The sequence below is a fragment of the Pantoea sp. Cr_R13 genome (assembly GCF_029222565.1).
Classification (GTDB): domain Bacteria; phylum Pseudomonadota; class Gammaproteobacteria; order Enterobacterales; family Enterobacteriaceae; genus Pantoea; species Pantoea eucalypti.
Map to the genome: position 1 here is coordinate 1 of NZ_JARHXL010000015.1, position 110,422 is coordinate 110,422.

The 110,422-nt window shown below is 54.7% G+C and carries 128 protein-coding genes; 40 read left to right on the top strand and 88 right to left on the bottom strand.

The features are described 5' to 3' along the window. Positions 1-396 precede the first annotated feature (396 nt). Complete coding sequence (locus P2R09_RS14780) at positions 397-951, top strand: gamma carbonic anhydrase family protein (RefSeq protein WP_003852332.1); 555 nt, start codon at positions 397-399, stop codon at positions 949-951. Here the strand turns inward: P2R09_RS14780 and P2R09_RS14785 are convergent. From P2R09_RS14785 to dprA, 6 genes are read right to left on the bottom strand one after another with little or no spacing between them, the layout of a single operon-like run. Next, positions 918-1,175, bottom strand: coding sequence for a DUF1488 domain-containing protein (locus tag P2R09_RS14785; protein WP_003852334.1), 258 nt, complete (start codon positions 1,173-1,175; stop codon positions 918-920). The two genes, P2R09_RS14780 and P2R09_RS14785, sit on opposite strands and share 34 nt — an antisense overlap. After that, the gene (gene aroE / locus P2R09_RS14790; RefSeq protein WP_275770867.1) at positions 1,172-1,990 is read right to left on the bottom strand and encodes a shikimate dehydrogenase; all 819 of its coding nucleotides are present in this window, start codon (positions 1,988-1,990) and stop codon (positions 1,172-1,174) included. Before aroE ends, P2R09_RS14785 begins: the two co-directional genes overlap by 4 nt. 3 nt (positions 1,991-1,993) lie before the next feature. Then, positions 1,994-2,566, bottom strand: a complete 573-nt coding sequence (gene tsaC, locus P2R09_RS14795; protein WP_003852339.1) for an L-threonylcarbamoyladenylate synthase type 1 TsaC — start codon at positions 2,564-2,566, stop codon at positions 1,994-1,996. 3 nt (positions 2,567-2,569) lie between these two features. Then, the gene (locus P2R09_RS14800) at positions 2,570-3,118 is read right to left on the bottom strand and encodes a type I DNA topoisomerase (RefSeq protein WP_003852341.1); all 549 of its coding nucleotides are present in this window, start codon (positions 3,116-3,118) and stop codon (positions 2,570-2,572) included. A gap of 24 nt (positions 3,119-3,142) precedes the next feature. Next, positions 3,143-3,616 (bottom strand): DUF494 family protein Smg, encoded by a 474-nt coding sequence (gene smg, locus P2R09_RS14805; protein WP_003852344.1) that lies wholly within the window; start codon positions 3,614-3,616, stop codon positions 3,143-3,145. Next, on the bottom strand, positions 3,588-4,712 hold the full coding sequence (gene dprA, locus P2R09_RS14810) for a DNA-protecting protein DprA (protein ID WP_275770872.1): 1,125 nt from the start codon (positions 4,710-4,712) through the stop codon (positions 3,588-3,590). Before dprA ends, smg begins: the two co-directional genes overlap by 29 nt. A 115-nt stretch (positions 4,713-4,827) precedes the next feature. Here dprA and def point away from each other — a divergent pair, with 115 nt between their 5' ends. From def to mscL, 5 genes are all read left to right on the top strand, one after another. Continuing rightward, positions 4,828-5,340, top strand: coding sequence for a peptide deformylase (def, locus tag P2R09_RS14815; protein ID WP_003852348.1), 513 nt, complete (start codon positions 4,828-4,830; stop codon positions 5,338-5,340). 20 nt (positions 5,341-5,360) lie between these two features. Then, positions 5,361-6,305, top strand: a complete 945-nt coding sequence (gene fmt / locus P2R09_RS14820) for a methionyl-tRNA formyltransferase (RefSeq protein ID WP_275770874.1) — start codon at positions 5,361-5,363, stop codon at positions 6,303-6,305. A gap of 49 nt (positions 6,306-6,354) precedes the next feature. Then, positions 6,355-7,656: a 16S rRNA (cytosine(967)-C(5))-methyltransferase RsmB gene (gene rsmB, locus P2R09_RS14825; RefSeq protein ID WP_140034165.1), complete on the top strand. Its 1,302-nt coding sequence runs from the start codon at positions 6,355-6,357 to the stop codon at positions 7,654-7,656. An 18-nt stretch (positions 7,657-7,674) separates the two neighbouring features. Further along, positions 7,675-9,051, top strand: coding sequence for a Trk system potassium transporter TrkA (gene trkA / locus P2R09_RS14830; RefSeq protein ID WP_008927128.1), 1,377 nt, complete (start codon positions 7,675-7,677; stop codon positions 9,049-9,051). A 124-nt stretch (positions 9,052-9,175) separates the two neighbouring features. Then, positions 9,176-9,586, top strand: coding sequence for a large-conductance mechanosensitive channel protein MscL (mscL, locus tag P2R09_RS14835; protein WP_275770878.1), 411 nt, complete (start codon positions 9,176-9,178; stop codon positions 9,584-9,586). On the opposite strand, the gene P2R09_RS14840 is transcribed toward mscL, so the two are convergent. The 32 genes from P2R09_RS14840 to rpsJ form a co-directional block, all read right to left on the bottom strand. After that, positions 9,533-9,820, bottom strand: a complete 288-nt coding sequence (locus P2R09_RS14840) for an alternative ribosome-rescue factor A (RefSeq protein ID WP_275770880.1) — start codon at positions 9,818-9,820, stop codon at positions 9,533-9,535. The two genes, mscL and P2R09_RS14840, sit on opposite strands and share 54 nt — an antisense overlap. A gap of 59 nt (positions 9,821-9,879) precedes the next feature. After that, a complete protein-coding gene (zntR, locus tag P2R09_RS14845; RefSeq protein WP_275770882.1) occupies positions 9,880-10,296 on the bottom strand; it encodes a Zn(2+)-responsive transcriptional regulator in 417 nt (138 codons plus the stop codon). Further along, positions 10,297-10,668, bottom strand: coding sequence for a DUF1992 domain-containing protein (locus tag P2R09_RS14850; RefSeq protein ID WP_275770884.1), 372 nt, complete (start codon positions 10,666-10,668; stop codon positions 10,297-10,299). 95 nt (positions 10,669-10,763) lie between these two features. Then, positions 10,764-11,150: a 50S ribosomal protein L17 gene (gene rplQ, locus P2R09_RS14855; RefSeq protein WP_003850180.1), complete on the bottom strand. Its 387-nt coding sequence runs from the start codon at positions 11,148-11,150 to the stop codon at positions 10,764-10,766. 40 nt (positions 11,151-11,190) lie between these two features. Next, entirely contained in the window at positions 11,191-12,180 is a 990-nt protein-coding gene (rpoA, locus tag P2R09_RS14860) for a DNA-directed RNA polymerase subunit alpha (protein ID WP_003850179.1), read from the bottom strand. 25 nt (positions 12,181-12,205) lie between these two features. Further along, a complete protein-coding gene (gene rpsD / locus P2R09_RS14865; RefSeq protein ID WP_008927131.1) occupies positions 12,206-12,826 on the bottom strand; it encodes a 30S ribosomal protein S4 in 621 nt (206 codons plus the stop codon). A 33-nt stretch (positions 12,827-12,859) separates the two neighbouring features. Then, a complete protein-coding gene (gene rpsK, locus P2R09_RS14870; RefSeq protein ID WP_004160563.1) occupies positions 12,860-13,249 on the bottom strand; it encodes a 30S ribosomal protein S11 in 390 nt (129 codons plus the stop codon). 16 nt (positions 13,250-13,265) lie between these two features. Then, positions 13,266-13,622 (bottom strand): 30S ribosomal protein S13, encoded by a 357-nt coding sequence (rpsM, locus tag P2R09_RS14875; RefSeq protein ID WP_003850176.1) that lies wholly within the window; start codon positions 13,620-13,622, stop codon positions 13,266-13,268. A gap of 146 nt (positions 13,623-13,768) precedes the next feature. Further along, positions 13,769-13,885, bottom strand: a complete 117-nt coding sequence (rpmJ, locus tag P2R09_RS14880) for a 50S ribosomal protein L36 (protein WP_004160566.1) — start codon at positions 13,883-13,885, stop codon at positions 13,769-13,771. A gap of 32 nt (positions 13,886-13,917) precedes the next feature. Further along, positions 13,918-15,249 (bottom strand): preprotein translocase subunit SecY, encoded by a 1,332-nt coding sequence (secY, locus tag P2R09_RS14885; RefSeq protein WP_003850175.1) that lies wholly within the window; start codon positions 15,247-15,249, stop codon positions 13,918-13,920. A 7-nt stretch (positions 15,250-15,256) separates the two neighbouring features. Next, positions 15,257-15,691, bottom strand: coding sequence for a 50S ribosomal protein L15 (gene rplO, locus P2R09_RS14890; RefSeq protein ID WP_003850168.1), 435 nt, complete (start codon positions 15,689-15,691; stop codon positions 15,257-15,259). Positions 15,692-15,694: 3 nt separating this feature from the next. Beyond that, positions 15,695-15,874, bottom strand: coding sequence for a 50S ribosomal protein L30 (gene rpmD, locus P2R09_RS14895; RefSeq protein WP_003850166.1), 180 nt, complete (start codon positions 15,872-15,874; stop codon positions 15,695-15,697). A 5-nt stretch (positions 15,875-15,879) separates the two neighbouring features. Continuing rightward, positions 15,880-16,380, bottom strand: coding sequence for a 30S ribosomal protein S5 (rpsE, locus tag P2R09_RS14900; protein ID WP_003850164.1), 501 nt, complete (start codon positions 16,378-16,380; stop codon positions 15,880-15,882). Positions 16,381-16,394: 14 nt separating this feature from the next. After that, the gene (gene rplR / locus P2R09_RS14905; RefSeq protein ID WP_003850163.1) at positions 16,395-16,748 is read right to left on the bottom strand and encodes a 50S ribosomal protein L18; all 354 of its coding nucleotides are present in this window, start codon (positions 16,746-16,748) and stop codon (positions 16,395-16,397) included. Between the two features lie 9 nt (positions 16,749-16,757). Next, the gene (gene rplF / locus P2R09_RS14910) at positions 16,758-17,291 is read right to left on the bottom strand and encodes a 50S ribosomal protein L6 (protein ID WP_003850161.1); all 534 of its coding nucleotides are present in this window, start codon (positions 17,289-17,291) and stop codon (positions 16,758-16,760) included. Between the two features lie 13 nt (positions 17,292-17,304). After that, positions 17,305-17,697 (bottom strand): 30S ribosomal protein S8, encoded by a 393-nt coding sequence (gene rpsH / locus P2R09_RS14915; protein ID WP_003850158.1) that lies wholly within the window; start codon positions 17,695-17,697, stop codon positions 17,305-17,307. 32 nt (positions 17,698-17,729) lie between these two features. After that, complete coding sequence (gene rpsN / locus P2R09_RS14920) at positions 17,730-18,035, bottom strand: 30S ribosomal protein S14 (RefSeq protein ID WP_008927132.1); 306 nt, start codon at positions 18,033-18,035, stop codon at positions 17,730-17,732. Between the two features lie 14 nt (positions 18,036-18,049). Next, positions 18,050-18,589 carry a 50S ribosomal protein L5 gene (rplE, locus tag P2R09_RS14925; protein WP_003850155.1) on the bottom strand — a complete coding sequence of 180 codons (540 nt, stop codon included), beginning with the start codon at positions 18,587-18,589 and terminating at the stop codon, positions 18,050-18,052. A 14-nt stretch (positions 18,590-18,603) separates the two neighbouring features. After that, positions 18,604-18,918, bottom strand: a complete 315-nt coding sequence (gene rplX, locus P2R09_RS14930; RefSeq protein WP_003850150.1) for a 50S ribosomal protein L24 — start codon at positions 18,916-18,918, stop codon at positions 18,604-18,606. A gap of 10 nt (positions 18,919-18,928) precedes the next feature. Then, positions 18,929-19,300 carry a 50S ribosomal protein L14 gene (gene rplN, locus P2R09_RS14935; RefSeq protein WP_006120590.1) on the bottom strand — a complete coding sequence of 124 codons (372 nt, stop codon included), beginning with the start codon at positions 19,298-19,300 and terminating at the stop codon, positions 18,929-18,931. Positions 19,301-19,548: 248 nt separating this feature from the next. After that, entirely contained in the window at positions 19,549-20,901 is a 1,353-nt protein-coding gene (locus tag P2R09_RS14940; RefSeq protein ID WP_275770896.1) for an 8-oxoguanine deaminase, read from the bottom strand. Between the two features lie 388 nt (positions 20,902-21,289). Continuing rightward, positions 21,290-21,544, bottom strand: coding sequence for a 30S ribosomal protein S17 (rpsQ, locus tag P2R09_RS14945; RefSeq protein WP_003850147.1), 255 nt, complete (start codon positions 21,542-21,544; stop codon positions 21,290-21,292). Next, positions 21,544-21,735 (bottom strand): 50S ribosomal protein L29, encoded by a 192-nt coding sequence (gene rpmC / locus P2R09_RS14950; RefSeq protein WP_003850146.1) that lies wholly within the window; start codon positions 21,733-21,735, stop codon positions 21,544-21,546. Before rpmC ends, rpsQ begins: the two co-directional genes overlap by 1 nt. Next, positions 21,735-22,145, bottom strand: a complete 411-nt coding sequence (gene rplP / locus P2R09_RS14955) for a 50S ribosomal protein L16 (RefSeq protein WP_008927134.1) — start codon at positions 22,143-22,145, stop codon at positions 21,735-21,737. The genes rpmC and rplP overlap by 1 nt, the downstream gene beginning before the upstream one ends. Positions 22,146-22,157: 12 nt before the next feature. After that, positions 22,158-22,856, bottom strand: a complete 699-nt coding sequence (gene rpsC, locus P2R09_RS14960) for a 30S ribosomal protein S3 (protein WP_008927135.1) — start codon at positions 22,854-22,856, stop codon at positions 22,158-22,160. 17 nt (positions 22,857-22,873) lie between these two features. Further along, a complete protein-coding gene (gene rplV / locus P2R09_RS14965; RefSeq protein ID WP_008927136.1) occupies positions 22,874-23,206 on the bottom strand; it encodes a 50S ribosomal protein L22 in 333 nt (110 codons plus the stop codon). 13 nt (positions 23,207-23,219) lie between these two features. Further along, a complete protein-coding gene (rpsS, locus tag P2R09_RS14970) occupies positions 23,220-23,498 on the bottom strand; it encodes a 30S ribosomal protein S19 (RefSeq protein WP_001138115.1) in 279 nt (92 codons plus the stop codon). A gap of 16 nt (positions 23,499-23,514) precedes the next feature. Continuing rightward, the gene (rplB, locus tag P2R09_RS14975) at positions 23,515-24,336 is read right to left on the bottom strand and encodes a 50S ribosomal protein L2 (protein WP_008927137.1); all 822 of its coding nucleotides are present in this window, start codon (positions 24,334-24,336) and stop codon (positions 23,515-23,517) included. A 17-nt stretch (positions 24,337-24,353) separates the two neighbouring features. After that, positions 24,354-24,656 carry a 50S ribosomal protein L23 gene (gene rplW / locus P2R09_RS14980; protein WP_003850708.1) on the bottom strand — a complete coding sequence of 101 codons (303 nt, stop codon included), beginning with the start codon at positions 24,654-24,656 and terminating at the stop codon, positions 24,354-24,356. Then, entirely contained in the window at positions 24,653-25,258 is a 606-nt protein-coding gene (gene rplD, locus P2R09_RS14985; protein WP_003850711.1) for a 50S ribosomal protein L4, read from the bottom strand. The genes rplW and rplD overlap by 4 nt, the downstream gene beginning before the upstream one ends. A 10-nt stretch (positions 25,259-25,268) precedes the next feature. After that, positions 25,269-25,898, bottom strand: a complete 630-nt coding sequence (rplC, locus tag P2R09_RS14990; protein WP_003850712.1) for a 50S ribosomal protein L3 — start codon at positions 25,896-25,898, stop codon at positions 25,269-25,271. A 32-nt stretch (positions 25,899-25,930) separates the two neighbouring features. Beyond that, positions 25,931-26,242, bottom strand: a complete 312-nt coding sequence (rpsJ, locus tag P2R09_RS14995) for a 30S ribosomal protein S10 (RefSeq protein ID WP_001181005.1) — start codon at positions 26,240-26,242, stop codon at positions 25,931-25,933. 393 nt (positions 26,243-26,635) lie between these two features. On the opposite strand from rpsJ, the gene P2R09_RS15000 reads away from it, so the two are divergent. Beyond that, positions 26,636-27,409 (top strand): A24 family peptidase, encoded by a 774-nt coding sequence (locus tag P2R09_RS15000; protein WP_275770902.1) that lies wholly within the window; start codon positions 26,636-26,638, stop codon positions 27,407-27,409. Here the strand turns inward: P2R09_RS15000 and bfr are convergent. The 11 genes from bfr to fkpA form a co-directional block, all read right to left on the bottom strand. Further along, positions 27,396-27,869, bottom strand: a complete 474-nt coding sequence (gene bfr / locus P2R09_RS15005) for a bacterioferritin (RefSeq protein ID WP_275770904.1) — start codon at positions 27,867-27,869, stop codon at positions 27,396-27,398. The genes P2R09_RS15000 and bfr overlap by 14 nt on opposite strands. 99 nt (positions 27,870-27,968) lie before the next feature. Beyond that, positions 27,969-28,163 carry a bacterioferritin-associated ferredoxin gene (gene bfd / locus P2R09_RS15010; protein WP_008927140.1) on the bottom strand — a complete coding sequence of 65 codons (195 nt, stop codon included), beginning with the start codon at positions 28,161-28,163 and terminating at the stop codon, positions 27,969-27,971. Positions 28,164-28,335: 172 nt separating this feature from the next. After that, a complete protein-coding gene (gene tuf / locus P2R09_RS15015) occupies positions 28,336-29,520 on the bottom strand; it encodes an elongation factor Tu (protein WP_105099977.1) in 1,185 nt (394 codons plus the stop codon). Between the two features lie 68 nt (positions 29,521-29,588). Continuing rightward, positions 29,589-31,703 carry an elongation factor G gene (gene fusA / locus P2R09_RS15020; protein WP_003852908.1) on the bottom strand — a complete coding sequence of 705 codons (2,115 nt, stop codon included), beginning with the start codon at positions 31,701-31,703 and terminating at the stop codon, positions 29,589-29,591. Between the two features lie 87 nt (positions 31,704-31,790). Further along, positions 31,791-32,261 carry a 30S ribosomal protein S7 gene (gene rpsG, locus P2R09_RS15025; RefSeq protein ID WP_003852909.1) on the bottom strand — a complete coding sequence of 157 codons (471 nt, stop codon included), beginning with the start codon at positions 32,259-32,261 and terminating at the stop codon, positions 31,791-31,793. Positions 32,262-32,357: 96 nt separating this feature from the next. Further along, the gene (gene rpsL / locus P2R09_RS15030) at positions 32,358-32,732 is read right to left on the bottom strand and encodes a 30S ribosomal protein S12 (protein ID WP_003852912.1); all 375 of its coding nucleotides are present in this window, start codon (positions 32,730-32,732) and stop codon (positions 32,358-32,360) included. Positions 32,733-32,856: 124 nt separating this feature from the next. Then, positions 32,857-33,144 (bottom strand): sulfurtransferase complex subunit TusB, encoded by a 288-nt coding sequence (tusB, locus tag P2R09_RS15035; protein ID WP_003852914.1) that lies wholly within the window; start codon positions 33,142-33,144, stop codon positions 32,857-32,859. Positions 33,145-33,153: 9 nt separating this feature from the next. Beyond that, complete coding sequence (tusC, locus tag P2R09_RS15040) at positions 33,154-33,513, bottom strand: sulfurtransferase complex subunit TusC (protein ID WP_275770920.1); 360 nt, start codon at positions 33,511-33,513, stop codon at positions 33,154-33,156. After that, positions 33,513-33,899 carry a sulfurtransferase complex subunit TusD gene (gene tusD, locus P2R09_RS15045; RefSeq protein ID WP_275770922.1) on the bottom strand — a complete coding sequence of 129 codons (387 nt, stop codon included), beginning with the start codon at positions 33,897-33,899 and terminating at the stop codon, positions 33,513-33,515. The genes tusC and tusD overlap by 1 nt, the downstream gene beginning before the upstream one ends. Further along, positions 33,899-34,621, bottom strand: coding sequence for a transcriptional regulator (locus P2R09_RS15050; protein ID WP_003852919.1), 723 nt, complete (start codon positions 34,619-34,621; stop codon positions 33,899-33,901). The genes tusD and P2R09_RS15050 overlap by 1 nt, the downstream gene beginning before the upstream one ends. 166 nt (positions 34,622-34,787) lie before the next feature. Continuing rightward, positions 34,788-35,633: an FKBP-type peptidyl-prolyl cis-trans isomerase gene (gene fkpA, locus P2R09_RS15055; protein ID WP_003852921.1), complete on the bottom strand. Its 846-nt coding sequence runs from the start codon at positions 35,631-35,633 to the stop codon at positions 34,788-34,790. Between the two features lie 269 nt (positions 35,634-35,902). Here fkpA and P2R09_RS15060 point away from each other — a divergent pair, with 269 nt between their 5' ends. Further along, the gene (locus P2R09_RS15060; RefSeq protein ID WP_003852923.1) at positions 35,903-36,121 is read left to right on the top strand and encodes a SlyX family protein; all 219 of its coding nucleotides are present in this window, start codon (positions 35,903-35,905) and stop codon (positions 36,119-36,121) included. Between the two features lie 95 nt (positions 36,122-36,216). Here P2R09_RS15060 and slyD read toward each other — a convergent pair whose 3' ends face one another. The 4 genes from slyD to kefG form a co-directional block, all read right to left on the bottom strand. After that, a complete protein-coding gene (gene slyD, locus P2R09_RS15065) occupies positions 36,217-36,783 on the bottom strand; it encodes a peptidylprolyl isomerase (protein ID WP_003852924.1) in 567 nt (188 codons plus the stop codon). Between the two features lie 197 nt (positions 36,784-36,980). Beyond that, entirely contained in the window at positions 36,981-37,175 is a 195-nt protein-coding gene (locus P2R09_RS15070; RefSeq protein WP_275770926.1) for a YheV family putative zinc ribbon protein, read from the bottom strand. Between the two features lie 23 nt (positions 37,176-37,198). Further along, positions 37,199-39,007, bottom strand: coding sequence for a glutathione-regulated potassium-efflux system protein KefB (gene kefB / locus P2R09_RS15075; protein WP_275770928.1), 1,809 nt, complete (start codon positions 39,005-39,007; stop codon positions 37,199-37,201). Continuing rightward, positions 39,008-39,559 carry a glutathione-regulated potassium-efflux system ancillary protein KefG gene (gene kefG / locus P2R09_RS15080; protein ID WP_003852930.1) on the bottom strand — a complete coding sequence of 184 codons (552 nt, stop codon included), beginning with the start codon at positions 39,557-39,559 and terminating at the stop codon, positions 39,008-39,010. Positions 39,560-39,671: 112 nt separating this feature from the next. Between kefG and P2R09_RS15085 the strand changes: the two genes are divergently transcribed. Next, on the top strand, positions 39,672-41,576 hold the full coding sequence (locus P2R09_RS15085; RefSeq protein WP_275770930.1) for an ABC transporter ATP-binding protein: 1,905 nt from the start codon (positions 39,672-39,674) through the stop codon (positions 41,574-41,576). A gap of 31 nt (positions 41,577-41,607) precedes the next feature. On the opposite strand, the gene tauD is transcribed toward P2R09_RS15085, so the two are convergent. Genes tauD through tauA form a run of 4 tightly spaced genes read right to left on the bottom strand, consistent with a single transcriptional unit; the run spans position 41,608 to position 45,022 of the window. Then, positions 41,608-42,447 carry a taurine dioxygenase gene (gene tauD, locus P2R09_RS15090; protein ID WP_275770932.1) on the bottom strand — a complete coding sequence of 280 codons (840 nt, stop codon included), beginning with the start codon at positions 42,445-42,447 and terminating at the stop codon, positions 41,608-41,610. Then, entirely contained in the window at positions 42,444-43,271 is an 828-nt protein-coding gene (gene tauC, locus P2R09_RS15095) for a taurine ABC transporter permease TauC (protein WP_275770934.1), read from the bottom strand. The genes tauD and tauC overlap by 4 nt, the downstream gene beginning before the upstream one ends. Then, positions 43,268-44,035 carry a taurine ABC transporter ATP-binding subunit gene (gene tauB / locus P2R09_RS15100; RefSeq protein WP_039660809.1) on the bottom strand — a complete coding sequence of 256 codons (768 nt, stop codon included), beginning with the start codon at positions 44,033-44,035 and terminating at the stop codon, positions 43,268-43,270. Before tauB ends, tauC begins: the two co-directional genes overlap by 4 nt. A 9-nt stretch (positions 44,036-44,044) precedes the next feature. After that, positions 44,045-45,022 carry a taurine ABC transporter substrate-binding protein gene (tauA, locus tag P2R09_RS15105; RefSeq protein ID WP_275770936.1) on the bottom strand — a complete coding sequence of 326 codons (978 nt, stop codon included), beginning with the start codon at positions 45,020-45,022 and terminating at the stop codon, positions 44,045-44,047. A gap of 236 nt (positions 45,023-45,258) precedes the next feature. Here tauA and P2R09_RS15110 point away from each other — a divergent pair, with 236 nt between their 5' ends. Further along, a complete protein-coding gene (locus tag P2R09_RS15110) occupies positions 45,259-46,239 on the top strand; it encodes a LacI family DNA-binding transcriptional regulator (RefSeq protein ID WP_275770938.1) in 981 nt (326 codons plus the stop codon). Between the two features lies 1 nt (position 46,240). On the opposite strand, the gene P2R09_RS15115 is transcribed toward P2R09_RS15110, so the two are convergent. Next, positions 46,241-46,843, bottom strand: a complete 603-nt coding sequence (locus tag P2R09_RS15115) for a LysE family translocator (protein WP_275770939.1) — start codon at positions 46,841-46,843, stop codon at positions 46,241-46,243. A gap of 57 nt (positions 46,844-46,900) precedes the next feature. Here P2R09_RS15115 and P2R09_RS15120 point away from each other — a divergent pair, with 57 nt between their 5' ends. The 3 genes from P2R09_RS15120 to P2R09_RS15130 all read left to right on the top strand — a co-directional run bounded on the left by P2R09_RS15120 (position 46,901) and on the right by P2R09_RS15130 (position 49,071). Next, positions 46,901-47,917, top strand: coding sequence for a hydrolase (locus P2R09_RS15120; protein WP_275770941.1), 1,017 nt, complete (start codon positions 46,901-46,903; stop codon positions 47,915-47,917). 4 nt (positions 47,918-47,921) lie between these two features. Next, positions 47,922-48,140 (top strand): YheU family protein, encoded by a 219-nt coding sequence (locus tag P2R09_RS15125; protein ID WP_003852945.1) that lies wholly within the window; start codon positions 47,922-47,924, stop codon positions 48,138-48,140. 61 nt (positions 48,141-48,201) lie between these two features. Further along, positions 48,202-49,071, top strand: a complete 870-nt coding sequence (locus P2R09_RS15130; protein ID WP_003852946.1) for a phosphoribulokinase — start codon at positions 48,202-48,204, stop codon at positions 49,069-49,071. A 354-nt stretch (positions 49,072-49,425) separates the two neighbouring features. Here P2R09_RS15130 and P2R09_RS15135 read toward each other — a convergent pair whose 3' ends face one another. Beyond that, the gene (locus P2R09_RS15135; protein WP_003852949.1) at positions 49,426-49,830 is read right to left on the bottom strand and encodes an OsmC family protein; all 405 of its coding nucleotides are present in this window, start codon (positions 49,828-49,830) and stop codon (positions 49,426-49,428) included. Positions 49,831-50,133: 303 nt separating this feature from the next. Here P2R09_RS15135 and crp point away from each other — a divergent pair, with 303 nt between their 5' ends. Next, a complete protein-coding gene (gene crp, locus P2R09_RS15140) occupies positions 50,134-50,766 on the top strand; it encodes a cAMP-activated global transcriptional regulator CRP (protein WP_003852956.1) in 633 nt (210 codons plus the stop codon). Positions 50,767-50,823: 57 nt separating this feature from the next. Next, positions 50,824-52,899: a YccS/YhfK family putative transporter gene (locus P2R09_RS15145; protein ID WP_275770948.1), complete on the top strand. Its 2,076-nt coding sequence runs from the start codon at positions 50,824-50,826 to the stop codon at positions 52,897-52,899. 1 nt (position 52,900) lies between these two features. On the opposite strand, the gene P2R09_RS15150 is transcribed toward P2R09_RS15145, so the two are convergent. The 5 genes from P2R09_RS15150 to ppiA all read right to left on the bottom strand — a co-directional run bounded on the left by P2R09_RS15150 (position 52,901) and on the right by ppiA (position 56,245). Then, a complete protein-coding gene (locus P2R09_RS15150; RefSeq protein ID WP_275770950.1) occupies positions 52,901-54,121 on the bottom strand; it encodes an aspartate aminotransferase family protein in 1,221 nt (406 codons plus the stop codon). A gap of 81 nt (positions 54,122-54,202) precedes the next feature. Continuing rightward, positions 54,203-54,778, bottom strand: a complete 576-nt coding sequence (locus tag P2R09_RS15155; protein ID WP_275770952.1) for an aminodeoxychorismate/anthranilate synthase component II — start codon at positions 54,776-54,778, stop codon at positions 54,203-54,205. A 41-nt stretch (positions 54,779-54,819) separates the two neighbouring features. Next, positions 54,820-55,413, bottom strand: coding sequence for a putative adenosine monophosphate-protein transferase Fic (locus P2R09_RS15160; RefSeq protein WP_275770955.1), 594 nt, complete (start codon positions 55,411-55,413; stop codon positions 54,820-54,822). Then, positions 55,403-55,573, bottom strand: a complete 171-nt coding sequence (locus P2R09_RS15165; protein WP_003852968.1) for a YhfG family protein — start codon at positions 55,571-55,573, stop codon at positions 55,403-55,405. The genes P2R09_RS15160 and P2R09_RS15165 overlap by 11 nt, the downstream gene beginning before the upstream one ends. Positions 55,574-55,672: 99 nt before the next feature. Further along, positions 55,673-56,245, bottom strand: a complete 573-nt coding sequence (gene ppiA, locus P2R09_RS15170) for a peptidylprolyl isomerase A (protein ID WP_003852970.1) — start codon at positions 56,243-56,245, stop codon at positions 55,673-55,675. A 261-nt stretch (positions 56,246-56,506) separates the two neighbouring features. Here ppiA and tsgA point away from each other — a divergent pair, with 261 nt between their 5' ends. Next, positions 56,507-57,685 (top strand): MFS transporter TsgA, encoded by a 1,179-nt coding sequence (gene tsgA / locus P2R09_RS15175; RefSeq protein WP_275770959.1) that lies wholly within the window; start codon positions 56,507-56,509, stop codon positions 57,683-57,685. Between the two features lie 35 nt (positions 57,686-57,720). Here tsgA and P2R09_RS15180 read toward each other — a convergent pair whose 3' ends face one another. After that, positions 57,721-58,998 (bottom strand): cytosine deaminase, encoded by a 1,278-nt coding sequence (locus P2R09_RS15180; protein ID WP_275770961.1) that lies wholly within the window; start codon positions 58,996-58,998, stop codon positions 57,721-57,723. A gap of 221 nt (positions 58,999-59,219) precedes the next feature. Between P2R09_RS15180 and nirB the strand changes: the two genes are divergently transcribed. Genes nirB through cysG form a run of 3 tightly spaced genes read left to right on the top strand, consistent with a single transcriptional unit; the run spans position 59,220 to position 63,493 of the window. Beyond that, positions 59,220-61,760 carry a nitrite reductase large subunit NirB gene (gene nirB, locus P2R09_RS15185; protein WP_275770963.1) on the top strand — a complete coding sequence of 847 codons (2,541 nt, stop codon included), beginning with the start codon at positions 59,220-59,222 and terminating at the stop codon, positions 61,758-61,760. Then, the gene (gene nirD / locus P2R09_RS15190) at positions 61,757-62,083 is read left to right on the top strand and encodes a nitrite reductase small subunit NirD (protein ID WP_275770965.1); all 327 of its coding nucleotides are present in this window, start codon (positions 61,757-61,759) and stop codon (positions 62,081-62,083) included. Before nirB ends, nirD begins: the two co-directional genes overlap by 4 nt. Before the next feature lie 45 nt (positions 62,084-62,128). Then, on the top strand, positions 62,129-63,493 hold the full coding sequence (gene cysG / locus P2R09_RS15195) for a siroheme synthase CysG (RefSeq protein ID WP_275770967.1): 1,365 nt from the start codon (positions 62,129-62,131) through the stop codon (positions 63,491-63,493). Positions 63,494-63,551: 58 nt separating this feature from the next. On the opposite strand, the gene trpS is transcribed toward cysG, so the two are convergent. From trpS to pilM, 12 genes are all read right to left on the bottom strand, one after another. Next, entirely contained in the window at positions 63,552-64,553 is a 1,002-nt protein-coding gene (gene trpS / locus P2R09_RS15200) for a tryptophan--tRNA ligase (RefSeq protein ID WP_275770969.1), read from the bottom strand. A 16-nt stretch (positions 64,554-64,569) separates the two neighbouring features. Next, the gene (locus tag P2R09_RS15205; RefSeq protein ID WP_275770971.1) at positions 64,570-65,247 is read right to left on the bottom strand and encodes a phosphoglycolate phosphatase; all 678 of its coding nucleotides are present in this window, start codon (positions 65,245-65,247) and stop codon (positions 64,570-64,572) included. Further along, complete coding sequence (gene rpe / locus P2R09_RS15210; protein ID WP_003852981.1) at positions 65,231-65,914, bottom strand: ribulose-phosphate 3-epimerase; 684 nt, start codon at positions 65,912-65,914, stop codon at positions 65,231-65,233. The genes P2R09_RS15205 and rpe overlap by 17 nt, the downstream gene beginning before the upstream one ends. Positions 65,915-65,981: 67 nt before the next feature. Continuing rightward, positions 65,982-66,797 carry an adenine-specific DNA-methyltransferase gene (dam, locus tag P2R09_RS15215; RefSeq protein WP_039660819.1) on the bottom strand — a complete coding sequence of 272 codons (816 nt, stop codon included), beginning with the start codon at positions 66,795-66,797 and terminating at the stop codon, positions 65,982-65,984. Between the two features lie 93 nt (positions 66,798-66,890). Beyond that, positions 66,891-67,937, bottom strand: coding sequence for an SPOR domain-containing protein (locus tag P2R09_RS15220; RefSeq protein ID WP_275770974.1), 1,047 nt, complete (start codon positions 67,935-67,937; stop codon positions 66,891-66,893). Positions 67,938-68,009: 72 nt separating this feature from the next. After that, a complete protein-coding gene (gene aroB / locus P2R09_RS15225; RefSeq protein WP_039660822.1) occupies positions 68,010-69,098 on the bottom strand; it encodes a 3-dehydroquinate synthase in 1,089 nt (362 codons plus the stop codon). Between the two features lie 38 nt (positions 69,099-69,136). Beyond that, positions 69,137-69,658, bottom strand: coding sequence for a shikimate kinase AroK (gene aroK, locus P2R09_RS15230; protein ID WP_003852989.1), 522 nt, complete (start codon positions 69,656-69,658; stop codon positions 69,137-69,139). Positions 69,659-70,021: 363 nt separating this feature from the next. Next, a complete protein-coding gene (gene hofQ, locus P2R09_RS15235) occupies positions 70,022-71,293 on the bottom strand; it encodes a DNA uptake porin HofQ (protein WP_275770978.1) in 1,272 nt (423 codons plus the stop codon). Continuing rightward, positions 71,232-71,615, bottom strand: a complete 384-nt coding sequence (locus tag P2R09_RS15240) for a HofP DNA utilization family protein (protein ID WP_275770980.1) — start codon at positions 71,613-71,615, stop codon at positions 71,232-71,234. Before P2R09_RS15240 ends, hofQ begins: the two co-directional genes overlap by 62 nt. Next, positions 71,605-72,102, bottom strand: a complete 498-nt coding sequence (locus P2R09_RS15245; protein ID WP_275770982.1) for a hypothetical protein — start codon at positions 72,100-72,102, stop codon at positions 71,605-71,607. Before P2R09_RS15245 ends, P2R09_RS15240 begins: the two co-directional genes overlap by 11 nt. Further along, positions 72,095-72,637, bottom strand: a complete 543-nt coding sequence (locus tag P2R09_RS15250) for a PilN domain-containing protein (protein WP_275770984.1) — start codon at positions 72,635-72,637, stop codon at positions 72,095-72,097. The genes P2R09_RS15245 and P2R09_RS15250 overlap by 8 nt, the downstream gene beginning before the upstream one ends. Then, a complete protein-coding gene (pilM, locus tag P2R09_RS15255) occupies positions 72,637-73,443 on the bottom strand; it encodes a pilus assembly protein PilM (RefSeq protein WP_275770986.1) in 807 nt (268 codons plus the stop codon). Before pilM ends, P2R09_RS15250 begins: the two co-directional genes overlap by 1 nt. Before the next feature lie 116 nt (positions 73,444-73,559). Here pilM and mrcA point away from each other — a divergent pair, with 116 nt between their 5' ends. Then, a complete protein-coding gene (gene mrcA, locus P2R09_RS15260) occupies positions 73,560-76,109 on the top strand; it encodes a peptidoglycan glycosyltransferase/peptidoglycan DD-transpeptidase MrcA (protein ID WP_275770988.1) in 2,550 nt (849 codons plus the stop codon). A 72-nt stretch (positions 76,110-76,181) separates the two neighbouring features. Here mrcA and nudE read toward each other — a convergent pair whose 3' ends face one another. Beyond that, positions 76,182-76,745, bottom strand: coding sequence for an ADP compounds hydrolase NudE (nudE, locus tag P2R09_RS15265; protein WP_275770990.1), 564 nt, complete (start codon positions 76,743-76,745; stop codon positions 76,182-76,184). Between the two features lie 391 nt (positions 76,746-77,136). Between nudE and P2R09_RS15270 the strand changes: the two genes are divergently transcribed. The 5 genes from P2R09_RS15270 (at position 77,137) to pckA (ending at position 83,299) form a co-directional block, all read left to right on the top strand. Then, positions 77,137-79,272, top strand: a complete 2,136-nt coding sequence (locus tag P2R09_RS15270) for an intracellular growth attenuator family protein (protein ID WP_275770992.1) — start codon at positions 77,137-77,139, stop codon at positions 79,270-79,272. Between the two features lie 54 nt (positions 79,273-79,326). Then, the gene (gene yrfG / locus P2R09_RS15275) at positions 79,327-79,974 is read left to right on the top strand and encodes a GMP/IMP nucleotidase (protein ID WP_275770994.1); all 648 of its coding nucleotides are present in this window, start codon (positions 79,327-79,329) and stop codon (positions 79,972-79,974) included. A 13-nt stretch (positions 79,975-79,987) separates the two neighbouring features. Beyond that, positions 79,988-80,389 (top strand): ribosome-associated heat shock protein Hsp15, encoded by a 402-nt coding sequence (gene hslR, locus P2R09_RS15280; RefSeq protein WP_003853009.1) that lies wholly within the window; start codon positions 79,988-79,990, stop codon positions 80,387-80,389. 49 nt (positions 80,390-80,438) lie between these two features. Next, complete coding sequence (gene hslO / locus P2R09_RS15285) at positions 80,439-81,305, top strand: Hsp33 family molecular chaperone HslO (protein ID WP_003853011.1); 867 nt, start codon at positions 80,439-80,441, stop codon at positions 81,303-81,305. A 374-nt stretch (positions 81,306-81,679) separates the two neighbouring features. Beyond that, entirely contained in the window at positions 81,680-83,299 is a 1,620-nt protein-coding gene (gene pckA / locus P2R09_RS15290) for a phosphoenolpyruvate carboxykinase (ATP) (protein WP_003853012.1), read from the top strand. 38 nt (positions 83,300-83,337) lie between these two features. Here the strand turns inward: pckA and envZ are convergent, their stop codons facing one another. After that, positions 83,338-84,705 carry a two-component system sensor histidine kinase EnvZ gene (envZ, locus tag P2R09_RS15295; protein WP_003853013.1) on the bottom strand — a complete coding sequence of 456 codons (1,368 nt, stop codon included), beginning with the start codon at positions 84,703-84,705 and terminating at the stop codon, positions 83,338-83,340. Continuing rightward, on the bottom strand, positions 84,702-85,421 hold the full coding sequence (gene ompR, locus P2R09_RS15300) for a two-component system response regulator OmpR (protein ID WP_003853014.1): 720 nt from the start codon (positions 85,419-85,421) through the stop codon (positions 84,702-84,704). The genes envZ and ompR overlap by 4 nt, the downstream gene beginning before the upstream one ends. Before the next feature lie 537 nt (positions 85,422-85,958). Here ompR and yjbE point away from each other — a divergent pair. The 4 genes from yjbE to P2R09_RS15320 all read left to right on the top strand — a co-directional run bounded on the left by yjbE (position 85,959) and on the right by P2R09_RS15320 (position 91,109). Then, positions 85,959-86,207 carry an exopolysaccharide production protein YjbE gene (gene yjbE / locus P2R09_RS15305; RefSeq protein ID WP_003853015.1) on the top strand — a complete coding sequence of 83 codons (249 nt, stop codon included), beginning with the start codon at positions 85,959-85,961 and terminating at the stop codon, positions 86,205-86,207. A 184-nt stretch (positions 86,208-86,391) separates the two neighbouring features. After that, the gene (gene greB, locus P2R09_RS15310) at positions 86,392-86,865 is read left to right on the top strand and encodes a transcription elongation factor GreB (RefSeq protein WP_003853016.1); all 474 of its coding nucleotides are present in this window, start codon (positions 86,392-86,394) and stop codon (positions 86,863-86,865) included. 103 nt (positions 86,866-86,968) lie between these two features. Next, complete coding sequence (locus P2R09_RS15315; protein ID WP_275771004.1) at positions 86,969-89,296, top strand: Tex family protein; 2,328 nt, start codon at positions 86,969-86,971, stop codon at positions 89,294-89,296. Between the two features lie 127 nt (positions 89,297-89,423). Beyond that, positions 89,424-91,109 (top strand): alpha-amylase family glycosyl hydrolase, encoded by a 1,686-nt coding sequence (locus tag P2R09_RS15320; protein ID WP_275771005.1) that lies wholly within the window; start codon positions 89,424-89,426, stop codon positions 91,107-91,109. Here P2R09_RS15320 and P2R09_RS15325 read toward each other — a convergent pair whose 3' ends face one another. Continuing rightward, positions 91,110-91,379: a YdgH/BhsA/McbA-like domain containing protein gene (locus P2R09_RS15325; protein WP_003853019.1), complete on the bottom strand. Its 270-nt coding sequence runs from the start codon at positions 91,377-91,379 to the stop codon at positions 91,110-91,112. It abuts the gene before it with no gap. Between the two features lie 171 nt (positions 91,380-91,550). After that, on the bottom strand, positions 91,551-92,327 hold the full coding sequence (bioH, locus tag P2R09_RS15330; RefSeq protein WP_275771008.1) for a pimeloyl-ACP methyl ester esterase BioH: 777 nt from the start codon (positions 92,325-92,327) through the stop codon (positions 91,551-91,553). A gap of 34 nt (positions 92,328-92,361) precedes the next feature. On the opposite strand from bioH, the gene gntX reads away from it, so the two are divergent. After that, on the top strand, positions 92,362-93,042 hold the full coding sequence (gene gntX, locus P2R09_RS15335; RefSeq protein WP_275771010.1) for a DNA utilization protein GntX: 681 nt from the start codon (positions 92,362-92,364) through the stop codon (positions 93,040-93,042). 58 nt (positions 93,043-93,100) lie between these two features. Further along, positions 93,101-93,676, top strand: coding sequence for a Fe-S biogenesis protein NfuA (gene nfuA / locus P2R09_RS15340; RefSeq protein WP_003853024.1), 576 nt, complete (start codon positions 93,101-93,103; stop codon positions 93,674-93,676). A gap of 35 nt (positions 93,677-93,711) precedes the next feature. On the opposite strand, the gene malQ is transcribed toward nfuA, so the two are convergent. From malQ to glpE, 5 genes are all read right to left on the bottom strand, one after another. Beyond that, the gene (gene malQ / locus P2R09_RS15345) at positions 93,712-95,793 is read right to left on the bottom strand and encodes a 4-alpha-glucanotransferase (protein ID WP_275771013.1); all 2,082 of its coding nucleotides are present in this window, start codon (positions 95,791-95,793) and stop codon (positions 93,712-93,714) included. 9 nt (positions 95,794-95,802) lie between these two features. After that, the gene (malP, locus tag P2R09_RS15350) at positions 95,803-98,208 is read right to left on the bottom strand and encodes a maltodextrin phosphorylase (protein WP_275771015.1); all 2,406 of its coding nucleotides are present in this window, start codon (positions 98,206-98,208) and stop codon (positions 95,803-95,805) included. 160 nt (positions 98,209-98,368) lie between these two features. Next, entirely contained in the window at positions 98,369-99,127 is a 759-nt protein-coding gene (locus P2R09_RS15355) for a DeoR/GlpR family transcriptional regulator (protein WP_003853028.1), read from the bottom strand. 30 nt (positions 99,128-99,157) lie between these two features. Continuing rightward, a complete protein-coding gene (gene glpG / locus P2R09_RS15360; RefSeq protein ID WP_275771223.1) occupies positions 99,158-99,979 on the bottom strand; it encodes a rhomboid family intramembrane serine protease GlpG in 822 nt (273 codons plus the stop codon). Between the two features lie 29 nt (positions 99,980-100,008). Further along, positions 100,009-100,335 carry a thiosulfate sulfurtransferase GlpE gene (gene glpE / locus P2R09_RS15365; protein ID WP_003853030.1) on the bottom strand — a complete coding sequence of 109 codons (327 nt, stop codon included), beginning with the start codon at positions 100,333-100,335 and terminating at the stop codon, positions 100,009-100,011. 227 nt (positions 100,336-100,562) lie between these two features. On the opposite strand from glpE, the gene glpD reads away from it, so the two are divergent. The 9 genes from glpD to mdcH all read left to right on the top strand — a co-directional run bounded on the left by glpD (position 100,563) and on the right by mdcH (position 109,489). Then, a complete protein-coding gene (gene glpD, locus P2R09_RS15370; protein ID WP_003853033.1) occupies positions 100,563-102,068 on the top strand; it encodes a glycerol-3-phosphate dehydrogenase in 1,506 nt (501 codons plus the stop codon). 358 nt (positions 102,069-102,426) lie between these two features. Further along, a complete protein-coding gene (mdcA, locus tag P2R09_RS15375; RefSeq protein WP_003853034.1) occupies positions 102,427-104,082 on the top strand; it encodes a malonate decarboxylase subunit alpha in 1,656 nt (551 codons plus the stop codon). Beyond that, on the top strand, positions 104,082-104,942 hold the full coding sequence (locus P2R09_RS15380; RefSeq protein WP_275771022.1) for a triphosphoribosyl-dephospho-CoA synthase: 861 nt from the start codon (positions 104,082-104,084) through the stop codon (positions 104,940-104,942). The genes mdcA and P2R09_RS15380 overlap by 1 nt, the downstream gene beginning before the upstream one ends. A gap of 8 nt (positions 104,943-104,950) precedes the next feature. Next, positions 104,951-105,250, top strand: a complete 300-nt coding sequence (gene mdcC, locus P2R09_RS15385) for a malonate decarboxylase acyl carrier protein (RefSeq protein ID WP_275771024.1) — start codon at positions 104,951-104,953, stop codon at positions 105,248-105,250. Further along, on the top strand, positions 105,243-106,076 hold the full coding sequence (locus P2R09_RS15390) for a biotin-independent malonate decarboxylase subunit beta (protein ID WP_078805134.1): 834 nt from the start codon (positions 105,243-105,245) through the stop codon (positions 106,074-106,076). Before mdcC ends, P2R09_RS15390 begins: the two co-directional genes overlap by 8 nt. Then, entirely contained in the window at positions 106,076-106,876 is an 801-nt protein-coding gene (gene mdcE, locus P2R09_RS15395) for a biotin-independent malonate decarboxylase subunit gamma (protein WP_275771026.1), read from the top strand. Before P2R09_RS15390 ends, mdcE begins: the two co-directional genes overlap by 1 nt. A gap of 135 nt (positions 106,877-107,011) precedes the next feature. Then, complete coding sequence (locus P2R09_RS15400; protein WP_275771028.1) at positions 107,012-107,971, top strand: AEC family transporter; 960 nt, start codon at positions 107,012-107,014, stop codon at positions 107,969-107,971. Between the two features lies 1 nt (position 107,972). After that, positions 107,973-108,590: a malonate decarboxylase holo-ACP synthase gene (locus tag P2R09_RS15405; RefSeq protein ID WP_275771030.1), complete on the top strand. Its 618-nt coding sequence runs from the start codon at positions 107,973-107,975 to the stop codon at positions 108,588-108,590. Then, positions 108,587-109,489: a malonate decarboxylase subunit epsilon gene (mdcH, locus tag P2R09_RS15410; RefSeq protein WP_275771032.1), complete on the top strand. Its 903-nt coding sequence runs from the start codon at positions 108,587-108,589 to the stop codon at positions 109,487-109,489. The genes P2R09_RS15405 and mdcH overlap by 4 nt, the downstream gene beginning before the upstream one ends. Here the strand turns inward: mdcH and P2R09_RS15415 are convergent. Continuing rightward, complete coding sequence (locus tag P2R09_RS15415; protein ID WP_275771034.1) at positions 109,470-110,405, bottom strand: LysR family transcriptional regulator; 936 nt, start codon at positions 110,403-110,405, stop codon at positions 109,470-109,472. The two genes, mdcH and P2R09_RS15415, sit on opposite strands and share 20 nt — an antisense overlap. Positions 110,406-110,422 lie beyond the last annotated feature (17 nt).

The window sequence follows — 110,422 nt, forward strand, 5'->3', positions numbered from 1 at the left end:
TTGCGTCCTGAGACGCTGATATCAATCCTGCGAGTGCCCACACAGATTGTCTGATAAATTGTTAAAGAGCAGTGCGAACAGTGCGTTAGCGTCCTGTCGCGAGGTGGCGTATATTACGCTTTCCTCCTGCAGAGTCAACCTCTATTTCAGAAGTTTTTCTCCGGCGGCGCAGTTTCCTGTGCCTCTCAACCCGCTTCCCGTTGCCGGTGTTCCGTGTCGATGGAGGCGCATTATAGGGATCCCGTTTCAGAGCACAACCCTTTTTTTGGATCTTTTATCTGAACGGTTATAAATGATCCAGATTGATGAGATCACCAGCGATCCGGGTCAGAATTGGCTTGTCAGCTGTGTAAAATCGCATCAGGCTGCAGTGAAAACAGAACAAAGGAGAACATGATGACTTCCGCCCTACGCCCCTATAAAGATCTTTTCCCGCAAACTGGCCAGCGCGTTATGGTCGATTCAAGCAGTGTTGTCGTCGGTGATGTGATTATGGAGGATGACGTCAGCATCTGGCCGCTGGTTGCGATCAGGGGTGACGTGAATCAGGTCCGGATCGGTGCCCGAACCAATGTGCAGGACGGCAGTGTTCTGCACGTTACGCATAAATCTGCCGCCAATCCGCAAGGCTTCCCTCTTATTATTGGCGAGGAGGTCACGGTCGGCCATAAAGCGATGCTGCACGGCTGTACCATTGGCGATCGCGTGCTGGTCGGAATGGGATCGATTTTGCTTGATGGCGTAATAGTAGAAGACGAGGTGATGATTGGTGCCGGCAGTCTGGTGCCGCCAGGTAAAAGACTGGAGAGTGGCTATCTCTATCTGGGGAGTCCGGTGAAGCAGATCAGGCCGCTTAATGACAGTGAAAAGGAAGGGTTACGCTATTCCGCTAACAACTATGTGGGCTGGAAAGATGATTACCTGGCCGACGCTAACCAGACCCAGCCCTGAGCATCAACGTTATCCTGACGGATAGCCTCTTCCGCCTCATCCTCCAGATCCCAGCGATGGTGCTGAAACAGCGCCATCGCCTCCCCTTCACCAAAACGTGATATCAACGACTCACAGCTGATTGCACAGTTCAGCCGCATGCCGTTAACCAGTACCGGGAAACAGACCGCCTTGAGTTCAGCATCATAGGCTTCATCATCAGGGAACTGTATCGCCTGATTCATGGCTGCATGGCCTGCTTAAGCTGAGCAATGACCGGAGCAATGTCTGGCATTACTCCGTGCCATATATAGAAGGCATGAGCAGCCTGCCCCACCAGCATACCCAAACCATCTGCCAGATGATTCGTGCCATGCCCCTGACACCAGCGCAGGAAAGGCGTCAGCCCGCTTTGGTAAAACATGTCATAGCACTGCACGCCGGAATGGATCACGTCAGAAGGTAAAGGAGGCGTTTCTCCATTCACACCGCTTGAAGTGGCATTAACGATCAGATCGAAGTGCTGACCCGTCAGCTGTTCAAAACGACATGCCCGGATAGGCCCATTCTCTCCAAACAGCGTCGCCAGCTCTTCAGCGCGTGCAGTTGTACGATTGACGACGGTCAGTGTCACGCCAGCTGAAAGCAATGGCAGAATGACGCCGCGAGCGGCCCCGCCCGCGCCCACCAGCAATACATTGTCGCCAGCGTTGATCATCTTCAGCCGCTCAAGGTCACTTAACAGGCCAATGCCATCCGTGTTGTCCCCCTGGATCTGACCATCACTGAGTTTTTTCACCGTGTTTACCGCGCCGGACAGGGCTGCACGTTCACTCAGCTGATCGGCAAATTCCCAAGCCTGCTGTTTAAAAGGCAACGTCACATTGGCACCGCGACCTCCCTGTTCAAAAAAGGCAGAGAGCGCCTGGGGAAAACCATCAATCGGGGCGCAGATGCGACCATAGCGATGTTCAATACCCGTCTGCTCAGCGAAGGCCTGATGGATCAGCGGAGATTTACTGTGGCTGATGGGATTACCGAAAACGGCAAATTGATCCATGAATTAACCCTGACGTATAAGTTCGCCGCTAATCACATCGCGGATTTCAGAGGGATTAAGGCGGCCACCGGTTTTTCCCGACAGAACCGGGAAGTGCTCACCAAACTGTTGCTTCACTTCTTCCGCCGTGCGGCAGGGAGGCAAACCCGACAGATTTGCGCTGGTTGAAACCAGCGGTTTACCAAATGCGCGGCAAAGCGCCTGCACATCGGGATGGTCACTGACGCGAATGGCCAGCGAATCAAACTGCCCGGTCAGCCAGCGAGGGGTTTGTGGTGGAACGGGGACGACAAAGGTCACAGGACCGGGCCAGCATGCAAACATCCGCTCACGCTGCATCACCGAAAGTTCGCGTGCGGAGATATAAGGTTCAAGCTGGGTGTAATCAGCGGCAATCAGGATAAGTCCCTTTTCTACCGGACGCTGTTTCAGCGCCAGCAAGGCCATGACGGCAGATTCACTGTCAGGGTCACAGCCCAGACCAAATACAGCTTCAGTTGGATAGGCGATGACCGCCTGACGATTCAGATGCGCTAAGCAATTTTCAAATGAATCGGCGAGGTGTTGATTTTCCATGATCTATGAATTCTCTTCAGCGATGGCTTTGCCACAACTCTTACTGGCACAGAATCGTTTAATGCCCTGCGCCGTCTTTTTTTCAACTAACAGTGGATACTCACAATAAGGACAGATTCCGGCAACGGGTGTCAGATTCACTACAAACTGGCAGGCGGGATAGCGATCGCAGGAGTGAAACGTTTTGCCGTAACGGGAACGCCGCTGAACTAACCGGCCTTCATGGCACTGAGGACAGGCCAGCGAGGTTTCATCCGGTTTATCGATGGTTTCGGTGTATCCGCATTCCGGATAGCAGCTGCAGCCGATGAACATGCCAAAACGTCCCTGCCGCAGCACTTTATCCGCACCACATTCTGGACAGGCGTGACCTTCCAGCACTTTGACCACGTGGCCATCGGCCTGACCTTTTAACGGTCGAATGTAGTCGCAAGCCGGGTAGTTCGCGCAGCCCAGAAAAGGACCATGTTTACCGGAGCGAATAACCAGTTCTGCCCCGCAAGCGGGGCAGGGATCCTGTTTACGCACGGTGAAGAGTGCAGCTTTACTCATAGCGATCAATGCATGAAAGGAAATTTAATGCAGCATACCTTCATTGACGTCGAATAGCAGTTCTTCCATCTGCTGATAGGCATTTTCACATCCCGGGATGTTGAACAACACCATCAGCACCACCCATTTGAGATCCTCCAGGTCAAACTCAGAGGTATCCAGCGCCATGATACGTTCGATGACCATTTCACGGGTTTCCAGGTTCAGCACCTGAATCTGCTCCAGGAACAGCAGAAAACCACGGCTATCAGCATCTAAACGCTTGCTCTCTTCGTCGGTATAGATACGCATGGAGAGCGGATCACTTGTCAGTAAAACTGGCTCAACCAGCCCTTCCTGATAATCAGCCAGTCTTTCCAGCCAGTTCAGCGCACTGTAAACATCTTCACGATGGAACCCGGCATCCGTCAGGTCGTCTGTCAATCTGTCCTGATCAACACCCATTTCTGCTTCGTTGTGGATATATGTCTCAAACAAATACATCAGTACGTCGAACATGGCATGCCCTCCTCAATCGGACATAGCCGCCGGGTACAGCTGCGATCCATCCTGCTAACTCCAGTTCCAGCAACTGAGCTGAGATAACTGGCACAGATTGGCCGGCACGTTCAGCGACAACGTCAACAGGTGTAACATCATCACCTACGTTAGCCAACACATCAGCAAATGGCAATGGAGCATCGTCACTCACCTCAGAATAAATTTCGTCGGCCTGTGTCGCTGGCAGCCAGTTCAGCGCACCAGCCAGATCTTCCACAATGTTATTGGGGTGGGCCACCAGCAGCGCACCCTGCTGAATCAGCCAGTTAACGCCTTCGCTTAATGGATTGCCGATCGCGCCAGGTAAGGCATAGACATTGCGATTCTGCTCCAGCGCATAGCGTGCCGTCACCAGCGAACCACTCTTCAGCGAGGCTTCTACCACCAGCACCCCATGACTCAGACCGCTGATGATACGATTACGGCGTGGAAAATTCGCCGGATGCGGCAGGGTCGCAAGCGGAAATTCAGAAATCACAGCCCCACCCTGCTCAACAATCTCTGCGGCAAGGTCGGCATGATTTTTGGGATAGAGATTTTGTAACCCACTGCCCAGCACAGCCACCGTTTTGCCCTTCACGTTGAGTGCTGCCTTATGTGCAACACCATCAATACCCCGGGCCAGTCCGCTGGTAATGGTCAGACCGCTGAGGCTTAAGTGCTGAGTAAACCAGTCGCACCAGTAACGGCCATTATGTGAACAGTTTCGACTCCCCACCACCGCTAATTGAGGAGTACTTATTACAGCAGGATCGCCCTGAATATAGAGCAGCGGCGGAAAGCGGCTCGTTTCTTTGAGACGGGCTGGATAGGCTGCGTCCAGCGCAGTAATCAGATGATGAGCCGGACTCTGTGCCAGCCAGTCATACAATTCTGCAAGTTTTTTTGCGCTGAAATCATAATATTGCTGGCGCTGACTGGTATCTAACCCTAACCGGATAAGCTGCTCCCTATCTGCTGCCTGGGCACCTGTCTGCTGCGCGACGTCAACCCAGCGTTTCCCTGTCATTCCAGTGACGGCTGCCAGCCGCACATACTGCGCTATTTTGTCCATCTCCGACTCCCTGATCGCCCTTGCTTCCTGCTGCACAATGCTGTCAATCAGTCATCGAAAAGTCTACAATATGAGGTAGTAATCTTTTCTTAACCGAATACAGATCTGGATATTTATGTCAGTTTTGCAGGTATTACATTTCCCTGACGAGCGTCTTCGCAAAGTCGCTGCGCCCGTTAAAGAAGTTAACGCAGACATTCAGCGTATCGTTGATGATATGTTCGAGACGATGTATGCCGAAGAAGGTATCGGTCTTGCCGCTACGCAGGTCGATATTCATCAGCGCATTATCGTGATTGATGTCTCTGAAAGTCGTGAAGAGCGTTTAGTTCTGATTAACCCTGAGCTGCTGGAAAAAAGCGGCGAAACCGGTATTGAAGAGGGTTGCCTCTCAATTCCGGAACAGCGCGCATTTGTTCCACGTGCCGAGCGGGTTAAAGTCCGTGCACTTGATCGTGACGGTAACAGTTTCGAGCTGGAAGCCAGCGAGTTACTGGCCATCTGTATCCAGCATGAGATCGATCATCTGGAAGGCAAACTGTTTATCGATTATTTGTCGCCTCTGAAGCGGCAACGAATCAAAACTAAGTTAGAGAAACTGGCGCGTCAGAACGCCCAGGCTTCCTGAGAACTTAAGAAGGGATACACGTGTCTGCCCCGCTAAAAATCATTTTTGCCGGCACACCTGACTTTGCAGCGCGTCATCTTGACGCGCTGCTTGCTTCTGAACATCAGGTTATCGGTGTATTCACCCAACCCGACCGCCCCGCGGGTCGCGGTAACAAATTAACCCCAGGCCCGGTCAAAACGCTGGCGATGGCACACGACATTCCTGTCTATCAGCCTAAGTCACTGCGACCGGAAGAGAATCAGCAGCTGGTTGCTGACCTCAAAGCTGATGTGATGGTTGTTGTGGCCTACGGATTAATTCTTCCAAAAGCTGTACTTGATATGCCACGCCTGGGCTGCATCAACGTTCATGGTTCGCTGCTGCCACGCTGGCGTGGAGCCGCACCGATTCAACGTGCGCTCTGGGCTGGCGACAGCGAAACCGGCGTGACCATCATGCAGATGGACGTGGGGCTGGACACCGGCGATATGCTGCACAAGCTTGCCTGTCCTATTACTCCTCAGGATACCAGTGCAACGCTATACGATAAGCTGGCTGAACTTGGACCACAGGGACTGCTGGATACGCTGACCTTACTGAGCACTCAGCAGGTTACACCTGAAAAACAGGATGAAGCGCTGGCCAACTATGCTGAGAAGCTCAGTAAAGAGGAAGCCCGTCTTGACTGGACACTCTCAGCAGAACAGCTTGAACGTTGTATCCGCGCGTTTAACCCGTGGCCGATGAGCTTTTTCACCATTGATGATCAACCGGTGAAAGTCTGGCAGGCAAGCGTTCTGCCCCACAGCGATCGTTCGCCGGGTGAAATTATTCATGCGGATAAACGTGGCATCCAGGTGGCGACCGCTCAGGGTGTACTAAATCTACTGCAGTTGCAGCCCGCCGGTAAAAAACCGATGTCGGCTCAGGATCTTCTCAACTCGCGCCGGGAATGGTTTGAACCTGGAACCCTTCTGGACTGACTCTCAGGCCCGGTCACTCACCGGGCCTTTTGTTTGATGACAAAACCCTATGACTAAATCAATCAACCTGCGTAGCCTCTCCGCTCAACTTATTGAGCGCGTTGTCGACAAGGGCGAATCCCTGAACACGGCACTGCCTGCCGCTCAGAAAAAACTCTCTGACAAAGATAGCGCGTTAGTGCAGGAGATCTGTTTTGGCGTGTTGCGCACATTACCGCAGCTTGAAGCGCTAATCGGTAAACTGATGGCGCGTCCCCTTACCGGTAAACAGCGGGTTCTGCACTATCTGATCATGGTCGGGCTTTACCAGCTGGAATATACACGCGTGCCTGCTCACGCCGCACTGGCAGAAACTGTCGCAGGGGCCGAAGTCCTGAAGCGCACCAGCCTGAAAGGCTTATTAAATGGTGTATTACGCCAGTTTCAGCGCCAGCGCGAAGAGCTGCTCGCCAGCATTCAGGATGGCCCGCAGCGGTATCTGCATCCGGGATGGCTGCTAAAGCGATTGCAGCATGCCTGGCCAGAACAGTGGCAGCAGATCGTCGAAGCCAATAACCAGCGTCCGCCGATGTGGTTGCGGGTTAACCAACAGCACCACGAACGTGATGCATGGCTGGCCCTGCTGACTGAAAGTGGCAGGAATGCACAGCCTGCTGACGATGTGCCGGATGCACTGCGGCTCGATGCCCCTGCTCCGGTCAGTCAGTTACCGGGCTTCGGACAGGGCTGGGTGACCGTGCAGGATTTGTCCGCTCAGCGCTGTGCTTTGTTGCTTGAACCCCAGAACGGCGAACAGATTCTGGATCTATGCGCTGCACCCGGCGGTAAAACGACCCATATTCTCGAAATCGCGCCGGAAGCAGAAGTCATGGCCGTCGACGTTGATGCGCAGCGCCTTAAACGCGTTGAGGAAAATCTGCAGCGACTGGGCATGAAAGCAGATGTTAAACAGGGTGATGGACGGACGCCGCAGCAGTGGTGCGGTGATCGGCAATTTGACCGAATTCTGCTGGATGCACCCTGCTCTGCTACCGGAGTGATCCGACGTCATCCAGACATCAAGTGGCTGCGTCGCGATCGTGATATTGCCGAGTTGGCAAAGCTTCAGTCTGAAATTCTTGATGCTGTCTGGCCGCACCTGAAACCAGGCGGCACGCTGATTTATGCTACCTGTTCCATCCTGCCTGAAGAGAATCATCAGCAGATAGATGCTTTCCTGCAGCGCCAGCACGATGCACAAGCCGTTCCCCTCAGGGATGCACCCGCGAATGGCTTACAGGTATTCCCGCAAGCCGAAGGCGGAGATGGTTTCTTCTACGCTAAGCTGATAAAGAAATCGGGTACAAACTGAGATGAGTATTGATAAGCGATGAAAATAATCATTCTGGGCGCAGGTCAGGTTGGCGGTACCCTGGCAGAAAATCTGGTCGGTGAAAACAACGATATCACGGTGGTGGATACCGACTCTTCACGCCTGCGTCATCTGCAGGATAAATTCGATCTGCGCGTCGTGCAGGGGCATGGTTCTCACCCGCGCATTTTGCGGGAGGCAGGCGCGGAAGATGCCGACATGCTGGTTGCCGTTACCAACTCCGACGAAACCAACATGATTGCCTGCCAGATTGCTTATTCGCTTTTCAACACGCCGAACCGTATCGCCCGGATTCGCGCGGCCGACTATCTGCGTGATGCAGACAAGTTATTTATTCCAGAAGCAGTGCCCATCGATCACCTGATCTCACCTGAGCAGTTGGTGATCGAAAATATCTACCGTTTAATCCAGTATCCTGGTGCATTGCAGGTGGTCAACTTTGCTGAGGGCAAAGTCAGCCTTGCGGTGGTGAAAGCTTATTATGGTGGGCCACTGGTGGGCAATCCGCTCTCCATCATGCGTGAGCATATGCCACACATTGATACCCGCGTAGCCGCTATCTTTCGTCAGGACCGGCCCATTCGTCCGCAGGGCTCAACCATTGTAGAAGCGGGTGATGAAGTCTTTTTCATCGCGGCCAGCCAGAACATTCGTGCCGTAATGAGCGAGATGCAGAGGCTGGAGAAACCTTACAAGCGGATTATGCTGGTGGGTGGCGGTAACATTGGTTTCGGTCTGGCACAGCGTCTTGAGAAACATTACAGCGTTAAGCTGATTGAACGTAATGCTCAGCGCGCAGCAGAACTTGCAGAACATCTGCATGACACTGTGGTTTTTTATGGCGATGCGTCCGATCAGGAGTTGCTGGCGGAAGAGCATGTTGAGCAGGTTGATCTGTTTATCGCTGTCACCAATGATGATGAAGCCAACATCATGTCAGCCATGCTGGCAAAAAAGATGGGGGCGAAGAAAGTTATGGTGCTGATTCAGCGTCGTGCGTATGTCGATCTGGTGCAGGGCAGCGTCATCGATATTGCTATTTCACCTCAGCAGGCCACAATCTCTGCTCTGCTGGGCCATGTGCGCAAAGCAGATATCGTGGGTGTTTCGTCACTGCGACGCGGTATTGCAGAGGCAATCGAAGCAATAGCGCATGGTGACGAGTCGACTTCACGCGTCGTCGGCCGTTCGATTGATGATATTAAACTGCCGCCAGGGACCATTATCGGCGCAGTGGTTCGCGGGGACGATGTGATGATTGCCAATGACAATCTGCGTATTGAACAAGGGGATCATGTCATCATGTTCCTCACCGACAAGAAATTTGTCTCAGACGTTGAACGTCTCTTTCAGCCGAGTCCATTTTTCCTGTAAATGCTGCTTTTACAGGCATAAAAAGTAAGAGGCGCGTGAAAGTGCCGCTTAAATCGCTGAGTTGATGGCAAAAATAGTAAGGTTTGTTAAACTTTATGGCATTGGCTTAGGCAAGGAGATAAGTATGAGTTTAATCAAAGAGTTTCGCGATTTCGCGATGCGCGGTAATGTGATGGATCTCGCCGTCGGTGTTATCATCGGTGCGGCCTTCGGGAAAATCGTTTCATCGCTGGTCGCCAACATCATTATGCCACCATTGGGCTTACTGATCGGTGGTGTCGACTTTAAATCATTCCAGTGGGTACTTAAGCCGGCATCAGGTGATGCGCCCGCCGTTGTTATGCAGTACGGTATTTTCCTTCAGACCATCTTCGATTTCGTCATCATTGCTTTTGCAATCTTTATGGCAATTAAGTTGATGAATCGTCTGTACAAAAAGAAGGAAGTTGAAAAGCCTGTTGCAAAACCAACGAACGAAGAATTACTGCTGACTGAAATCCGCGATCTGCTTAAACAGCAAAATACGCGGGTATAGTTGATAAACCGCCGCACAGGCGGTTTTTTTGACCGTAAAAGCAGAAAGGCAGTGATAAGACGCTTTCTTATCACTGCCCTCCCATCCAGTCCCCTTGCCATGTTTCTCTTTCCGTTTGAAACTGCCTTTACCCTTTTGCTTCTGCTCAATGCGTTGCCGAAATAGCGGGTCGTGTAAGAGGGCCTGAATCGCGTTGTCGCGAATTTGCCCTTTGGTGTGCTGATATTTACTCATGACGCCTCCTGTTTATAAGGCCTGATACTTTATTCTTTTGCAGCAAAATAACAATATCCTTATTTGCTTAAAGCCTCTCCCCGCTCCAGTGCCTCAAGAATTGAGCACGAAACGCTACTGTGACTGTCACCGCAACAGGCATCTGACAGGTGTCGCAGTGAACGCTGCATTGTTTCTAATTCTGCGATCATCTGAGCGACTTCGCTCAGCCTTTTTTCGACAATCGCTTTAGATTCCTGACAGGTGTGATGTGCAGGATCGACACGGATCGAAAGCAGCTCTCTGATAGCTTCCAGGCTAAAACCCAGTTTGCGACCGTAGCGAATAAATTTCAGACGCTGAAGATCGCCCTCACTGTAGAGTCGAAATCCCCCTTCCGTCCGACCATCATGATCCATCATCTGTTGTTTTTCATAGAAGCGAATCGTGTCTGGCGTGACTTCTGCAAGCTTAGCTAGCTGGCCAATGCGAAACATTTACTTCTCCTCACGGAAATGATTGTGGATGGCTGCGGCATAACGGCCATGAAGAAAATCGGTACTCATTCCAGCCTGGCGTAATCTCAGTGTCAGCACCTGAAGTCGATTACGCTGATCCTGATACCGGGGATCGGCGGGATCGAGCTGACAAATAAGATCGTTAACTTCCATGGCTTCGCGTCTTAACTCAAGTTCAGGCGGCAGAAATCCCGAATTCTTGAGCAACCGGTAACCCGCTCTTAATCCGGGCGGAACATGGCTGTCATCATCCAGCTGCAGTGGCTTACCTGAGCCAGGAAGATTACTCAGCTCGCCTTTTTCTAACGCTGCTTTGATATGCTGTTCAGCAAGTTCATCAACCAGCCACATAGTTAGCTCCTTTGAACATGAAAGACTACGTTCTAAGGTAGTAAATTGCAGGCAATAAAAAACCCGCCGAAGCGGGTTTTTTACGTTGCTACAGATTACTCTGCAGCTGCTTCTGCTTGAGCTTCTGGACGATCAACGAGCTCGATGTAAGCCATCGGAGCGTTGTCACCAGCACGGAAGCCACACTTCAGAATACGAGTGTAACCACCGGCACGGCTCGCGAAACGCGGGCCTAACTCATTAAACAGTTTTGCCACGATCTCGTTATCACGAGTACGGGCGAATGCCAGACGACGATTAGCTACGCTGTCGGTCTTGGCAAGAGTAATCAGCGGCTCAACTACGCGACGCAGTTCTTTGGCTTTCGGCAGAGTCGTTTTGATGATCTCATGACGAACCAGAGAACCGGCCATGTTGCGGAACATAGCCTGACGATGGCTGCTGTTGCGGTTCAGTTGACGACCACTCTTACGATGGCGCATGACCTTATCCTTCTCAGTGAAACCTTAACCTGTGATCTGATTATTCATCAGCAATGCTTGCTGGCGGCCAATTCTCAAGGCGCATGCCCAGAGAAAGACCACGCGAAGCCAGCACATCTTTAATCTCGGTAAGAGATTTTTTACCAAGGTTAGGCGTTTTAAGCAGCTCAACCTCGGTACGCTGTACCAGATCACCGATGTAGTGGATAGCTTCTGCCTTAAGGCAGTTAGCAGAGCGGACAGTCAATTCCAGATCGTCAACAGGGCGCAGCAGGATCGGATCGAATTCTGGTTTCTCTTCTTTAACTTCCGGCTGACGTACATCACGTAAGTCAACGAAAGCTTCAAGTTGTTCTGCCAGAATGGTTGCCGCACGACGAATCGCCTCTTCAGGATCGATTGTGCCGTTGGTTTCCATTTCGATGACCAGCTTGTCCAGGTCGGTGCGCTGCTCTACACGCGCTGCTTCAACATTGTAGGCGATACGGTCTACAGGGCTGTAGCAAGCGTCAACTAACAGGCGGCCGATTGGGCGCTCATCTTCTTCCGAATGAATTCGGGCAGAAGCCGGCACATAGCCACGTCCACGCTGAACTTTGATACGCATGCTGATAGCAGCGTTCTCATCGGTCAGATGGCAAATGACATGCTGAGGCTTGACGATTTCGACATCACCATCATGGGTAATGTCGGCTGCAGTCACAGGGCCAATGCCAGATTTATTCAGGGTCAGAATAACTTCATCTTTACCCTGAACTCTTACCGCCAGCCCTTTCAGGTTGAGCAGGATTTCCAGGATATCTTCCTGTACGCCCTCTTTGGTGCTGTACTCATGAAGTACACCATCAATTTCAACCTCGGTCACCGCGCAACCCGGCATGGATGAAAGCAGAATACGGCGCAGTGCGTTACCAAGAGTATGGCCAAAGCCACGCTCTAAAGGCTCAAGGGTCACCTTGGCGTGCGTCGAACTCACTTGCTCGATATCTACCAGGCGCGGTTTTAGAAACTCTGTCACAGAACCCTGCATTGTGTCCTCTCTTTGGTACTAAGCCTTACTTGGAGTAAAGCTCGACGATCAGGTGTTCGTTAATGTCCGCAGACAGATCAGTACGTTCAGGAATACGCTTGAACACACCTTCCATCTTAGTCGCATCAACTTCCAGCCAGGTTGGCTTTTCACGCTGCTCAGCCAGCTCCAGAGCGGCCTTCACGCGAGATTGCTTTTTGGCTTTCTCACGGATGCTAACGACATCATTCGGAGATACCTGATAAGAAGCGATGTTAACAACGCGGCCATTTACCAGAACAGACTTATGGCTCACCAGCTGACGTGCTTCTGCACGAGTGGCACCAAAGCCCATACGATAAACTACGTTGTCCAGACGACCTTCCAGCAGAGCCAACAGGTTTTCACCGGTGTTGCCTTTCAGACGAGCTGCTTCTTTATAATAGTTACGGAACTGACGCTCCAGCACGCCGTAGATACGACGAACTTTCTGCTTTTCACGTAACTGACCGCCGTAATCAGACAGACGCGGTTTACGCGCACCATGCTGACCAGGGGCTTGTTCAATCTTACACTTGGAATCAATCGCGCGAACGCCAGACTTAAGGAATAAGTCAGTGCCCTCACGACGGCTCAGCTTGAGCTTAGGACCCAAATATCTTGCCATTTTCTTTCTCCAACTATCCTAAAAAAACGGGCGTTATACGCGACGTTTTTTCGGCGGACGACAACCGTTATGAGGGATCGGAGTCACATCAGTAATATTAGTGATGCGGAAACCAGCGGCGTTCAAAGCACGAATCGTAGATTCGCGTCCTGGACCCGGACCCTTTACCATAACTTCCAGGTTCTTAATTCCGTAATCTTTTACCGCTTCTGCACAGCGCTCTGCAGCGACCTGAGCAGCAAACGGAGTGGATTTACGTGAACCGCGGAAACCGGAACCACCGGCGGTTGCCCAACCCAGTGCGTTACCCTGACGATCAGTAATGGTAACGATGGTGTTGTTAAAAGAAGCATGGACATGAGCCACGCCATCTGAGACTTGTTTTCTTACACGCTTGCGTGCACGAACTGGTGCCTTTGCCATTATTTACTCACCCCGATTATTTCTTGATCGGTTTACGCGGACCCTTACGGGTACGTGCGTTGGTCTTAGTACGCTGACCGCGAACCGGAAGACCACGACGATGGCGCAAACCACGGTAGCAACCAAGGTCCATAAGACGCTTGATGCTCAGGGTGATTTCACGGCGCAGATCACCTTCTACAACGAATTTCGCAACTGCATCACGCAGCTGATCAATTTGTTCTTCAGACAGCTCACTGATCTTAACATTTTCAGCAATACCCGTTGAAGCGCAGATGGCTTTTGAACGGGTTTTACCGATACCGAAGATCGAAGTTAATGCGATAACGGTATGTTTTTGATCAGGAATGTTAATGCCTGCTATACGGGCCACTATGCACTCCTATAATTAAACAAGCACGTCCCATGCTGAAAAGCCCGTTTTCAGGATACTCAAATGGAAACGCACTGACATACAAAAGATTGGCTGGCTAATCTAGCCAGCTCAACCCGACTTTGCAAGAAAAATATGTGACAAAATCAGCCTTGGCGCTGTTTATGCTTAGGCTCGGCGCTACAAATCACACGGACGACACCGTCGCGACGAATGATTTTGCAGTTACGACATAATTTCTTGACGGAAGCACGAACTTTCATTTTTACTCTCCGTAACTTCTCAACCAACTGAATTAACGGCCGTAGCCTTTCAGGTTAGCTTTCTTCAGTGCCGACTCGTACTGACTTGACATCATCAGAGTTTGCACTTGAGCCATAAAGTCCATGATGACGACAACTACGATAAGCAGTGACGTACCGCCAAAGTAGAAGGGAACCTTCATCGCATCACGCATGAACTCCGGGATAAGGCAGATAAACGTAATGTACAGGGCGCCGATTAAGGTCAGTCGCGTCATTACTTTATCAATATACTTCGCCGTTTGCTCTCCCGGACGAATTCCCGGTACGAATGCACCAGACTTCTTCAGGTTATCTGCTGTTTCACGTGGGTTGAAAACCAACGCCGTATAGAAGAAACAGAAGAAGATGATTGCAGTCGCATAGAGTAGCACATAAAGCGGCTGTCCTGGCTGCAAATACAGCGAAATTGTTGTCAGCCAGTTCCAACCGGTACCGCCCCCAAACCACGATGCAATCGTTGCCGGGAACAGAATAATGCTGGAAGCGAAGATAGCTGGAATAACACCCGCCATGTTCACTTTCAACGGTAAATGTGTGCTCTGTGCAGCGTAAACGCGACGACCCTGCTGACGTTTTGCGTAGTTCACCACAATGCGGCGTTGACCACGTTCAACGAAGATAACAAAGAAGGTCACTGCGAATACGAGTACTGCAACCAACAGCAACAGAAGGAAGTGCAGGTCGCCTTGCCGCGCTTGCTCGATGGTATGGCCAATGGCCGGCGGGAGACCCGCAACAATACCTGCGAAGATAATGATCGAAATACCGTTACCGATACCACGTTCAGTAATCTGTTCGCCCAGCCACATCAGGAACATCGTTCCCGAGACCAGACTCACAACAGCGGTAAAGTAGAAAGCAAAGCCTGGATTCATTACCAGGCCTTGCATCCCTGGCATATTCGGCAGACCGGTAGCAATACCGATCGACTGGAATATGGCCAATACCAACGTACCGTATCGGGTGTACTGGCTAATCTTACGACGGCCAGCCTCCCCTTCTTTCTTAATTTCCGCTAACGCTGGGTGAACCACCGTTAATAACTGGATAATAATCGATGCCGAAATATACGGCATGATGCCCAGTGCGAAAATAGAAGCACGGCTGAGAGCACCACCAGAGAACATGTTAAACATTTCAATGATGGTGCCACGCTGTTGCTCAAGCAGTTTGGCAAGTACAGTGGCATCAATACCAGGGATTGGAATAAAAGAGCCAATACGGAAGACAATGAGTGCACCGATTACAAACAGCAGTCTGCGTTTCAGCTCACCAAAGCCACCTTTGGCACTTTGAAAATCTAATCCCGGTTGTTTAGCCATCTGCTACTTATTCCTCGATTTTACCGCCAGCAGCTTCGATTGCAGCACGTGCACCTTTGGTGACACGCAGACCGCGAACCGTTACCGGTGTAGAAACTTCACCAGACAGAATTACTTTAACGAATTCAATCTGAACACCGACAATGTTGGCTGCTTTCAGCGCGTTCAGGTCGACGATACCGCCTTCAACTTTCGCCAGATCAGACAGACGAATCTCTGTGGTGATCATTGCTTTGCGAGAGGTGAAACCGAACTTCGGCAGACGACGGTACAGAGGCATCTGACCACCTTCGAAACCGCGACGTACGCCACCGCCAGAACGTGAGTTCTGACCTTTGTGACCACGACCACCGGTTTTTCCGAGGCCAGAACCGATACCACGACCCAGACGCTTGGTAGCGTGCTTAGACCCTTCGGCCGGAGACAGAGTATTTAAACGCATCTCTTACTCCTCCACTTTAACCATATAGGAAACCGCGTTGACCATACCGCGTACTGCTGGCGTGTCTTCACGCTCAACGGTGTGGCCAATACGACGCAGACCCAGGCCAACCAGAGTGGCTTTATGCTTAGGCAAGCGGCCGATTGAACTACGGGTTTGAGTGATTTTAATAGTCTTAGCCATCGTGATTACCCCAGAATTTCTTCAACGGATTTACCACGCTTAGCAGCGACCATTTCCGGAGATTTCATATTGCCCAGGCCATCGATAGTTGCACGAACCACGTTAATCGGGTTTGTAGAACCATACGCTTTTGCCAGTACGTTATGAACTCCAGCGACTTCCAGAACGGCGCGCATTGCACCACCGGCAATAATACCGGTACCTTCTGAAGCCGGCTGCATGAACACGCGGGAACCCGTGTGTGCACCTTTAACTGGGTGCTGCAGGGTGCCGTTGGTCAGCGCGACGTTAACCATGTTGCGACGGGCTTTCTCCATCGCTTTCTGGATCGCTGCTGGAACTTCACGCGCTTTACCGTAACCAAAACCTACGCGACCATTACCATCACCTACCACAGTCAGTGCTGTGAAGGAGAAGATACGACCACCTTTAACAGTTTTAGAAACACGGTTTACCGCGATCAGTTTTTCCTGCAGTTCGCCAGCTTGTTTCTCGATGTGTGCCATCTTAGACCTCTACCTTAGAACTGAAGGCCAGCTTCACGGGCAGCATCTGCCAGTGCCTGGACGCGACCATGATATTGGAAACCGGAACGGTCGAAAGAAACACCAGTGATGCCTTTTTCGATTGCGCGTTCTGCGATAGCTTTACCTACTGCAGCTGCGGCTTCTTTATTACCGGTATACTTCAGTTGTTCAGTGATAGCTTTTTCTACAGTAGAAGCAGCGACCAGAACTTCGGAACCGTTCGGGGCGATTACCTGTGCGTAAATATGACGCGGGGTACGATGTACCACCAGGCGAGTAGCACCCAGCTCTTTGAGCTTGCGACGTGCACGGGTCGCACGACGGATACGAGCAGATTTCTTATCCATAGTGTTACCTTACTTCTTCTTAGCCTCTTTGGTACGCACGACTTCGTCGGCGTAACGGACACCCTTGCCTTTATAAGGCTCAGGACGACGGTAGGCGCGCAGGTCCGCTGCAACCTGACCAATCAGCTGTTTATCAGCGCCTTTCAGCACGATCTCAGTCTGAGTTGGACATTCTGCAGTGATACCCGCGGGCAGCTGGTGATCGACTGGATGAGAAAAGCCCAGAGACAGGTTGACCACGTCGCCTTTAACGGCTGCACGATAACCTACACCAACCAGCTGCAGCTTCTTAGTGAAGCCTTCGGTAACACCGATAACCATTGCGTTCAGCAGCGCGCGAGAAGTACCCGCCTGCGCCCAGCCGTCAACGAAACCTTCGCGCGGAGCGAAAGTCAGAGCGTTGTCAGCATGCTTAACTTCAACAGCATCATTGATAGTACGAGTCAGCTCGCCGTTTTTACCTTTAATCGAAATTACCTGACCGTTGAGTTTTACCTCTACGCCGGCAGGAACAACGACAGGTGCTTTAGCAACACGAGACATATGTATCCTCCGATTACGCTACGTAGCAGATAATTTCGCCACCAAGACCTGCCTGGCGCGCTGCACGATCAGTCATGACACCTTTAGATGTAGAAACTACAGCGATGCCCATACCGGCCATTACCTTTGGCAGCTCATCTTTTTTCTTATAGATGCGCAGACCAGGACGGCTTACTCGCTGAATGCTTTCTACAACAGCTTTGCCCTGGAAATACTTGAGAGTAAGTTCCAGTTCCAGCTTGATGTCGCCTTCGATTTTGAAATCTTCAATATATCCTTCTTCCTTCAGAACGTTGGCAATTGCCAATTTCAGCTTGGAGGAAGGCATGGTGACCGCAACTTTGTTTGCGGCCTGACCGTTACGGATACGGGTCAGCATATCCGCGATCGGATCTTGCATGCTCATCTGTGTTACTCCCGTGATTCAATTGGTGACAATTACCAGCTAGCCTTTTTCAGGCCCGGGATTTCACCGCGCATGGCGGCTTCGCGGACCTTGATACGGCTCAACCCAAACTTCCGCAGGAAACCGTGCGGACGACCTGTTTGACGGCAGCGGTTACGCTGACGCGAAGGGCTGGAATCACGCGGCAGACTCTGCAGCTTCAGAACAGCATCCCAACGATCTTCGTCGGAAGCGTTCACATCAGAGATGATCGCTTTCAGTTCAGCGCGTTTAGCGAAGAATTTGTCTGCTAATTTTGCACGCTTAACTTCGCGTGCTTTCATAGATTGCTTAGCCATTAAGTAACCCTACCTTACTTACGGAACGGGAAGTCAAAGGCAGCCAGCAGAGCACGGCCTTCATCATCAGATTTCGCAGTAGTGGTAATGGTGATATCCAAACCACGAACGCGATCGACTTTGTCGTAGTCGATTTCTGGGAAGATGATCTGCTCACGTACACCCATGCTGTAGTTGCCACGACCATCGAATGACTTAGCGGACAAGCCACGGAAGTCACGGATACGTGGAACAGCAATGGTGACCAGACGCTCAAAGAACTCCCACATGCGCTCGCCACGCAGAGTTACTTTACAGCCGATCGGATAGCCCTGACGGATTTTGAAGCCTGCAACTGATTTGCGTGCTTTGGTGACCAGCGGTTTTTGACCGGAGATTGCTGCCAGGTCAGCTGCTGCGTTATCCAGCAGTTTCTTGTCAGCGATCGCTTCACCAACACCCATGTTCAGGGTGATCTTCTCGACCCGAGGGACTTGCATGACAGAATTGTAGCCAAACTCTGTCATGAGTTTCTGGACTACTTCGTCTTTGTAGTAATCATGCAGTTTCGCCATCGTACTACTCCAAATTACTTGATAGTTTCGCTGTTAGACTTGAAGAAACGGACTTTTTTGCCGTCTTCGAATCTAAAGCCTACACGGTCAGCCTTACCAGTTGCCGCGTTGAACAGTGCAACGTTAGAAACCTGAATAGCAGCTTCTTTTTCAACGATGCCGCCTGGTTGGTTCAGGGCCGGGACCGGCTTCTGATGTTTCTTAACCAGGTTGATACCTTCAACGATGACCTTACCAGAAGACAGGACATTCTTAACTTTACCGCGCTTACCTTTATCTTTACCGGTTAACACGATAACTTCGTCGTTACGACGGATTTTAGCTGCCATTGTTCGCTCCTTAGAGTACTTCTGGTGCCAGAGAGATAATTTTCATGAACTTTTCAGTACGAAGTTCACGAGTTACCGGCCCAAAAATACGCGTACCGATAGGCTGCTCACTGTTATTGTTCAGAATAACGCATGCATTACCATCGAAGCGAATGACAGAACCGTCCGGGCGACGAACACCCTTCCTGGTGCGCACCACTACCGCCTTCAGGACATCACCTTTTTTGACTTTACCACGAGGAATTGCTTCCTTGATGGTAACTTTGATGATGTCACCGACGCCTGCGTAGCGACGGTGCGAGCCACCCAGAACCTTGATACACATTACGCGACGTGCACCGGAGTTGTCGGCGACGTTCAGCATAGTCTGTTCTTGGATCATTTTAGTGCTCCGCTAATGTCAACTACTACTTCGGGACCTAAACCTCAGGTCGTTAGAAAGCCCCATAATTGAGGGCGCGGCATTGTAACACCGGTTCTCACAGATGGGTAGAAAAAATAAACGGCTCTCAATCGAGCCGCTGATTTTCCCTGATGACAGGGAGGGCGTATTCTAGGGAATAGTGCGAACAGTAGCAAATGTAATCTGTCTTATTTTTCGTCGCCTTCCAAATTAAGTGCCCTTCTGACTCAATCAACCAGCTTTCTGGCTAGTTGGTTATGCTGACGCAGTACGGCTGGCAGGTCAATTCCGGCCAGTTCTCCGTTACGCACCCTGACTTTACCGTTAATGATGCTATAAGCGACCTGGCCGGGATTACAGAATACCAGCGCAGCAACGGGATCGTGCCCTGCCCCGGCAAGACCAATGCGATTGAGGTCAAAAATAGCCAAATCAGCCATCATGCCTGGCGCAATAGCGCCCACGTCATTGCGATTCAGCACTTTTGCTCCCCCCAGCGTCGCCAGTTCGAGTGCCTGACGCGCTGTCATCGCATCCGGGCCGAACCCCACGCGTTGCAGCAGCATGGCCTGACGTACTTCTGCCATCATATCTGCGCTGTCATTGGAGGCAGAACCATCCACCCCCAAACCGACATGTACTCCGGCATCGCACATGTGCCTTATCGGCGCAATGCCCGAGCCGAGACGCATGTTTGAGCACGGACAGTGCGCGATACCTGTCCCTGTACGCGCAAATAACTCAATACCGGGCTGATCCAGTTTGACGCAGTGTGCATGCCAGACATCCGGGCCTACCCAGCCGAGGTCTTCAACATATTGCGCGGGTGTCATGTTGAACTTTTCGCGGCTATATTGGATATCACTGTCATTCTCCGCCAGATGCGTATGCAGAGAGACGTTGAAGCTGCGTGCCAGTGCAGCGGATTGCTTCATCAGCTCACGGCTGACCGAGAACGGTGAACATGGCGCAACCACAATGCGTAGCATCGAGCCATAGCTGTCATCGTGATAGCACTCAATCACCCGCTGCGTATCCTTCAGAATGGCTGCTTCACTCTCAACCAGCGAATCAGGCGGCAGGCCACCCTGGGATTGACCGACACTCATGCTGCCCCGGCTCGCATGGAAACGCATACCCATTAAGGATGCAGCTTCAATGCTGTCGTCAAGCTTACAGCCATTAGGGTAAACATAGAGGTGGTCACTGGTGGTGGTGCAGCCGGAGAGGATCAACTCGGCCATTGAGACCTGCGTTGACACCTGAATCATCCCGGGCGTTAAATTCTGCCACAGTGGATAGAGGTGAGTCAGCCAGTTGAACAGTTCACCATTTTGCACCGCAGGAATAGCGCGGGTCAGGCTCTGGTACATATGGTGATGTGTATTGATCAGGCCTGGAATAACAATGTGTCCCTGGAGATCAATCACCTCGTCGGCGTTATCAGATAATGAGTCTGCCTCTCCAACCGCAGCAATTTGATTTCCTTTTATCAAAATACTGGCGTGTCGTATTTCCTGACGGCCAGCATCCATGCAGACCACATAGTCGGCATTCTTCAGTAACAGCGTTCGTGTCATAAACTTGCCTGTGGGTTGTCAGTGGTTATGTGCTATCCGATATTAGCGGCAAGTTTTTGGCTGAGACAATAGCAGGCAGTGCAGTGACAGTTACCGGAGTGACAGGTAGTGCAGTGAACGGTTAAAACGTTTAACGGTAGCCGACGCAATCAATCATGACTCTCCATTTTCAAGACTCATCACTTCTCTGGCAGTGATAATCCGCCCGCTCCCGTGTGGCATTTCCAGGTCGCATTGACTGATGAACCGCAGCACCAACGGGCTCCCCATTAAATTTGTGAGCGCTCTCAGACTTGTACAACCACTGGCATGAATGGAACAGGTCAAATGCCAGGCAAAAAAAAACCCCCTGCCGAAGCAGAGGGTTTCTCAGAAAAAACAATTCTTATTACAGAACCGCTTTCTCGATTACGCGAACCAGGGTCCAGGATTTAGTCTTGGACAGTGGACGGCATTCGCGGATTTCTACCACGTCACCAATACCACATTCATTGTTCTCGTCATGGATGTGCAGCTTAGTCGTACGTTTGATGAATTTGCCGTAGATCGGGTGTTTCACAAAACGTTCGATAGCAACAACTGCAGATTTCTGCATTTTGTCACTTACTACACGACCCTGCAGAGTACGGATTTTATCGGTCATTACGAACCCGCCTTCTCAGTCAGTAAAGTCTTAACGCGTGCAACATCACGGCGCACCTGTTTCAGCAGATGGGTCTGCTGCAGTTGGCCAGATGCTGCCTGCATGCGCAGGTTAAATTGCTCACGCAGCAGATTAAGCAGCTCAGTGTTCAGCTCTTCAACGCTTTTTTCACGCAGCTCTGTTGCTTTCATTACATCACCGTCTTAGTTACAAAGGTGGTTTTGATAGGCAGTTTTGCTGCTGCCAGCTTGAATGCTTCACGGGCCAGCTCTTCTGGTACGCCGTCCATTTCATACAGGACTTTACCAGGCTGGATCAGGGCAACCCAATACTCTACGTTACCCTTACCTTTACCCATACGCACTTCCAGCGGCTTCTCGGTGATCGGTTTGTCCGGGAATACTCGGATCCAGATCTTACCTTGACGCTTAACTGCACGGGTCATAGCACGACGTGCTGCTTCGATCTGACGAGCAGTCAGACGACCACGGCCAACAGCTTTCAGACCGAAAGTACCGAAGCTGACATCCGTACCCGCAGCCAGACCGCGGTTACGGCCTTTGTGCACCTTACGGAATTTCGTACGCTTTGGTTGTAACATCAGCGACTCTCCTTACTTACGGCCTTTACGCTGCTGCTTTTTAGGTTGAGCAGCCGGTTCCGGTTGTTCAACAGCAGCCATACCACCCAGGATCTCACCTTTGAAGATCCATACCTTAACGCCGATTACACCATAAGTGGTGTGCGCTTCAGAGGTGTTGTAGTCAATGTCAGCACGCAGTGTGTGCAATGGCACGCGACCTTCACGATACCATTCGGTACGTGCGATCTCGGCGCCACCCAGACGGCCGCTAACTTCGACTTTAATACCCTTCGCGCCAAGACGCATGGCGTTCTGAACCGCACGCTTCATAGCACGACGGAACATCACACGACGCTCCAGCTGTGAAGTGATGCTGTCAGCTACCAGTTTCGCGTCCAGTTCCGGCTTGCGGACTTCGGCGATATTGATCTGTGCAGGAACGCCAGCGATTTTCGCGACGACCGTGCGCAGTTTTTCTACATCTTCGCCTTTCTTACCGATGACGATGCCCGGACGAGCGGTGTGAATAGTCACACGGATGCTCTTCGCAGGACGCTCGATAACGATACGAGAGACAGATGCTTTAGCCAGTTCCTTAGTCAGGAACTGACGTACTTTAAAATCGCTGTCCAGGTTGTCAGCGAATTCATTGGTGTTCGCAAACCAGGTAGAGTTCCATGGTTTTACAATACCCAGGCGAATACCATTAGGATGTACTTTCTGACCCATTGCTAGTCTCCAGAGTCTCAGCGATCGGACACAACCACAGTAATGTGGCTGGTGCGCTTCAGGATGCGATCTGCACGACCTTTGGCACGCGGCATAATGCGTTTCATGGTCGGACCTTCATCAACGAAAATTTTCGTGATTTTCAGATCGTCGATATCAGCGCCATCGTTGTGTTCGGCGTTAGCAATGGCAGATTCCAGAACTTTTTTGACCAGTACAGCCGCTTTCTTATTGGTGTAGGTCAAAATGTCCAGTGCCTGCGACACTTTCTTACCGCGAATCAGGTCAGCAACAAGGCGAACCTTCTGAGCAGAAGAACGAGCGTGGCGATGTTGAGCTAAAGTTTCCATCTCTTCCTCCTACTTATTTCTTCTTGGCTTTTTTATCAGCCGCGTGACCGCGATAAGTACGTGTCGGCGCGAATTCACCCAGTTTGTGACCAACCATTTCGTCGGAAACAAAGACAGGAACGTGCTGACGACCATTATGGACAGCGATGGTCAAACCGATCATGTTAGGAAAGATCGTTGAACGACGGGACCAAGTGCGCAAAGGCTTCTTGTCACCGCTTTCCACCGCTTTCTCTACCTTCTTCAGCAAGTGCAGGTCAATAAAAGGACCTTTCTTGAGAGAACGTGGCATGGCTTATCCTCTAATATTATTTGCTACGGCGACGTACGATAAACTTATCGGTACGCTTGTTGCTACGGGTCTTCTTACCTTTGGTCTGAACGCCCCACGGAGTTACCGGGTGCTTACCAAAGTTACGACCTTCACCACCACCGTGCGGGTGATCAACTGGGTTCATCGCGGTACCACGAACGGTCGGACGAACACCACGCCAACGGGCTGCACCGGCTTTACCCAGAACGCGAAGCATGTGCTCAGCGTTGCCGACTTCGCCCAGTGTTGCGCGGCAGTCAGACTCGACTTTACGCATTTCACCTGAACGCAGACGCAGGGTAACGTAAGAACCTTCACGCGCAACGATCTGCACGTAAGCACCAGCTGAGCGAGCAATCTGACCGCCTTTGCCTGGTTTCATTTCTACGTTATGCACGGTTGAACCCACCGGGATGTTACGCATCGGCAGAGTGTTACCTGCTTTGATCGCAGCATCAACGCCAGATTGAATCTGGTCGCCGGCTTTCAGGCCTTTAGGGGCCAGGATGTAACGGCGCTCGCCGTCTTTGTACAGAACCAGTGCGATGTTCGCAGAGCGGTTCGGATCGTACTCAAGACGTTCAACAACTGCCGGGATACCATCTTTGTTGCGTTTGAAGTCAACAATACGGTAAGCCTGCTTGTGACCACCACCGATATGACGGGTAGTGATACGACCATTGTTGTTACGGCCACCGGATTTGCTGTTTTTTTCTACCAGCGGGGCGAATGGTTTGCCCTTGTGCAGCTCCGCGTTTACCACTTTAACTACATGGCGACGACCCGGAGATGTCGGTTTACATTTAACAACTGCCATTGTCTTTCTCCTCCGACTTACTCAGCGCCGCCAGCGAAGTCCAGATTCTGGCCTTCTTTCAGGGTGACGTAAGCTTTTTTCCAGTCGCTACGACGACCGATACGCTGTCCTTGACGCTTAACTTTGCCCTTAACTACCAGGGTGTTTACGTCTTTAACTTCTACTTCGAACAGTTTCTCAACAGCAGCAACGATCTCTGCTTTGGTCGCGTCATTAGCAACTTTGAGAACGATGGTATTGGTTTTTTCCATCGCGCTAGATGCTTTTTCAGATACGTGCGGCGCGCGCAGTACTTTCAGCAGACGTTCTTCACGGATCATGCCAGCATCTCCTCAACTTGCTTAACTGCATCAGCAGTCATAACGACTTTGTCGAAGGCGATCAGGCTAACTGGGTCGATACCGGATGCATCACGCACGTCAACCTTGTACAGGTTACGCGCAGCCAGGAACAGATTCTCATCCAGTTCACCGGTGATGATCAGCACGTCTTCCAGAGCCATGTCTTTCAGTTTCTGTACCAGCAGCTTGGTTTTCGGTGCTTCTACAGCAAATGATTCGACAACGATCAGACGATCTTGACGTACCAGTTCGGACAGGATGCTTTTCAGCGCGCCGCGGTACATCTTTTTGTTAACTTTTTGACTGTGGTCCTGTGGCTTCGCAGCAAAGGTCACACCACCTGAACGCCAGATTGGGCTCTTTACAGAACCTGCACGCGCACGGCCGGTGCCTTTTTGACGCCATGGCTTTTTGCCTGAACCAGTTACTTCGGCGCGAGTTTTCTGCGCACGAGTACCCTGGCGGGCGCCAGATGCGTAAGCAACAACAACCTGGTGAACCAGCGCTTCGTTGAAATCACGACCGAAGGTAGTTTCGGAAACAGTCAGCGCGCTCTGCGCGTCTTTCAATACTAATTCCATTGCTATCCCCTTACGCCTTCACAGCTGGTTTAACGATCAGGTCGCTACCGGTAGCACCGGGAACTGCACCTTTAACCAGCAGCAGGTTGCGCTCAGCGTCAACACGTACCACGTCCAGACTCTGAACGGTTACGCGCTCATTACCCAGCTGACCTGCCATTTTCTTGCCTTTGAACACTTTGCCCGGAGTCTGGTTCTGACCGATTGAACCCGGAACGCGGTGAGACAAGGAGTTACCGTGAGTAGCGTCCTGGGTACGGAAGTTCCAGCGCTTAACGGTACCGGCGAAACCTTTACCTTTAGAGGTACCGGTTACGTCAACTTTTTTAACTTCAGCGAAAATTTCAACGCTGATGCTCTGACCTACAGAGTATTCTTCACCTTCAGCGGTGCGGAATTCCCACAGGCCACGGCCAGCTTCAACGCCAGCTTTAGCAAAATGACCAGCTTCAGGTTTGGTCACACGGTTTGCTTTTTTAGCACCGGTGGTAACCTGAATTGCCTGGTAACCATCGTTTTCCAGGCCTTTGACCTGAGTAACGCGGTTCGCTTCAACTTCGATTACGGTGACGGGGATAGAAACGCCATCTTCAGTGAAGATGCGGGTCATGCCCACTTTTTTACCGACTAAACCAATCATTGTTTCAACCTCTCAATCGCTCGATGACCTGATTAACCCAGGCTGATCTGCACGTCAACACCGGCAGCCAGATCCAGACGCATCAGAGCATCAACGGTTTTTTCAGTTGGCTCAACGATGTCTACCAGACGCTTGTGAGTGCGGATTTCGTACTGATCACGCGCATCTTTGTTAACGTGCGGAGAGATCAGAACAGTAAAACGCTCTTTGCGGGTTGGCAGCGGGATTGGACCACGAACCTGCGCACCAGTGCGCTTGGCGGTCTCAACGATTTCCGCGGTTGATTGATCGATCAGACGATGATCAAACGCTTTAAGACGGATACGGATTCTTTGGTTCTGCATGAGACCAGAGCTCCAAACTTTTTATAGACGAAAAAAATTACTACTCGAGCCCATTACGATTGATGGGAGAGTGTAATCGTTCAGCATATAACTCCACAATTGGGAGTATTGTCAGGCGGCCTAAAATTCAGCCGTCTGCGATTCTGCTCGAATCGCGCCTGCAATATCTGCAGGCCCGCGCATTATACGTAAATCTGTTCAGGAAGCAACCCGTGTTGCGCTTTTCCCTGCTAAATAGTGGCCGACGTGTGAGGCGCGCGTCGCAGTGAACTGCTTTAAGGCTGATAAATTATGGATTCAATTGTGAGCACATTTCCGGGGTTCCGCATTCGCAGATGACACAGAACAGCAAGCCGGTGAGAGTGTTCGTCATCTTTTGCCTGGAGCATAACCATGTCCCTGCCCTTTATTACTCAAATTGCTGTTCTGGCTGGCGGAGGTGCATTAGGAAGCTTTCTGTCTCTGGCCTGTGCGCGCTTCTCTCCTGCCCTCCCTCCTGACCAGTGGTTTGCTTCACTCTGCTTCCCCGGGTCACGGTGCACCCATTGTCAGCAGCGCCTGCTATGGCGCGATAAACTGCCTCTGGTCAGCTGGCCAGTCTTAAAAGGACGGTGTCGTTTCTGCAATCAGTCATTCAGCGTAGCGAGCTTTGTCATGGAATGTCTGACTGCAATGCTCTGTCTGCTGGTGCTACAAAGCTTTACCCATTCTGCAGACGCGATTTTTATTATTGCGGCCTCTGGCCTGTTGCTACTGGTGGCGGCTATTGATTGTCGCCACTACTGTATACCCGACCCGCTGAGCTATCTGCTGCTCTGGCTGGGATTACTGCACGCCTCACTAACCGGAAATGAAACAGCGGCGATATGGGGCGCCCTGACTGGATACTGTGCGTTGTGGCTGCTTGCCTGGGGCTATCGGCTGGTAAGGGGGTTTGAAGGATTAGGCTATGGCGATATCAAGATTTTCGCAGCGCTAGGTGCCTGCTGTGGCTGGCAGGCATTACCCTGGATTGCACTGGGTTCTACAGTTCTGGCGTTAGCGACCATCGTGATGTTGCAACGACGGGGCGTAGTCCAGATGGACAGCCCGCTACCCTTTGGTCCGTTCCTGGCCATTGCGGGCTGGGTGATGCTTGTACTTCAGGCGCGGTTCACTCTTCTTTGATTTGAGCCTGCAAATAGTTCTGGATGCCCATCTTCTGGATGAGCTCAAGCTCCGTCTCAATCCAATCAATGTGGTGTTCTTCATCCGCCAGGATTTCAATCATCATGTCACGGCTGACGTAATCATGAACTTTATCAGCATAGGAGATAGCTTCACGAAGATCTTTAGCGCCTTCCAGCTCCAGATTCAGGTCTGAACTCAGCATCTCCTCAACGTCTTCGCCAATACGCAGGCGTCCCAGATCCTGCAGGTTTGGAATGCCTTCCAGAAAAAGAATGCGCTCAATATATTTGTCAGCATGCTTCATCTCATCGATTGATTCGTGATACTCCACATCATTGAGGCGCATCAGTCCCCAGTTTTTAAACATGCGTGCATGAAGAAAGTACTGGTTGATAGCAACCAGTTCATTTCCAAGCAGTTTATTGAGATGACTAATAACTTTGATATCACCCTTCATTGTTAACCCTCCGCGTCTGATTTATTAGAGCGTAGATGCGGTTAAAAAGAAGTCAAAAAAGCGTGACAGATATTGTGGGTATTCACACACCGATGTTCGTCAGGCTATCTCTTTATAGAGCGGCGGATTTTGCATCTCTTCATCCAGGATTTCACGCGCAGCACGAACGCATTTGCCGCATTGTTTGCCTACTGGTACAAACTGACGCAGTTGCTGGATAGACTCAGGCTGATAGCGACGCACGACTTCACGAAGGGTTTTATCACTGATGGCATTACAAAGGCAGACGTACATTGATTCATCACTCTGGTACATTTTCTATACACAGTGTAAATGCGAATAGTTTTTATTTCAAACCCACCCTTTGCAAGGTTATGGCTTATTCAGAGCAAAAAAAAAAGAGCACCGAAGTGCTCTTTTATCTGTGTTGCAGTGGCCGTTTGCACGACCACAGCAGATATCACAATTAAGCGATAACTTTAGCAACAACACCCGCGCCAACGGTACGGCCGCCTTCGCGGATTGCGAAGCGCAGACCTTCGTCCATTGCGATTGGGTGGATCAGGGTAACAACCATTTTGATGTTGTCGCCTGGCATGACCATTTCAACGCCTTCTGGCAGCTCTACTGAGCCGGTTACGTCAGTTGTACGGAAGTAGAACTGTGGACGATAGCCTTTGAAGAACGGAGTATGGCGGCCACCTTCGTCTTTAGACAGAACGTAAACTTCTGACTCGAACTGGGTGTGTGGCTTGATTGAGCCTGGCTTAGCCAGAACCTGGCCACGCTGGATGTCTTCACGCTTGATACCGCGCAGCAGAACACCACAGTTTTCGCCTGCCTGACCCTGGTCCAGCAGCTTACGGAACATCTCAACACCGGTACAGGTTGATTTCGCAGTATCTTTGATACCCACGATTTCAACTTCGTCGCCGACTTTAACGATGCCGCGCTCAACACGACCGGTAACAACAGTACCACGGCCAGAGATTGAGAATACGTCTTCGATTGGCAGCAGGAACGGCATATCGATCGCACGCTGTGGTTCTGGGATGTAGTTATCCAGATGCTCAGCCAGTTCGATGATTTTCGCTTCCCACTCAGCTTCGCCTTCCAGCGCTTTCAGAGCAGAACCACGAACGATTGGAGTGTCGTCGCCTGGGAAGTCATATGCTGACAGCAGGTCACGAACTTCCATTTCTACCAGTTCCAGCAGCTCTTCATCATCAACCATGTCACACTTGTTCAGGAACACGATGATGTAAGGAACGCCAACCTGACGACCCAGCAGGATGTGCTCACGGGTCTGTGGCATTGGGCCATCAGTCGCAGCAACAACCAGAATCGCGCCGTCCATCTGCGCAGCACCGGTGATCATGTTTTTCACATAGTCGGCGTGGCCTGGGCAGTCAACGTGCGCATAGTGGCGGGTTGGGGTTTCATACTCAACGTGTGAAGTGTTGATGGTGATACCACGTGCTTTCTCTTCTGGTGCGTTATCGATCTGATCGAATGCACGAGCCTGGCCGCCGTAAGTTTTAGACAGTACGGTGGTGATAGCTGCAGTCAGGGTGGTTTTACCGTGGTCGACGTGACCGATGGTGCCCACGTTTACGTGCAGTTTGTTACGCTGAAATTGCTCTTTCGCCATGGCGATAATTCCTTACGTTGTGCCTTCACCCTTTAGGTGAAGGCATCAGTTCAAATTTAAACCGTAGCTTATTTGCTACGAGCTTCAATAACGGCCTGCGCTACGTTGTTCGGCGCATCGTCATACTTCAGGAACTCCATGGAGTAAGAAGCACGACCTTTGGTCAGAGAACGCAGCTGAGTTGCGTATCCGAACATCTCAGACAACGGAACTTCAGCGTGAATCTGAACGCCAGTAGCGTTAGATTCCTGCCCTTTAAGCATACCACGACGACGGCTAAGGTCACCGATGACATCACCCGTGTTCTCTTCTGGCGTTTCAACTTCAACCTTCATGATAGGCTCAAGCAGGACTGGTGTCGCTTGTTTAAAGCCTTGTTTGAAGGCAATAGACGCGGCCAGTTTGAACGCCAGTTCTGAGGAGTCAACATCATGGTAAGAACCGAAGTGCAGACGCACGCCCAGATCCACAACCGGATAGCCGGCCAGAGGGCCTGATTTCAGCTGTTCCTGAATACCTTTGTCAACCGCAGGGATGTATTCGCCAGGAATCACACCACCTTTGATATCGTTGACGAATTCGTAACCTTTCGGGTTAGAACCTGGCTCCAGTGGGTACATGTCGATAACAACATGACCGTACTGACCACGACCACCAGACTGCTTGGCGTGTTTACCTTCAACATCGGTAACTTTGTTACGAATCGCTTCACGATAAGCAACCTGTGGTTTACCCACGTTCGCTTCAACGTTGAACTCACGCTTCATACGGTCAACGATGATGTCGAGGTGCAATTCACCCATACCAGCGATGATGGTCTGGTTAGATTCTTCATCAGTCCATACGCGGAATGATGGGTCTTCTTTCGCCAGACGGCCCAGAGCCAGACCCATTTTTTCCTGGTCAGCTTTGGTTTTCGGTTCAACGGCGATAGAGATTACCGGCTCCGGGAACTCCATGCGCTCAAGGATGATGACGTTATCTGGGTCACACAGGGTGTCACCAGTGGTCACATCTTTCAGGCCGATCGCAGCTGCGATATCACCCGCACGAACTTCTTTAATCTCTTCACGCTTGTTAGCGTGCATCTGAACGATACGGCCCAGACGCTCACGGTTTGATTTAACCGGGTTGAATACGGTATCACCCGTGTTAACAACACCAGAGTAAACGCGGAAGAACGTCAGGTTACCCACGAATGGGTCGGTAGCGATTTTGAACGCCAGTGCAGCAAACGGCTCGTTGTCATCAGAGTGACGAACAGCCGGCGTGTCTTTACCGTCGTCCAGCATACCGTTAATCGCGGTAACGTCAGTCGGTGCTGGCAGATATTCAACAACTGCATCCAGCATCGCCTGAACACCTTTGTTCTTAAATGCAGAACCACAGGTTACCAGGATGATTTCGTTGTTCAGAACACGCTTACGCAGAGATGTTTTGATCTCTTCTTCAGTCAGTTCTTCACCACCGAAGAATTTCTCCATCAGCTCATCAGAGCCTTCAGCAGCGGCTTCAACCAGCTTCGCATGCCATTCTTCAGCCAGTTCCTGCATATCAGCTGGGATATCTTCGTAGTCGAAGGTTACACCCTGATCTGCGTCGTTCCAGTTGATTGCTTTCATTTTCACCAGGTCAACAACACCGGTGAATTTCTCTTCTGCGCCGATAGCCAGCTGCAGAGGAACTGGAGTTGCGCCCAGACGAACTTCCATCTGTTTAACAACTTTCAGGAAGTTAGCACCCATGCGGTCCATTTTGTTAACGAACGCAATGCGTGGAACTTTATATTTGTTAGCCTGACGCCATACGGTCTCAGACTGTGGCTGAACGCCACCAACTGCACAGTAAACCATTACCGCGCCATCAAGCACACGCATAGAACGTTCAACTTCGATGGTGAAGTCAACGTGTCCTGGGGTGTCGATGATGTTGATGTGGTGTGGTTCGAACTGCTTTGCCATACCAGACCAGTAACAGGTGGTCGCAGCGGAAGTGATGGTAATACCACGTTCCTGTTCCTGCTCCATCCAGTCCATGGTTGCTGCGCCGTCATGTACTTCACCGATTTTGTGGTTTACACCGGTGTAGAACAGAACGCGTTCGGTAGTGGTAGTCTTACCGGCGTCGATGTGCGCACTGATACCGATGTTACGGTAGCGGGCAATGGGTGTTTTACGAGCCATTTGATTCCTCTGATTCTCGGGCGTTCAAGGTAAGTCGACCCCAGCGGGTTGGCTGATTGAGCGCCCGCTGGTTTAACTACGTGGTAATTACCAACGGTAGTGTGCGAACGCCTTGTTGGCTTCTGCCATGCGGTGAACGTCTTCACGTTTCTTCACTGCAGTACCTTTGTTCTCTGCAGCATCAGAAAGTTCGTTCGCCAGGCGAAGAGCCATTGATTTATCACCGCGTTTACGAGCAGCATCTACGATCCAGCGCATTGCCAGAGCATTACGACGAACCGGGCGGACTTCAACTGGTACCTGATAAGTAGAACCACCAACGCGACGTGACTTAACTTCGACAGTCGGACGCACGTTTTCCAGGGCTACTTCAAAAGATTCCAGTGCGTTTTTACCTGAACGCTGAGCCAGGGTCTCAAGCGCGGTATAAACGATTGATTCTGCAGTAGATTTTTTACCATCTACCATCAGGATATTTACAAATTTGGCCAGCAGCTCTGATCCGAACTTAGGATCTGGCAGAATTTTACGCTGACCAATGACGCGACGACGTGGCATGGAAATACTCCGTTGTTAATTCAGGATTGTCCAAAACTCTATGAGTTTATTATGACATTTAATTTAAAACGTTTGGCCTTACTTAACGGAGAACCATTAAGCCTTTGGCTTCTTCACGCCGTACTTGGAGCGAGCCTGCTTACGGTCTTTAACACCTGAGCAGTCAAGCGCGCCACGAACGGTGTGGTAACGCACACCTGGCAGGTCTTTTACACGACCGCCACGGATCAGGATCACGGAGTGTTCCTGCAGGTTATGACCTTCACCACCAATGTAGGAGGTAACTTCAAAACCGTTGGTCAAACGCACACGGCAGACTTTACGCAGTGCGGAGTTTGGTTTCTTAGGAGTGGTGGTGTACACACGAGTACAAACGCCACGTTTTTGCGGGCAAGCTTCCAGCGCCGGCACGTTGCTCTTTGCAACTTTGCGGACGCGTGGTTTGCGAACCAGCTGGTTAACTGTTGCCATTAAATAGCTCCTGGATTTGCTTTTGCTTCGTAAACACGTAATAAATCGCCTCGTAGAATTACGAGGAGGCAGAATTTTAGGGCTGAGTCAAAGGGGTGTCAAGAAATAACCAGGTTTTAGCCGATTACCACACGATTTGTTGCTGATGCCTGATCGTTAGCGTGACAAAGCCATTATAGTCTATTGACTGTACGCTGCTCGAAATTTGTCCAGCGAGACCGCGAGCCTGAACATCTTCGTCCAGCACCCACAGCGTCAGGCCGCTCTCTGAGAGCCGCATTAATGCACGGCTTCCGGTTAAGGCGGCCAGCACTCCATCCTGCAACAGCAGCAGGTCATCCCCGGCGCCCGCCATTAAAAGCAGGGTATCAAGATCACTGTAGGCCGGTGAGTGCATTAAAGTGTGCAGCATTAACGTCTCTTAGAAAGTAAGAATGCGATCGTAGCTGGCCAGCATCTGTCGCAGTGCCGGCGCGTCCAGCAGGGTAACATCCAGCAACCGGTCAGCGTCAACCTTTAATCCTCGCACAAGCAGGGAGGTCTGGCAGAGATAGCACTGTTCAATGTCATACAGCGGCAGCACGCCAAAGGTCGCGGCATAGTGACGGCTCTTAATCCTCTCTGGTTGCTGATGAAGATTAAGCTGCAGTACGCCATCACCAATAAAAAACAGGCCGATATCGTCACTGAGCGCGCCCGTGGCCAGCGCGGCATCCAGCCCTTCGCGCCCTGCACTGCTGCCGTGCGGCGCACGGGTAAAAACAAATGCGACACGATTCATCAGAACTGCACCATGCGTTCACAGCTCAGCGCGGCTTCCGCCAGCGCACCCAACCCACTCAGGGTAAAACCCGGCTGCAAATTACTGCCCGCCAGCTGGAGCCGGTCCGCTTCCTGCGAATCGCTGACGCCACGACGCAACGCGGCCGCAACACAGATGTTCAATGCCACACCGTGCTCCTGATGCAAGGCCTGCCATGCACGTACAAGGTCAAATTCATCACTGGCAGGCGCGGTGAGCTGGTTAGCATTCAGCACCCCTTCGCGATAGAAGAACACGCTGTCGAGTTGATGGCCCGCCGTCAGCAGTGCACGGGCGAACAGGTATGCACTGGTCGCCTGTTGCGTCCCATAAGCCGGGCCGGTCACCATCAGGGTGAAGCGCATTACCGATCCTGTCCCACAAAGTCGCCATTTTTAAACTGACGGATGTAGAGATAGACAGTGTGTTTCGAAATGTTCAGCCGATCCGCAACCTGGTTGATGGCATCTTTGATGTCGAAGATCCCCTTCTCATACAGGTTCAGCACAATCTGACGATTCTTGGCGTTGTTCGATACATTGCGGTCAGCACTCACCTCTTCAATGGTGAACTCCAGCGTCTGCATCACCAGATCATCAACCGAACTGGCGAAGTTGACGTTGGAGTCAACCTGCTGCATCTCGGGTGGCATAAAGGTCGACATGATTTGTGAAAACGGCACATCAAGGTTCATGTTGATGCAGAGCAGGCCAATGACCCGTTGCTGACGGTTGCGAATCGCAATGGTGACAGACTTCATCAGCACGCCGCTTTTGGCGCGCGTGAAATAGGCACGGGAGACATTGCTGTCCGCGCCATGCATGTCGTGCAGCATACGCAGGGCTAAATCAGTGATAGGCGAACCGACTTTACGACCGGTGTGTTCTCCATTGGCGATACGTACGGCCGAACACTTAAGATCTTCAAGCGAATGCAGGACGATTTCACAATGCGAGCCGATCAGCATCGCCAGGCCATCCACGACAGCCTCGTACGATTTCAGAATATCGTAATCGGATTGTTCGAACGGGCGCTGCTCCAGAAGATCGAAGTCGCTCAGTTCACCCGGATTGAATGGATTAGACATTGAAGAGTATCACCCTGAATGGCTGGAGCCTGTCACAGCGGCTTATGGGCAGACTCAATATTGGGATAATTAGGCAGGCATTAGTCTGGCAAATGTCGTCGGCTTATGCCAGAGGTTTGTCGTGAAGCTAAAATGAAACCGCCGCCCGGAGGCGGCGGTCAGCAGATTACTGCGCTTTTTCTGCCGCAGCAGGCGCAGGCGCCTGTGCTTTTTCATCTGCTTTAGGCGCTGGTTTGATATCAAGCAGTTCAACATCAAATACCAGGGTGGAGTTAGCCGGGATGCCCGGAACGCCATTTTTGCCGTAAGCCAGATTTGGTGGGATCACCAGCTTGATCTTGCCGCCTTTCTTCACATGCTTCAGACCTTCGGTCCAGCCTGGGATAACACCATCCAGACGGAACGAGAGTGGCTCACCACGGGTATAAGAGTTGTCGAATTCAGTACCATCAATCAGCGTACCTTTGTAGTTCACCACTACGGTATCGCTGTCTTTAGGTGCGTCGCCGGTCCCTTCTTTCTCAACTTTATACAGCAGGCCGCTTTCGGTTTTCTTCACGCCGCTCTCTTTAGCAAATTTGGTCGCGAACGCTTCACCCTTTTCAGAGTTCTCTTTCGCATCTTTTTCCATTTTCGCTGAGGCTGCGCCTTTCACGCGGCCTTCAAAGGATTGCAGCGTCTGCTCAATCTCTTCATCAGACAGTTTGCTCTTACCACCAAATGCATCCTGAACACCAGCAATCAGCTGCTGCTTATCCAGTTTGATGCCCAGTTTTTCCTGCTCCTTCAGGGAGTTGTCCATGTAGCGACCCAGTGAAGCACCCAGTGCGTAGGCAGACTGCTGGTCTTCATCTTTGAAAGCAGCATTCTTAGGTGCCTGTGGCGCGGACTGTGGCGCAGCAGCGGGTGCAGCCTGTGGGGCCGCAGCGGTGTCTGCCGCCATTGCCAGCGGAGCATTCAGTGCAACAGCCATGGTGGTAGCTAACAATGTGACTTTAAACAGTGATTTCATCCATTCTCCAAAACCGAAGCGTCTAACCTCGGGAAACATTGCGGACTTCAGGGTCCACACTATAACTTTACGTGGCAGTGGCGAACACTCCCACAATGTAATTACCCGGTCTACCTCCGACCTTTATAACATCGGGAAGTTTCATCAGAGATGATGCCGCGTAGCCTTTTTTCAAGCGCAGCGCCGGAGGTAGTGAAAAAAACAGGTGATTCCTGGCATTCAGGTCGTAGAATCACGCCCCGAGTCGCACCTTAACAGAGGAACAGGTCATGCAACAATCTGAGTGGGAACAGCGTCTGGAGACGTTAGAGAGTAAACTGGCCTTTCAGGAGATGACGATCGATCAGCTAAACAGCGCAGTGGTTCAGCATGAGCTTGAGATGAATAAAATGCGTGAACAGATGCGCATTTTAACTGACAAGCTCAAAGCGAATGCGCCCTCGATGGTCGCCTCACAGTCTGAAGAGACGCCACCCCCGCACTACTGATCGCGGGCCATCTGGCCCCGGTTCAGCCGGGCTGAACCAGAGTAACGACCAAAAGAAAGGCCACCCGGAGGTGGCCTTTAAAGAACGGTTGAGACTTAGTGGCTGCAACCGCAACCGCCAGTTCCGCAACCGCCTTTACCGTGATCATGGTCGTGGTCGTGATCATGGCCGTGATCGTGGTCATGATGATGGCCATCTGCGCCGTGAACATGGCCATGAGCCAGTTCTTCTGGTGTGGCTTCACGGATAGCAACCACTTCAACGTTGAAGTTCAGGTTCTGACCCGCCAGCATGTGGTTACCATCAACCACAACGTGTTCATCTTCAACTTCAGTGATTTCTACTGGCACCGGACCCTGATCGGTCTCTGCCAGGAAACGCATGCCAACCTGCAGTTCATCAACACCCATGAACACGTCTTTAGGAACGCGCTGCACCAGGTTGTCGTCATACTGACCGTAAGCATCGTTTGCCGGGATATGCACGTCAAACTTGTCGCCGGCAATGTGGTTTTCCAGCGCATTTTCCAGACCAGAAATCAGGGAACCATGACCGTGCAGGTAGTCTAACGGTGCACTCACCGGTGACTCGTCAACTAACACGCCGTCTTCTGTACGTACCTGATAGGCCAGGCTTACCACCAGGTCTTTTGCTACTTTCATGATATCTCCTAACCGTTGAGAGCTGAGATCCCGTCTCATTGGTCTATTCTTGCGTGCAATAACACCAACCAGAAAGGTTCGGGGCTGAGTACAAGAGGGATTTCACATTCTCTTGCGACTTAAGCCTTAATGGCGGTAATTGTAACGGAATTCAATCCCGCTGTAAGTTCAAGCGTAAAAAAAGCTGCCCGATTCCGCTACTCAGGATGGAAAATGCCAATAACCTGTTCATTTGAGCGAACCTGATCGCGCGCCTGCTTATCCGCCTCGCGCATCTGATGACCACACTTCACGCACTCCACCACATCAACATTATTTTCACGCCACATCGCCAGCGTGTCCTTACCCTGGCAATGCGGGCATGTCGCACCGGCAATAAAACGTTTACGCATTAGCTTCTGCCTGTTTTAAGAGATTATTGGTCATCGTCCCAGCCGTCGAACTGCCGCTTCTCGTGCTGCATTTCGCGCTGGAAGATATCTTCCAGTTCACGCCGCGCCTCACGGACTCGTGAAGCCTGCGCCGCACTTTCAGAGAGATTAGGCATCAGCTCACGCAACATCCGCATATCAAGCCGGCGGAAATGTTGCTGGGCGCGGTGCGCCTGATGCGGATGCATCCCCAGCGTCATCAATGTTTTACGTCCCAGCTCCAGCGCACTGGAGAAGGTCTCGCGGGAGAACTGCGTGACGCCTGCCTGTAACAGCTCATGGGCCTCGACGCGGCCACGGGCGCGCGCCTGAATCTGCAGTTGCGGAAAATGCTGCTGGCACAGATGCACGATCGTCATCACATCTTCCGGTTCATTGCAGGTGATGACAATTGACTGCGCGTTGGCTGCACCGGCTGCCCGAAGTAACTCCAGTTCGGTCGCATCGCCGTAATAGACCTTATAGCCATATTTCCGCATCAGACTGACCACACTGATGTCGCGCTCCAGCACGGTGATGCGTTTATTGTTCGCCATCAACAAGCGTCCCACCACCTGACCGAAGCGACCAAAGCCCACCACAATCACCTGTGGCTGATCATCTTCAACAAAGTGTTTTTCTGCATCTTCATCCGTCTCGTTGAAGCGGCGGGCCAGCAGACGATCGACTCCCTTCATCAGCAGCGGCGTGGTCATCATCGACAGCGTCACCGTCACCAGCAGCATCGGCAGTTGCTCACCTGAGAAGAGCTTTGCCGAGGATGCCGCTGAAAAGAGCACAAAGGCGAACTCACCACCCTGACTCAGCACACCCGCGAACTGCTGTCGCTCTGAACTGCGCAGGCCATAAATGCGCGCCAGCATATAGAGCACCCCTGTTTTCACCGCCACCAGCGTCACCACACCCAGCAGGATGGTCACAATATGGGTATAGAGCACACCGAGATTAAGCGCCATGCCTACCGAAATAAAGAACAGGCCCAGCAGTAAACCTTTGAACGGGTCGATAGCCACTTCCAGCTCATGCCGGTATTCGCTCTCCGCCAGCAGGATCCCGGCAATAAACGTACCCAGCGCCATCGACAGGCCCAGCGCATCCATAAACAGCGCGGAACCCAGCACCAGCAGCAGCGACGCCGCGGTAAAGACCTCGCGCACGCCCGATGCGGCGATGTAACGGAAGATTGGTCGCAGCAGATAGCGTCCGCCTACCAGCATGCCGGCAAACGCCAGCACTTTCATGCCAACCTTCATCCAGTCGATATGGCCGCTGTCGGTTCCGGCCAGCAGCGGGATCAGCGCCAGGGCAGGAATAACCGCGATATCCTGGAACAGCAGCACCGAAAAGCCCAGCTGGCCCGCTTCGCTGCGGTTCATGCCTTTATCCATCATCAGCTGCAGCGCCATGGCGGTCGAGGACATCGCCAGGCCAATCCCGCCGATGATCGCCGCCTGCCAGCTAAAATGGGTCAGCCACAATAAGCCGCCGAGAATGGCTGCGGAGAAGATGACCTGCGCCGCGCCGACCCCAAAAATGGAGCGGCGCAGCGCCCACAGCTTTGCCGGGTTCAGCTCCAGCCCGATAATAAACATCAGGAAAACCACGCCGAGCTCAGAGAAGTGAAGAATCTCGTCGACGTCGCTGATAAAGCCTAATCCCCACGGGCCGATGGCGATACCTGCCACCAGATAACCCAGAACTGCACCAATACCGAGGCGAGCCGCCACCGGTACAATCAAGACCGCCGCGACCAGATAAATCACCCCCGCGGTCAGCAGCGTTTGCCCTTCCATCTATACCCCTCCATTCAGCAGCGGTGCCGCGAGCCAGTCACCATAAGCGCGGGCATAATTTTTCAATAATTCAGGACTCTGACGACGTGCCATGTAAACAATCATCGGCGGCATCCAGTGCATACGGCACATCCGGGCGGTCAGCTCAAAAGGCCGCATGATGTCATTGAGCGAATAGCGGTTCAGACCCTGCTGCTTAAAGGCACTTTCCGGTTCGCCGGTCGTCACCACGCTGCGCCAGTACTTACCTTCAAGTGCATTGCCATCCACGCCATTGGCGAAACCGCGCGATAGAACCCGATCCAGCCACTCTTTCAGCAATGCCGGACAGCTGTAGGTATAGAGCGGATGCTGAAAAATGATGACGTCATGTTCGCGCAGTAATTGTTGTTCATGATGAATATCGATAAAAAAATCCGGATAGGCCGCGTACAGATCGTGCACGGTGACGTGTTCCAGTGCCTGAGCCGGCTGTAACAAAATCCGATTCGCGATCGAATCCTGTGATTCCGGATGAGCATAAAGCAGCAAAACCCTGGGTGGCTGCGACATCCTTTCCCTCCAAAGCGTCGTCATTGGTGCGGTTTTCAGCTACCATGCACGACGCAGCAAAATCTCATTATGTTGCCAGTAAATTAACATATTCTGACGATACGGCGCTTACATGATTGTCTTCTCAGCCTTACAAATTCGCCGCGGCATCCGCGTCCTGCTCGACAATGCCACCGCCACCATTAATCCTGGTCAGAAGGTCGGGCTGGTGGGTAAAAACGGCTGTGGGAAATCCACGCTGCTGTCGCTGTTAAAAGGTGAAATCACCAGCGATGCCGGCACCGTCACGTTCCCCACTCACTGGGCGCTGGCCTGGGTGAATCAGGAAACGCCAGCGCTGGATAAAGCCGCGCTGGAGTACGTGATTGATGGCGATCGCCAGTTTCGGCAGCTTGAAGCCGAGCTGGCGGACGCCAATCTGCGCGACGATGGCAATGCCATTGCGCTGCTGCATGGCCAGCTGGATGCGGTGCAGGCGTGGAGCATTCATGCGCGCGCCTCAAGCCTGTTGCACGGCCTGGGCTTCAGTCAGGAGCAGTTGCAGCGTCCGGTCAGCGACTTTTCTGGTGGCTGGCGCATGCGCCTCAATCTGGCACAGGCGCTGATTTGCCGTTCCGATCTGCTGTTGCTGGATGAACCGACCAACCACCTCGATCTCGATGCGGTGATCTGGCTGGAGCGCTGGCTGAAAAGTTATGAAGGCACACTGATCCTGATCTCGCACGATCGTGACTTCCTCGATCCGGTCATCGACAAAATCATTCATATCGAACAGGAGTCGATGTTCGAATATACCGGCAACTACAGCTCCTTTGAGCGGCAGCGCGTCGCCAAACTGGCTCAGCAGCAGGCGCTGTATGAGAGTCAGCAGGAGAAAGTCGCGCATTTGCACAGCTATATTGATCGCTTCCGCGCCCAGGCGACCAAGGCGAAGCAGGCACAGAGCCGCATCAAGATGCTGGAGCGCATGGAAATGATTGCGCCCGCCCATGTTGATAATCCATTCAGCTTCACTTTCCGCAAGCCGGAGAACCTGCCTAATCCACTGATGAAGATGGAGAAGGTCACCGCAGGTTATGGCGATCGCATCATTCTCGACGCGATCAAGCTCAACCTGGTGCCAGGCTCACGCATCGGCCTGCTGGGACGTAACGGAGCCGGTAAATCCACCCTGATTAAGCTGCTGGCGGGTGAGCTGGAGGCGATGCATGGCAAGATGGGGCTGGCGAAAGGGATCAAGCTTGGTTACTTCGCCCAGCATCAGCTGGAGTACCTGCGGGCCGATGAGTCACCGCTGCAGCATCTGTCGCGCATTGCACCTGACGTGCTGGAACAGCAGCTGCGCGACTATCTGGGCGGCTTCGATTTCCGCGGCGACAAAGTCACGGAGAACACTGAGCGCTTCTCGGGCGGTGAGAAAGCGCGACTGGTGCTGGCGCTGATTGTCTGGCAACGCCCTAACCTGCTGCTGCTCGATGAACCGACCAACCACCTGGATCTTGATATGCGCCAGGCGCTGACCGAAGCGCTGATCGACTTCGAAGGTGCACTGGTGGTGGTCTCGCATGACCGTCACCTGCTGCGCGCGACCACGGACGATCTCTATCTGGTGCATGATGGCAAAGTGGATGTGTTTGAGGGCGACCTCGAAGATTATCAGCAGTGGCTGAGCGATCTGCAGAAACAACAGGCGCAACAGGATGCCGCGCCGAAACTGGATAACAGTAACAGCGCCCAGGCGCGTAAAGATCAGAAGCGCCGTGATGCCGAACTGCGCACCCAGACCCAGCCGCTGCGCAAAGAGATAGAGAAGCTGGAAAAGCAGATGAGCAAATGGCAGAGCCAGCTGGCCGATGCTGAAGCGCAGCTCGCAGACAGTGCGATTTATGATCAGAGCCGAAAAGCGGACCTGACCACCGCACTCAAGCGTCAGGCGGAGAGTAAGTCTGCGCTGGAAGAGGTTGAGATGGCGTGGCTGGAAGCCCAGGAACAGCTCGAACAGATTATGGCCTCATAAAAAATCTCCCCGCTTGCGGGGAGATGCTTTTTTAACGAGGTTTGTCGCCCAGTACCGTTGCCCGCTGCATGATCCGCCGGGCCGGATAATAGTCGGCATTGGCATAATGCTGCGTGACACGATTATCCCAGATAGCCAGATCGTCTGGCTGCCAGCGCCAGCGCACCTGAAACTCCGGTTTGGTGGCGTGCGCAAACAGGAAGCCCAGCACCGCATCACTCTCCTTCTCGCTTAAATCCAGGATCCGCGTGGTAAAGCCTTCATTCACAAACAGCGCTTTTTTGCCGCTGACCGGATGCGTGCGGATTACCGGATGCTGCACGGGTGGATGTTTTGCCACCGCCTGCTGCCTGCGCAGATGTTCTTCCTCCGTTTTGCGGTACTTATACTCCTGGAATGACTTTTTAAAATCATGCTCGGCGCGGAGCCCCTCCAGCAACTGTTTAAAAGGCGCCGACAGCGCCTCGTAAGCGGCGATGCCACTGGTCCAGAGCGTGTCACCGCCCGCTTCCGGTAAGACTTTGGAGGCCAGCAGCGCGACAGCTGGCGGTGTTTCGATAAAGGTGACATCGGTGTGCCAGTTGTCATTATCCGGCGGATTATCCTGATGGGTATCGAGCACGATAATCTCTTCGACGCCCTCCGCATGGGGATAGACCGGATGAATATGCAGGTCGCCAAAACGGATCGCCAGTGCGCGATGCTGTTCCGGCGTTATTTTCTGGTCCCGCAGAAACAGCACCTGATGACGCAGCAGGCCATGATACAGCTGCTCAAACTGCGCATCACTCAATGGCCGTGAGACATCCAGGTTTGAGACCTGTGCGCCGATATAAGGGCCAAGAGGGGTAAAACTCAGACGTTCATTCATGATTGTTCTCCACTCCAGGGCGTCAGACGGCGCTGCAACGCGCGGAGCCCAAGTTCCAGGCTAAAAGCGATAAAGGCAATTACGGCGATACCCGCCAGCACCACATCGGTGGCGAGGAGTTCTCCCGCTGACTGCACCATAAAACCGAGGCCACGTGTGGCGGCAATCAGCTCCGCTGCCACCAGGGTTGACCAGCCCACCCCGAGCCCAATGCGCAGACCGGTCAGAATCTCCGGCAGCGCGCCCGGCAGAATCACCCAGCGCAGCAGCTGCCAGCGGTTAGCCCCCAGCGAGCGCGCCGCACGAATCCGTACCTGCTGGGTGTTACGCACCCCGGCCAGAGTGGAGAGCGTCACCGGCGCGAAGATGGCCAGGGTGATCAGCAGGATTTTCGACGTCTCACCAATGCCGAACCAGATCACCATCAGCGGCAGATAGGCAAGTGGCGGAATCGGGCGATAAAGCTCAATAATCGGATCAAGCAGCCCGCGAGCTACCGGGCTAAGGCCCATCAGAATCCCCACCGGAATGCCGATGGCGGCCGCCGCTGTCAGCGCAATCAGCATCCGCGTCAGGCTGGCGGCCAGATGCTGCCACAGCGTGGCATCCATAAAGCCCTGGGCGCTGGCAATCAGCAGCAGCTTGCTGAATACCTGCTGTGGCGACGGCAGGAACAGCGGAGCAATCAGGCCCAGCGCGGTCACGCCCCACCAGAGCAGCAACAGCAGAGAGAGACTCAGCATGCTCAGCGTGAACGTGGTTGAAAATGGCCAGCGCAAACGACGGCGCACCGGCAGAGACTTGTCGTGGATTAACGCGCTCATGCAAACGCCTCCCGCTGGTCAAATACGCGGCTCAGCACATATTCGCGCTGGGCGATAAACTGCGGATCGGATTTGATGCTGCGGCACGACTCACCTGCGGCAAAGCGCTGACCAAAGCCGGGACGCAAGCGCTCCACGATGCGGCCGGGTCCTGGCGACAGCAGAATCAGTTCGCTGGCCAGGAAAATAGCCTCTTCTATATCGTGCGTAATCAGCAGGATCTGTTTACCGCTGTCGCGCCACAGCGTCAGCAGCAGGGTCTGCATCTGCTCGCGGGTAAAGGCATCCAAAGCGCCAAATGGCTCGTCAAGCAGCAGCAGTTGCGGATCGGTCGCCAGCGCGCGTGCAATGCCGACCCGCTGTCGCTGACCGCCGGACAACTGCCAGATGGCGCGCTTCTCCGCACCCTCCAGCCCCACCTGCCTGATGAGCTTCCGTGCGATGGCCTCGCGCGCCGGGCGCGACATCCCCGCCAGCTGCAGACCAAAGGCAACGTTATCCAGCACGTTACGCCATGGCAGTAAGCCTTCATGCTGAAACACCACGCCGCGCTCCGCACCAGGCCCCGTCACCGGCTGGTTATCCAGCGTGATGCTGCCCGACTCCACCGGCAGAAATCCGGCAACCAGATTGAGCAGCGTGGTTTTGCCGCAGCCGGAGGGGCCGAGCACCACCAGCAGTTCATGGCTATCCAGCTGCAGATTGATATCCTGCAACACCGGTTGTCCGGCATAACGGGCATGAAGATGAGCGATACGCAGCATCGTGCCTCCTTAAGGTTTAACTAATGGTGCGACGAAACGGGAGGTCACATAGCTGCTGTAGTCGTTATCCGCCTGCGGCACCCGGCCCTGCGCCTTCAGAAACTGGGCGGTATCGACGATTGCTTTATTCACTGGCTTACCCAACTGCTCAACCTGCTGCTGCGCCGTGAGGTAGGTATTGCCCTTCACCAGATCCGGCACCTGCGCTTCCGGCACCCCGCTGAGGCGGGAGAGTTTGCTGAGATTATCGGGCTGCTTCAGCCAGCTATCGGGGCTGTTAAGATAGGCCTGCTGCGCATCAAGTGCGCTGCGGGCAAACGCGGTCACGATCTCCGGATGCTGCTCAGCGAAATCTTTGCGGACCACCCAGACATCCAGCGTCGGCGATCCCCAGCTCCCCACTGCCGCCGAGTCGGTCAGCACTTTGCCCTGTTTTTCCAGTTCATTCACCGCAGGCGCCCAGACGTAAGCGCCATCAATGTCGCCACGCTGCCACGCCGCGATAATCGCAGGCGGCTGCAGATTTACCAGCTGTACCTGCGACGGCTTAATGCCCCAGTGTTTCAGCGCAGCAAGCAGGCTGTAGTGGGTGGTGGAGATAAACGGCACCGCGATACGCTTTCCGATGAGATCGTTGGGAGTGGTGATGTTCTTCTTTACCACCAGCGCTTCAGAGTTGCCCAGCTGTGAGGCAAGCAGAAAGGCTTCGATTGGTAGCTTTTGCGCCGCTGCGACCGCTAACGGACTGGATCCGATATTGCCAATCTGGACGTCGCCGGACGCCAGCGCGCGCAATACGCCTGCACCGCTGTCAAACTTACGCCAGTCGACGCTGGCCCCGCTATCTTTGGCAAAACTGCCATCAGCCTGTGCCACTTTCGCCGGTTCGGCAGAGGTCTGGTACGCGACGGTGACATTGACTGCATCAGCCCGAAACGCCAGCACCGCCATCGCTGCGGCTAAGAAAGTTAAACGTGTTGCTGCCATGATCACTACCCCACCGGTTTTATCGTGGAGGCAGTGTCTCTGCAGGCAATAGTTTCATAAAGGAATTAAAAATTATCCCTAATAGAAATAAGTTCTTAGATCACTATCTGCAAAACTAAGCTGAAAATCGCAAATGCTGAAAATAGCTAAAGTAAGCAAAAATGTCAGGCGCTCACATTGTGCCTGTGTTATTGATATGCATTCCCAATTATTGCCTGTTAAGGTCTTTAAATCCGATGTCGATCGAGAAAGTCGCTCAGCTGGCTGGCGTTTCCAAAGCCACGGTATCGCGGGTTCTCAACGCGCATCCCGGCGTAAAGCCCGATACGCGTGAGAAAGTTCTGGCGGCAATCTCTGCCTGCGACTATCAGCCCAACTTACTGGCGCGTCAGCTGCGGACGGCACAAAGCCACATGCTGCTGGTGCTGATCTCGGATATTACTAACCCCTTCTGTTCGCGCGTGGTTCAGGGCATTGAAGCCGAAGCGGAACTGCACGGCTATCACATTCTGCTCTGTAACTCCGCCTCGCAGCTTCAGCGTGAAGCCGCCTATCTTTCGCTGCTGACCGGAAAAGTGGTGGATGGTGTAATAACGATGGATGCCGCATCAGGGTTACAGGATTTGCAGGCGCTGATCGCCGGGGCGCCCTGGGTGCAATGCTGTGAATTTGATCCGGATATTCCCGCCTCCTCGGTCAGCATTGATCACCTTGAAGCCGCGCGTGACACCATCCATTACCTCGCGGGTAAAGGGCGGAAACGCATTGGGCTGGTCAATGGCGACATGCGTTACCTCTACTCGCATCATCGTGAAAAGGGCTACCGACAGGCCATTGAGGAGCTGGGCTATGCGTGGTCCGCCGTCTCCTATACCTACGAAATCTCCCCTGAGGCAGGTATTCAGGCGATGAGGGAATTAATGGCATTGCCGGAACCGCCGGATGCGGTGTTTGCGGTTTCAGATGTGCTGGCGATGGGCGTAGTGCATGCGGCGCTGGAAGCGGGTCTGCGCGTGCCGGAAGATCTGGCGGTGGTTGGGTTTGACGGAGTGCCCTTTACCCGCAGCCTGAATCCGCCACTGACTACTATTGAACAGCCGATGAATCAGCTGGGCGCACGCAGCGTGCAGCTGCTGCTGCAGAAGATCCGCAACCCGAACGCGCCGGTGATGCGTGAGGTACTGCCCTGGACGCGCGTTGAACGCGCATCCAGCTGACTCAATGCCAGATTAATAGCACGCAGGCAGCGGTCAGCAGCCCCATGGCGAGGTTAAATATTCTCCAGGCGCGGCGACTGCGCAGAATGCGACCAATCATGGCGCCAAATCCCATCCAGATGACGCCCGACACCAGATTAACCAGAAACATACCGACGCTTATGGCCATCACGGAATGACGATACGCATCACCGGCCAGACTGAAGCTGGCGACTGCGCCCAGCGCCATCAGCCAGGCTTTGGGGTTGATCAGCTGTAGCAGCCCGCCCTGCCAGAACGGCATTGGCGCATCCGGTGCCTGGTCAGTTTCCAGCTTTGCATAGCTGGCGGTGGCTATCTTCCACGCCAGCCAGAGCAGATAGAGGCTACCGGCGATTTTCAGCATCAGATGCAGCGAAGGATAGAGCAGGATCAAACCGCCTATGCCAAAGGCCACCATCAGCAGCATCACCTGCATACCGATCATGATGCCGATCATCAGCGGAATCGTGCGCAGAAAGCCAAAATTAGCGCCCGAGGCGGTGAGTAACATATTATTGGGGCCTGGCGTAATGGCCGCGACCCACAGAAATCCCAACATTGATAAGAAAAGACTCAGTTCCATGGCAATCGGGTACTCCTTACCCTGCAATAAAAAACTTATCGAAGCTAACAGTGTGATATGGAACAGACAAGCTTTTACCACATGAAATTTACAGGCCCGGAAAACGAGCAGTTCACACCACCTGACACTCTGCGTAACGCGCATCTGCAGACGATGCTGCCGCGCCTGTTACGTCGCCGTCTCACCTTCGCTCCTCACTGGCAGCGTCTCGATCTGCCCGATGGCGATTTCGTCGATCTCGCCTGGAGCGAAGATCCGCAGCTGGCGCAGCATAAACCGCGCGTGGTGCTGTTTCATGGCCTGGAGGGCAACTTTCAGAGTCCCTACATTCATGGCCTGATGGCGATCTGCCGCGCACGTGGCTGGCTGGCAGTAGTGATGCATTTTCGCGGCTGCAGTGGCGAACCTAACCGGCTGAACCGCATCTATCACTCCGGCGAAACTGAAGATGCCCGCTTCTTCCTGCACTGGCTGCGCACCCGCTGGGGTCATGTGCCTACCGCCGCCGTGGGTTTCTCGCTGGGCGGCAACATGCTGGGCTGCCTGCTCGGCCAGCAGGGTGCCGCTGCGGAGGTGGATGCCGCCGTGATTGTCTCCGCCCCGCTGCTGCTGGAACCGTGCAGCGTGAAACTGGAACGCGGCTTCTCGCGCTTCTATCAGTACTACCTGCTGGCGCAGCTCAAGAAAAGTGCCCGCCGCAAACTGCATGCCTGGCCGGACACCCTGCCGGTTAATCTGGCACAGCTCAAAGCGATGCGGCGACTGCGCGATTTTGATGATGCGATTACAGCCCGCGCCCACGGTTTTGTCGATGCAGCAGATTACTATCATCGTGCCAGCGCCATGCCCTGGCTTAAGCGCGCAGAGAAACCGCTGCTGATCATCCACGCCAAAGACGATCCCTTTATGAGTGATGAGGTGATCCCGCACAGCAGCCAATTATCTGCCACTATTACTTATCAACTGACACCCCACGGCGGCCACGTCGGTTTTGTCGGCGGAACGCTACGCCAGCCTGAAATGTGGCTGGAACAGCGCATCCCGCAGTGGATCGCCCCTTTTCTGGATAACTGATCTTGTGATTATTCCCTGGCAACAGGTCTCACCTGAGACCCTTGAAAATCTGATTGAAACCTTTGTGCTGCGTGAAGGCACAGACTATGGCGAGCAGGAACGCAGCCTGCTGGACAAGGTAGCTGATGTGCGACGCCAGCTGGAAACCGGTGAAGTAGTGCTGGTGTGGTCGGAACTGCATGAATCGGTCAATATCATGCCGCGCAAAGAATTTCGTGGCTGATGCACCCGGCATCATTTCATGATAACAATGCTCATCGCCCGATCTCACAGGGAGCTTTTCTATGTCTGCACGTCATCCCATTATCGCGGTGACCGGTTCCAGCGGTGCAGGAACCACCACCACCAGCCTCGCGTTTCGTAAAATTTTTCAGCAGCTCGATCTTCATGCTGCTGAGCTGGAAGGTGACAGCTTTCACCGCTTTACCCGCCCTGAAATGGATATGGCGATTCGTAAGGCGCGCGATTTAGGACGTCACGTCAGCTACTTTGGCCCGGAAGCCAATGATTTTGGCCTGCTGGAGCAGAGCTTTAAAGAGTATGGTCAAAGCGGACAGGGCCAGTCGCGTAAATATCTGCACACCTACGATGAAGCCGTACCGTGGAATCAGGTGCCCGGCACCTTTACGCCCTGGCAGCCGCTGCCGCAGAACACTGACATTCTGTTCTATGAAGGACTGCACGGCGGCGTGGTGACGGCGCAGCATAACGTGGCGGAGCAGGTTGATTTGCTGGTGGGGGTTGTGCCCATTGTTAACCTGGAGTGGATTCAGAAGCTGGTGCGCGACACCGGCGAGCGCGGCCATTCACGCGAAGCAGTGATGGATTCCGTGGTGCGTTCGATGGAAGATTACATCAATTTCATCACGCCACAGTTCTCGCGCACCCACATCAACTTTCAGCGCGTCCCGACCGTTGACACCTCAAACCCGTTCGCTGCCCGCGCCATTCCGTCACTGGATGAGAGCTTTGTGGTGATTCATTTCCAGGCGCTGGAAGATATCGATTTCCCCTACCTGCTGGCGATGCTGCAGGGTTCGTTTATCTCGCACATCAATACGCTGGTGGTGCCCGGCGGCAAAATGGGTCTGGCGATGGAGCTGATCATGGGTCCGCTGGTGAAGCGGCTGATGGAAGGTAAGCGGATAGAGTAAGAGGTCAAAAGGGCGTTTTCCAGACTAACGCCAATGCAGAATGAGTCTGGCAGCAGCGAAAAAACTCAACACGCCGGGAACCGGGTCAGAAGAGGAAAGCGTTCCGCGACTGGGACAAAAACGCCGGGAGTGTTTTTGAACAACGCAAAGCGTTGGCCCGGTACGGGCGCACCTCAGGGATGAGGTGCGTAATTGCGCGGGCCGAGCATGCCATGGATGGCGGATTTTGCGACTTTCCGATCTGACCCGGTTTCCTGCGCACGCACAGTCTTAAAGCGGACTCTCTATGCAGGAACGGCCGGAAACCAGACCGACTCCAAATTGGCCCGCGACTTTAAAATGCCCTTCCGCCTGTTACAGCTCAATCACTTCATAGCTATGCGTAATCGTCACACCTTTACCCAGCATGATGGCCACCGAACAATATTTTTCAGCGGAAAGATCCACCGCGCGTGAGACCGCTTTATCCTGGAGCGCTTTACCACTCACGATAAAATGCAGGTTGATGTGCGTAAAGATTCGCGGCGCCTCTTCACGACGTTCTGAGGTCAGTTTTACTTCACAATCAGCCACATCGTTACGGCCTTTTTGCAGAATTGATACCACGTCAATCGCGCTGCATCCGCCGGCCGCCATCAGCACCATCTCCATTGGGCTGGGCGCTTTATCGCCCGAATTTCCATCCATTAGTATCTGATGGCCGGATGAGGATTCTCCGAGGAATGTCAGTCCTTCTACCCACTTCACTCTTGCCTGCATGATTTTTGCTCCGGAATACGCTGTTTTGTCGCCAGAGTACGCTTTCGCCTGGTAAACAGCAATCCAGAGAAATCCGCCTGTAGCTGAAGCGAGACAACACAAGACAGTCGGCAAAAGCTGTGCTACAAACAGTGCTGAAAATATTTTTCGTCACCCGATGGCGAAGCCGGGAAGAATGATGCGCACTGCGCCTGATGCGGCCCGAATAATTTCCTGAAAGGGAAACGCTTGAAGCTTTCACCGCCTGACAGGGAAAACTGCCCCCTGTATTTTGGGCACGATTACAACAGAGGATAATAGCGAATGGTTCTCGGCAAACCGCAAACAGACCCTACACTCGAATGGTTCCTGTCCCATTGCCATATTCACAAGTATCCATCCAAAAGTACGCTGATTCACCAAGGTGAAAAAGCAGAAACGCTTTACTACATCGTGAAAGGTTCCGTCGCGGTTCTGATTAAAGATGAAGAAGGCAAAGAGATGATTCTTTCCTACCTGAATCAGGGCGATTTCATTGGTGAGCTTGGCCTGTTCGAAGAAGGCCAGGAGCGCAGCGCCTGGGTACGTGCGAAAAGCGCGTGCGAAGTGGCGGAGATTTCTTACAAGAAATTCCGTCAGCTGATTCAGGTTAATCCCGACATCCTGATGCGACTCTCCTCGCAGATGGCGCGTCGCCTGCAGGTCACGTCTGAAAAGGTGGGTAACCTCGCTTTCCTCGACGTCACCGGACGCATTGCACAGACCCTGCTCAACCTGGCGAAGCAGCCAGATGCCATGACGCATCCCGACGGCATGCAAATTAAAATCACTCGTCAGGAAATTGGCCAGATTGTTGGTTGTTCACGCGAAACCGTGGGCCGTATTTTGAAGATGCTGGAAGATCAGAACCTGATCTCCGCACACGGCAAAACCATCGTCGTTTACGGCACCCGCTAATTCCTGTCACCCACGGCGTGATGGCAACATCACGCCGTTATTGTTTGTGTTGGGCCGATGTGGCGTCGAATTATTTACCATCCTGAAGTCAACTACGCCTTGCGGCAAACGCTGGTGCTTTGTCTGCCCGTCGCGCTGGGCTGGCTTGCTGGCGACCTGCAAAAAGGTCTGCTGTTCTCGTTAGTGCCTGCCTGCTGCAATATTGCCGGTCTGGATACCCCGCATAAACGCTTTTTCAAACGCCTGATTGTGGGTGGCAGCCTGTTTGCCCTCGGCAGCTTCCTGATTCAGTGGCTCACCCTGCATGCCATTCCGCTGCCGCTCATCCTGTTCGCCATGCCCCTGCTGCTCGGCGTGACGGGTGAGATCAGCCCGCTGCATGGTCGTCTGCTGCCCGGCACGCTTATCGCCGCCATTTTTACCCTGAGCCTCATTGGCCGCATGCCCATCTATGTTACCCCGCTGCTCTACATCGGCGGCACGCTCTGGTATGGGCTGTTTAACTGGTTCTGGTTCTGGCTCTGGAAAGAGCAGCCGATGCGCGAAAGCCTCAGCCTGATCTACCGCGAGCTGGCTAACTACTGCGACGCCAAATACACCCTGCTGACGCAGCTGACCGACCCGGAAAAGGCACTGCCGCCGCTGCTGGCGCGTCAGCAGAAAGTGGTTGATCTGATCAACACCTGCTATCAGCAGATGCACATGCTGTCGGCAAGCCGCGATCACAGCCATAAGCGGCTGACGCGCGCCTTTCAGGTGGCGCTGGATCTGCAGGAACACATCTCGGTCAGCCTGCATCGGCCGGAAGAAGTGCAGAAGCTGGTTGAACAGAGTCATGCCGAAGCGGTGATCCGCTGGAATGCCAAAACCATCTCGGCCCGGTTGCGGGTGCTGGCGGATAACATCCTTTATCACCAGCTACCCGATCGCTTTGCGATGGATAAACAGCTCGGCGCGCTGGAGAAGATCGCCCATCAGCATCCCGACAATCCGGTGGGTAACTTCTGTCTTTACCACTTCAACCGCATTGCGCGGGTGCTGCGCACGCAGAAACCGCTGTATCAGCGTGACCTGATGGCGGATCGTCAGCGCCGTCTGCCACTGTTACCGGCGCTGCGCAGTTATCTCTCTTTTCGCTCGTCAGCACTGCGCACCGCCGGGCGCTTTGCGGTAATGCTGATGCTGGGCAGTGCACTGGCGCTGTTCTTCAATATCCCCAAACCTTACTGGATCCTGATGACCATCATGTTCGTCAGCCAGAACGGTTACAGCGCTACGCGTGTTCGCATCCAGCACCGTGCGCTGGGCACCTTTGCCGGTCTGGTGATTGCGGCCGCCACGCTGCGGCTGGCGGTACCGGAGTCGCTGGTGCTGCTGATCATGCTGGCAATAACCTTTATCAGCTATCGCTTTACGCGCCAGTTCTATGGCTGGTCAATGATTGGCTTTACGGTCACGGCGGTTTACTCGCTGCAATTACTGTCGCTGAATGGCGCGCAGTTTCTGCTGCCGCGACTGATGGATACGCTGATGGGCTGTCTGATCGCCTTTGGCGGGATGCTGTGGCTGTGGCCGCAGTGGCAGAGTGGCTTACTGCGACAGAACGCCCATGATGCGCTGGAAGCCGATCAGGACGCACTGAGATTGTTGCTGGGTCACGAACAGTCACCTGAGAAACTGGCGTATCAGCGCGTGAAGGTGAATCAGGCGCACAATGCGCTGTTTAACTCACTGAATCAGGCGATGCAGGAACCCGCGTTTAACTCCCGCTATCTGAGTGATATGCGGCTCTGGGTCACGCACAGTCAGTTTATTGTTGAGCACATTAATGCCATAACGATTCTGGCGCGGGAGCACACTATGCTGACCGACTCGCTGGCAGAACGCTATCTGCAATCCTGTGAAATCGCGCTGCAGCGGTGTCAGCAGCGGCTGGAATATGATGGTGAAAGCTCACAGGTTAACCTGCTGGATGAGCTGGAGAACATCAGTGAGGGACCGATCACGGTGGTGGAGCAGCATGTGCGGCGCATTCTCGATCATCTGAGCGTGATGTACACCATTTCATCGCTGGCGTGGAACCAGCGGCCGCAACATGGCCGCTGGCTGATCAGACGCTTACGTAAAAACTAACCTAGCCGTTGAGCACGTTGCCGACGGCCGTGGCGAAGCGGCGCATGCCCTCTTCGATGTCGGCCGGTTCGATAATCAGTGAAGGGGCAAAACGCATCACGTCGGTTCCGGCAACCAGCACCATCACCCCTTCTGCGGCTGCGGCATTCAGGATGTCGCGTGCTTTACCGGCATGCTGCGGTTTCAGCGCCGCGCCAATCAGCAGACCCTTGCCGCGAATATCGCTGAAGAGATCATACTTCGCATCGATGGCCTGCAGCGCCGTGACAAAGTGCTGACGACGTGTCTCAACGCCTGCCAGCACCTCCGGCGTATTGATAATATCGAGCGCAGTTTCGGCGATGGCGCAGGCGAGTGGATTGCCGCCATAGGTGGTGCCATGCACGCCCGGCGCCATGGTCGAGGCGATCTCGTTAGTGGTCAGCATGGCGCTGACCGGGAAACCGCCGCCCAGCGCTTTGGCTGAGGTCAGAATATCGGGCTGGATGCCATAATGCTCATAGGCGAACAGCTTTCCGCTGCGCCCCATGCCGCTCTGCACTTCATCCAGCACCAGCAGCGCCTGGTGCTGATCGCAAAGCTCACGCAGTCCCTGCATAAATTCCTGCGTTGCGGGCACGACGCCGCCCTCCCCCTGAATCGGTTCAACCACAATGGCGCAGGTATGATCGTCAATGACCGCTTTTACTGCGTTCAGATCATTGAACGGCACATGGACGATATCCGCCGGTTTAGGCCCGAACCCATCAGAATATTTTGGCTGTCCGCCGACCGTGACGGTAAACAGCGTCCGGCCATGAAAGGCGTTATGAAAGGCGATAATCTTACTTTTGAATGGGCTGTGACGTTTGCAGGCGTAATAGCGCGCCAGCTTAAAGGCGGCCTCGTTGGCTTCGGCCCCGGAGTTAGCGAAGAAGACCCGCTCGGCAAAGGTCGCCTGAATTAACTTACTGGCAAGACGCAGCGCCGGTTCGTTGGTGAAGACGTTGCTGGTGTGCCACAGCGTCTCGCCCTGGCTTTTCAGCGTCTCCACCAGCGCAGGATGGCAGTGTCCAAGTGCGGTGACGGCGATACCACCCGAGAAATCGATATACTCTTTGCCCTGCTGATCCCATACACGGCTGCCCTTGCCTTTTACCGGCACGAACTGCGCAGGTGCATAAACAGGCAAAATAACGTTATCGAACGTCTCCCGCGTGACCGCAATTTTTTCCGCTGCCATTGATGACCCCATTTAAATGATTATTGTGCAAACATGAAATAATAATCACAAAATATGCATAAAAAATCACTCAAAGGCAACTTATTGCTCAAGAAAATTGCGCAGCAGCAGATGTCCCTGCTCGCTGAGAATGCTCTCAGGATGGAACTGTACGCCTTCCAGCGCCAGGGTTTTGTGGCGGAATCCCATAATTTCGTCAGGCTCGCCGTCACGCACCGTCCAGGCCGTCACCTCGAACGCGTCGGGCAGAGAATCGCGCTGAACAATCAGCGAGTGATAGCGGGTCACGGTAAGGGGATTATTGAGATTGCGAAACACGCCCTGGCCGGTGTGCTGAATGACAGAAGTTTTGCCGTGCATCACCTGACGCGCACGTACCACCTGCGCGCCATACGCCTGCGCAATTGCCTGATGGCCCAGGCAGACGCCCAGTACCGGCAACTGTCCGGCGAAGTGCCGGATTGCCGCCAGCGAGATGCCTGATTCCGACGGCGTGCAGGGGCCAGGCGAGATGACCAGGTGGGTCAGTGGCAGCGCCGCCATCTGCTCCAGCGTGATGGCATCATTGCGCACCACCTGAACCTGCGCACCCAGCTCGCAGAAATATTGATAGAGATTCCAGGTAAAGGAGTCGTAATTGTCGATAAGCAGCAGCATGACGTGTCCAGAATGATAAACCGCGCCGCTATTCTACGCGGTCAGGCCGCCTCACTCACCACTTTCGCAAAGACCTGCTCCAGCGGGGACAGATCTCCGGCCACACCGGCCTGATTCGCCGCTTTCCAGCTTTCAGCATCCGTCTCTTGCCAGTTCAGCAGATATCCGGCATGCAGCGCCAGCTGTTCAAAGAAAATCCGCTGCGCCCGACCATTTCCGTGGCGGAAAGGATGCAGCATATTGATTTCGCAATAGTAGTGAGCGAGGCGCTGAATAAATTCGTCACGCGGCAGATCAGCTAACCCCTTCTCTTCTTCCAGCGCGGCCATCAGGGCATTGCCTTCCTTCTCGATATATTCGAAATGACAGAACGGCGTCTCATCACGCCAGATATCAATGGTGCGCAGTTCACCCGCCCAGCTGTAGACATCCTGGAATAGCGTGCGATGGATCTGGCGCAGGTAAGGCAGCCCGGGATTACGCGGACCCAGCTCCAGCGTGGCGGCGCGTGCCGCACTAAAGCTCAGCTCTGCCTTGCGCAGCTGCGCAGCGTCATGAATATCGGGCAGGTTTTTCAGCACGTTGTCGTGCTGCCACAGGTAGGGATCCTGGCTGACGGCGGTATTAGAGTCCATATTGCCTCCTCAGTGACGCCAGACGGGCGGCTGCATCATCGCTGTTAACACTGGTTTCATTTGGCATGAAGCCTTCCAGCCGACAGCTGGCCTGATAGCTGGCGCTACGTCGCTGTTGCCACAGGGTGACCTTCTGTTTTTCGGTGAGTTTGTTCGCCATGCCGCCTCCTGCTCAGGTTTTTGCCCTAAGTATAAGAGCAATTTCTGGCTTTGCCGGAGGCGACAGGCGGTCGCCATCCGCAGATGGCGACGAAAAGCATTAAGGCAGGACTTTAGCGGAGAGGATAACTACCGGTTTGGACGGAACATTCTGGTAAGGACCCACATCTTTGGTCGGAACCTGAGAAATTTTTTCAACCACATCCTGACCTTTCACAATCTTGCCAAATACGGCATAGCCAAAATCGCGCTGTCCGTGGTCGAGGAAGGCATTATCCGCGACGTTGAGGAAAAACTGGCTGGTCGCACTGTCTTTATCGGCGGTACGCGCCATAGAGATGGTGCCGCGCAGGTTACGCAGGCCATTGTCCGCTTCGTTTTTAATTGGCGCGTTGGTCTGCTTCTGCTGCATGTCTGTGGTGAAGCCCCCACCCTGCACCATAAAGCCCGGGATCACGCGGTGAAAAATGGTGTTGTTGTAAAAACCGTTGTTGACGTAATCAACGAAGTTTTTCACAGAAACCGGCGCTTTTTGGTTATTCAGTTCGAGTTCAATATTGCCGGCGGAGGTGGTGAGCAGAACGTGGGTGTCACCTTTTGCGGCCAGCGCCTGGGCGGAAACGGAAGAGAGCGCTAACAGGGTGATGGCCGCTGTTAAAGTACGTTTAAACATGAAAGATTCCTTACCTGGGAGAGCGGGCACAAAAACGTGATTGATTGTAAAGAGACTCTATTCCATGAGCCAGCGTTTTACCTATATTTACGCTGTTGCAGCAAAAGGTCTGAGCAAACGTTAAACAACCGCAATTGCGTGATTAAAATCACACAACACATGAAATATGGATCTGTAGTTTCACTGCTTGTTTATTAAGATCACAGTTCCGTTTACACTTTCTGACACTTTTTGCCACCCGGTTCTCAACAGGTTCAGAACATGACAAACCGTAATCGTATTGGCCTCACCTGGATAAGCTTCTTCTCCTATGCGCTGACCGGCGCGCTGGTGATCGTTACCGGCATGGTAATGGGCGATATCGCAAAAGATTTCCAGATCCCCATCTCCAGCATGAGTAATACCTTCACCTTCCTCAACAGCGGCATTTTAGCTGCGGTCTTCCTGAACGCCTGGCTGATGGTCATTGTGCCGCTGAAGCGCCAGCTTATTTTCGGCTTCGTCCTGATGGTGCTGGCGATAATCGGGTTGATGACCAGTCGCGATCTCACTGTCTTCTCGCTCTGCATGTTTGTACTGGGTGTGGTGAGCGGCATTACCATGTCGATCGGCACCTTCCTGATTACCCACATGTATGAAGGTCGTCAGCGTGGTTCACGCCTGCTGTTCACCGACTCCTTCTTCAGCATGGCGGGCACACTGTTTCCGGTGCTGGCAGGGATTCTGCTGGCGCGTCAGTTGCCGTGGTACTGGGTCTACGTCTGCATCGGCTTTATCTACGTCGCCATCTTCATCATGACGCTGTTTGTTGAGTTCCCGGTGCTGCGTAAGCCTGAAAACAGCCCGCCGGTTGAGAAAGAGAAATGGGGTGTGGGCGTGCTGCTGCTGGCAGTGGCGGCACTCTGCTACATTCTGGGCCAGCTCGGCTTTATCTCCTGGGTGCCGGAATATGCCACCAAAGTCATGGGCATGAACATCAATGACGCAGGACAACTGGTGGGCAGCTTCTGGACGGCGTATATGGTGGGTATGTGGGCCTTCAGCTTCCTGCTGCGTTTCTTCGATCTGCAACGCATTCTGATGGTGCTGGCAGGTCTGGCGACCGTGCTGATGTACTGGTTCGTCAGCAGCAGCGATGCTGGTATGCTGAAGTGGATCATCATGATTCTTGGTTTCAGCTCAAGTGCTATCTACACCACCATTATCACTCTGGGTTCACTGCAGACCAAAGTCGCTTCACCGAAGCTGGTGAACTTCATCCTGACCTGCGGCACCGTCGGCACCATGCTGACCTTTGTGGTCACGGCACCTATCGTTGAGAAAAGTGGTGTGCATACCGCACTGGCGACGGCTAACGCGCTCTACGCCGTGGTGTTTGTAATGTGTGCCCTGCTCGGCTTTGTCAGCCGTCATCGTACTCACGGTCACGTCACGCATTAATCCTTCGGAGCGGCGAGTCATCGCCGCTCTGCTTTCTAACGCCGGAAGTCGATGCGCTCCCGTTCCCGCCAGTAAATCTCGCTTTCTGCGGGCTTTGTCTCTGCCACCACGACACCACGACGCACAGAATAGCGCACCGGCACCTGCCTTCTCACCGCATCAAAACCGCTTTCCGCAGGCAGAATGATCAGACTGGCCTCGTTGCCGCTCTGAATGCCATAGCCTGACAGCTGCATCGTCTTCGCGCTGTTATGCGTAATCAAATCCAGACCCGCATCGATCTGCTCATAGCCCATCAGCTGACAGACATGTAAGCCCATATGCAACACCTGAAGCATATTGGCGGTGCCCAGCGGATACCAGGGATCAAACACATCGTCGTGGCCGAAGCAGACGTTAATCTCTGCCTCCAGCATCTCTTTCACCCGCGTAATACCGCGCCGCTTAGGATAGGTGTCAAAGCGGCCCTGCAGGTGGATATTGACCAGCGGATTGGCAACAAAGTTAATGCCCGACAGTTTAAGCAGCCGGAACAGCCGTGAGGCGTATGCGCCATTGTAAGAGTGCATTGCTGTGGTATGACTGGCCGTCACACGTGCGCCGTTGCCATCGCGATGTGCCAGCGCCGCCACGGTTTCCACAAAACGCGACTGTTCATCATCAATCTCATCGCAGTGAACATCGATCAGCCGGTCGTAGCGGTTAGCCAGCGCAAAGGTTTTATGCAGCGACTCGACGCCATATTCGCGGGTGAATTCGTAGTGCGGAATGGCGCCGACCACATCCGCGCCCAGCCGTAACGCCTCTTCCAGCAATGCTTCGCCGTTGGGATAAGAAAGAATGCCCTCCTGAGGAAACGCGACAATCTGAAGGGTGATCCATGGGGCCATGTCCGCTTTCAGCTCCAGCATCGCTTTCAGCGCCGTCAGTGACGGATCGGACACGTCAACGTGAGTGCGGACAAACTGGATACCGTTGGCGATCTGCCACTTCAGCGTCTGCAACGCCCGCTGTTTAACATCTTCGTGGCTGAGCAGCGCCTTGCGTTCGGCCCAGCGCTCAATGCCTTCAAACAGTGTTCCGGACTGATTCCATGCCGGTTCACCCGCCGTCTGGGTGGTATCCAGATGAATATGAGGCTCAATAAAGGGCGAGCAGGCTAAGCCGCCCTCACCGTCCAGTGATTGATCCGCTGGTGAAGGCTGCTGCGGCTGAGCTGAAATGCGGGCAATTTTTCCGTCGGCGATTTCGATTTGCCACAATCCTTCCCGCCAGGGTAAACGCACGTTATTGATCCACTTGGGTGACAACATGGCTGATTCCTTATCCGGTTAACCTGAGTGGTTAAAACTAGCACGATTCATACCAAGCACGGCACTGCTGGATATTCAGCAGGTTAGCCTCGCCAGATAAACTTAATTAAAATCAGAAACATACCTCTTAATGGGTATATAGGGCCGTGGTTGATGTATATCAATAAGCGTCAGAAAGGGCGCGCTATTGTAGCCGCAGATATCGCAAATTTGAGGCAAAAATGAGCAAGCACAATGTCGTCGTTATTGGTAACGGCATGGTCGGCCACCGCTTCATAGAAGAGTTACTTGAGAAAGCGGAACCCAACCTGTTTTCGCTGACCATCTTTTGTGAAGAACCCCGCGTTGCCTACGATCGTGTCCACCTCTCCGCGTACTTTTCTCACCACACGGCCGAAGAGCTGTCGCTGGTTCGTGAAGGCTATTACGACAAACATCAGGTCAATCTGCTGCTGGGCGAGCGCGCCATCACCATTAATCGTGATGAGAAGCTCATCCACTCCAGCACCGGTCGCGCGGTTCACTACGACACGCTGGTTTTTGCCACCGGCTCTTATCCCTGGATTCCACCGATTAAAGGTGCCGAAGGCAGCGACTGCTTTGTTTACCGCACCATTGAAGATCTCAACGCCATTGAAGCCTGCTCACGCCGCAGTCAACGCGGTGCGGTGATTGGCGGCGGTCTGCTTGGGCTGGAAGCGGCGGGCGCGCTGAAAAATCTGGGTATTGAAACTCACGTCATTGAATTTGCGCAGGTGCTGATGGCAGAACAGCTCGATCAGCAAGGCGGTGAACAACTACGTCGCAAGATTGAGCAGATGGATGTGCGGGTCCACACCGGCAAAAACACCCAGCAGATTGTGCATCATGAGCACGGCGGTAAAACGCTGCAGTTCGCCGACGGAAGTACGCTGGAAGTCGATTTTATCGTCTTCTCCACCGGCATTCGCCCGCAGGACAAACTGGCAAAACAGTGTGGATTAACGCTGGGACCGCGCGGCGGCATCGCCATTGATGACCAGTGCCGGACCAGCGATCCTGCTATATACGCCATCGGTGAGTGTGCCGCCTGGCAGAATCGCGTCTATGGCCTGGTGGCACCGGGTTACAAAATGGCACAGGTCGCCAGCGACCATCTGCTGGGCCGCGACAATGCGTTTACCGGCGCGGACATGAGCGCCAAACTCAAGCTGCTGGGTGTCGATGTCGGCGGCATTGGTGATGCGCGCGGCACTACGCCAGGCGCACGCAGTGTGGTCTGGCTGGATGAAAGCAAATCGGTCTACAAACGCCTGATTATCAGCGAAGATCAGAAAACCCTGCTGGGTGCGGTGCTGGTAGGCGACACCAGCGACTATGGCAACCTGCTGCAACTGGTGCTGAATGCCATTCCGCTGCCCGCTAATCCGGAAGCGCTGATTCTGCCAGCGGGCAGCGGGGATAAACCGGCCATCGGCGTCGATTCTCTGCCAGATAGCGCGCAAATCTGCTCCTGCTTCGACGTCAGCAAAGGCGACATCATCAAGGCGGTTCAGGGTGGCTGTCACACCGTGGCAGCGCTGAAAAGCACTACCCGCGCTGGAACCGGCTGCGGCGGCTGTGTTCCCCTGATTACCCAGGTGCTTAACAGCGAACTCAGCCGTCAGGGCATTGAGGTCAATAACCATCTCTGCGCACACTTCGCCTGGTCGCGTCAGGAGCTGTATCACCTGATTCAGGTGGAGGAGATCAAAAAATTTGACGCGCTGCTGGCCCGCTATGGTCAGGGTTACGGCTGTGAAGTGTGCAAGCCGGCAGTGGGTTCCCTGCTCGCCTCCTGCTGGAATGAGTATGTGCTCAAGCCGCAGCACGCCCCGTTGCAGGACAGCAACGATCTCTATCTGGGTAATATCCAGAAAGATGGCACCTATTCGGTGATCCCGCGTTCGCCTGGCGGTGAAATCACGCCACAGGGCCTGAAGGTAATTGGCGATATCGCTGAACGCTACCAGCTCTACACCAAAATTACCGGCTCTCAGCGCATCGGCCTGTTTGGCGCACAGAAAGACGATCTGCCCGCTATCTGGTCACAGCTGATCGACGCCGGATTTGAAACCGGTCAGGCCTATGCCAAGGCGCTGCGTATGGCGAAAACCTGCGTCGGCAGCGCCTGGTGCCGTTATGGCGTGGGTGACAGCCTCGGCTTTAGCGTGATGCTGGAAAATCGCTACAAAGGCATCCGTACGCCGCACAAGATGAAATTTGGCGTCTCTGGCTGCACCCGTGAATGTGCGGAAGCCCAGGGTAAAGATGTCGGTATTATCGCCACCGAAAAAGGGTGGAATCTTTACGTCTGCGGCAACGGTGGCATGAAACCGCGTCATGGCGATCTGCTGGCAGCCGATCTCGATCAGCAAACGCTGATCACCTATCTTGACCGCTTCATGATGTTTTATATCCGCACCGCTGACCGCCTGCAGCGTACTTCGCTGTGGCTGGAGAGCCTGGAAGGCGGCATCGACTATCTGCGCAACGTGATCGTGAATGACAAACTCGGCCTCAACAGTCAGATGGAACAGCAACTGGCCGTGCTGCGCGCCAGTGTCAGTTGTGAATGGAAAGCCACGCTCGACGATAAGGAGCATCTGACGCGCTTCGCCCACTTCATCAACTCACCGCAGCGCGATCCTGCTGTTCAGCGGGTGGCAGAGCGCAACCAGCATCGTCCCGCACGCCCCGATGAACGGATTGCCGTGACACTGATTGAGGAGATCGAATCATGAGCCAGTGGAATCCGGTGTGCCCACTGACGCAGATCCTGCCCGCCACGGGCGTCTGCGCGCTGGTTAAAGGCCAGCAGGTAGCAATCTTCCGCCCACGCGACGATGAACAGCTCTATGCCATCAGCAATATCGATCCCTTTGCGGATGCAAGCGTACTGTCACGCGGCATTATTGCCGAACATCAGGATACGCTGTGGGTAGCCAGCCCACTGAAAAAGCAGCATTTTCGCCTTAGCGATGGCATCTGTATGGAGGATGAAACGCGCGCCGTGGCGTCCTGGCCGGTGCGGGTCAATGCCGGACACGTTGAAGTCTGCCTGTAACGCCCCTCAACAGCCCGCCTACGCGGGCTTTTTTAAGGACCTCTGATGGACTACTTCCCTTTGTTCTGCCGTCTGCAGGGCCGACGCTGCCTGCTGGTCGGCGCGGGTGACGTGGCTGAGCGGAAAGCACGCCTGCTGCTGGAGGCTGGGGCCGAGCTGTGGGTCGGTGCCCCTGATTTCTCCCCTGTATTCCTGCAATGGGCGGAGCAGAAAGCCATCATGCTGCTGCCCGGTCATTTCGATCCCGAATGGCTGACCGGCTGCTGGCTGGTGGTCGCCGCGACAAATGATGACGCGGTCAATCAGCAGGTAGCGGAAGCAGCCGAAAAACAGCAGATTTTCTGCAATCTGGTGGATGCGCCGCAGCAGGCCAGCGCCATTATGCCGTCGATCATCGACCGCTCCCCGCTGATGGTCGCTGTCTCTTCCGGGGGGCGCGCGCCGGTACTGGCACGCCTGTTGCGGGAGAAGCTGGAAGCGATGCTGCCGCAGCATCTGGGCCAGCTGGCGCAGCTGGCGGGAACTCTGCGCGGGCGGGTAAAAAAGCAGTTCAACGCCATCAATGCCCGCCGTCACTTCTGGGAGCGCTTTTTTAACAGTGAGCGGCTCGCTCAGATGCTGGCTAACGGCGACAGCGTGCGCGCGGAGCAAATGACCGATGCGCTTTTTAATGCAGATGTTACGCAACAGGGGGAAGTGGCGCTGGTCGGTGCCGGTCCGGGCGATGCCGGATTACTTACCCTCAAAGGCCTGCAGCTGATCCAGCAGGCGGACGTCATTGTCTATGACAGGCTGGTCTCCGATGCGATCCTGAATCTGGTGCGCCGCGATGCCGAACGCATCTTTGTCGGTAAACGCGCCGGGCATCACTGCGTGCCACAGGATGAAATCAACACACTGCTCTTTGAACAGGCGCAACGTGGAAAACGCGTAGTGCGGCTGAAAGGCGGCGATCCCTTTATCTTTGGTCGCGGCGGTGAAGAGCTGGAGGCGCTGGCACAGTTGCAGATCCCGTTCAGCGTGGTGCCGGGGATTACTGCTGCATCAGGCTGTGCGGCCTACAGCGGTATTCCCCTGACCCACCGCGATCATGCGCAGAGCGTGAGGCTGGTTACCGGCCATGTCCAGAAAACGGGCACGCTCGCCTGGCAGACGCTGGCGGCAGAACAGCAGACGCTGGTGTTTTATATGGGGCTGGCACAGGCCGGAGAGATTCAGCAGCAGTTGATAAAGCATGGGATGCGCAGCGATATGCCAGTGGCGCTGGTGGAAAACGGAACCAGTACGCGTCAGCGTGTGGTGACCGGTACATTAGGCGAACTGGAAGCGTTAGCCGGACAGGTGATCAGTCCCAGCCTGATGATCATCGGCAGCGTGGTGAGTCTGCGTGACAGCCTGCGCTGGTTTTAAATCCTGCAAATAAAAACGGCGGGCACAAAGCCCACCGCGTTATTTGTCTGCTCAGCCATTATGGCATCGCGACAAAGCCTACTGCCTGATAAACCTTCTTCAGCGTTTCCTGCGCCTGTGCACGTGCTTTGGCCGCGCCATCACACATTACCTGCTCCAGCAGGGTTTCATCGTTGCGGAAGCGATGATAACGCTCCTGAAGCTCAGAGAGCATGCCCGACACAGCATCGGCTACGGCGCCTTTCAGATGGCCATACATTTTGCCTTCGAACTCCTGCTCCAGCTCAGCGATGGTTTTACCGGTCACGCCTGACAGAATATCCAGCAGGTTAGACACGCCCGCTTTCTCTTTGATGTCGTAGCGCACCACTGGCGGCTCTTCAGAATCAGTCACAGCGCGTTTGATCTTCTTCACGACCGCTTTCGGATCTTCCAGCAGGCCGATAACGTTATTGCGGTTATCGTCAGACTTCGACATTTTTTTGGTCGGTTCCAGCAGCGACATGACGCGCGCACCCGATTTCGGAATGAACGGCTCTGGCACTCTAAATATGTCGCCATAGATCGCATTGAAGCGATGTGCAATATCGCGGCTCAGCTCCAGATGCTGCTTCTGATCTTCACCCACCGGCACCTGATTGGTCTGATAAAGCAGAATGTCCGCCGCCATCAGCACCGGATAATCGAACAGACCAGCGTTGATGTTCTCTTCGTAACGCGCTGATTTATCTTTGAACTGCGTCATGCGGCTCAGTTCACCGAAGTAGGCGTAGCAGTTCAGGATCCAGCTCAGCTGCGTGTGTTCTGGCACATGCGACTGAACAAAGATGGTGCTTTTTTCCGGGTCGATACCACAGGCCAGATAAAGCGCCAGCGTGTCCAGCGTCGCTTTGCGCAGTGCTGCAGGATCCTGACGCACGGTGATTGCGTGCAGATCAACGATGCAGTAAATGCAGTGAAAATCATCCTGCATCTGCACCCACTGACGCAGCGCTCCCATATAGTTGCCAATGGTCAGTTCGCCGGACGGCTGTGCGCCGCTGAAAACGATGGGTTTCATACTTAAGTCCTGATATTTACAGCCCCAGAGCGGGCAAAAGTTCGTCGAAAGAGTCGAGGGTTAAATCGGGCTGGCTGGTCGCAATCGGCTCGCCATAATTATAACCAAAGGTCATACCCACATTTGGTACGCCTGCTGCCTGCGCCGCCTGAATATCATTGCGAGAGTCGCCAACAAACAGCAACTCATTCTGCAATACGCCGAAGGTGCCCAGCACCATAAAGATCGCTGCAGGGTGCGGTTTTTTAACCGGCACATCGTCGCCACCAATAATCAGCGAAAACGCATGGGCAATGCCCAGCGATTCCAGCAACGGTGCCACAAACGGCGTCGGCTTGTTCGTCACAATCGCCATCGGCAATCCGGAAGCCTTTAATGCCTCCAGCGTCTGCTTTACCTGTGGAAATAGCGTGCTACCCGCATCTACCGTATCGGCGTAGTGCCGGTCAAACAACGCTCGCGCATCACGCTGCTCTTCAGGCTGCGGTTCGCGACCCAGCGCAAAGGTCAGCGCGCGGGCCATCATGATATCGGCACCGTTACCTATCCAGGTGGAGACCCGCTCAAGGCCCGCCTGCGGCAGGCGGAGATCGCTCAGCGTACGGTCGATCGCATCAGCAAGGCCTGGCGCGCTATCCACCAGCGTGCCATCGAGATCAAACGCCAGCGCACGAATCTCAGTGAAATGAGCCATTGGCTTTCTCCAGTTCATTGCGCATATCGTCGATCACTTTTTTATAGTCAGGATGACCGAAGATGGCAGAACCGGCGACAAACATGTCAGCACCGGCAGCCGCTATCTCGCGGATATTGTCGATCTTCACGCCGCCATCCACTTCAAGGCGAATGTTGTAACCGCTCTGATCGATACGTCTGCGCGCTTCACGCAGTTTATCCAGGGTGCCGGGAATAAATGACTGACCGCCAAAACCAGGGTTCACTGACATCAGCAGAATGATATCCAGCTTATCCATGACGTAATCCAGATAGCTAAGCGGGGTCGCCGGGTTAAACACCAGACCTGCTTTACAGCCATGCTCTTTAATCAATTGCAGGGTGCGGTCAACATGTTCGCTGGCTTCGGGATGAAAGGTGATGTAAGTGGCGCCGGCTTTGGCGAACTCAGGGATCAGCGCATCTACCGGCTTCACCATCAGATGCACATCGATGGGAGCGGTGATGCCATAATCCCGCAGTGCTTTTAGCACCATCGGACCCATGGTCAGATTAGGGACGTAGTGGTTATCCATCACGTCGAAGTGCACCACGTCACCTCCGGCCGCCAGCGCTTTGGCTGTGTCTTCGCCCAGACGGGCAAAGTCCGCCGAAAGGATTGAAGGGGCCAGCAAATATTGTTTCATCCGATTCTCCCACTGTTGTGCGCCAGCCCGGAGGCTGGCGTGATGCGTTGGTCGCGGACGAAACAGACTAGCGATAAAGTGCCAGCAGTTCGTCGACCTTGGTGCGACCCGTTATGCTTCGGCTAATAGAACGCCGGGCTTTGACCACATGTAACACTGCATCCTGATACCACAAACGCGTCAGTGCAGTGTCGTGGTTAGAAATCAGAACCGGAATACGGTTCTCCGACGAAGCGAGCTGTGCCGCTAACGCCGCCAGATTCTCCTGCTCACGCAGACTGAAGCTGTTGGTGTGATAAGCCGTGAAATTAGCCGTTGCCGACAGCGGTGCATAAGGCGGATCGCAATAGACCACAGAGCCCTTGCCAGCATTGGTCAGCGTAACATCGTACGATTCACAGACAAACGTCGCTTTTTGCGCGCGCTCGGCAAACCATAAAAGTTCTGCTTCCGGAAAGTAGGGTTTGCGATAGCGGCCAAACGGCACGTTGAACTCACCACGCAGGTTATAGCGACAGAGGCCGTTGTAACAGTGACGGTTCAGATAGAGGAACAGCAGCGCGCGCTGGTAGGCGTCGGTGCTGGTGTTGAATTCGGTGCGCCGCTGGTAATAACAGATCTCGTTGTTACCTTCCGGCGTAAACAGCAACTGCGCGTCACGAATGAAATCCGCCGTGCGCGTTTTAACAATGTTGTAGAGATTAATCAGGTCACTGTTGATATCTGCAAGATGGTAGCGATCAAACTCAGTGTTCAGAAACACTGAACCTGCACCCACAAAGGGCTCGACCAGACAGTCGCCTTGCGGCAGGTGACGATGGATCTCTTCTACTAAGGGAAATTTTCCCCCTGCCCATTTCAGGAAAGCGCGATTTTTTTTCATGCTGTCGTGGTTATTACATCTTATTGTGAGGCTGTGGCTTTACCGACAGCAGATCTGCGCTTAAAACGGGGCCAGAACATGGCCCCACATCCGCTATTGGCTGGCTTCTTTCTTCACCTGGCTAACGGGTTTTACCCATGGGTTTTTTGCACGTACTTCCGCAGGCAGCGACGCGACAGCGCGTTTGGCATCCGCTGGTGTGGCATAAGATCCACTCACCAGCACATACCACGGCTGACCGTTACGGGTGGTTTTGTAGACGTGATACCCGCGCAGATTCTGTTGTTTAGCCCAGGCATTCAGGCTTTCCGCCTTCGATGCACCGCTCAGCTGCAGCGTATAGCTGCCGCCTGGCACGGATTTGCTGGCTGAACTGCTGCCGGTGGACGCAGTGGCCGGAGCAGAACTGGCTGGGGAATGCGCTGGCGTAGTATGCGTTTTGCTGTCACGGGTTGCAGGTTTCGACGCCGTTTTATGCGATGAATCATGCGCCGGACGTGCAGAAGCATTGGATTTGTTCGGCGTCTGACGTGAAGGTGCCGCAACAGGATTGGCTGCCGTTCCTGCATTACCGCTGACCGTCGCGGGCGCCGTCGGCAGTGAACTGCCACCCTGCGTTCCCATCGCGGCGTTATCGACCTGCTGCTGCTGATTCGTCAGCGCGCTGTTCAGATCGCCTGGCAGCGTGACGCGCTGCTGATTTGCTGGCGCGTCAACCGGCGCGGCCTGGGTAGGCGTTGACGCCACAGGCGGCATGGAAACGTCACGCTGAGGAGCAGATGCACCCTCACCGCTGGTCGATGCGTTATTTGCGTCAGGCGCTGGCGTGGTTTGACCTGACGGAGGAGTCTGCCCGGCTGACATGGAAGAGGAGCCGCCCAGATCGATATTCTTCTCGCTACCGGAACCGCCACTGGCGGCAGGAGTCGTGCCCGCAGTCGCTGGCTTTTTCTCATCCGGGCCATTCAGCGCTGAACCAATACCCAGTACCAGTAACAGCAGAACCAGAATCCCGACACCCATCATGATGCGCTGGCGCGACGCCGGTACTTTGGCTGCGGCAGACGGCTTACGCGGGCGCGAGGGACGGCGGTCGCTGGCGTCAGGTTTTAACTCGTCTTCCGGTTTAAACTCATCCATTTTGCCTCCTCCGTAAAGCGGCATTCCGCACTGCGCACCCTGCGCGCCGCGTCACCACTCAACTGCTTAATCTCAGGGTTGCTGACAATCATTAATCGCAGCCAGCACCATATCATGTGCCACGCCACCACGCACTTCAGAGCGACCAATCGACAGCGGGAGTATCAGCCGCAGTTCGCCCGCCAGAACTTTTTTATCGCGCATCATGTGCGGCAGATACATCTCCGCACTCATCGCCTGCGGCCCATGCACCGGTAAACCGGCACGGCGGAACAGCGCAATAATGCGGTCGGTCTCCTGCGCCTGGAACTGCCCCAGACGTTCAGCCGTACGTGCTGCCATCACCATGCCTGCCGCAATGGCTTCACCATGCAGCCAGTTGCCATAGCCCATATGTGCTTCAATCGCATGACCAAAAGTATGGCCCAGATTAAGCAACGCCCGCTGACCGTTTTCACGCTCATCGGCCGAAACGACCTCGGCTTTCAGCTCACAGCAGCGACGAATGCAGTACGCCAGCGCCTGTTCATCCAGCGCCAGCAGAGCATCAAGATTCTGCTCCAGCCACTCAAAAAATGTCCCGTCGAGAATGATGCCGTACTTAATGACTTCCGCCAGACCCGACGCCAGTTCGCGCGCGGGCAGTGTCTTCAGACAGGCCGTATCAATCACCACCGACGCGGGTTGATAAAACGCGCCGATCATGTTTTTGCCCAGCGGATGGTTAACGGCCGTTTTACCGCCAACCGAAGAATCAACCTGCGACAGTAAGGTGGTCGGTACCTGAATAAAGCGTACGCCACGCTGATAACTGGCCGCAGCAAAACCGGTAAGATCGCCAATGACGCCACCGCCTAAGGCGATAAGCGTCGTATCACGACCGTGCGGCTTTTGCAGAAGTGCGGTAAAAACCTGATCCATTACGGCCAGCGTCTTGTATTGCTCGCCGTCGGGTAAGATCACCTGATCCACTTTTACACCAGCCGCCTTCAGCAGCGCTGTAAGCGGGTCAAGATAAAGCGGAGCCAGCGTCTGGTTTGTCACCACCATGGCGTTTTCGCCCGCGCGTAGCGGCCAAAAAGAAGCCGGATCGTTAAACAGTCCGGCGGCGATAGTGATGGGGTAACTGCGTTCCCCTAGTGAGACGGTGATCTTCTCCATGATGCTCGATACCTGTTAAAGAGCCTTCGAACGTTGGATCAACTTTTTTCCAACATGTGGATAATCTGATTCGCCACCACTTTCGCACTCTGATCATCTGTGCGAATGGTTACATCGGCGATCTCTTCGTAAAGCGGGTTACGTTCGCCAGCCAGCGCTTCGAGCACTTCACGCGGCGGTGAATCCACCTGCAGCAACGGACGTTTTTTGTCACGTTGGGTGCGCGCCAGTTGCTTCTCGATGGTGGTTTCAAGATAAACCACGACACCGCGAGCGGAGAGCCGATTACGCGTTTCCCGGGATTTGACGGAACCACCGCCTGTCGCCAGGACGATGCCTTGCTTCTCGGTCAGTTCGTTGATGATTTTTTCTTCGCGATCGCGAAAGCCAGCTTCGCCTTCGACATCAAAAACCCAGCCCACATCCGCTCCGGTGCGTCGCTCAATTTCCTGATCGGAATCGAAGAACTCCATGTTGAGTTGCTGAGCCAACTGACGGCCAATAGTGCTTTTGCCGGCACCCATCGGCCCAACCAGAAAGATATTGCGTTTCTCTGCCATTTTGTCGGTATTACTAAGAATTCGTTAATGATACCCCGCGTTCAGCATTCGCTGGCGGGACAGGAACTGAGACCTCATGAGCGTTAGCAAGAGTCAGATGAAAAATTATCTCAACACTCAAGGCTGTTTGGCAACCGATTATATTGCCTTCAGCACATCCATTTCTGAATTGGCCTGTGTTCGCGAAACTGTAACGCGCCAGCGCTGCGTCTTTTACAACGCTGCTTACAGAGAAGTTTTCTGATCTGTTTGCCGGGATTTACCCAGCCTAGACGGTTACACCGTATTGAAAATCGCTAAACCTTGTAAGCTAATTCCTCTCCTGCGTCAACGCAGATGGCCTTAAGGGACGCATTTTCCGTTTTATCCAGCCGTAAGCGCTGCTTCCCTGACCAATCGTGGCGTAATGAAGATCACCAGCTCTCTTTTTTTGCGCTGCTCAGATTGCTGGCGAAATAACCCGCCAATCAGCGGCACATTTCCCAGTAGCGGCACCTTATTCTCGCCACGACTACGCTGCTGCTGAAAGATACCCCCTAACGCCAGTGTTTGCCCGTCACTGACCGTGACCTGAGTCTCAATTTCTTGTTTATCAATGGATAATATGTTGCTGTCACCGGTTCTGATGCTGCGACCCGGCATATTCTGGCTGATACGAATTTTCAGCTGGATGCGACCATTGCCAGAAAGGGTCGGTGTCACCTCCATGCCCAGCACTGCTTCTTTAAACTCAATACTGGTTGCCCCGCTGTTTCCTGCGGACACTTCGTAAGGAATCTCCGTGCCCTGCTTAATCGATGCGGTCTGCTGATGTGAGGTAAAGAGGCGCGGACTGGCGATGATTTCAATCTGGTTTTCCTGTTCCAGTGCGCTTAACTCCAGATCCAGAAGCTGGCCACCTATACGCGCCAGCGCCATCCCCACGCTGATGCCGGGTGAACTCACCGCCAGCGGGATATCCAGACGGGGATGGTGCAGAATGTCAGTCACTGCGGCATCACCCGACTGCAATCCCCACTTCACCCCCAACTCCTGCAAATGCTCTTCGCTGATGGTAACGATATGCGCTGAGAGCTCAATCTGCTCCAGTGGCAGATCCAGCGCCCGTATCCAGCGTTCTGTCTCTTTTAAAGCCGCTGCGGTATCGCGCAGTAACAGCGCATTGGTCCGTTTATCGACTGTCACGCTGCCGCGCGCGGTCATCAGCGATTGCCGCTCACTCAGCAGACTGGCATGCACCTCGCTGGCGCTGGCATAACGCAATGTGACGGCGCGCTGCTGCAAAGGTACCTGCTGCAACTGCGCCTGCTGCTCAGCCGCACGAGCCTGCTGTTGCGCCTGTTGCCAGCTTTCCGGATAGACCAGCAGGACATTATCCTGTTCAATCAGCGTCAGCTTTGCCATGCGCGCCACCAGCTCCAGCGCCTGATGCCAGGGCAGGTTATCCAGTCGCAGCGATAACGAACCTTCCACCTCTGGCGCAATCATCAGATTGATCTGCTGATAATCAGCCAGTGCCTGCAAAATACGCTCTACCGGTGCATTATCAAATGTCAGGCTGAGCGGTTCCTCATCAGCGGCGTAAACCGGCAGCAGGCAGCTGATGACCAGCAGCAGAGTGGCTATCCAAACCATACGAACGTCCTTTTAAATAGAATGTAGTCTGTTGTGCGGTGCAGCTATTTTGCACCGCTAAGGTGATGCTGCGGCGGGTCATGTCAGTGAGTTGCCAGGGCGCTACAGGAAAGGGTTTGCCGATGCGGGCGATGACAATCTCTTTCTTCGGGCCAATCAGCCAGGCATGGAAATGCGCCTCCCGGCCAATAATCCCCTGCAGACGCCAGCCAGTGAGCGGTTCCACTGACGCTTCACACACTGAACCGGCAACCGGCCTGAACGGATCACGCGCCACCACACTGCTACAGCACACCAGTAAAATCAGCAGGCTATGGCGCATCGTCTGATTCCAGCCAGAGTTGTGCGATCAGGAACTGCGGCTGCGCCAGCAGCAGGAAATGGGCCGGAAACGGTGCGGAGGCATCGGCAAGCTCGGCAAAAAGCGACTGGAATGCCGGCCACTGCAGATGCAGCGTCAGCATGCGGGAGGGTGCATCCGGCTGCCACTCTTCCAGTTGGTTACGACGTGCCGCCAGAATCGCTTCCAGTACCAGGCCTGATGTGCCAGATACAGACCGGGCACGCTGCATTTCCGCCAGTTGCGCCTGCAACACTTCATTATCAGGATGTTGACGCCACTGCTGCTGGCGCTGCTGCAGGGTGCGGGTCAACTGCAACAGCGCCACCTTTTCAGTTGTCAGCGCCTGCTGCTGTGGCCGCAGCCAGAGAATCCACGAGAGCAGGAGCAGGCAGAATGCGAGGGCGGCGAGCAAGCCGTAACGCGGAAGCGCGGCCATCTGCCACCACCGCTCCCACCACTCATTCATCAGCCACCGCCTGGACCGTTGCCCGCAGTGAAAAACGATAACTGCCATCGGCCTGCCGCTTTACACCGCCCTGCTTAACCTGATCCAGCAGGGCGACCGTAGTTAACTGCTGGCGGAATTGCCGGACCGAGGCCATATCCTGCGCCTGGCCCTCCAGAGTCAGATGATTGTCACGCTTCTCCAGACGGGTCAGCCAGGCGGAATCGGGCATCAACATGGGTAAATTGAGCCAGAACTTCTGCCAGGCAGCAAGTTGCACGGCCTGCTGACGCTGCTTTGCCTGCTGTTTTTGTACGACGGCGAGCCGGGCGAGTAACTGCTTTTGCTGCGCGAGTTGTTGTCCCAGAGCGTCCAGCGCCTGCTGCTGTAAACTGCGCGTCTGCGCCACCTGCTGACGCGCCTGACGGATCTGCCAGGTTTGTTGCACAACAACCAGAAACAAAGTACCCAGCATCAGTAACAGCATCACCAGACTCTGCCGCTGCTGCTGTTGCCGACGGTGCTGCCGCCAGGGCAGCAGATTAACCGCCACCATTATTCATCTCCATCACGTAGCGCCAGCCCGGCCGCCAGCGCAAAGGCTCCCGGGTTTTCCGGCAAGGGAGGTTGCTTATAGTGAAAGAGATCAAAAGGGGAAAAGCCGGTGGCGTCGGCGGGCACTACACCCGGCTCTGCGGCGCACCAGGCAACAAAACTGGCGTCGGGGAAAGCCTGCTGCCGCAGAGCCGCCAGTGTGGTGACTTCGCCGATGTCAGCCGCTGAGTGCGCATCGCTCCAGAGCCAGCGGTTATCCTGCTGCAGAACCAGTACCGCGCCGGACTTCAGTGCTGCCTGCCGGGCTAATCGCTTCAACGCGTCAGTGGTCAGTTCAAACACCTGCGGCTTTAATCCTGACTGTAACAGTGGCGCTGCCCACTGATCGATAATCTCCAGCCGCGCGGCCGTGACGCAGAGCTGATCACGCTTTGCATCCGGTCGATAATCCAGCGCCAGCGCAGTGGGCTCCAGAGGAAAGAGACGGCGCGAGGCCGCCTGCACGTAATGCCCCAGTGCGGGTTCGTTCAGCGCCTGCGCAGGCAGGGGGAGCTGGCGCTGTAACACCAGCCGGGCGGGCAGTGCAACACGCAGCGAATAACGACGCGGCAACCGCTGACGCCAGGCCGTTAAGGCCGCCAGTAATTCAGGCGAAGATTGCAGCACGCCGTTTCTTAACGTATCTTGCGGCAGCCGCTGCTGCCACCAGTGGCGTAGCTGCCAGCCATCACGACGAGGCTGGAGGGCAAGGGCACAAATCTGCCTATTCTGAATATCCAGCCCAATTTGCCAGGTATGAAAAGCCATGCGCGCGATCTCCTTATCGTCCGGGAAAATGGACATATCAAAGCGTCTGGCTTGCCTTTATACTACCGCGCGGTTGTTTATAAACTGCTCAAACGACAACAGATGGGAAATTCCAGGTGAAGTTCGTAAAGTATTTATTAATCCTTACAGTGTGTTGCATCCTGTTGGGAGCTGGCTCGATTTATGGTTTATACAAATACATAGAGCCACAGCTGCCCGACGTGAACACGCTGAAAGATGTGCGTCTGCAAACCCCTATGCAGGTTTACAGCGCCGATGGCGACCTGATCGCCCAGTATGGCGAAATGCGCCGTATCCCTTTGACTCTGCAGCAAGTGCCACCGGTCATGGTGAAAGCGTTTATTGCGACCGAGGACAGCCGTTTTTATGAGCACCATGGTGTTGATCCGGTGGGTATTTTCCGTGCGGCCAGCATTGCACTGGTCTCCGGTCATGCTTCACAGGGTGCAAGTACCATCACTCAACAGCTGGCCCGTAACTTCTTCCTGAGTCCGGAACGCACCCTGATGCGTAAAATAAAGGAAGCGTTCCTGGCGATCCGCATTGAGCAGCTGCTGAATAAAGATGAAATCCTTGAGCTCTACCTGAATAAGATCTACCTGGGCTATCGCGCTTATGGCGTCGGTGCCGCCTCACAGGTCTATTTCGGTAAGCCCGTTGACCAGCTGTCGCTGAGTGAAATGGCGATGATTGCCGGTCTGCCGAAAGCGCCGTCTACCTTTAACCCGCTGTACTCACCGAGCCGCGCCCTGTCGCGCCGCAACGTGGTACTGGCGCGTATGCTGGATCAGCATTACATCACGCAGCAGCAATATGACGAGGCCCGTAATACACCGCTGGTGGCGAAGTATCATGGCCCGGAAATCGCCTTCTCTGCCCCTTATCTCAGCGAGATGGTGCGTCAGGAGATGGTGAAACGCTACGGCAATAATGCCTACACCGACGGTTACAAGGTTTATACCACCGTGACTCGCCGCCTGCAGGAAGCCGCGCAGACCTCGGTGCGCAATAACGTCATGGCCTACGATATGCGTCATGGTTATCGCGGCCCGACCAGCGTGCTGTGGAAAGTGGGTGAACCGGCCTGGGATCAGACGAAGATCGAGAAAGCGCTGAAGGTGCTGCCGGTTTATGGCCCGCTCCACCCAGCCGTCGTAACGGAAGCACGCAGCGATGAAGCGACCGTTATGATGCAGGATGGCAGCAATGTGTCGCTGTCATTAGCCGGTGTGCGCTGGGCGCGTGCTTATAAGTCTGACACCGTGCAGGGCCCGACGCCGAAAAGCGTGACGCAGGTCTTGCAGGCTGGCCAGCAGATTTGGGTGCGTAAAGTGGGTGACGACTGGTGGCTGGGTCAGGTGCCGGATGTGAACTCGGCACTGGTCTCACTGGATCCAAATGATGGTGCGGTGCGCGCGCTGGTAGGTGGTTTTGCCTTTAACCAGAGCATGTTTAACCGTGCGACCCAGGCACTGCGCCAGGTCGGCTCTAACATCAAGCCTTTCCTTTATACCGCCGCCATGGATCGCGGGTTGACGCTCGCCTCCATCCTGAACGATGTGCCGATTTCACGCTGGGATGCAGGTGCCGGTGCAGACTGGCGTCCGAAAAACTCACCGCCAACTTACGATGGTCCGATTCGTCTGCGTCAGGGATTAGGTCAGTCGAAAAACGTCGTGATGGTGCGTGCGATGCGTGCGATGGGCGTGGATTATGCCGCAGAGTATCTGCAGCGCTTTGGTTTCCCGGCGCAGAACATTGTTCACACCGAGTCGCTGGCACTGGGTGCGGCCTCATTCACCCCATTACAGGTCGTGCGTGGCTACTCCGTGATGGCGAATGGCGGCTTCCTGGTTGATCCTTACTTCATTACGAAGATTGAGAACGAACAGGGCGGCACCGTCTTTGAAGAGAAACCGAAGATCGCCTGTCCGCAGTGCAATCTGCCGGTGATCTATGGTGAGACCAAAAAAGCGCTGGCGCTGAATGAAGAGAGTGTGGAGAACGTTGCTGCCTCAAATAACAACCAGAATCAGGCAGTTCCTCAGCCTGAACTGGAGCAGGTTCCTGCTCAGGCTCAGCAGGGCGATCAGCAATATGCACCTCACGTGATCAATACGCCGCTCAGCTTCCTCATCAGGAGCGCGCTGAACAGTAATATCTTTGGCGAACCGGGCTGGTTGGGGACGGGCTGGCGTGCCGGACGAGATCTCAAACGTAATGATATCGGCGGCAAAACCGGTACCACCAACAGCTCGAAAGATGCCTGGTTCTCGGGTTACGGCCCTGGCGTAGTGACCTCCGTCTGGATCGGTTTTGATGATGCGCGCCGCAATCTGGGCCGCAGTACGCTTTCCGGCGCAATCCCCGATCAGATATCGGGCTATGAAGGTGGCGCGAAGAGTGCGCAACCGGCATGGGATGAGTTCATGAAGAGCGCGCTGGACGGTGTACCGGTGCAGCCATTGACACCGCCGGATGGCGTCGTCACGGTGACAATCGATCGCAGTACCGGCAAACTGGCAAATGGCGGCGGTAACACGCGTCAGGAGTACTTCATCAATGGTACCCAGCCGACCGAATATTCGGTTCATGATGTGGGTACCACTATTATGGATAACGGCGAGAGTCACGAGCTGTTCTGATGTGATCCCTGTTATTGCACGATAAAAAAAGCCGACTTCTGTCGGCTTTTTTTATTCATTAAAGCATCCTGTTCAGTAACGCAGCCGTCCCTGTTTCACCAGCCATTCGCGCGCCATAAACAGTGCACTGACATTACGCGCCTCGCGGAAATCGGGTTCGTTCAGCAGCGACAGCATATCGCTCAGCGGCCAGCGGTGGATAATCAGCGGCTCCGGCTCATCGCCTTCCAGCTTTTCAGCATAGAGACCTTCTGCTATCACAATATTCATTTTGCTGGAAAAGTAAGAAGGTGCCATGGTGAGCTTGCCCAGCGTGGTCAGTTGATCTGCACCAAAGCCGACTTCTTCTTTCAGTTCGCGCACCGCCGCTTCATTAACGGTTTCGCCTGCATCGATCAGCCCTTTCGGGAAGCCGAGTTCGTAGGTTTCCAGTCCGACGGCGTACTCCTGAATCAGGATCAGATGATCATCAATAATCGGCACAATCATCACCGCTTCACGCTCTGAAGGCTTCATCCGCTCATAGACGCGATGTGCACCATTACTGAAAGCCAGATCAACCGACTCGATAGTGAATAACCGTGAACGTGCCACGGCGGTGATATTGAGGATGTCAGGTTTTTTTGGAATTTTCATATCAGCCTCAAATTATTCTGCGCCGGCTATCAGTAGCGAATTAGCATACCTAACCGCAGGCAATTGTGCGACAGTCAGACAGTGACGTTATCGTTGCACAGATTCAGTCGGTTGAATAACAGGCTTTAGTTATCAGTTAAGACTAAATTTGCATTAGTCAATACGCTGCGATAAGTTTCAGATAATACCGATATTTAATCCAGTCTGTGCCGGTTACCATTCGGACAAGGCAGGGTTTAACAAATGCCAATCAGATATACGCTGGCACTATTTCATCGGGTGTCTGACTCCTCAGGGTTATATAATCTTTCGGAATGTCTCTTTTATAGTGAGCATAACCGGGAGCGAAAGTTTAAAGTGAAGGCAGCATTTTGGCTGAATTGAGCAGAGCATGAGCACAATCTTGATGATCCTGGCCATAGTGCTGACCTGTTCAATCCTGGCAGGCATGGGGTTTTGGTACGCTATGCGGCATCGTCCGCCGTTGGCGAAACCACTGCCATTCATCAGTCCGCCCTGCCGTAAGCTCTCTCCGCAGGAACGTGAGGCTGTCGATAAGTATGTCGCCGCGCTGGAAAAACAACTCAGTACGCCTGTCACTACCCATAAGCGAAGCGCGCCTGAACGGCTGACGCTGACAGCGCAGAGCAACAATGTCTATCCGGTTACCCGCGCAATTACCCGTTACGGCCTCTCCACAGACGATCCCCATAAATGGCGCTATTACCTGGATGAGGTTGAAGTTCATCTGCCGCCGCTGTGGGAACAGTACATTACCGACGAAAACTATGTTGAGTTAATCCGCACTCAATCTATTCCGCTGGTGATCTCGCTGAACGGCCACTCGCTGGTTGATTACGCTGTGGATCAGCAATCGCTGCCTGTGCTCATGCGTCCGGTGTCCACCAACGCCTCAATCCGCAAAGCAGAAACAGAAAATGTTGAGCTGCTGCAGGTGCGCAAAGAGACGCCAGAAGAGTATCGTCTGTCGCGGCCAGACGGCACGCGTGAAGCGGTGACGATCTCTCTGGCCTTCTTACTGTTCTTCTTCAGCCTGTTAGTGCCTGCCACGCTGATGATCTGGCTAGTGTTGACGGGGACATTAATGATTGGCGCCAGCCTCTGGCTGCTTTATCGCATTCCCGGCGAGCGCGGGCTGCGTGATATACACTGCCTGCGCGGCGCACCAAAACGCTGGGGTCTGTTCAGTGAATCGAACCAGGAGCAGAGCAATATCACGCTGGGCATTATTGACCTTGCCTATCCGCCACATTGGCAGCCTTACGTCGCACACGATCTCGGTCAGGTAACGGATGTCGAGATCTACCTTAATCGTCAGGTGGTGCGTCAGGGTCGCTTCCTGTCGCTACAGGATGAAGTCAAAAACTTCCCTATCCAGCGCTGGCGGAAAAACGTGGTGCTGGCGTGTGGTTCACTGTTGGTGCTGACTATGCTGGTCACCTGGATCCCGCTCACGATGCCGATTAAACTCAGTCTGGCCTGGGCAAGAGGCACCGACAGCCTGGAGGTCAGCAGCGTTGATAAGCTCAGCAACGTGGCACTGAACATTGGCGACAACCTCAAAGTGAGTGGCACCGGTATGTGTTCAGTGCCGGACAACTATCAGAGCAACCGCAGCTACGCCTACATGCCGTTCGACTGTTCGGCGATCTACTGGAATAACGCGACGCCACTGCCGCAGCCGCAATCGGACATTATTGATAAAGCGGCGGCGCTACTGGAGACCACCACAAAGCAGCTGCATCCCGAAACCAATACTGACCCTAAACTGAACCCACAGCTGGCTTCCGCGATTCAAAAGTCCGGAATGATTCTGTTGGATGACTTCTCAGATCTGGTGATGAAAACGCAGGATCTCTGCAATCAGCCGCAGGATTGTATGCGGCTGAAAAACGCCCTGGTAAACCTTGGCAATGCCAAAGACTGGGAAGCTTTGATGCGTCGGGCAGATTCCGGTCAGTTAAACGGCATGAATGTGCTGCTGCGCCCGGTGAGTGCAGAAGCGCTGGAAAACCTGGTAAATACCGCTACATCCACCTTCTTTTTCCGCGAAACCCGTCGGGCGGCAGAAAATCTTAACAGCCCGCCGCCAGGGGGATTCCTGATCGTCAGCGACGAAGGTCGCCAGTTAGTGAATCAGCCGCAGCCCACCGTATCGCTGTTTGATCTCGACCCGCCTTCTCAGTGGCGTGAGCTGCAACGACTCTCCACCGTACTGCTGCATACACCTTTCAGCGCCAGCGGCATCATCACCAGCATTTCAACGGATGCCAACGGCACGCGTCACATTGTCCTGCACAATGAACCGGATGCCATGGCGCAGTGGCGCTATCTCGGCACCGTATTGCTGCTTCTGATGCTGCTGACCTGTGGGATAATTAACGGCTTACTGGCGCTTCGCCGCATGCACCGTAATCGCCAGCGCATGATCGATATCCAGCAGTATTATGAAAAGTGTTTCAACCATAACCTTGGCACTTTGCAGGGTGTGCGCTCAATATTCTGAGTCCTGCCCTTCTGTGCTAACCTGTCGCCCGGTTTTTTTACAGGGTGAACCTGGATGCTCAACTGGTCTGAGATTGATACCGTGCTGCTCGACATGGATGGCACGCTGCTGGATTTGGCGTTTGATCGTCACTTCTGGCTGGAGCATGTGCCTGAACAGCTCAGCCAGCAACGCGGCATCAGCCGGGCGGAAGCCGACGCGATCATTGCGGAAAAATATCAGGCCGTCGCCCATACGCTAAACTGGTATTGTCTGGATTATTGGGCAGACGCGCTGAAGCTGGATATCCGTGCCATGACGCTGGCGATGCGCAGCCGTATCGCCCTGCGTGACGATACGCTGCCTTTTTTGCAGGCGCTGCGTCGCGCGGGCAAGTCCACCATCCTGCTGACTAACGCACATCCTTACAATCTGGACGTCAAACTGGCGCAGACAGGTTTAGCGCCGCACCTTGATTTATTACTTTCCACCCATACCTTTGGGTATCCGAAAGAAGACCAACGTTTATGGCAGGCGGTACAACAGCACACCGGCTTTTCTGCGGCGCGCACGCTGTTTATCGATGACAACGAAGTGATTCTGGATGCTGCAACGTTATGGGGCATCGGCTGGTGCTTAGGCGTGAAGAACCCTGATTCGGGTCGTCCTGAGCAAATCTTTCAGCGTCACCGGGCCACTGGCGATTACCGGACGCTGATCTGAGTCAGGAGCAGCAATGAAAGAGAAAAGCAGCGAAGAGGTCCGCCTCGACAAGTGGCTGTGGGCCGCGCGCTTCTACAAAACCCGGGCGATTGCGCGGGAGATGATTGAAGGCGGTAAAGTCCATTACAACGGCCAGCGCAGCAAACCCGGCAAAGTGGTGGAACTGAATGCGGAACTGACACTGCGTCAGGGCAATGATGAACGCACCGTGATCGTGGCGGACATCAGCGCCCAGCGCCGTCCCGCCAGTGAGGCCCAGCAGCTCTATCGCGAAACCGATGCCAGTATTGAAAAACGCGAAAAAATGGCGCAGGCGCGCAAACTGAATGCGCTGACTATGCCCCATCCCGATCGGCGACCTGACAAAAAAGAGCGTCGCGATTTGATGAAGTTTAAATTATCGGGCGATGAATAACGCCGTCTTCGCTGACGCACCGTCGCCCCGTTCCAGTGAGAGAAAAAATATGTCAGTCCAGGATCAACTGCACCGTTATCTGTTTGAAAATGCCGCCGTGCGCGGCGAGCTGGTGAACGTCTCTGACACCTGGCGTGAAACCGTGAAAAATCACGACTATCCGGCACCGGTTAAAACGCTGCTGGGTGAGATGCTGGTAGCGACCAGCTTACTGACCGCCACGCTGAAGTTTGATGGCGAAATCACCGTACAGCTGCAGGGTGACGGTCCGCTGTCGCTGGCCGTGATCAACGGCAACAACAATCAGGAGCTGCGTGGCGTTGCGCGCATCAAAGGCGACATCCCGGACGACAGCACCCTGAAAAGCATGGTCGGCAACGGTTATCTGGTGATCACGATTTCGCCTGAAAAGGGTGAACGTTACCAGGGTGTAGTCGGGCTGGAAGGTGAAACCCTGGCAGCGTGCCTGGAAGATTACTTCATGCGCTCAGAGCAGCTGCCAACGCGTCTCTTTATCCGCACCAGCGACAAAGGCGCCGCCGGTATTCTGCTGCAGGTGCTGCCCGCGCAGGACACAGAGAAAGAGGTCTTTGAACATCTGGCGACGCTGACCGAAACCATTAAAACAGAAGAGCTGATCGATCTGCCTGCCAATGAAGCGCTCTGGCGTCTCTATCATCAGGAAGAGGTCACCCTCTACGATCCGCAGCCGGTGATCTACAAATGCACCTGTTCGCGTGAACGTTGTGGCGAAGTGCTGACTACGCTGCCACAGGAAGAAGTGGACGAGATCATCGCGGAAGATGGCAAAATCGACATGCACTGTGACTATTGCGGTTCAAACTACGTGTTTGATGCTGTCGATATCGCCGGTATTCGCAGCCACTCCCTTGAGAATGATGACCGTCTGCACTGATTTGATTGTTCGGGCGGCGTCTGCCGCCCCTTCTCCTCTCCCCTTTCCTATCCCCATAATTTTCCAGACAAATTATCTTTTTTTACTTTCATAACATCTTTTAAACGTTCGAAACATAGCCTTAACGCGCCCTGAGTCGCATTTTTAGATCACTGCCCTTTTTCCCGTAACGCAGAAGAGTAAACTGCGCGCGATCGTGCAAACGCCCGGAAGCCAGAGGCAGATGCCCTGAAAAGTCCGGTTCTCTTTGCAGGCTGTCGTGACGAAGCGCAGTGGACTGTCAGTGATTCGCCGCACCTGATGCAACAGCCGGTTGGCACGATCCCAACCTATCTCTGCTTTGCAGAACAGACACCGATTTAAGGAGCAGTAAAATGCGCGTTAACGGCCTGACCTCGCAAGACCTTGCCGCTTTGGGCATCGTGGATACCACGGAAGTGGTTTACAACCCTGATTACGACACACTATTTCAGGAAGAGACGCGCCCGGACCTCGAAGGTTTTGCTCGTGGCACCCTGACGCAGAGCGGCGCGATTGCAGTAGACACCGGGATTTTCACCGGGCGATCGCCTAAGGATAAGTACATTGTGCGTGATGACACCACGCGCGATACCCTGTGGTGGAACGACCAGGGCACCGGCAAAAACGACAATCAGCCTCTGTCGCAGGAGACCTGGAACGCACTGAAAAGCTGCGTCACCCGCCAGCTTTCCGGCAAGCGTCTGTTTGTTGTGGATGCGTTCTGCGGGGCCAATGCCGATTCACGTCTGAGCGTACGTTTCGTCACCGAGGTCGCCTGGCAGGCGCACTTCGTGAAGAATATGTTCATCCAGCCTGACGATGCTGAGCTGGCCGACTTCAAACCTGACTTTGTGGTGATGAACGGAGCTAAATGCACCAATCCTGACTGGCAGGCGCAGGGTCTTAACTCAGAGAACTTTGTCGCTTTCAATCTGACTGAGCGTATGCAGCTGATTGGCGGAACCTGGTACGGCGGCGAGATGAAGAAAGGTCTGTTCGCCATCATGAACTACCTGCTGCCGCTGAAAGGCATCGCCTCCATGCACTGCTCCGCTAACGTGGGTAAAGCAGGGGATGTGGCGGTCTTCTTTGGCCTTTCTGGTACCGGCAAAACCACGCTCTCCACCGATCCTGATCGCCAGTTGATTGGCGATGATGAACACGGCTGGGACGATGATGGCGTGTTTAACTTTGAAGGCGGCTGCTACGCCAAAACCATCAACCTCTCTGAGCAGGCTGAGCCGGAGATCTACCGAGCCATCCGCCGCAACGCGCTGCTGGAAAATGTGGTGGTACGCGAAGATGGCAGCGTTGATTACGCAGATGGCAGCAAAACGGAAAACACCCGCGTCTCCTATCCGATCAATCACATCGACAATATTGTGCAGCCGGTCTCAAAAGCGGGCCACGCGAAGAAAGTGATTTTCCTGACCGCCGATGCGTTTGGCGTGTTGCCACCGGTTTCACGTCTGACGCCGGAGCAGACACAGTATCATTTCCTGTCAGGATTTACGGCCAAACTGGCCGGTACCGAACGTGGCGTGACCGCACCCACCCCAACCTTCTCCGCCTGTTTCGGCGCGGCATTTCTGACGCTGCATCCGACGCAGTACGCTGAAGTGCTGGTGAAGCGAATGGAAGCGTCCGGTGCGCAGGCTTACCTGGTGAACACTGGCTGGAACGGCAGCGGCAAACGCATCTCACTGAAGAATACCCGCGCCATCATCAATGCGATCCTGGCGGGTGAGCTGGATGATGCGCCAACGGAAACGCTGCCGATCTTTAATCTGCAGATGCCGGTTGCGCTGGGCGAGCTGGATAGTGACACGCTGGATCCGCGTCGTAGTTGGGAGAGTGAAGAGAAGTGGACTGCTGCTGCCGAGGGTCTGGCACAGCGCTTTATTGATAACTTCGACAAGTACACCGATAACGCCGCAGGTGCTGCGCTGGTGAAAGCGGGCCCGCAACGCTAAAAGAACCGGCGCGGCAATAACAGTGCCGCGCCGTTTTATCATCCCGACACGCTGTTGCTGCCGTTGTTGTGGCTCAGCGCCATGCTTTCCACTAACGGCAACCAGGCACGAATACGCAAACCTCCGCGCTCACTCTCGCCAATTTCCAGCGAGCCCTGATGAGCATCGATAATACGCTGTACAATCGCCAGACCAAGACCGGTACCGCTGGTGCTGCGGGCACTGTCGCCCCGCACAAACGGCTGGAACAGATGCGCCAGCTGATCCGGCTTGATGCCAGGGCCATCATCTTCTACCTGAAACCACGCGCGATGCAGTTCCCGTCCGCTGCTGACCTTGATCCAGCCATTGCCATATCGCGCGGCATTAACCACCAGGTTAGCCAGCGCCCGTTTAATCGACAGCGGGTTGATATCCAGCATAAGCTCTTCCGGCATCACTGCATTTTCGATTTCACGTTCATAGCCACTTTCAGCCGCCACCACTTCGCCCAGCACGCTGTTCAGGTCCGCGCGCTCGGTCTGCATCTCCTGACCGGTGCGCAGATAGTCGATGAACTGCTCAATGATGGCGTTGCACTCTTCGATATCTTTATTAATCGATTCGGCAAGATAGCCATCCTGCTCGCTCATCATCTCGGTGGCGAGACGAATACGGGTCAGCGGCGTTCGCAAATCGTGGCTGACGCCCGCCATTAACAGCGTACGGTCATCCGCCAGCTGCTTCACCCCCGCTGCCATCTGGTTAAAGGCACGGGTCACCGATCGTACTTCTGACGCGCCATACTCGCGCAGCGGCGGCGGAATAATCCCGCGCCCGACCTGCAGGGCGGCGTGCTCCAGATCCACCAGGGGTCGGTTCTGGATACGGATAAACAGCCAGGCACCGCCTATCGCCAGCAGCATAATCGCCAGGGTATAGCGAAACAGCGGGGAGAAGTCGCCTTGATGAATTTCAGTCAGCGGCACCCGCACCCAGATATCGGGCGACAGCCAGGTTTTCAGCCAGACCACCGGCGAGTTTTTGTTAACCTCAACCCGGACATCGGTCGGACCGCCAAGCTGCTGTCCCATCTGCTCGCTCAGGAATTCATAATGCTGTGCCCAGCGCAATCCGCTCTCCTCTGCTGCTGCATTGGTATAGAGCGAGATCCCCAGTTCGCGATAGATTTCCCGGCGAAACGCCGGTGGCACTTCCAGCTGCGTGCCATCCTCCAGCTGCAACCGGTCGGTCATCAGCATACGAACTTCGTAAGCGAGCACCTTATTGAACTGTTGCAGACTGGGAAGAATGGCGAAGTTCAGCACCACCAGATAGGTCGTTACCAGGCTGACGAACAGCAGGGTAACGATCAGCAGCAGGGTGCGGGCAAACGAACTCCGTGGCGAGAAGCGCAGTCGCTTCATGCTTTACTGCCGTCCGGCACAAAGACGTAGCCCAGACCCCAGACGGTCTGAATATAACGCGGATGCGCAGGATCCTCTTCCACCATGCGACGCAGGCGGGAGATCTGGACGTCAATCGAACGTTCCATGGCGCTGTATTCACGGCCACGCGCCAGGTTCATCAGCTTGTCGCGAGACAGCGGCTCACGCGGGTGGCTTACCAGTGCTTTCAGCACGGCAAACTCACCGCTGGTCAGCGGCATTGGCTCATCTTCACGGAACATCTCGCGAGTACCGAGGTTCAGTTTGAATTTGCCAAAGGCAATAATCGCCTCTTCCTGCGAAGGTGCGCCTGGCAGTTCATTGGCCTGACGACGCAGTACCGCCCGGATACGCGCCAGCAGCTCACGCGGGTTAAACGGTTTGGGAATATAGTCGTCAGCGCCGATCTCCAGCCCCACGATACGATCCACTTCTTCTCCCTTAGCCGTCACCATAATGATCGGCATCGGGTTGCTCTGGCTGCGCAGACGACGGCAGATAGAGAGGCCATCTTCACCTGGCAACATCAGGTCGAGCACCATCAGATGGAAGGATTCACGGGTTAACAGGCGATCCATCTGCTCGGCATTAGCGACACTGCGCACCTGAAAGCCCTGCTCGGTGAGATAGCGTTCAAGCAGTGCACGCAGACGCATATCGTCATCGACGACCAGAATTTTGTAGTTCTCTTGCATTTTCAACTCCCAAAGGCGCTATTGCCTGAACCAACATTGTTAAAAAAAGATGCCTTATAGTGACAGTCATTATTGGTTTATATTCTAGCCAAAATTGTTACAAAGCATATTAAACAGGGGCTTATATTTGATTTAAGGCGTTTCAGGGTCAGTTTTAGCGCTTTTAACCCCGCCCGACAGCCGATACGGCAAATCTGAAAAAACGGCCTTGTTTCTCTGAATCGCTGGCGTTGGAAGCGTGCCAGCGTTTAATCAATGTATTAATTCAGTGATTTAGCAGGCAATTTGACTTAATGATCAGCCATCACTGTGAATATGCTCCAGATAATCTACCTCAACCACAGCCAGACAGCATAATATTCCAGCAACCCCGCATAATGCCCGACGCTCCTCTCGGATTAGTTTCAGTCGTGCCATCAGCAAGGCCAGTTGTAACTAAAGTCCTTTAAATCAATCAGTAAAGCCAACTTTTCGCCTTCCCCGTTTTAAACCAGACTGCTCAGGCAACATTCGATGTCTCAACGGGGATTACATACAATGAAAAAAACAATTTTACTGCTGAGCGCGCTGGCATTAGGCAGCGTCAGCCCAGGTTATGCTGCCACTGCAACCGGTGAAGCGGCCGGCGCAGCAGCGACAACAACAGCACAAGGTAACTCTAACGCCATCGGTGTTGGCGCAGTCGCAGCCCTGCTGGGCGTAGCACTGGCCACCATGGGCGGCGGCGGCGGTGACGGTCACAGCACCGGCACATCGACCACCACGGCGACCCACGCCGGAAAATAAGTTTTCGCACTCTTTTTCGCCGGCTTCAGATGACTGGCTCTATTTCAATCACAGTACTAACCCTTTCGCCGCCGGGGAAATCAACGTGGGTTTTTAACCTTTAAAAACCCTTTCCCCGACTCTTTTTTGCCGCGCCCTCTTTGCCTTACACTGTCGCTCTTTAGATCTCTCTGGCCGGTATAGCATGAAAACCCGACTCATTACCCGCGAAGGCTTCGACAAACTGAAAGCGGAACTCGACTATTTATGGCGTGAAGAGCGACCGGAAGTGACAAAGAAAGTCACCTGGGCTGCCAGCCTTGGCGATCGCAGTGAAAATGCCGACTACCAGTACAACAAAAAACGGCTGCGTGAAATTGATCGCCGCGTACGCTATCTGACCAAAAGCCTTGAGCAGCTGCGAATCGTTGATTACTCACCCCAGCAGGATGGCAAAGTATTCTTTGGTGCCTGGGTGGAAATTGAAAACGATGAAGGCGACCTCAAACGCTTCCGCATTGTGGGCTACGACGAGATTTTTGGCCGCAAAGATTACATCTCCATCGACTCGCCTATGGCGCGGGCGCTGCTGAAAAAAGAGGTCGGTGATGCCGCCACTGTTGAGACCCCAGTGGGTCCGGCGCTGTGGTATGTCAACGCCATTGACTACCCGCAATAACGATTCAGATTATCGCTGAAAGCCGCCCGCTTCTCTGGCAATTTTAACCATCAATCCGTATAACTGTCCGCTATTTCTCAACCCGGAAAGCAAGACAGTCCTGATGATGAAAGTTCTGAGCCAGATAATTGCCAGTGAGCTACAGGCGCGACCAGAGCAGGTTGACGCCGCCGTTCGCCTGTTAGATGAAGGGAATACCGTGCCGTTTATCGCACGCTATCGTAAAGAGGTAACCGGCGGGCTGGATGACACCCAACTGCGTCAGCTGGAAACCCGTCTCAGCTATCTGCGCGAACTTGAAGATCGACGTCAGTCGATTCTGAAGTCGATTGACGATCAGGGAAAACTCACTGACGACCTCGCCCGCGCCATCAACACCACCCTCAGCAAAACCGAGCTTGAAGACCTCTACCTGCCCTACAAGCAAAAACGCCGGACGCGTGGACAGATCGCTATTGAAGCCGGTCTGGAACCGCTGGCGGACACGCTCTGGCAGGAGCCCTCTCACATCCCTGAGCAGCTTGCTGAGCAGTATGTCGATGCGGACAAAGGCGTTGCTGACGTCCGTGCCGCGCTGGATGGTGCCCGCTATATTCTGATGGAGCGTTTCGCCGAGGATGCGGCGCTGCTGGCCAAAGTGCGTAACTATCTGTGGAAAAATGCCCATCTGGTGTCACGTGTGGTGGAAGGCAAAGAGGAAGCGGGCGCGAAGTTCCGTGACTACTTTGACCACCACGAAGCGCTGAGCAGCGTGCCGTCACACCGTGCGCTGGCGATGCTGCGTGGCCGTAACGAAGGCGTACTGCAACTGTCGCTGAATGCTGACCCGCAGTTTGACGAAGCGCCACGTGAAAGCCATGGCGAAACGCTGATCGCTGAACACCTGAATCTGCGCCTGAACAACGCGCCAGCCGACAGCTGGCGTAAAGCGGTAGTGAGCTGGACGTGGCGCATCAAGGTGATGCTGCATCTGGAAACGGAGCTGATGGGTGCGGTGCGCGAACGCGCAGAAGATGAAGCCATTAACGTCTTTGCCCGCAACCTGCACGATTTGCTGATGGCGGCGCCGGCGGGCATGCGCGCCACTATGGGACTGGATCCCGGCCTGCGCACCGGCGTTAAAGTCGCGGTGGTCGATGCCACCGGTAAAGTCGTGGCGACCGATACCGTCTATCCGCACACCGGCCAGACTGCCAAAGCCGCCGCTGCCGTCGCCGCGCTCTGCATTAAGCATCAGGTTGAGCTGGTGGCGATTGGCAACGGAACCGCCTCACGTGAAACCGAGCGCTTCTTCCTGGATCTGCAGCAGCAGTTCCCGCAGGTGACGGCGCAGAAAGTGATTGTCAGTGAAGCCGGCGCCTCCGTTTACTCGGCCTCTGAACTGGCGGCGCTGGAGTTCCCCGATCTCGATGTTTCGCTGCGTGGCGCGGTGTCTATCGCACGACGTCTGCAGGATCCGCTGGCTGAGCTGGTGAAAATCGACCCGAAATCCATCGGTGTCGGTCAGTACCAGCATGACGTCAGTCAGAGCCAGCTGGCGAAGAAACTCGACGCCGTGGTAGAGGATTGTGTGAACGCCGTCGGCGTTGACCTCAACACCGCCTCGGTGCCGCTGCTGACCCGCGTCGCGGGCCTGACGCGCATGATGGCGCAGAACATTGTCGGCTGGCGTGACGAGAATGGCCGCTTCCAGAACCGCCAGCAACTGCTGAAAGTGAGTCGTCTTGGGCCAAAAGCCTTTGAACAGTGTGCGGGCTTCCTGCGCATCAATCACGGCGATAACCCGCTGGACGCCTCAACGGTTCACCCGGAAGCGTATCCGGTCGTCGAACGTATTCTGGCCGCCACCGAGCAGGCCCTCAGCGATCTGATGGGTAATGCTGGCAGCCTGCGTAACCTCAGCCCGCGCGATTTTATTGATGAGCGTTTTGGTCTGCCGACCGTTACCGACATCATGAAAGAGCTGGAGAAACCGGGTCGCGATCCGCGTCCTGAGTTTAAGACTGCACAGTTTGCGGAAGGCGTTGAAACACTGAACGATCTGACGCCGGGCATGATCCTTGAAGGTGCCGTCACCAACGTCACTAACTTCGGTGCGTTTGTGGATATCGGCGTGCATCAGGATGGCCTGGTGCATATCTCGTCGCTTTCTGATCGCTTCGTGGAAGATCCGCATCAGGTGGTGAAAGCCGGCGATATCGTCAAAGTGAAAGTGATGGAAGTCGATCTCCAGCGTAAACGTATCGCCCTCACCATGCGTCTTGATGAGCAGCCAGGCGAAGGCAATGCACGGGGTGGCGCGAAGAATGCCGCGCCGCGCGAAGAGAAACGTCCGGCTGCAGGTAAAGGCCGTCCGCGTCCAGCCAGCGCATCCGCAGGCAACAGTGCAATGGGTGATGCACTGGCTGCGGCATTCGGCAAAAAACGCTAAGCTTTTCAGGGGGCCGCATCAGGCCCCCTCTTCACACGCTTTCCCCCGGTTGAAAATCCCCGTCATCGCGCTACGCTAAAAAGAAGCCTGTCATAAAAACAACACCTGCTGTGGCACCCAATTCACGATGGAAACGATCACCGATCTGATTGATAAGATTTATGCTGGCACATTCCCGGAGGCGACCTTAGCGCGCCTGAAGGCTGACATTGCCACAGCCCGCGAGGCGATTAAGCTACCGCGCAAGGCCCACTGGGATGAGCAGGATGTGGTGCTCATCACCTACGCCGACCAGTTTCGTGAAACCGATAAACCCACGCTCAATACCTTTTCCCGTTTCTATCAGCAGCACCTGCAATCCACCTTTCCGTTGGTTCACCTGTTACCTTTTTTCCCCTGGTCGTCCGACGACGGCTTTTCGGTGATTGATTACCACGAGGTCGATCCGGTATGCGGCGACTGGCAGGATATTTCGCGTTTGCATCAGGAAACCCGCCTGATGTTCGACTTCGTCTGCAACCATATGTCGGCAAAAAGCGCCTGGTTCAGCCACTTTCTGGCGCAGGATCCCGGCTGGGACGATTTCTTTATCAGCATGCCACCCGCCACGGATCTCAGCGCCGTGACGCGCCCACGTACCTCGCCGCTGCTGACACCTTTTAAGATGGCGGATGGTGATACCCGCTTCATCTGGACCACCTTCAGTGCCGACCAAATTGATCTTAACTTTGCCAATCCTGAGGTATTGTTGCGCATGGTCAACGTGTTGCTCGACTACCTGGTCCGTGGCGCCGACTATGTGCGCCTTGATGCGGTTGGCTATATGTGGAAAACGCCAGGCACGCGCTGTATTCATCTGGAAAAGACCCATCAACTGGTGAAGCTGTTCCGCGCGATTGCCAACCATGTCGCCCCAGGTACGGTGATTATTACCGAGACTAACGTGCCGCATCAGGACAACATCAGCTACCTGGGCAACGGGCACGATGAAGCGCAGATGGTTTATCAGTTTTCGCTGCCGCCGCTGGTGTTGCATTCCATTCACACCGGCTCGGCGCGTGCGTTGCGGCAGTGGGCCAGCTCACTGGATCTCAGTAGTAATGACACCACTTTCTTCAACTTCCTGGCATCACACGATGGTATCGGGCTGAATCCGGCGCGCGGCATCCTGTCTGAAGTGGAGATTGTGTCGCTGGTGCGCGATCTGGCGCTGGAGGGTGCACTGGTCTCCTATAAAAACAACCCTGACGGTAGCACCAGCCCCTATGAAATTAATGTCACGTTTCTGGATGCGCTGAACCGCGAAGCGGATGATGATGCCACGCGACTGAAACGCTTCCTGCTGGCCCATGCGATTCTGCTGGTCTTTCCTGGCGTGCCGGCCATCTATATCCAGAGCATTCTGGGCGGTCGTAACCATTATGATGGCGTGCGGGCCGCCGGACATAACCGGGCGATTAACCGTCAGAAGTATGATTTACAGCAGATTGAGGCGGCCCTGGCGGGCGGTGACTGGTTGCGTCAGCAGATTTATACCCGACTCAGCCAGTTGATCCAGCTGCGTCGTCGTCAGCCCGCATTCCATCCTGATAATCCGATGACAATCTACGACAGCGAAAACGCCCTGCTGGTGCTCAGCCGTCATCAGCCGGAGCGTGGCGACGGACTACTGTGTGTGTTTAATCTGAGTGGTCGGTCAGTGGAAACGCGATTGCCGGTGGCGCAAACGTTGCAGGATGTGGTGAGCGGAGAGAAGATTGATGGCACCCAGCCGGTTAAGCTGGATGCCTGGCAGTTCATGTGGCTGCGTTAATTACTTGTAGACTTCAGCCGTTGCACTGAATTTACCGTGTTCGCGACCGGCGATCACCAGGTAGTATTTCCCGCCTTTTTCGTCAGCGAGCTTAGACAGTACTTTTTTAGCATCCATTGGCGAGGTGGTTTCCGCTGTGGTGTTAACGGTGCCAATTTTCTGCAGGTTCATTGTCTTAACTTCTTCTTTGGTGACTTCCTTCGCTGCCATCGCAGAAAATGAAATCGCGCCCATCATCATTGAAGCCACAACCCATTTAAAAACCTTCATTATGTTTACCCTCATTCATGATCCATTGTGAGATGTAAGCAGCCGCTAAACGCGTAAGGCAGTATGGAACGGCATAGTCATTTCCGTGACTAATCACATAAAATTGCAGCGGCCTTGCTCACAAAGAGAAGTATTGATGCTGTTAACGATTTTTGCCAACCCGCAGCACAATTATCCCTCTAAATGGCTGATAAAATTAATAATGTGCTGACAAAACATCTCTGGATGAGAAATAAAAGGCGCATGTGCTGCTTTTTCGATAATCACAGAGGGCGAGGCTGGCAACATTTCATCGATCTCCGCAGCAATCCGACGCGGCACCAGGCCATCTAATGCCCCGTAGAGTCGCAAAAACGGCAATGTTATCTGCGGTAACGCGTCGCGCAGGTCGACCTGACGCAGAATGTCGAGCCCGCCATCCAGCACCGCCACCTCCGGCACGGGTTGTGACAGTACCACCTCTTTCAGCTGTCGCGCATCGGCACGCGCCGTTTCGGTGCCCAGCGTCTGCAGCGCCAGAAAGCGCTCCACCGTGCGCTGAAAATCGTTACTGAGCATCTGCTGAAAGTTCTGCAGCGTTTCCGGTTTAATGCCGGGCCAGTGCTCTGTGGCCGTGAAACAGGGTGATGATGCAACGGTAATCAGTGCGCCCAGCTTTTCTGGCGCGGTCAGCGCAAGCTGCGTCGCGACCAGTCCGCCCAGCGACCAGCCCACCACAATGGCCTGCGGTGGCAGCAAAGGCATTATCTGCTCAGCCATCTGCTCCAGTGTCAGCGCGTCAACGTTCTGGCTGCGACCATAACCGGGCAGGTCGACCAGATGCAGACGATAGTGCGTGCTGAGTCGCGGAATAATGCTTTGCCAGACTTCGGCATTCAGTCCCCATCCGTGCAGCAGCACAAGATCGCGTTTTCCTTCCCCGCAGGTGTGCCAGTAGAGCGACGTCATCAGTTACTATCCCGAAAATGATAAGGAGGTCGCTATGCTAGCAATGCCCGCCCTGTGTTGGCTATGCCGGATGCCGTTGCGGATAGCCCGGCACGGTATCTGCAGCTTATGTTTACGCAAATTACCGCCATTACCGCGGCTCTGCCCACGCTGTGGGTTACCGGCAGGATCAGAAAAGGTCGCCTGTGGCCGCTGCCAGCTCAAACCGCCCGCCTGGCAGGCGCTGGTCTGCGTTAATGACTATTGTCCGCCGTTCAGCCAGTGGGTTAATCAGCTTAAATTTTCTCACATAACCGCACTCAGGGTGATGCTGGCGCGGCTGATTTTGCTAAGCTGGCTTAATGTTTACCGACGCGGTGATGTGCCGCGTCCTGATCTGCTGCTGCCGGTTCCGCTGCACCAGCGACGACGCTGGCAGCGCGGCTTCAACCAGACTGTCCTGCTGGCCGCACCGCTGGCGCACTGGCTGGGATGTGAATGGCGTGAAGGGCTTTCCCGCACGCGCAGAGGCGCATTACAGCATCAGCTCAGCGCCCGCCAGCGCCGCACTAACTTACGCGGTGCCTTCCGCCTTGAAATGGCGGTGCAGGGACGCCATATCGCTTTGCTGGATGACGTCATTACCACCGGCAGTACCGTAGATGAAATCAGTCGTCTTTTACTGGCGCAGGGTGCTTCCAGCGTGCAGGTCTGGTGTCTGTGCCGTACCTTGTAGCGCGTCATTGATGGGCGTATTATAACCAACTAAATTAGTCAACTATTGAGCAATCGACATGATCCGAATTACTGACTCTGCCCAGGAACATTTTTCTAAACTGCTATCCAAACAAGAAGATGGCACCCAGATTCGCGTATTCGTGATTAACCCGGGTACGCCAACAGCCGAGTGTGGCGTCTCTTACTGTCCGCCCGATGCTGTTGAAGCCACCGATACTGAACTGAAGTTCGAGAAGCTCTCAGCGTATGTTGATGAACTGAGCAAACCTTATCTGGAAGATGCGGAAATCGACTTCGTGACTGACAATCTGGGTTCTCAGCTGACGCTGAAAGCGCCGAATGCCAAGATGCGCAAAGTCTCTGATGATGCGCCAATGGTTGAGCGTGTTGAGTACCTGCTGCAGGCGCAGATCAACCCACAGCTCGCTGGCCACGGCGGTCGCGTATCGCTGATGGAGATTACTGAAGATGGTTACGCCATTCTGCAGTTTGGCGGCGGCTGTAACGGCTGTTCGATGATCGACGTGACCCTGAAAGATGGTATCGAGAAAGAGCTGCTGGCTGCCTTCCCGGAACTGAAAGGCGTGCGGGATATTACCGAGCATCAGCGTGGCGAACACTCGTTCTACTGATGATAAAGCGCGGCAGCCTGACTGCCGCGCTATTTTTATTGCCCTGTCTGTCCTGACTGACGCTGCTCACTGACCACCTTCAGCAGCGTATTCACTTCCTTGTCCGCAAAGATCGCCTCCAGCGTTTTACTCAGCTTACGTCGCCAGTTAGGGTACTGTTCTACCGTGCCCGGCACGTTGACCGGCGTGGTCATACCGAGCCAGTCCTCAGGCTGCAGGCCAAGCAGCGCACTGTCGGTATCCGCCAGGAAGCGATGGATGGCCCGGTTTAGCGCAGGCGTCATAGTCAGCTTCTCCGCCTTCTTCTGACTGCGGGCCGGTAAGGCACCTGCCTGATGCAATGCATCCAGCAGCGCCTGCTTTTGCGCGGCGCGCTGGTGATGCAGCGCTTTCACGGCATCGCCCGGATAAAGGCCCAGCTTCTCACCCAGATCCAGGTCGCCCTGCTCCCAGAAACCGGTCAGCGTCGGCAGATCATGGGTACTGGCGCTGGCGATAGACTGGCGTGGATAGTCCTGCGGCGCGCGATAACGCTGATCTTTCTCCTGCTCAAACCAGAGCACTTTCCATGAAAAGACGCCGCTTTTACGCAGCAGGCTGATAATTTCCTGAGGCACGGTGCCCAGGTCTTCACCAATCACCATGCAGCGCAGCCGATGGCTCTCCAGCACCAGGATGCCCAGCAGGTCATTGACCGGATAGGCGACATACGCGCCTTTATCCGCCGTCTCCCCGGCCGGTACCCACCACAGACGCAGTAGAGACATCACATGGTCGATACGCAATGCGCCGCAGTCGCGCATGTTGGCGCGCAGCATGTCGATGAACGGCTGATAGCCCCGCGCCTGCATCACATGCGGGTCCATCGGCGGCAAGCCCCAGTTTTGTCCCAGCGGACCCAGACGATCGGGTGGTGCACCCACTGAAGCTTTAAGGCGATAAAGCTCCGGGTCGTGCCAGGTTTCCGCACTGCCCTCTGCTACGCCCACCGCCAGATCACGATAAAGCCCCACACTCATGCCCAGCGCCTGACTGTGCGTCCAGCAGGCCGAGAACTGCTGCTGTGCCAGCCATTGCAGCCACTGCCAGAACGCGATCTCCTCTTCATGCTGCTCACACCACTGCTGCACCTCGGGTAACTGGCTGTTACGCCACGCTTCCGGCCACGCAGGCCAGCCGCCCTGTTGCGTCTTGTCTGCCTGCCGCTCCAGCTGGATGCCGTCGTAGGCCGCCTGATAACGCAGGCTGTCGCCGCCTTCACGTACAAAAGCAGCCCAGGATTGATGCTCTTCGCTCTGGTTATCACGTGCCTGGAAGTGGGCCCAGGCGTGCCGCAGCGCAGTGAGCTTAAGCGCCATGACGGCCTCGTAGTCAACCCACTCCGCCTCTCGCGCTTTGGTCAGCGCCTTCTGGGTTTTGGCACTTTTCCACCACTTCTGTGCTGCCGCGCTTTGCTGAAAATCGGCGACCTGACTGACGTCGATATAAATCACGTTCAACCAGCGGCGGGATGACGGACTGTACGGGCTGGCGAAACCGGCGCTGGCGGGATAGAGCGCATGCAGCGGATTCAGCCCGACAAAATCGCCGCCGCGCTCAGCCAGTTGCACCAGCAGCTGGTCAAGGTCGCCGAAGTCGCCAATGCCCCAGTTCTGTTCAGATCGCACCGTGTAGAGCTGCACCAGCGCGCCCCAGCGTTTCTCTCCCGCCTCCAGCGCTGGCGGCAGATAGCAGCGGCGCGGCGCGACAATAATCCGCGTCTGCCAGCGCTTCTTTCCTTTAGTGAGCGTGAGCTGGTGATAACCCTGTGTCAGCGGCCCCGGCAGCGAAAAAGGCTCTCCGGCGGTTAACTCGCCGCTAAACTGCTTGCCCTTTTCGGTCTGCAACTGCCAGCTGTAGACGCCGCTGCCCTGTGGCGTCAATTGCCGTTTGCCACTGCCGCTGAACACCGCGACCGGCGGCAGCGGTGATTTTTTGGCATCCTGCGGATCGTCCATTACCGCCAGCAGCGCGCGTTTGGTCTCATCGCTGATCGCCGCTTTCTCGCCGTTAACGTTGATGTAATCCAGTGAAATTCCCGCGGCACGGGCGGCCTGATCGAGTGCATTTTGCTTCATTGCTGCTCCTTAGCGCGGTGCCTGCCAGATACGTTGCTGATAGTCACGAATGGAACGGTCCGAACTGAACATGCCGGTTCGGGCCGTATTGAGGATAGCGGCGCGGGTCCAGCCTTCCGGGTCACGCCACAGGGCTTCCACCCGTTGCTGTGCCTCGACATAGGCCTGAAAATCAGCCAGCACCAGCCAGGGATCGCCATTTTTGGTCAGGCTCTCCAGCATCAGGTCAAACGCATGTTTATCCCCGTCGCTGAATTTGCCTTTCTCCAGCGATTTCAGTAAATCGTCCAGCGGCTTGTTCTGCTTACGCACCTTTTTCGGGTTGTAGCCTTTCGCTTTGAGCGCCTTCACCTCATCCACGGTGTGACCGAAGATAAAGATATTCTCCTCACCCACCTGTTCGGCAATCTCGACATTGGCACCATCCAGCGTGCCAATAGTCAGCGCGCCATTCAGCGCCAGCTTCATGTTGCCAGTGCCCGAGGCTTCATAACCGGCTGTAGAGATCTGCTCGGAGAGATCGGCCGCCGGGATCATCAGTTCAGCCACGGTGATGCGGTAGTCGGGGATAAACACCACTTTGAGCCTGTCACCCACCCGCGGATCGTTGTTCACCACCTCCGCAACCTTGTTAATGGCGTAGATAATGTTTTTTGCCAGGTAGTAACCCGGTGCGGCTTTGGCCCCGAACAGGAACACCCGCGGCGTGAAGGTGACATCTTCCGGGTTGTTCAGGAGCTTCTGATAGCAGTAGAGGATATGCAGCAGGCTGAGGTGCTGGCGTTTGTACTCATGCAGACGTTTGATCTGCACATCGAACAGCGCCGCCGGGTTCACGATGATGCCGGTATGGCGGGCGATATACTCTGTGAGCTGCGCTTTGTTCTGCTGTTTGATGCTGCGATAGCGCTGACGAAACGCCTGATCGTCGGCATACGGCTCCAGACCGGTTAACGCATCAAGGTTATTGGCCCACTCCGTTTTCAGCGTCTCATCAATCAGTGCCGCCAGCGCCGGATTACACTGCTTCAGCCAGCGACGCGGCGTAATGCCGTTGGTGACGTTGTGGAATTTTTGCGGCCAGAGCTGATGATATTCCGGGAAGAGATCGCTGACCACCAGACGGGAGTGCAGAGCCGCCACGCCGTTGACCGCAAAGCCACTCACCACGCAGAGATTGGCCATGCGCACCTGTCCGTCCGCCACCACCGCCAGCTTGTGCCACATCGCTTTGTCATCCGGCCAGTGCTGTTTCACCTGCTTTTTCAGCCGCTGATTAATCTCTTTGATAATCAGCATATGGCGCGGCAGCAGGCTGCGCATCAGCTTCTCATCCCAGCGCTCCAGCGCCTCTGGCATCAGCGTGTGGTTGGTGTAAGCGAACAAACGGCTGGTGATATGCCACGCCTCATCCCAGCTCAGCTGATGTTCATCCAGCAGCACACGCAGCATCTCGGGGATGGCAATAGTCGGATGGGTATCGTTGAGCTGGATCACCTCGAAATCCGGCAGACTCTGAATGCTGCGGCCCGCCAGATGGTGACGGCGCAGGATGTCGGCTACGGCGCAGGCACACTGAAAATATTGCTGCATCAGACGCAGCCGCTTGCCGGCCTGATGGTTGTCATTGGGATAGAGCACTTTGGTGAGTTTTGCCGCCTCAATACCAGGCTGCTCCGCCTGCAGGAAATTGCCCTCGTTAAAGGCCGTCAGGTCAAACGGGTGCGCACTCACGGCCTGCCACAGGCGCAGCGGCAGCGTCACGCCGTTGCGGTAGCCGGTCACCGGCAAATCCCAGGCCTCACCACGCAGCGTAAAATCGGGAAGCCAGCGCACACCGCCATCCTCACGCTTTTCCACCCGGCCGCCCATTGCAACGTCCACATCCAGCGCCGCATTGTGACGAAACCATGGATAGCGTTCACGCTGCCAGTCATCGGGCGCTTCAATCTGCTTACCCTCATCGAAAGACTGGCGGAACAGGCCATACTGATAATTCAGCCCGTGGCCGGTGGCGGACTGCCCCACCGTTGCCATCGAATCCATGTAGCATGCGGCGAGTCGCCCCAGCCCGCCGTTGCCGAGTGCCGGGTCGATCTCCTGCTCCAGCAATTCCGTTAAATCAAGTTCCTGCTCAGCCAGCGCGGCTTTGACCTCGTCATACCAGCCGAGATTCAGCAGATTGTTGCCGGTCAGACGACCAATGAGAAACTCCATCGACAGATAATTTACGTGACGCTGCTGCTTAGCCGGACGCGGTGCCGGCTGGGTATCCAGCAGTTCTGCCAGTGCCGCACTGACCGCCTGCCACGCCTGGTGCGAGGTCATCTGTTGGGCGGAATGGAGACTCAACTGTTGCCACTGGCGGGTCAGAGCAGCGGTAAAACGGGCTTTATTAAATTTTTGCTGCGGCATATCACTCCCTTCTGTTACGCAATGAGGTGAAGCAAAACAAAAATAGAAAGCGCACGGGCTGGCAACCGAGTGCCAGCAACCGTTAAGTTAAGACGTGAGTGGGGGAAAAAGCGACAACAATCAAAGAAAAACGCCAGCCGGGCGGCTGGCGTCGCAGGAATCAGCAGAGTTCGAGGTGAACCTCATGCTGCTCAATCACTTTCATGACGCTGGCTGGCGGCATTTTATCGGTGTAGAGATAATCCAGCAGACTCATGTTGCCAAGGTTAACCATGGCATTTCGGCCAAATTTCGAGTGATCCACCACCAGCATCGCGCAGCGTGAATTTTCTATAATCGCGCGTTTCGTACGGACTTCGTGATAGTCGAACTCCAGCAGCGACCCATCCATGTCGATGCCGCTGATCCCCAGGATGCCGTAATCGAGCCGGAACTGAGAAATAAAGTCGAGCGTCGCTTCCCCCATCACCGCGCCATCGCGGGTGCGCACTTCACCGCCCGCGATAATCACCCGGAAATCGGGTTTGCCCATTAACAGCATCGCGACGTTAAGGTTATTGGTCACCACACGTAAATTGCTGTGGTTGAGCAGCGCATGCGCCACCGCTTCCGGCGTGGTACCAATATCAATAAACAGCGTAGCGCCATCCGGGATCTGGCTGGCAACACGCTGCGCAATCCGCGCTTTTTCCGCTGACCACATCATTTTGCGATCGTGCCAGGCGGTATTCTCAGAGCTGGAAGGAAGCGCCGCGCCGCCGTGGTGGCGCTGAATTTTGTTTTGATCGGCCAAATCGTTGAGGTCGCGACGAATGGTTTGCGGGCTGACCTCAAAATGATCTACCAGCTCCTCAGTACTGACATATCCCTGACGACGGACTAAATCGATAATCGCGTCATGACGTTGCGTCTGCTTCACGTTCCTCTCCTGTTAACCCGCTAAACCTGTCTATCGACGCGTGACGTTACGCGTATCGACCAGCGCCATCGCCAGCCCGACCACCAGACCAGCGACGTGCGCCGCGTTGGCAATCGCCAAACCAAAGACGCCGAACCAGCCAATCACCAGCCAGACCACCGCAAAACCGATCAATCCCCGTTCAAGATAGACGCCGCTGTCGGGATCGCGCTCACCGCGTAGCCAGCAGTAACCCATCAGGGCATAGACCACGCCCGACAGCCCACCAAACCAGATACCGCTGAACTTCGCCTGCAGCCAGCCGCTGAGCAGCGCCGAAATCAGCATAATTACAAACAGTTTGCCGCTGCCCAGACGCTTCTCAACCACGCCGCCGAGATACCACCACCACATCAGATTAAACAGGATGTGCAGCAGTGAAAAGTGCAGCAGCGCATGACTGAACCAGCGCCAGACCTGAAGATGCTGGTCGGCATCCGGCCAGGAGAGCCATGCCATCACGGCCTGATCGCCCATGACCTGCATCAGAATAAAGACCGCGATGCAGAGCACCATCAGGGTCATGGTCAGCGGACCGGCACGCTCGCGGATGTTCGCCCAGATATTGCTGCGCTCATAGCGTAAACCGCTGTCAGTCTTGCCGCTGTGCCAGCTGGCGGCCTGATAGCGCGGATGGTTAGGGTCGTGCAGAAACTGCTGGAGTTCGTTTTCGACCACTGCAATCTTGCTCTCATCATCCAGCATGATGACGTAGTGATTTTCATGCTCGATACGCAACGTGATGCCCTGCGTCGCCATGTAGTCAACAAACGCCTGCGCCATGCGCGGCTGATTAAATTGGGTAATGCGCATCATTAACTCTCCATGTGACGAGCAGCAAGCTATTCACTGCCAGAGGCAACCTGCTGAGGGAAGGCGGCACGCCAGGCATCAAAGCCGCCATCAATGCTGTACGCCGCGCTGAAGCCCTGTCCCAGAAGATACTGCGCCGCACTTTTGCTGCTATTACCGTGATAGCACATCACCAGCACGGGCAGGCTTTGATCCGCGCCACTGACAAACTCGCTGAGGTTGGCGTTGGTCAGATGCAGCGCGCCCGCCGCATGGCCAAGGGCATAACTTTGCGGATCACGGATATCCACCAGCAGCGCACCCTGCGCCAGACGCGCCTGCGCCTGCTGCACATCAATACATTCAAACGTTTCCATGGGGTCTCTCATAACAACATCACAATAGCGCGTAGTGTAACCCGATAATCCGCGCCGATAACCTGACAATCGTTACGGCTATCTGTTTTTTTGGTGGGCAGAATGTTAGCTATATCACGCAAAAATGTTTTTACCGGGTTAAAGACTGGCGTAAATGTTGGTTTGCGATTATGATTATGCTCGAAAACGAACATAAGAGAACTATTCCGAACATCGGAGGAGATGACGTGGAAACCAAAGACCTGATCGTGATCGGCGGCGGCATCAACGGTGCCGGCATTGCAGCAGACGCTGCAGGACGCGGACTGTCGGTGTTAATGCTGGAGGCGCGGGATTTGGCTTGCGCGACCTCTTCAGCCAGCTCAAAACTGATTCATGGCGGCTTGCGCTACCTTGAACACTACGAATTCCGCCTGGTCAGTGAAGCACTGGCCGAGCGTGAAGTCCTGCTGAAAATGGCGCCGCACCTGGCGTTTCCGATGCGCTTCCGCTTGCCGCACCGTCCGCATCTGCGTCCGGCGTGGATGATTCGTACCGGCCTGTTCATGTATGACCATCTTGGCAAGCGTACCAGCCTGCCAGGCAGCAAAAGTTTGCGATTTGGCGCGGATTCGGCCCTGAAGCCAGAAATCACGCGCGGATTCGAATACTCCGACTGCTGGGTAGATGATGCCCGCATGGTCGTCCTGAATGCGCAGGAAGTGGTTAAGCATGGTGGCGAAGTGCGTACCCGTACTCGTGTCACCCGCGCCTGGCGTGAAGGTGGCCTGTGGATGGTCGAAGCCGAAGATGTTGATACCGGCAAAACCTTTACCTGGCAGGCAAAAGGTCTGGTCAACGCGGCAGGCCCTTGGGTCAAACAGCTGTTCGACGACAGCCTGAAGCTGAAATCGCCTTACGGTATCCGACTGATCAAAGGCAGCCACATTGTGGTGCCGCGCGTCCATACCGAGAAACAGGCTTATATCCTGCAGAACGAAGATAACCGCATCGTGTTTGTCATTCCCTGGATGGATGAGTTCTCAATAATCGGCACCACCGATGTGGAATACAAAGGCGATCCGAAAAGCGTCCATATCGATGACAGCGAGACCGAGTACCTGCTGAAAGTGTTCAACGGACACTTTAAAAAGCAGCTGACCGCCGACGATATCGTCTGGTCTTACTCAGGTGTCCGTCCGCTGTGCGATGACGAGTCTGATTCGCCGCAGGCGATCACTCGCGATTACACGCTGGATGTGCGTGATGATAACGGTCAGGCACCGCTGCTTTCCGTGTTTGGTGGCAAGCTGACCACTTATCGTAAGCTGGCAGAACATGCGCTGGAAAAACTGGCGAAGTACTATCCGAAAGCCGGCCCAGCCTGGACCAAAAACTGCGTGTTGCCGGGCGGTAATATCAACGGCACCAGCGATGATTACGCGGTCAGCCTGCGTCGTCGCTATCCATTCATCACCGAAAACATGGCGCGCCACTTCTCACGCACTTACGGCAGCAGCACTGAAACCCTGCTGGCAGGTGCGAAAAGTCTGGACGATCTGGGTGAGAACTTCGGTCACGACTTCTATGAGGCGGAGTTACGCTACCTGGTGCAGCATGAATGGGTACGTGAGCTTGACGATGCTATCTGGCGTCGTACCAAACAGGGTATGTGGCTGACCAAAGAGCAGCAGGCCCGTGTGGCAGAGTGGCTGGCGGCGAAAGCGAAACCGGCACTGTCGCTGGCGTCATAAGCGAGCTATACAACAACAGAAAGCAGGCTTCGGCCTGCTTTTTTATTGGCTGCTTATTCGGTTAATATTCAGGCCAGCCGCATCCTCACACCTCATCGGGAGAAACGCCTGTCAGCGAGCAAACCGGTCTGACTGGCTTTGTTCATCATGAATACCGATTCAGGCTAGTGCCCCCTGCAACCTTTTCTTCATGCTTCCCCGCGTAAACTTAACGCGTCCTGACTGCGTATCCCCCTTTTCGCCATTGTTACCTTAAATCTAACGTTCCGCTTTTTTGCTTAATTGAACACCGTTTTAAGAAAGCTCAGACTTCCCTCAGCATAAACGTCAACAGAACGATTCAAATCCGGAGGTTGAAATGAACACAGGCCAAACGCCTGCCCGGGAGTGGAACACACGCCGCAGTGAAAAAGCGCGTCGTCTGGCATCCTTTCCCCTTGATGGCAAAGTTATTCCTGCTGAAAGAGCCGTTGAAGCATTTGAACAGTTAATTGCACCAGGCGACCGCGTGGTACTGGAAGGGAATAACCAGAAGCAGGCTGACTTTTTATCCCGCACCCTGGCGGCGGTAAATCCGGCGAAAATTCACGACCTGCATATGATTATGCCCAGCGTCGGCCGCAGCGAACATCTCGATATTTTTGAAAAAGGCATTGCCCGCAAACTCGACTTCTCCTTCTCCGGTCCGCAGAGCCTGCGCATGTCTCAGCTGTTGCAGGATGGTCAGCTGGAAATCGGCGCGATTCACACCTATATCGAACTCTATTCCCGTCTCTACGTTGACCTCAGTCCGAATGTGGCGCTGATTGCCGGCTATAAAGCCGACCGCAAAGGCAACCTTTATACCGGCCCGAGTACCGAAGATACCCCGGCGCTGGTGGAAGCCGCCGCATTTCGTGACGGTATCGTGATAGCCCAGGTCAACGAACTGGTCGATGACGAAACCGACCTGCCACGCGTCGATATTCCTGGCTCCTGGATTGACTACATCGTGGTGGCAGATAAACCGTTCTTTATCGAACCGCTGTTTACCCGCGATCCGCGCCTGATTAAGCAGGAGCATATCCTGATGGCAATGATGGCGATTAAAGGCATCTACGCCGAGCATCAGGTGCAGTCGCTTAACCACGGTATCGGTTTTAACACCGCCGCGATCGAACTGCTGCTGCCCACCTACGGCGAACAGCTCGGTCTGAAAGGCAAAATCTGTAAGCACTGGGCGCTGAACCCGCATCCGACGCTGATCCCGGCCATCGAGAGCGGCTGGGTGGAGAGCGTGCACTGTTTCGGCGGCGAGCTGGGGATGGAAGAGTATATCCGCGCCCGTCCCGACATCTTCTTTACCGGCAGCGACGGTTCAATGCGCTCTAACCGCGCGTTCTGTCAGCTGGCAGGCCAGTATGCGGTCGATATGTTTATCGGTGCCACCCTGCAGGTTGATGGCCTGGCCAACTCCTCTACCGTCACCCGTGGTCGTCTTTCCGGCTTCGGTGGCGCGCCAAACATGGGTCACGATCCCCATGGCCGCCGCCACGCAACACCCGCCTGGCTGAATATGATCACCGAGCCAGACCCGATGCAGCGCGGTAAAAAACTGGTGGTGCAGATGGTCGAGACCTTCCAGGCCGGTGCAAAACCGACCTTCGTTGAAACCCTTGATGCGGTTGAAGTGGCGAAATCATCCGGTATGCCGCTGGCGCCGGTGATGATCTACGGCGATGACGTGACGCACGTGCTGACCGAGGAAGGTATCGCCTATCTCTATCGGGCAGAAAGCCTTGAGGAACGTCGCGCCATGGTCGCCGCAGTCGCCGGAATTACCGATATCGGTCTGGGTGTGGATGCTGCACGCGTCGCTGCCCTGCGTAAAAGCGGCAAAGTAGTTTACCCGGAAGATATGGGTATTCGTCGCTCCGATGCCACCCGTTCACTGCTTGCCGCTGGCAGCGTCGCTGACCTGGTTGAATGGTCAGATGGCCTGTACAACCCGCCTGCTAAATTCCGGAGCTGGTAATGAAACTCCTGTCACAGACTCATGCCGAGGCGCAGGCCAGTCATCTGGCGACGATTGCGCGCGATTGCCTGATCGATGAAGCACGCCTGAGCCCCAAGCCGGGTCTGGTAGACAGTCGGGGAAACGGCGCACATCAGGATCTGACGCTGGCGCTGATGGAGCGTTCCGCCCACAGCCTGATGCCCACCTTTCTGGCGCTGGCCCGTCACAGCTGGCTTCGTCCCGCCGACATCGCCCTGCGCGAAACAGTCGGTCGGCTCGGCCGAGACGGCGAACAGCAGATGATGGCGGCAACCGGCGGCGTGAACACCCATCGGGGCGCGATCTGGGCGCTGGGATTGCTGGTCAGTGCCGCTGCCATGCAGGGTGGCACAACCACGGCTGACACGCTGACCCGCACCGCAGCGGCGCTGGCGAGCCTGCCCGACAGCCACGCCCCCAGAGTGTTCAGCAAAGGGTTAAAAGCGACGCACCGCTATCAGGTACCCGGCGCACGCGAAGAGGCGCAACAGGCATTTCCTCACGCGATGAAGCTGGCGTTGCCGCAGTTGCTGATCAGCCGTGCGGTTGGTGCCAGTGAGAGCGAAGCCCGGCTGGATGCGCTGATGGCAATCATGACTTCACTCAGCGATACCTGCGTGCTCTCACGTGCAGGCATGACCGGACTCGACGCCATGCAACAGGGCGCACGCGCCGTGCTGCTGGCAGGCGGCTGCCGTACAGCAGCGGGTCAGAGGGCGCTTCAGCAGCTTGACCGCCGGATGCTGGCCCTCAACGCCTCGCCGGGCGGAGCCGCCGATTTGCTGGCCGCAACGCTGTTTATCGATCGGGTCTGTTCGCCTGAACATTCTTATTTTTAGAGGCCATTATGGAACACATCACATTATCTCTACCTGCTAACCGCCTGCTCAGTGGCAGAGCACTGGCCGGGGTCGTTGGTTCCGGTGATATGGAAGTGCTGTACACCGCAACTGAAGGCCAGACACTGAATATCAATATCACCACCTCACTGGATAACAGCGACGCCCGCTGGAAAGCGCTGTTTGACCGCCTGAACTTAATCAACGGCCTGCCCGCCGGAGAGATGATTATCCACGATTTCGGTGCGACACCCGGCGTGGCGCGTATTCGTATTGAACAGGTTTTTGAAGAGGTGAGTCATGCGTAACGATGCCAGTTTTATTGAATTACGTGCCCGTGAACGTGCGCATGCGCTGCTGGATGCGGGCAGCTACCGCGAACTGCTTGATCCTTTTGAGGGCATCATGTCGCCCTGGCTGGCTCCGCAAGGCGTGGTGCCCCAGTCCGATGATGGCATGGTCGTGGCACGCGGCACGCTGAACGGTCAGTCTGCGGTGGTGATCGCCATCGAAGGCACCTTCCAGGGCGGCAGCATGGGCGAAGTCTCCGGGGCGAAGATGGCGGCGGCGCTGGAGCTGGCGGCAGAAGACAATCGCAACGGTATTCCGACACAGGCGGTGCTCTGCCTTGAGACCGGTGGCGTAAGGTTACAGGAAGCTAACCTGGGACTGGCAGCGATTGCGGATATTCATGCGGCGATTGTTGACCTGCGTCGCTACACCCCGGTGATCGGCATCGTCAGCGGCACCGTTGGCTGCTTCGGCGGGATGTCTATCGCCGCCGCGCTCTGCAGCTACCTGATTGTGACCCGTGAAGCTCGTCTGGGCCTGAACGGCCCGCAGGTGATTGAGCAGGAAGCGGGGATTGAAGAGTACGACTCACGCGATCGTCCGTTTATCTGGAGCATGACCGGCGGCGAAATCCGCTACGCCAGCGGCCTGGTCGATGCGCTGGTGAATGACGGTATCAATGCCGTGAAAACCGCGATGCATGATTTTATTGCCAGGGGCGTTCCGGCGCAGAACCGCAGTGATAAGTATGACGACTTCCTGTCACGTCTGACGCAGTTCGATACCCGCCAGCAGGCGGACACCGCGCAGATTAAACAGCTTTTCGCCCGGGAGGAGAAATAATGACACAGACAAGCAGCCGTGGTGCAACCTGGCTGGAAAAACTTGCACCTGATGCACAGCGCCTGAGCGGTCTGTGCGCCTCTGTTCAGGTGGCTGACGGCCAGCTTAATGGCGAAGATGTCCGCTTTATCGCCGTCGTGCCCGATGCCCAAAACCACTATCCGCGCGCCGCGCAGGGCGAAGTGGGTCTGCTGGAAGGCTGGACGCTGGCGAAAGTGGTGAATGAAACGCGGGAAGCTGACAAAAACAGCGCTGTGAAACGTCCGATTGTGGCGGTGATCGACGTCCCCAGTCAGGCCTACGGTCGCCGCGAAGAGGCGTTTGGCATTCACCAGGCGCTGGCAGGTGCAGCAGGCGCCTATGCGAATGCGCGCCTTGACGGTCATCCGGTGATTGGTCTGATTGTGGGTAAAGCGATGTCCGGTGCGTTCCTGGCACACGGATGTCAGGCCAACCGCCTGATTGCGCTCAACGATCAGGGCGTGCTGGTGCACGCCATGGGCAAAGCGTCAGCGGCGCGCATCACACTGCGTTCTGTAGAGGCGCTGGAGAAACTGGCCGCCACCATTCCCCCAATGGCCTATGACGTGAATAACTTCGCCACGCTGGGTCTGCTTTCTGATCTGCTGAACGTTGCCAATCCTGATGCGCCGTCTGACGCTGATGTGGCGATGGTCGAAATTTCATTACAGAAGGCGATCAGTGACGCACGTCAGGATCCTACCCTGAAAAACCGCCTTGGCGCCTCTAATCGTCAAAGCTCCTCCCTGGTTCGCGAACGTATGCGCGCGACCTGGTAATGACATAAAAAAAACCAACCTGCCGAAACCGGTCTGACGGGGCGCATAGCGACGTGCGCCCCGGAGCAGGGGCCGTGTTCAGAATTATAAACATCGCTGTTTTTAAAGAATTTTTCTCTTAATTACAGGTGATTTATGATTTACATAATTGTTCATGCCCTTGCTCCAATTTTTATCATTATGCTGTTAGGTTTCTGGGCCGGTAAGGCCGGAATGGTCAATAACAGAGATGTCTCCCTGCTCAATATTTTCGTGATGGATTTTGCGCTGCCCGCTGCGCTGTTCAGTGCTACCGTTCAGACACCCTGGTCGGGTATCGTGGCGCAGTCGCCGTTGATTGTGGTCTTAACCGGGGCAATGTGGATAACCTATGTGGCGCTCTATTTCCTGGCGACTCGCCTGTTTAAAAAGTCGCCTCAGGATGCTGCGGTATTAACGCTGACTGTCGCCCTGCCCAATTACGCCGCGCTGGGGCTGCCGATTCTGGGCAGCGTACTGGGAGAAGGTTCATCAACCTCACTTTCTGTTGCGGTTTCGATTGCCTGCGGCTCGGTGCTGATGACACCCTTCTGCCTGCTGATTCTGGAACGGGAAAAAGCGCGCATTGCCGGTGAGAATGTGGGTTCGACATTGACCATGCTGCCGGTGCTGATGTGGCGCTCGCTCAAAAAACCGATCGTTCTTGGTCCGCTGCTGGGTGTCGTGTTGTCAGCGCTGGGCTTCAGAATGCCGGAGCTGGTTATCTCAGCGATTAAGCCGCTGGGCCTGGCAGCCACCGCCGCTGCGCTGTTCCTGACCGGCGTGATCCTCTCCGCACGTCAGTTGAAACTCAACGCCATCGTCGGCGTCGGGACGGTTGCCAAACTGCTGATTCAGCCCTTGATCGCCTGGGGTCTGGTGCTGGCGCTGGGACTTCACGGGTCAGTGGCAATCACCGCTATTCTGATGATTGCGCTGTCAGCGGGTTTCTTTGGCGTGGTGTTCGGCAACCGCTTTGGCGTGCAGTCACCCGATGCTGAGGCCGTGCTGCTGCTAAGCTCAATTCTGTGTATTTTATCTTTACCGTTGTTCATTACGCTGACATCAGGAATGTAATATGCGTGCGCCGCGTCCCCACGATTTGCTCTGGCTGCGACACAGCAGTGCCTTAGCCACGATTCAGGAGAGCTGGGTCAGCCCGTTCTGGCATCCCGACATGCCGGTGGTGGTGCGGCGCGATCGCCATGAATCCGGTTTGATCCCGATTGGCGTGCGCGGTGAGCGACGCGAGCAACGCGCCGCTGGCTGGATCACGTCAGACACTATTATCCGCGTGGTGACGCCAGAATGGCTGGCTGAACGCACACGGCTGCTGGATTCGCCCTTTACGGCTTATACGCCTGTCAGCGCGGCGATTTCGCTCAGCGAGACCGCCTGGCCGTGGCGCTGGGGCATTACCGGCAGCACCGGTTATGCGCTGGCAACGCAATGCCCTGTGTTGCACGCCGCCAGCGATCTGGATGTCATCATCCGCGCGCCCCAGCCGCTGCCACGCGATGCGCTGCAACGCTGGCAGACAGCGACCGACGCGCTGAGCTGCCGGGTGGATACGCAGGTGGAAACGCCGTCTGGCGCCTTTGCTCTGAACGAGTGGCTACGCGAGGAGCGCGTGCTGTTAAAAACCGACACCGGACCGATACTGACCGCTTCACCCTGGAGCAGGGAGAATCCATGAAAATACTCTTTACCTTCCCCGGCCAGGGCACCCAGCGTGCCGGGATGCTGCAACATCTGCCTGAGGGCGATGCGCTGAAAAGCCGCGTGCGTGCGGTGCTGGGCGAAGAAGCTGACCGGCTCGACAGTGCCGATGCACTGCGCCACACCCGCGGCGTGCAGCTCTGTCTGCTGATTTCAGGTGTTGCCTGGGCGCGCGAACTGATCCGCCGTGGGGTGAAACCCGATATCGTCAGCGGTTTATCGATTGGCGCGTTTCCTGCGGCGGTGATTTCCGGCGCGCTGGATTTCAGCGACGCCCTGCGGCTGGTTGCGCTGCGCGGCGATCTGATGGAGCAGGCGTATCCGCAGGGATATGGCCTGACCGCGATCACCGGCTTAACGCTGAGCCAGCTGGAGAAACTGCTGCCCGGCAGCAACACCTACATCGCGAACCTCAATGCGGAAACGCAGATTGTGATTGCTGGCCGTGACGAGGATATGGCAGTGGTCGCGCAGAGGGCGCTGGATGCGGGAGCCAGTAAAGCGATTAAGCTCGCGGTGAGCGTGCCGTCGCACTGCGCGCTGCTGGATAAACCCGCCGCCGAACTGGCTCGCGCCTTTGCGTCCGTCACCCTCTCCCGCCCCGATTGCGCCTACCTCAGCGGCTCAACCGCGCGGGTGATTTGGGAGCCGGAGAAAATTGCCGACGATCTTGCCTTTAATATGGCGCGCACGGTGCAGTGGAATGATGCGATGGTCGCAGCGAATCAGCGTGACGCCCGACTGGCCATTGAGATGCCGCCTGGCAGTGTGCTGACCGGTCTGACGCGTCAGGCGAACTGGCAGGGCGAAGCGATTTGTCTGGAACGTAACAGCGTGGAGGTGGCACTGCATCTCGTTAAACGGTTACATCAGTAAGGCTGCGGGCGTACATTCGCCCTTCTGCCGCCAGGGCCAGCAGGTCATTGTCACGTTCGCGGTGATGTGAGTAGACAATCGAGATCTGCTGACGCATCTGGTAAGGCTCAGCCAGCCTCAGCAGCTGGATGTTGTTTTCATACACCTTCTTCATTCGTCCCGGAATCAGCGCCAGACCGACACCCGCCTGCACCAGGCTTATCATCGAGAAGATGTCATTTACCTGAGTAACCATGCGCGGTTCAAATCCGGCAATCTGAAATGCCTCCTGTGAACCGGCATAAGTGGCGAATCCCTCTGCCAGTGAGACAAAATCACGGTCAGCATAATCACGCAGATCCACCGGTCCGGTTTCGCTCTGCGATTCTCCAGCCGGCATGGCCAGAAAGATGCTGTCTGTGAACAGCGGAATCACTTCAAATTGCGCATCACTGAGTTCGCCCTCATCGGTGGCGATCAGAATCGCATCCAGCGCGTCATCTTCCAGCATATTGAGCAGCATCTGATTCGACCCCATAGTCAGATCGAGCTCCAGTGCTGGCCGACGCAGCTTCATGCCCATGATCAGGCGGGGAATGGTTTCAAGCGTCAGCGAGTAGAGTGTGCCAAGCCGCAGGCGACCCCCGCCGATACCCGCCACTTTGCGCGCCTCTTCAATGCCTTTGCCCATCAGCGTGGTCACATCGCGACAATAGTCCAGCAGCGTCCAGGCAGCCGGCAGCGGCACCAGGTTGCGGCCTTTATGGATAAACAGCGGGCAGTCGATGCCCTCTTCCAGCGTGTGCAGGGCGCGATGCACGCTGACGCTGCTCAGTTCCAGCGCTTCCGCCGTGCGGGCGATATTGCCTTTGCTCATAAACATCATAAAGACGCTGAGCTTACGGAAGGTAATTTCCTGGTTAATGTTGTCACTCATTGGCTGTGGTTGCCTGT

Bases quoted from the DNA above. Each gene is read 5' to 3' on its own strand.
- P2R09_RS15245 (WP_275770982.1), bottom strand. From the start codon at position 72,102: ATGAATGAGTGGTGGGAGCGGTGGTGGCAGATGGCCGCGCTTCCGCGT.
- glpE (WP_003853030.1), bottom strand. From the start codon at position 100,335: ATGGAAACGTTTGAATGTATTGATGTGCAGCAGGCGCAGGCGCGTCTG.
- P2R09_RS15135 (WP_003852949.1), bottom strand. From the start codon at position 49,830: ATGCAGGCAAGAGTGAAGTGGGTAGAAGGACTGACATTCCTCGGAGAA.
- rplB (WP_008927137.1), bottom strand. From the start codon at position 24,336: ATGGCAGTTGTTAAATGTAAACCGACATCTCCGGGTCGTCGCCATGTA.
- glpG (WP_275771223.1), bottom strand. From the start codon at position 99,979: ATGCGCATTACCCAATTTAATCAGCCGCGCATGGCGCAGGCGTTTGTT.
- P2R09_RS15000 (WP_275770902.1), top strand. From the start codon at position 26,636: ATGTCCCTGCCCTTTATTACTCAAATTGCTGTTCTGGCTGGCGGAGGT.
- P2R09_RS15380 (WP_275771022.1), top strand. From the start codon at position 104,082: ATGAAACTCCTGTCACAGACTCATGCCGAGGCGCAGGCCAGTCATCTG.
- rplF (WP_003850161.1), bottom strand. From the start codon at position 17,291: ATGTCTCGTGTTGCTAAAGCACCTGTCGTTGTTCCTGCCGGCGTAGAG.
- hslO (WP_003853011.1), top strand. From the start codon at position 80,439: ATGTCAGTCCAGGATCAACTGCACCGTTATCTGTTTGAAAATGCCGCC.
- rpsN (WP_008927132.1), bottom strand. From the start codon at position 18,035: ATGGCTAAGCAATCTATGAAAGCACGCGAAGTTAAGCGTGCAAAATTA.
- tauA (WP_275770936.1), bottom strand. From the start codon at position 45,022: ATGGCAGCAACACGTTTAACTTTCTTAGCCGCAGCGATGGCGGTGCTG.
- P2R09_RS15150 (WP_275770950.1), bottom strand. From the start codon at position 54,121: ATGGCAGCGGAAAAAATTGCGGTCACGCGGGAGACGTTCGATAACGTT.
- P2R09_RS15320 (WP_275771005.1), top strand. From the start codon at position 89,424: ATGGAAACGATCACCGATCTGATTGATAAGATTTATGCTGGCACATTC.
- ppiA (WP_003852970.1), bottom strand. From the start codon at position 56,245: ATGTTTAAACGTACTTTAACAGCGGCCATCACCCTGTTAGCGCTCTCT.
- rpoA (WP_003850179.1), bottom strand. From the start codon at position 12,180: ATGCAGGGTTCTGTGACAGAGTTTCTAAAACCGCGCCTGGTAGATATC.
- tusB (WP_003852914.1), bottom strand. From the start codon at position 33,144: ATGCTGCACACTTTAATGCACTCACCGGCCTACAGTGATCTTGATACC.
- rplD (WP_003850711.1), bottom strand. From the start codon at position 25,258: ATGGAATTAGTATTGAAAGACGCGCAGAGCGCGCTGACTGTTTCCGAA.
- P2R09_RS15085 (WP_275770930.1), top strand. From the start codon at position 39,672: ATGATTGTCTTCTCAGCCTTACAAATTCGCCGCGGCATCCGCGTCCTG.
- crp (WP_003852956.1), top strand. From the start codon at position 50,134: ATGGTTCTCGGCAAACCGCAAACAGACCCTACACTCGAATGGTTCCTG.
- P2R09_RS14785 (WP_003852334.1), bottom strand. From the start codon at position 1,175: ATGAATCAGGCGATACAGTTCCCTGATGATGAAGCCTATGATGCTGAA.
- tuf (WP_105099977.1), bottom strand. From the start codon at position 29,520: ATGGCGAAAGAGCAATTTCAGCGTAACAAACTGCACGTAAACGTGGGC.
- rplW (WP_003850708.1), bottom strand. From the start codon at position 24,656: ATGATCCGTGAAGAACGTCTGCTGAAAGTACTGCGCGCGCCGCACGTA.
- pilM (WP_275770986.1), bottom strand. From the start codon at position 73,443: ATGGCTTTTCATACCTGGCAAATTGGGCTGGATATTCAGAATAGGCAG.
- fkpA (WP_003852921.1), bottom strand. From the start codon at position 35,633: ATGAAATCACTGTTTAAAGTCACATTGTTAGCTACCACCATGGCTGTT.
- kefB (WP_275770928.1), bottom strand. From the start codon at position 39,007: ATGGAAGGGCAAACGCTGCTGACCGCGGGGGTGATTTATCTGGTCGCG.
- rplR (WP_003850163.1), bottom strand. From the start codon at position 16,748: ATGGATAAGAAATCTGCTCGTATCCGTCGTGCGACCCGTGCACGTCGC.
- hslR (WP_003853009.1), top strand. From the start codon at position 79,988: ATGAAAGAGAAAAGCAGCGAAGAGGTCCGCCTCGACAAGTGGCTGTGG.
- slyD (WP_003852924.1), bottom strand. From the start codon at position 36,783: ATGAAAGTAGCAAAAGACCTGGTGGTAAGCCTGGCCTATCAGGTACGT.
- trpS (WP_275770969.1), bottom strand. From the start codon at position 64,553: ATGAAACCCATCGTTTTCAGCGGCGCACAGCCGTCCGGCGAACTGACC.
- P2R09_RS15405 (WP_275771030.1), top strand. From the start codon at position 107,973: ATGCGTGCGCCGCGTCCCCACGATTTGCTCTGGCTGCGACACAGCAGT.
- P2R09_RS15415 (WP_275771034.1), bottom strand. From the start codon at position 110,405: ATGAGTGACAACATTAACCAGGAAATTACCTTCCGTAAGCTCAGCGTC.
- P2R09_RS14940 (WP_275770896.1), bottom strand. From the start codon at position 20,901: ATGACACGAACGCTGTTACTGAAGAATGCCGACTATGTGGTCTGCATG.
- rpe (WP_003852981.1), bottom strand. From the start codon at position 65,914: ATGAAACAATATTTGCTGGCCCCTTCAATCCTTTCGGCGGACTTTGCC.
- malQ (WP_275771013.1), bottom strand. From the start codon at position 95,793: ATGAAGCAAAATGCACTCGATCAGGCCGCCCGTGCCGCGGGAATTTCA.
- rpsH (WP_003850158.1), bottom strand. From the start codon at position 17,697: ATGAGCATGCAAGATCCGATCGCGGATATGCTGACCCGTATCCGTAAC.
- nirD (WP_275770965.1), top strand. From the start codon at position 61,757: ATGAGCCAGTGGAATCCGGTGTGCCCACTGACGCAGATCCTGCCCGCC.
- P2R09_RS15220 (WP_275770974.1), bottom strand. From the start codon at position 67,937: ATGGATGAGTTTAAACCGGAAGACGAGTTAAAACCTGACGCCAGCGAC.
- ompR (WP_003853014.1), bottom strand. From the start codon at position 85,421: ATGCAAGAGAACTACAAAATTCTGGTCGTCGATGACGATATGCGTCTG.
- P2R09_RS15325 (WP_003853019.1), bottom strand. From the start codon at position 91,379: ATGAAGGTTTTTAAATGGGTTGTGGCTTCAATGATGATGGGCGCGATT.
- rplP (WP_008927134.1), bottom strand. From the start codon at position 22,145: ATGTTACAACCAAAGCGTACGAAATTCCGTAAGGTGCACAAAGGCCGT.
- rplX (WP_003850150.1), bottom strand. From the start codon at position 18,918: ATGGCAGCTAAAATCCGTCGTAACGACGAAGTTATCGTGTTAACCGGT.
- rpsE (WP_003850164.1), bottom strand. From the start codon at position 16,380: ATGGCACACATCGAGAAACAAGCTGGCGAACTGCAGGAAAAACTGATC.
- nudE (WP_275770990.1), bottom strand. From the start codon at position 76,745: ATGAAAATTCCAAAAAAACCTGACATCCTCAATATCACCGCCGTGGCA.
- P2R09_RS14840 (WP_275770880.1), bottom strand. From the start codon at position 9,820: ATGAGTAAATATCAGCACACCAAAGGGCAAATTCGCGACAACGCGATT.
- trkA (WP_008927128.1), top strand. From the start codon at position 7,675: ATGAAAATAATCATTCTGGGCGCAGGTCAGGTTGGCGGTACCCTGGCA.
- P2R09_RS15115 (WP_275770939.1), bottom strand. From the start codon at position 46,843: ATGGAACTGAGTCTTTTCTTATCAATGTTGGGATTTCTGTGGGTCGCG.
- rpsG (WP_003852909.1), bottom strand. From the start codon at position 32,261: ATGCCACGTCGTCGCGTCATTGGTCAGCGTAAAATTCTGCCAGATCCT.
- aroE (WP_275770867.1), bottom strand. From the start codon at position 1,990: ATGGATCAATTTGCCGTTTTCGGTAATCCCATCAGCCACAGTAAATCT.
- tsaC (WP_003852339.1), bottom strand. From the start codon at position 2,566: ATGGAAAATCAACACCTCGCCGATTCATTTGAAAATTGCTTAGCGCAT.
- P2R09_RS15400 (WP_275771028.1), top strand. From the start codon at position 107,012: ATGATTTACATAATTGTTCATGCCCTTGCTCCAATTTTTATCATTATG.
- P2R09_RS15155 (WP_275770952.1), bottom strand. From the start codon at position 54,778: ATGCTGCTGCTTATCGACAATTACGACTCCTTTACCTGGAATCTCTAT.
- P2R09_RS15390 (WP_078805134.1), top strand. From the start codon at position 105,243: ATGCGTAACGATGCCAGTTTTATTGAATTACGTGCCCGTGAACGTGCG.
- bfd (WP_008927140.1), bottom strand. From the start codon at position 28,163: ATGTACGTCTGCCTTTGTAATGCCATCAGTGATAAAACCCTTCGTGAA.
- rpmD (WP_003850166.1), bottom strand. From the start codon at position 15,874: ATGGCTAAGACTATTAAAATCACTCAAACCCGTAGTTCAATCGGCCGC.
- P2R09_RS15060 (WP_003852923.1), top strand. From the start codon at position 35,903: ATGCAACAATCTGAGTGGGAACAGCGTCTGGAGACGTTAGAGAGTAAA.
- tusC (WP_275770920.1), bottom strand. From the start codon at position 33,513: ATGAATCGTGTCGCATTTGTTTTTACCCGTGCGCCGCACGGCAGCAGT.
- kefG (WP_003852930.1), bottom strand. From the start codon at position 39,559: ATGTCGCAGCCACCCAGGGTTTTGCTGCTTTATGCTCATCCGGAATCA.
- rpsK (WP_004160563.1), bottom strand. From the start codon at position 13,249: ATGGCAAAGGCACCAGTTCGTGCACGCAAGCGTGTAAGAAAACAAGTC.
- malP (WP_275771015.1), bottom strand. From the start codon at position 98,208: ATGCCGCAGCAAAAATTTAATAAAGCCCGTTTTACCGCTGCTCTGACC.
- rplO (WP_003850168.1), bottom strand. From the start codon at position 15,691: ATGCGTTTAAATACTCTGTCTCCGGCCGAAGGGTCTAAGCACGCTACC.
- P2R09_RS15130 (WP_003852946.1), top strand. From the start codon at position 48,202: ATGTCTGCACGTCATCCCATTATCGCGGTGACCGGTTCCAGCGGTGCA.
- rpmC (WP_003850146.1), bottom strand. From the start codon at position 21,735: ATGAAAGCAACAGAGCTGCGTGAAAAAAGCGTTGAAGAGCTGAACACT.
- tauC (WP_275770934.1), bottom strand. From the start codon at position 43,271: ATGAGCGCGTTAATCCACGACAAGTCTCTGCCGGTGCGCCGTCGTTTG.
- rpsL (WP_003852912.1), bottom strand. From the start codon at position 32,732: ATGGCAACAGTTAACCAGCTGGTTCGCAAACCACGCGTCCGCAAAGTT.
- tauB (WP_039660809.1), bottom strand. From the start codon at position 44,035: ATGCTGCGTATCGCTCATCTTCATGCCCGTTATGCCGGACAACCGGTG.
- P2R09_RS15110 (WP_275770938.1), top strand. From the start codon at position 45,259: ATGTCGATCGAGAAAGTCGCTCAGCTGGCTGGCGTTTCCAAAGCCACG.
- bioH (WP_275771008.1), bottom strand. From the start codon at position 92,327: ATGACGTCGCTCTACTGGCACACCTGCGGGGAAGGAAAACGCGATCTT.
- rsmB (WP_140034165.1), top strand. From the start codon at position 6,355: ATGACTAAATCAATCAACCTGCGTAGCCTCTCCGCTCAACTTATTGAG.
- mdcE (WP_275771026.1), top strand. From the start codon at position 106,076: ATGACACAGACAAGCAGCCGTGGTGCAACCTGGCTGGAAAAACTTGCA.
- P2R09_RS15250 (WP_275770984.1), bottom strand. From the start codon at position 72,637: ATGGTGGCGGTTAATCTGCTGCCCTGGCGGCAGCACCGTCGGCAACAG.
- rplE (WP_003850155.1), bottom strand. From the start codon at position 18,589: ATGGCGAAACTGCATGATTACTACAAAGACGAAGTAGTCCAGAAACTC.
- rplQ (WP_003850180.1), bottom strand. From the start codon at position 11,150: ATGCGCCATCGTAAGAGTGGTCGTCAACTGAACCGCAACAGCAGCCAT.
- dam (WP_039660819.1), bottom strand. From the start codon at position 66,797: ATGAAAAAAAATCGCGCTTTCCTGAAATGGGCAGGGGGAAAATTTCCC.
- rpsD (WP_008927131.1), bottom strand. From the start codon at position 12,826: ATGGCAAGATATTTGGGTCCTAAGCTCAAGCTGAGCCGTCGTGAGGGC.
- aroK (WP_003852989.1), bottom strand. From the start codon at position 69,658: ATGGCAGAGAAACGCAATATCTTTCTGGTTGGGCCGATGGGTGCCGGC.
- pckA (WP_003853012.1), top strand. From the start codon at position 81,680: ATGCGCGTTAACGGCCTGACCTCGCAAGACCTTGCCGCTTTGGGCATC.
- secY (WP_003850175.1), bottom strand. From the start codon at position 15,249: ATGGCTAAACAACCGGGATTAGATTTTCAAAGTGCCAAAGGTGGCTTT.
- nirB (WP_275770963.1), top strand. From the start codon at position 59,220: ATGAGCAAGCACAATGTCGTCGTTATTGGTAACGGCATGGTCGGCCAC.
- cysG (WP_275770967.1), top strand. From the start codon at position 62,129: ATGGACTACTTCCCTTTGTTCTGCCGTCTGCAGGGCCGACGCTGCCTG.
- P2R09_RS15050 (WP_003852919.1), bottom strand. From the start codon at position 34,621: ATGTCTAATCCATTCAATCCGGGTGAACTGAGCGACTTCGATCTTCTG.
- envZ (WP_003853013.1), bottom strand. From the start codon at position 84,705: ATGAAGCGACTGCGCTTCTCGCCACGGAGTTCGTTTGCCCGCACCCTG.
- dprA (WP_275770872.1), bottom strand. From the start codon at position 4,712: ATGGACAAAATAGCGCAGTATGTGCGGCTGGCAGCCGTCACTGGAATG.
- tusD (WP_275770922.1), bottom strand. From the start codon at position 33,899: ATGCGCTTCACCCTGATGGTGACCGGCCCGGCTTATGGGACGCAACAG.
- gntX (WP_275771010.1), top strand. From the start codon at position 92,362: ATGCTAGCAATGCCCGCCCTGTGTTGGCTATGCCGGATGCCGTTGCGG.
- tauD (WP_275770932.1), bottom strand. From the start codon at position 42,447: ATGAATGAACGTCTGAGTTTTACCCCTCTTGGCCCTTATATCGGCGCA.
- fusA (WP_003852908.1), bottom strand. From the start codon at position 31,703: ATGGCTCGTAAAACACCCATTGCCCGCTACCGTAACATCGGTATCAGT.
- P2R09_RS15205 (WP_275770971.1), bottom strand. From the start codon at position 65,247: ATGGCTCATTTCACTGAGATTCGTGCGCTGGCGTTTGATCTCGATGGC.
- P2R09_RS14780 (WP_003852332.1), top strand. From the start codon at position 397: ATGACTTCCGCCCTACGCCCCTATAAAGATCTTTTCCCGCAAACTGGC.
- P2R09_RS14800 (WP_003852341.1), bottom strand. From the start codon at position 3,118: ATGAGTAAAGCTGCACTCTTCACCGTGCGTAAACAGGATCCCTGCCCC.
- rpmJ (WP_004160566.1), bottom strand. From the start codon at position 13,885: ATGAAAGTTCGTGCTTCCGTCAAGAAATTATGTCGTAACTGCAAAATC.
- bfr (WP_275770904.1), bottom strand. From the start codon at position 27,869: ATGAAGGGTGATATCAAAGTTATTAGTCATCTCAATAAACTGCTTGGA.
- yjbE (WP_003853015.1), top strand. From the start codon at position 85,959: ATGAAAAAAACAATTTTACTGCTGAGCGCGCTGGCATTAGGCAGCGTC.
- yrfG (WP_275770994.1), top strand. From the start codon at position 79,327: ATGCTCAACTGGTCTGAGATTGATACCGTGCTGCTCGACATGGATGGC.
- mdcA (WP_003853034.1), top strand. From the start codon at position 102,427: ATGAACACAGGCCAAACGCCTGCCCGGGAGTGGAACACACGCCGCAGT.
- rpsC (WP_008927135.1), bottom strand. From the start codon at position 22,856: ATGGGTCAGAAAGTACATCCTAATGGTATTCGCCTGGGTATTGTAAAA.
- tsgA (WP_275770959.1), top strand. From the start codon at position 56,507: ATGACAAACCGTAATCGTATTGGCCTCACCTGGATAAGCTTCTTCTCC.
- rpsJ (WP_001181005.1), bottom strand. From the start codon at position 26,242: ATGCAGAACCAAAGAATCCGTATCCGTCTTAAAGCGTTTGATCATCGT.
- zntR (WP_275770882.1), bottom strand. From the start codon at position 10,296: ATGTTTCGCATTGGCCAGCTAGCTAAGCTTGCAGAAGTCACGCCAGAC.
- rplC (WP_003850712.1), bottom strand. From the start codon at position 25,898: ATGATTGGTTTAGTCGGTAAAAAAGTGGGCATGACCCGCATCTTCACT.
- rpsQ (WP_003850147.1), bottom strand. From the start codon at position 21,544: ATGACCGATAAAATCCGTACTCTGCAGGGTCGTGTAGTAAGTGACAAA.
- nfuA (WP_003853024.1), top strand. From the start codon at position 93,101: ATGATCCGAATTACTGACTCTGCCCAGGAACATTTTTCTAAACTGCTA.
- P2R09_RS15165 (WP_003852968.1), bottom strand. From the start codon at position 55,573: ATGGCGAACAAACTCACCGAAAAACAGAAGGTCACCCTGTGGCAACAG.
- P2R09_RS15270 (WP_275770992.1), top strand. From the start codon at position 77,137: ATGAGCACAATCTTGATGATCCTGGCCATAGTGCTGACCTGTTCAATC.
- rplV (WP_008927136.1), bottom strand. From the start codon at position 23,206: ATGGAAACTTTAGCTCAACATCGCCACGCTCGTTCTTCTGCTCAGAAG.
- mdcC (WP_275771024.1), top strand. From the start codon at position 104,951: ATGGAACACATCACATTATCTCTACCTGCTAACCGCCTGCTCAGTGGC.
- rplN (WP_006120590.1), bottom strand. From the start codon at position 19,300: ATGATCCAAGAACAGACTATGCTGAACGTCGCCGACAACTCCGGTGCA.
- P2R09_RS15145 (WP_275770948.1), top strand. From the start codon at position 50,824: ATGTGGCGTCGAATTATTTACCATCCTGAAGTCAACTACGCCTTGCGG.
- aroB (WP_039660822.1), bottom strand. From the start codon at position 69,098: ATGGAGAAGATCACCGTCTCACTAGGGGAACGCAGTTACCCCATCACT.
- P2R09_RS14850 (WP_275770884.1), bottom strand. From the start codon at position 10,668: ATGTGGCTGGTTGATGAACTTGCTGAACAGCATATCAAAGCAGCGTTA.
- P2R09_RS15120 (WP_275770941.1), top strand. From the start codon at position 46,901: ATGGAACAGACAAGCTTTTACCACATGAAATTTACAGGCCCGGAAAAC.
- P2R09_RS15180 (WP_275770961.1), bottom strand. From the start codon at position 58,998: ATGTTGTCACCCAAGTGGATCAATAACGTGCGTTTACCCTGGCGGGAA.
- mdcH (WP_275771032.1), top strand. From the start codon at position 108,587: ATGAAAATACTCTTTACCTTCCCCGGCCAGGGCACCCAGCGTGCCGGG.
- rpsS (WP_001138115.1), bottom strand. From the start codon at position 23,498: ATGCCACGTTCTCTCAAGAAAGGTCCTTTTATTGACCTGCACTTGCTG.
- P2R09_RS15240 (WP_275770980.1), bottom strand. From the start codon at position 71,615: ATGCGCCATAGCCTGCTGATTTTACTGGTGTGCTGTAGCAGTGTGGTG.
- hofQ (WP_275770978.1), bottom strand. From the start codon at position 71,293: ATGGTTTGGATAGCCACTCTGCTGCTGGTCATCAGCTGCCTGCTGCCG.
- def (WP_003852348.1), top strand. From the start codon at position 4,828: ATGTCAGTTTTGCAGGTATTACATTTCCCTGACGAGCGTCTTCGCAAA.
- P2R09_RS15160 (WP_275770955.1), bottom strand. From the start codon at position 55,413: ATGGACTCTAATACCGCCGTCAGCCAGGATCCCTACCTGTGGCAGCAC.
- P2R09_RS15315 (WP_275771004.1), top strand. From the start codon at position 86,969: ATGATGAAAGTTCTGAGCCAGATAATTGCCAGTGAGCTACAGGCGCGA.
- P2R09_RS15070 (WP_275770926.1), bottom strand. From the start codon at position 37,175: ATGCGTAAACGTTTTATTGCCGGTGCGACATGCCCGCATTGCCAGGGT.
- smg (WP_003852344.1), bottom strand. From the start codon at position 3,616: ATGTTCGACGTACTGATGTATTTGTTTGAGACATATATCCACAACGAA.
- mscL (WP_275770878.1), top strand. From the start codon at position 9,176: ATGAGTTTAATCAAAGAGTTTCGCGATTTCGCGATGCGCGGTAATGTG.
- greB (WP_003853016.1), top strand. From the start codon at position 86,392: ATGAAAACCCGACTCATTACCCGCGAAGGCTTCGACAAACTGAAAGCG.